108 protein-coding genes, 1 tRNA gene, 2 pseudogenes and 2 riboswitches (1 of these 113 cut by a window edge) are annotated in these 113,851 nt (G+C 69.0%); of the genes and pseudogenes, 43 read left to right on the top strand and 68 right to left on the bottom strand.

What is annotated here, in order from left to right; all coding sequences use genetic code 11:
- The 5 genes from kstR to NX1_RS06885 all read left to right on the top strand — a co-directional run.
- Positions 1 to 334, top strand: the 3' portion of a protein-coding gene (gene kstR, locus NX1_RS06905) for a cholesterol catabolism transcriptional regulator KstR (RefSeq protein WP_067842427.1). It extends 317 nt beyond the left edge of the window; only the last 334 of its 651 coding nucleotides appear in the window; its start codon lies beyond the left edge, outside the window; it ends in the stop codon at positions 332 to 334.
- Between the two features lie 393 nt (positions 335 to 727).
- Complete coding sequence (gene otsB / locus NX1_RS06900) at positions 728 to 3,298, top strand: trehalose-phosphatase (protein WP_068055532.1); 2,571 nt, start codon at positions 728 to 730, stop codon at positions 3,296 to 3,298.
- Between the two features lie 201 nt (positions 3,299 to 3,499).
- Positions 3,500 to 4,381 (top strand): metal ABC transporter solute-binding protein, Zn/Mn family, encoded by an 882-nt coding sequence (locus NX1_RS06895; protein ID WP_169812190.1) that lies wholly within the window; start codon positions 3,500 to 3,502, stop codon positions 4,379 to 4,381.
- Between the two features lie 20 nt (positions 4,382 to 4,401).
- Entirely contained in the window at positions 4,402 to 5,313 is a 912-nt protein-coding gene (locus NX1_RS06890; RefSeq protein ID WP_084501178.1) for a metal ABC transporter ATP-binding protein, read from the top strand.
- A 73-nt stretch (positions 5,314 to 5,386) separates the two neighbouring features.
- Entirely contained in the window at positions 5,387 to 6,256 is an 870-nt protein-coding gene (locus NX1_RS06885; RefSeq protein ID WP_068055526.1) for a metal ABC transporter permease, read from the top strand.
- Between the two features lie 214 nt (positions 6,257 to 6,470).
- On the opposite strand, the gene NX1_RS37310 is transcribed toward NX1_RS06885, so the two are convergent.
- Positions 6,471 to 6,914: a hypothetical protein gene (locus NX1_RS37310; protein WP_068055523.1), complete on the bottom strand. Its 444-nt coding sequence runs from the start codon at positions 6,912 to 6,914 to the stop codon at positions 6,471 to 6,473.
- A gap of 245 nt (positions 6,915 to 7,159) precedes the next feature.
- On the opposite strand from NX1_RS37310, the gene NX1_RS06875 reads away from it, so the two are divergent.
- Together NX1_RS06875 and NX1_RS06870 are read left to right on the top strand one after the other, a co-directional pair.
- Positions 7,160 to 8,329 (top strand): acyl-CoA dehydrogenase family protein, encoded by a 1,170-nt coding sequence (locus tag NX1_RS06875; protein WP_068055519.1) that lies wholly within the window; start codon positions 7,160 to 7,162, stop codon positions 8,327 to 8,329.
- A gap of 82 nt (positions 8,330 to 8,411) precedes the next feature.
- Positions 8,412 to 9,221 (top strand): enoyl-CoA hydratase/isomerase family protein, encoded by an 810-nt coding sequence (locus tag NX1_RS06870; RefSeq protein ID WP_068055516.1) that lies wholly within the window; start codon positions 8,412 to 8,414, stop codon positions 9,219 to 9,221.
- A 326-nt stretch (positions 9,222 to 9,547) separates the two neighbouring features.
- Here the strand turns inward: NX1_RS06870 and NX1_RS06865 are convergent, their stop codons facing one another.
- The 6 genes from NX1_RS06865 to carD form a co-directional block, all read right to left on the bottom strand.
- Positions 9,548 to 9,826, bottom strand: coding sequence for a DUF4190 domain-containing protein (locus NX1_RS06865; protein WP_068055514.1), 279 nt, complete (start codon positions 9,824 to 9,826; stop codon positions 9,548 to 9,550).
- Positions 9,827 to 9,978: 152 nt separating this feature from the next.
- Positions 9,979 to 10,962 carry a 23S rRNA (guanosine(2251)-2'-O)-methyltransferase RlmB gene (rlmB, locus tag NX1_RS06860; protein ID WP_068055955.1) on the bottom strand — a complete coding sequence of 328 codons (984 nt, stop codon included), beginning with the start codon at positions 10,960 to 10,962 and terminating at the stop codon, positions 9,979 to 9,981.
- Positions 10,962 to 12,365 carry a cysteine--tRNA ligase gene (gene cysS, locus NX1_RS06855; RefSeq protein WP_068055511.1) on the bottom strand — a complete coding sequence of 468 codons (1,404 nt, stop codon included), beginning with the start codon at positions 12,363 to 12,365 and terminating at the stop codon, positions 10,962 to 10,964. Before cysS ends, rlmB begins: the two co-directional genes overlap by 1 nt.
- A gap of 67 nt (positions 12,366 to 12,432) precedes the next feature.
- On the bottom strand, positions 12,433 to 12,900 hold the full coding sequence (gene ispF / locus NX1_RS06850) for a 2-C-methyl-D-erythritol 2,4-cyclodiphosphate synthase (protein WP_068055952.1): 468 nt from the start codon (positions 12,898 to 12,900) through the stop codon (positions 12,433 to 12,435).
- 13 nt (positions 12,901 to 12,913) lie between these two features.
- Positions 12,914 to 13,606, bottom strand: coding sequence for a 2-C-methyl-D-erythritol 4-phosphate cytidylyltransferase (ispD, locus tag NX1_RS06845; RefSeq protein WP_084501145.1), 693 nt, complete (start codon positions 13,604 to 13,606; stop codon positions 12,914 to 12,916).
- A gap of 2 nt (positions 13,607 to 13,608) precedes the next feature.
- The gene (gene carD / locus NX1_RS06840) at positions 13,609 to 14,097 is read right to left on the bottom strand and encodes an RNA polymerase-binding transcription factor CarD (RefSeq protein ID WP_011206964.1); all 489 of its coding nucleotides are present in this window, start codon (positions 14,095 to 14,097) and stop codon (positions 13,609 to 13,611) included.
- A gap of 367 nt (positions 14,098 to 14,464) precedes the next feature.
- Here carD and NX1_RS06835 point away from each other — a divergent pair, with 367 nt between their 5' ends.
- From NX1_RS06835 to disA, 3 genes are all read left to right on the top strand, one after another.
- Positions 14,465 to 15,151 carry a copper chaperone PCu(A)C domain-containing protein gene (locus tag NX1_RS06835; protein ID WP_245668365.1) on the top strand — a complete coding sequence of 229 codons (687 nt, stop codon included), beginning with the start codon at positions 14,465 to 14,467 and terminating at the stop codon, positions 15,149 to 15,151.
- A gap of 111 nt (positions 15,152 to 15,262) precedes the next feature.
- Positions 15,263 to 16,663 carry a DNA repair protein RadA gene (gene radA / locus NX1_RS06830; protein ID WP_068055507.1) on the top strand — a complete coding sequence of 467 codons (1,401 nt, stop codon included), beginning with the start codon at positions 15,263 to 15,265 and terminating at the stop codon, positions 16,661 to 16,663.
- A gap of 23 nt (positions 16,664 to 16,686) precedes the next feature.
- The gene (gene disA / locus NX1_RS06825) at positions 16,687 to 17,799 is read left to right on the top strand and encodes a DNA integrity scanning diadenylate cyclase DisA (protein ID WP_068055946.1); all 1,113 of its coding nucleotides are present in this window, start codon (positions 16,687 to 16,689) and stop codon (positions 17,797 to 17,799) included.
- A 6-nt stretch (positions 17,800 to 17,805) separates the two neighbouring features.
- Here the strand turns inward: disA and NX1_RS06820 are convergent, their stop codons facing one another.
- Both NX1_RS06820 and NX1_RS06815 read right to left on the bottom strand, forming a co-directional pair.
- Positions 17,806 to 18,465 (bottom strand): DUF7974 family protein, encoded by a 660-nt coding sequence (locus NX1_RS06820; RefSeq protein WP_068055505.1) that lies wholly within the window; start codon positions 18,463 to 18,465, stop codon positions 17,806 to 17,808.
- Positions 18,466 to 18,588: 123 nt separating this feature from the next.
- The gene (locus NX1_RS06815; RefSeq protein WP_068055943.1) at positions 18,589 to 19,212 is read right to left on the bottom strand and encodes a carbonic anhydrase; all 624 of its coding nucleotides are present in this window, start codon (positions 19,210 to 19,212) and stop codon (positions 18,589 to 18,591) included.
- A 99-nt stretch (positions 19,213 to 19,311) separates the two neighbouring features.
- Between NX1_RS06815 and NX1_RS06810 the strand changes: the two genes are divergently transcribed.
- Entirely contained in the window at positions 19,312 to 20,238 is a 927-nt protein-coding gene (locus NX1_RS06810; protein ID WP_068055502.1) for an HhH-GPD family protein, read from the top strand.
- Between the two features lie 24 nt (positions 20,239 to 20,262).
- On the opposite strand, the gene NX1_RS06805 is transcribed toward NX1_RS06810, so the two are convergent.
- Positions 20,263 to 21,006, bottom strand: coding sequence for an alpha/beta fold hydrolase (locus NX1_RS06805; protein ID WP_068055499.1), 744 nt, complete (start codon positions 21,004 to 21,006; stop codon positions 20,263 to 20,265).
- A gap of 71 nt (positions 21,007 to 21,077) precedes the next feature.
- On the opposite strand from NX1_RS06805, the gene mhuD reads away from it, so the two are divergent.
- The 4 genes from mhuD to NX1_RS06785 all read left to right on the top strand — a co-directional run bounded on the left by mhuD (position 21,078) and on the right by NX1_RS06785 (position 23,222).
- A complete protein-coding gene (gene mhuD / locus NX1_RS06800) occupies positions 21,078 to 21,395 on the top strand; it encodes a mycobilin-forming heme oxygenase MhuD (protein ID WP_068055496.1) in 318 nt (105 codons plus the stop codon).
- Between the two features lie 54 nt (positions 21,396 to 21,449).
- A riboswitch (cobalamin riboswitch) is annotated at positions 21,450 to 21,629 on the top strand.
- A 68-nt stretch (positions 21,630 to 21,697) separates the two neighbouring features.
- Entirely contained in the window at positions 21,698 to 21,892 is a 195-nt protein-coding gene (locus NX1_RS06795; RefSeq protein WP_068055493.1) for a CbtB domain-containing protein, read from the top strand.
- A complete protein-coding gene (locus NX1_RS06790) occupies positions 21,883 to 22,716 on the top strand; it encodes a CbtA family protein (protein ID WP_373864867.1) in 834 nt (277 codons plus the stop codon). Before NX1_RS06795 ends, NX1_RS06790 begins: the two co-directional genes overlap by 10 nt.
- A 35-nt stretch (positions 22,717 to 22,751) precedes the next feature.
- Positions 22,752 to 23,222: a hypothetical protein gene (locus tag NX1_RS06785; RefSeq protein ID WP_157119572.1), complete on the top strand. Its 471-nt coding sequence runs from the start codon at positions 22,752 to 22,754 to the stop codon at positions 23,220 to 23,222.
- A 46-nt stretch (positions 23,223 to 23,268) separates the two neighbouring features.
- On the opposite strand, the gene NX1_RS06780 is transcribed toward NX1_RS06785, so the two are convergent.
- From NX1_RS06780 to NX1_RS06765, 4 genes are all read right to left on the bottom strand, one after another.
- Entirely contained in the window at positions 23,269 to 23,709 is a 441-nt protein-coding gene (locus NX1_RS06780; protein ID WP_068055937.1) for an OsmC family peroxiredoxin, read from the bottom strand.
- Between the two features lie 91 nt (positions 23,710 to 23,800).
- Positions 23,801 to 24,256 (bottom strand): SRPBCC family protein, encoded by a 456-nt coding sequence (locus tag NX1_RS06775; RefSeq protein WP_068055487.1) that lies wholly within the window; start codon positions 24,254 to 24,256, stop codon positions 23,801 to 23,803.
- 60 nt (positions 24,257 to 24,316) lie between these two features.
- Positions 24,317 to 24,637 (bottom strand): DMT family transporter, encoded by a 321-nt coding sequence (locus tag NX1_RS06770; RefSeq protein WP_068055484.1) that lies wholly within the window; start codon positions 24,635 to 24,637, stop codon positions 24,317 to 24,319.
- 1 nt (position 24,638) lies between these two features.
- Entirely contained in the window at positions 24,639 to 25,286 is a 648-nt protein-coding gene (locus tag NX1_RS06765) for an FMN-dependent NADH-azoreductase (protein ID WP_068055481.1), read from the bottom strand.
- Between the two features lie 101 nt (positions 25,287 to 25,387).
- Here NX1_RS06765 and NX1_RS06760 point away from each other — a divergent pair, with 101 nt between their 5' ends.
- Complete coding sequence (locus NX1_RS06760; protein ID WP_068055478.1) at positions 25,388 to 26,008, top strand: TetR/AcrR family transcriptional regulator; 621 nt, start codon at positions 25,388 to 25,390, stop codon at positions 26,006 to 26,008.
- Between the two features lie 89 nt (positions 26,009 to 26,097).
- Here the strand turns inward: NX1_RS06760 and NX1_RS06755 are convergent, their stop codons facing one another.
- Positions 26,098 to 26,946 carry a hypothetical protein gene (locus tag NX1_RS06755; RefSeq protein WP_068055475.1) on the bottom strand — a complete coding sequence of 283 codons (849 nt, stop codon included), beginning with the start codon at positions 26,944 to 26,946 and terminating at the stop codon, positions 26,098 to 26,100.
- Positions 26,943 to 27,923 (bottom strand): ABC transporter ATP-binding protein, encoded by a 981-nt coding sequence (locus NX1_RS06750; protein ID WP_068055472.1) that lies wholly within the window; start codon positions 27,921 to 27,923, stop codon positions 26,943 to 26,945. The genes NX1_RS06755 and NX1_RS06750 overlap by 4 nt, the downstream gene beginning before the upstream one ends.
- A gap of 169 nt (positions 27,924 to 28,092) precedes the next feature.
- Here NX1_RS06750 and NX1_RS35135 point away from each other — a divergent pair, with 169 nt between their 5' ends.
- The 6 genes and pseudogenes from NX1_RS35135 (at position 28,093) to NX1_RS36820 (ending at position 33,073) form a co-directional block, all read left to right on the top strand.
- Complete coding sequence (locus NX1_RS35135) at positions 28,093 to 30,270, top strand: histidine kinase (RefSeq protein WP_245668364.1); 2,178 nt, start codon at positions 28,093 to 28,095, stop codon at positions 30,268 to 30,270.
- 31 nt (positions 30,271 to 30,301) lie between these two features.
- Positions 30,302 to 30,964 carry a response regulator transcription factor gene (locus NX1_RS06735; RefSeq protein ID WP_068055934.1) on the top strand — a complete coding sequence of 221 codons (663 nt, stop codon included), beginning with the start codon at positions 30,302 to 30,304 and terminating at the stop codon, positions 30,962 to 30,964.
- Between the two features lie 343 nt (positions 30,965 to 31,307).
- Positions 31,308 to 31,589: an SHOCT domain-containing protein gene (locus NX1_RS06730; RefSeq protein WP_068055469.1), complete on the top strand. Its 282-nt coding sequence runs from the start codon at positions 31,308 to 31,310 to the stop codon at positions 31,587 to 31,589.
- Positions 31,590 to 31,600: 11 nt separating this feature from the next.
- Positions 31,601 to 31,999, top strand: a pseudogene (locus tag NX1_RS38635) (LLM class flavin-dependent oxidoreductase); the annotation flags it as partial.
- Positions 32,000 to 32,010: 11 nt separating this feature from the next.
- On the top strand, positions 32,011 to 32,403 hold the full coding sequence (locus NX1_RS37780; RefSeq protein ID WP_245668363.1) for a hypothetical protein: 393 nt from the start codon (positions 32,011 to 32,013) through the stop codon (positions 32,401 to 32,403).
- 208 nt (positions 32,404 to 32,611) lie between these two features.
- On the top strand, positions 32,612 to 33,073 hold the full coding sequence (locus NX1_RS36820; RefSeq protein ID WP_068055466.1) for a YfbM family protein: 462 nt from the start codon (positions 32,612 to 32,614) through the stop codon (positions 33,071 to 33,073).
- A 62-nt stretch (positions 33,074 to 33,135) separates the two neighbouring features.
- Here NX1_RS36820 and NX1_RS06715 read toward each other — a convergent pair whose 3' ends face one another.
- From NX1_RS06715 to ftsH, 19 genes are all read right to left on the bottom strand, one after another.
- Positions 33,136 to 35,694: an ATP-dependent Clp protease ATP-binding subunit gene (locus NX1_RS06715; RefSeq protein ID WP_068055463.1), complete on the bottom strand. Its 2,559-nt coding sequence runs from the start codon at positions 35,692 to 35,694 to the stop codon at positions 33,136 to 33,138.
- A 694-nt stretch (positions 35,695 to 36,388) separates the two neighbouring features.
- The gene (locus NX1_RS06710; RefSeq protein WP_068055460.1) at positions 36,389 to 37,333 is read right to left on the bottom strand and encodes an esterase/lipase family protein; all 945 of its coding nucleotides are present in this window, start codon (positions 37,331 to 37,333) and stop codon (positions 36,389 to 36,391) included.
- Positions 37,334 to 37,424: 91 nt separating this feature from the next.
- Entirely contained in the window at positions 37,425 to 38,036 is a 612-nt protein-coding gene (locus NX1_RS06705; RefSeq protein ID WP_068055457.1) for an anthrone oxygenase family protein, read from the bottom strand.
- 135 nt (positions 38,037 to 38,171) lie between these two features.
- The gene (locus NX1_RS06700) at positions 38,172 to 38,795 is read right to left on the bottom strand and encodes an FHA domain-containing protein (RefSeq protein WP_068055453.1); all 624 of its coding nucleotides are present in this window, start codon (positions 38,793 to 38,795) and stop codon (positions 38,172 to 38,174) included.
- Between the two features lie 290 nt (positions 38,796 to 39,085).
- Positions 39,086 to 39,445, bottom strand: a complete 360-nt coding sequence (locus tag NX1_RS06695) for a histone-like nucleoid-structuring protein Lsr2 (RefSeq protein WP_068055450.1) — start codon at positions 39,443 to 39,445, stop codon at positions 39,086 to 39,088.
- Between the two features lie 154 nt (positions 39,446 to 39,599).
- Positions 39,600 to 41,105 carry a lysine--tRNA ligase gene (gene lysS / locus NX1_RS06690; protein ID WP_068055446.1) on the bottom strand — a complete coding sequence of 502 codons (1,506 nt, stop codon included), beginning with the start codon at positions 41,103 to 41,105 and terminating at the stop codon, positions 39,600 to 39,602.
- A 297-nt stretch (positions 41,106 to 41,402) separates the two neighbouring features.
- The gene (locus NX1_RS06685; protein ID WP_068055443.1) at positions 41,403 to 41,825 is read right to left on the bottom strand and encodes a rhodanese-like domain-containing protein; all 423 of its coding nucleotides are present in this window, start codon (positions 41,823 to 41,825) and stop codon (positions 41,403 to 41,405) included.
- Between the two features lie 8 nt (positions 41,826 to 41,833).
- Positions 41,834 to 42,430 carry a cysteine dioxygenase gene (locus NX1_RS06680; protein WP_068055440.1) on the bottom strand — a complete coding sequence of 199 codons (597 nt, stop codon included), beginning with the start codon at positions 42,428 to 42,430 and terminating at the stop codon, positions 41,834 to 41,836.
- 190 nt (positions 42,431 to 42,620) lie between these two features.
- Positions 42,621 to 43,415: a type III pantothenate kinase gene (locus NX1_RS06675; protein WP_068055437.1), complete on the bottom strand. Its 795-nt coding sequence runs from the start codon at positions 43,413 to 43,415 to the stop codon at positions 42,621 to 42,623.
- 29 nt (positions 43,416 to 43,444) lie between these two features.
- Positions 43,445 to 43,864 carry an aspartate 1-decarboxylase gene (gene panD, locus NX1_RS06670; RefSeq protein WP_068055434.1) on the bottom strand — a complete coding sequence of 140 codons (420 nt, stop codon included), beginning with the start codon at positions 43,862 to 43,864 and terminating at the stop codon, positions 43,445 to 43,447.
- Between the two features lie 16 nt (positions 43,865 to 43,880).
- Positions 43,881 to 44,807, bottom strand: coding sequence for a pantoate--beta-alanine ligase (panC, locus tag NX1_RS06665; RefSeq protein WP_068055431.1), 927 nt, complete (start codon positions 44,805 to 44,807; stop codon positions 43,881 to 43,883).
- Complete coding sequence (locus tag NX1_RS06660; protein WP_068055428.1) at positions 44,807 to 45,739, bottom strand: Rossmann-like and DUF2520 domain-containing protein; 933 nt, start codon at positions 45,737 to 45,739, stop codon at positions 44,807 to 44,809. The genes panC and NX1_RS06660 overlap by 1 nt, the downstream gene beginning before the upstream one ends.
- Positions 45,740 to 46,077: 338 nt before the next feature.
- On the bottom strand, positions 46,078 to 47,085 hold the full coding sequence (locus NX1_RS06655; RefSeq protein WP_169812189.1) for a DUF6779 domain-containing protein: 1,008 nt from the start codon (positions 47,083 to 47,085) through the stop codon (positions 46,078 to 46,080).
- Positions 47,086 to 47,263: 178 nt separating this feature from the next.
- Positions 47,264 to 47,740 (bottom strand): DUF3180 domain-containing protein, encoded by a 477-nt coding sequence (locus tag NX1_RS06650; protein WP_068055421.1) that lies wholly within the window; start codon positions 47,738 to 47,740, stop codon positions 47,264 to 47,266.
- Positions 47,737 to 48,285 carry a 2-amino-4-hydroxy-6-hydroxymethyldihydropteridine diphosphokinase gene (gene folK, locus NX1_RS06645; protein WP_068055419.1) on the bottom strand — a complete coding sequence of 183 codons (549 nt, stop codon included), beginning with the start codon at positions 48,283 to 48,285 and terminating at the stop codon, positions 47,737 to 47,739. Before folK ends, NX1_RS06650 begins: the two co-directional genes overlap by 4 nt.
- Positions 48,282 to 48,719: a dihydroneopterin aldolase gene (gene folB / locus NX1_RS06640; RefSeq protein WP_084501130.1), complete on the bottom strand. Its 438-nt coding sequence runs from the start codon at positions 48,717 to 48,719 to the stop codon at positions 48,282 to 48,284. The genes folK and folB overlap by 4 nt, the downstream gene beginning before the upstream one ends.
- On the bottom strand, positions 48,716 to 49,543 hold the full coding sequence (gene folP, locus NX1_RS06635) for a dihydropteroate synthase (RefSeq protein ID WP_068055932.1): 828 nt from the start codon (positions 49,541 to 49,543) through the stop codon (positions 48,716 to 48,718). The genes folB and folP overlap by 4 nt, the downstream gene beginning before the upstream one ends.
- A gap of 62 nt (positions 49,544 to 49,605) precedes the next feature.
- A complete protein-coding gene (gene folE, locus NX1_RS06630) occupies positions 49,606 to 50,238 on the bottom strand; it encodes a GTP cyclohydrolase I FolE (RefSeq protein ID WP_068055926.1) in 633 nt (210 codons plus the stop codon).
- Positions 50,239 to 50,362: 124 nt separating this feature from the next.
- A complete protein-coding gene (gene ftsH, locus NX1_RS06625) occupies positions 50,363 to 52,768 on the bottom strand; it encodes an ATP-dependent zinc metalloprotease FtsH (RefSeq protein ID WP_068055416.1) in 2,406 nt (801 codons plus the stop codon).
- Between the two features lie 682 nt (positions 52,769 to 53,450).
- Between ftsH and NX1_RS06620 the strand changes: the two genes are divergently transcribed.
- Entirely contained in the window at positions 53,451 to 54,407 is a 957-nt protein-coding gene (locus tag NX1_RS06620; RefSeq protein ID WP_068055413.1) for a hypothetical protein, read from the top strand.
- Between the two features lie 4 nt (positions 54,408 to 54,411).
- On the opposite strand, the gene NX1_RS06615 is transcribed toward NX1_RS06620, so the two are convergent.
- A complete protein-coding gene (locus tag NX1_RS06615; protein WP_068055410.1) occupies positions 54,412 to 55,248 on the bottom strand; it encodes a DUF1266 domain-containing protein in 837 nt (278 codons plus the stop codon).
- A 153-nt stretch (positions 55,249 to 55,401) separates the two neighbouring features.
- On the opposite strand from NX1_RS06615, the gene NX1_RS06610 reads away from it, so the two are divergent.
- Positions 55,402 to 55,650: a DUF2277 domain-containing protein gene (locus tag NX1_RS06610; protein ID WP_068055408.1), complete on the top strand. Its 249-nt coding sequence runs from the start codon at positions 55,402 to 55,404 to the stop codon at positions 55,648 to 55,650.
- Here the strand turns inward: NX1_RS06610 and NX1_RS06605 are convergent.
- On the bottom strand, positions 55,647 to 56,960 hold the full coding sequence (locus NX1_RS06605) for a PucR family transcriptional regulator (RefSeq protein ID WP_245668362.1): 1,314 nt from the start codon (positions 56,958 to 56,960) through the stop codon (positions 55,647 to 55,649). The genes NX1_RS06610 and NX1_RS06605 overlap by 4 nt on opposite strands.
- A 130-nt stretch (positions 56,961 to 57,090) precedes the next feature.
- Between NX1_RS06605 and NX1_RS06600 the strand changes: the two genes are divergently transcribed.
- From NX1_RS06600 to NX1_RS06590, 3 genes are all read left to right on the top strand, one after another.
- Complete coding sequence (locus tag NX1_RS06600; protein WP_068055405.1) at positions 57,091 to 58,698, top strand: aldehyde dehydrogenase family protein; 1,608 nt, start codon at positions 57,091 to 57,093, stop codon at positions 58,696 to 58,698.
- Positions 58,695 to 59,528 (top strand): SDR family oxidoreductase, encoded by an 834-nt coding sequence (locus NX1_RS06595; protein ID WP_068055402.1) that lies wholly within the window; start codon positions 58,695 to 58,697, stop codon positions 59,526 to 59,528. The genes NX1_RS06600 and NX1_RS06595 overlap by 4 nt, the downstream gene beginning before the upstream one ends.
- Before the next feature lie 479 nt (positions 59,529 to 60,007).
- Positions 60,008 to 60,898, top strand: a complete 891-nt coding sequence (locus NX1_RS06590; protein WP_068055398.1) for a LysR family transcriptional regulator — start codon at positions 60,008 to 60,010, stop codon at positions 60,896 to 60,898.
- Between the two features lie 17 nt (positions 60,899 to 60,915).
- On the opposite strand, the gene NX1_RS06585 is transcribed toward NX1_RS06590, so the two are convergent.
- On the bottom strand, positions 60,916 to 62,301 hold the full coding sequence (locus tag NX1_RS06585) for an amidase (RefSeq protein ID WP_068055396.1): 1,386 nt from the start codon (positions 62,299 to 62,301) through the stop codon (positions 60,916 to 60,918).
- Between the two features lie 271 nt (positions 62,302 to 62,572).
- Here NX1_RS06585 and NX1_RS06580 point away from each other — a divergent pair, with 271 nt between their 5' ends.
- The 3 genes from NX1_RS06580 to NX1_RS06570 are packed head-to-tail and all read left to right on the top strand — an operon-like array spanning position 62,573 to position 68,137.
- Positions 62,573 to 65,230 (top strand): serine/threonine-protein kinase, encoded by a 2,658-nt coding sequence (locus NX1_RS06580; RefSeq protein WP_084501126.1) that lies wholly within the window; start codon positions 62,573 to 62,575, stop codon positions 65,228 to 65,230.
- Positions 65,227 to 67,410 (top strand): serine/threonine protein kinase, encoded by a 2,184-nt coding sequence (locus NX1_RS06575; protein ID WP_068055394.1) that lies wholly within the window; start codon positions 65,227 to 65,229, stop codon positions 67,408 to 67,410. The genes NX1_RS06580 and NX1_RS06575 overlap by 4 nt, the downstream gene beginning before the upstream one ends.
- 19 nt (positions 67,411 to 67,429) lie before the next feature.
- Positions 67,430 to 68,137 (top strand): cyclase family protein, encoded by a 708-nt coding sequence (locus NX1_RS06570; protein WP_068055391.1) that lies wholly within the window; start codon positions 67,430 to 67,432, stop codon positions 68,135 to 68,137.
- A gap of 20 nt (positions 68,138 to 68,157) precedes the next feature.
- Here NX1_RS06570 and hpt read toward each other — a convergent pair whose 3' ends face one another.
- From hpt to dacB, 4 genes are all read right to left on the bottom strand, one after another.
- Positions 68,158 to 68,715 (bottom strand): hypoxanthine phosphoribosyltransferase, encoded by a 558-nt coding sequence (gene hpt / locus NX1_RS06565; RefSeq protein WP_068055388.1) that lies wholly within the window; start codon positions 68,713 to 68,715, stop codon positions 68,158 to 68,160.
- 58 nt (positions 68,716 to 68,773) lie between these two features.
- A complete protein-coding gene (gene tilS / locus NX1_RS06560) occupies positions 68,774 to 69,874 on the bottom strand; it encodes a tRNA lysidine(34) synthetase TilS (RefSeq protein ID WP_245668361.1) in 1,101 nt (366 codons plus the stop codon).
- A 109-nt stretch (positions 69,875 to 69,983) separates the two neighbouring features.
- The gene (locus tag NX1_RS06555) at positions 69,984 to 71,102 is read right to left on the bottom strand and encodes an Rv3626c family coenzyme F420 biosynthesis-associated protein (RefSeq protein WP_084501176.1); all 1,119 of its coding nucleotides are present in this window, start codon (positions 71,100 to 71,102) and stop codon (positions 69,984 to 69,986) included.
- 13 nt (positions 71,103 to 71,115) lie between these two features.
- Positions 71,116 to 72,513, bottom strand: coding sequence for a D-alanyl-D-alanine carboxypeptidase/D-alanyl-D-alanine endopeptidase (gene dacB / locus NX1_RS06550; RefSeq protein ID WP_245668373.1), 1,398 nt, complete (start codon positions 72,511 to 72,513; stop codon positions 71,116 to 71,118).
- 230 nt (positions 72,514 to 72,743) lie between these two features.
- Between dacB and NX1_RS06545 the strand changes: the two genes are divergently transcribed.
- Entirely contained in the window at positions 72,744 to 73,235 is a 492-nt protein-coding gene (locus tag NX1_RS06545) for an inorganic diphosphatase (RefSeq protein WP_068055385.1), read from the top strand.
- A gap of 153 nt (positions 73,236 to 73,388) precedes the next feature.
- Here NX1_RS06545 and NX1_RS06540 read toward each other — a convergent pair whose 3' ends face one another.
- Entirely contained in the window at positions 73,389 to 73,631 is a 243-nt protein-coding gene (locus NX1_RS06540) for a hypothetical protein (RefSeq protein ID WP_068055383.1), read from the bottom strand.
- A gap of 315 nt (positions 73,632 to 73,946) precedes the next feature.
- Between NX1_RS06540 and NX1_RS06535 the strand changes: the two genes are divergently transcribed.
- A complete protein-coding gene (locus tag NX1_RS06535; protein ID WP_068055380.1) occupies positions 73,947 to 75,116 on the top strand; it encodes a serine hydrolase domain-containing protein in 1,170 nt (389 codons plus the stop codon).
- 68 nt (positions 75,117 to 75,184) lie between these two features.
- Entirely contained in the window at positions 75,185 to 76,690 is a 1,506-nt protein-coding gene (locus NX1_RS06530) for an alpha/beta hydrolase (protein WP_068055911.1), read from the top strand.
- On the opposite strand, the gene NX1_RS06525 is transcribed toward NX1_RS06530, so the two are convergent.
- The 5 genes from NX1_RS06525 to NX1_RS06505 all read right to left on the bottom strand — a co-directional run bounded on the left by NX1_RS06525 (position 76,660) and on the right by NX1_RS06505 (position 81,766).
- Positions 76,660 to 77,319 carry a response regulator gene (locus NX1_RS06525; RefSeq protein WP_068055377.1) on the bottom strand — a complete coding sequence of 220 codons (660 nt, stop codon included), beginning with the start codon at positions 77,317 to 77,319 and terminating at the stop codon, positions 76,660 to 76,662. The genes NX1_RS06530 and NX1_RS06525 overlap by 31 nt on opposite strands.
- A complete protein-coding gene (locus tag NX1_RS06520; RefSeq protein ID WP_068055374.1) occupies positions 77,307 to 78,557 on the bottom strand; it encodes a sensor histidine kinase in 1,251 nt (416 codons plus the stop codon). Before NX1_RS06520 ends, NX1_RS06525 begins: the two co-directional genes overlap by 13 nt.
- Positions 78,554 to 80,329 (bottom strand): MDR family MFS transporter, encoded by a 1,776-nt coding sequence (locus tag NX1_RS06515; RefSeq protein WP_281216022.1) that lies wholly within the window; start codon positions 80,327 to 80,329, stop codon positions 78,554 to 78,556. The genes NX1_RS06520 and NX1_RS06515 overlap by 4 nt, the downstream gene beginning before the upstream one ends.
- 14 nt (positions 80,330 to 80,343) lie before the next feature.
- On the bottom strand, positions 80,344 to 80,847 hold the full coding sequence (locus tag NX1_RS06510; RefSeq protein WP_068055368.1) for a MarR family winged helix-turn-helix transcriptional regulator: 504 nt from the start codon (positions 80,845 to 80,847) through the stop codon (positions 80,344 to 80,346).
- A gap of 97 nt (positions 80,848 to 80,944) precedes the next feature.
- Positions 80,945 to 81,766 carry a crotonase/enoyl-CoA hydratase family protein gene (locus NX1_RS06505; RefSeq protein WP_068055365.1) on the bottom strand — a complete coding sequence of 274 codons (822 nt, stop codon included), beginning with the start codon at positions 81,764 to 81,766 and terminating at the stop codon, positions 80,945 to 80,947.
- 201 nt (positions 81,767 to 81,967) lie between these two features.
- Between NX1_RS06505 and NX1_RS06500 the strand changes: the two genes are divergently transcribed.
- From NX1_RS06500 to NX1_RS06490, 3 genes are all read left to right on the top strand, one after another.
- A complete protein-coding gene (locus tag NX1_RS06500) occupies positions 81,968 to 82,297 on the top strand; it encodes a 2-oxo-4-hydroxy-4-carboxy-5-ureidoimidazoline decarboxylase (RefSeq protein ID WP_068055362.1) in 330 nt (109 codons plus the stop codon).
- 116 nt (positions 82,298 to 82,413) lie between these two features.
- Positions 82,414 to 82,890 carry a YbaK/EbsC family protein gene (locus NX1_RS06495; RefSeq protein WP_068055359.1) on the top strand — a complete coding sequence of 159 codons (477 nt, stop codon included), beginning with the start codon at positions 82,414 to 82,416 and terminating at the stop codon, positions 82,888 to 82,890.
- A gap of 99 nt (positions 82,891 to 82,989) precedes the next feature.
- The gene (locus tag NX1_RS06490; RefSeq protein ID WP_068055355.1) at positions 82,990 to 83,541 is read left to right on the top strand and encodes a flavin reductase family protein; all 552 of its coding nucleotides are present in this window, start codon (positions 82,990 to 82,992) and stop codon (positions 83,539 to 83,541) included.
- 5 nt (positions 83,542 to 83,546) lie between these two features.
- Here NX1_RS06490 and NX1_RS06485 read toward each other — a convergent pair whose 3' ends face one another.
- The 3 genes from NX1_RS06485 to NX1_RS06470 form a co-directional block, all read right to left on the bottom strand.
- Positions 83,547 to 84,146 (bottom strand): Uma2 family endonuclease, encoded by a 600-nt coding sequence (locus NX1_RS06485; protein WP_068055351.1) that lies wholly within the window; start codon positions 84,144 to 84,146, stop codon positions 83,547 to 83,549.
- An 88-nt stretch (positions 84,147 to 84,234) separates the two neighbouring features.
- Entirely contained in the window at positions 84,235 to 84,810 is a 576-nt protein-coding gene (locus NX1_RS38850) for a helix-turn-helix domain-containing protein (RefSeq protein ID WP_507762096.1), read from the bottom strand.
- A gap of 131 nt (positions 84,811 to 84,941) precedes the next feature.
- Positions 84,942 to 86,261 (bottom strand): aminotransferase class V-fold PLP-dependent enzyme, encoded by a 1,320-nt coding sequence (locus tag NX1_RS06470; protein WP_068055345.1) that lies wholly within the window; start codon positions 86,259 to 86,261, stop codon positions 84,942 to 84,944.
- A gap of 46 nt (positions 86,262 to 86,307) precedes the next feature.
- Positions 86,308 to 86,421, bottom strand: a riboswitch (SAM riboswitch).
- Positions 86,422 to 86,521: 100 nt separating this feature from the next.
- Here NX1_RS06470 and NX1_RS06465 point away from each other — a divergent pair.
- The 3 genes from NX1_RS06465 to NX1_RS06455 all read left to right on the top strand — a co-directional run bounded on the left by NX1_RS06465 (position 86,522) and on the right by NX1_RS06455 (position 92,628).
- Positions 86,522 to 87,169 carry a LysE family translocator gene (locus tag NX1_RS06465; RefSeq protein ID WP_068055342.1) on the top strand — a complete coding sequence of 216 codons (648 nt, stop codon included), beginning with the start codon at positions 86,522 to 86,524 and terminating at the stop codon, positions 87,167 to 87,169.
- Positions 87,170 to 87,408: 239 nt separating this feature from the next.
- Positions 87,409 to 91,278, top strand: a complete 3,870-nt coding sequence (locus tag NX1_RS06460; protein WP_068055908.1) for a Pls/PosA family non-ribosomal peptide synthetase — start codon at positions 87,409 to 87,411, stop codon at positions 91,276 to 91,278.
- Entirely contained in the window at positions 91,279 to 92,628 is a 1,350-nt protein-coding gene (locus NX1_RS06455; RefSeq protein WP_068055339.1) for a M1 family metallopeptidase, read from the top strand. It abuts the gene before it with no gap.
- A gap of 19 nt (positions 92,629 to 92,647) precedes the next feature.
- On the opposite strand, the gene NX1_RS06450 is transcribed toward NX1_RS06455, so the two are convergent.
- Both NX1_RS06450 and NX1_RS37770 read right to left on the bottom strand, forming a co-directional pair.
- Positions 92,648 to 92,833: a hypothetical protein gene (locus NX1_RS06450; RefSeq protein WP_068055336.1), complete on the bottom strand. Its 186-nt coding sequence runs from the start codon at positions 92,831 to 92,833 to the stop codon at positions 92,648 to 92,650.
- 102 nt (positions 92,834 to 92,935) lie between these two features.
- Positions 92,936 to 93,397 carry a DUF2752 domain-containing protein gene (locus NX1_RS37770; RefSeq protein WP_245668360.1) on the bottom strand — a complete coding sequence of 154 codons (462 nt, stop codon included), beginning with the start codon at positions 93,395 to 93,397 and terminating at the stop codon, positions 92,936 to 92,938.
- A gap of 544 nt (positions 93,398 to 93,941) precedes the next feature.
- On the opposite strand from NX1_RS37770, the gene NX1_RS06440 reads away from it, so the two are divergent.
- Positions 93,942 to 94,997, top strand: a complete 1,056-nt coding sequence (locus tag NX1_RS06440) for an alpha/beta fold hydrolase (protein ID WP_068055334.1) — start codon at positions 93,942 to 93,944, stop codon at positions 94,995 to 94,997.
- A gap of 56 nt (positions 94,998 to 95,053) precedes the next feature.
- On the opposite strand, the gene NX1_RS06435 is transcribed toward NX1_RS06440, so the two are convergent.
- Complete coding sequence (locus NX1_RS06435; RefSeq protein ID WP_068055331.1) at positions 95,054 to 95,947, bottom strand: LysR family transcriptional regulator; 894 nt, start codon at positions 95,945 to 95,947, stop codon at positions 95,054 to 95,056.
- A 92-nt stretch (positions 95,948 to 96,039) separates the two neighbouring features.
- On the opposite strand from NX1_RS06435, the gene NX1_RS06430 reads away from it, so the two are divergent.
- Positions 96,040 to 96,393 carry a DoxX family protein gene (locus NX1_RS06430; protein WP_068055328.1) on the top strand — a complete coding sequence of 118 codons (354 nt, stop codon included), beginning with the start codon at positions 96,040 to 96,042 and terminating at the stop codon, positions 96,391 to 96,393.
- A gap of 99 nt (positions 96,394 to 96,492) precedes the next feature.
- On the opposite strand, the gene NX1_RS06425 is transcribed toward NX1_RS06430, so the two are convergent.
- The 7 genes from NX1_RS06425 to NX1_RS06395 form a co-directional block, all read right to left on the bottom strand.
- The gene (locus NX1_RS06425; protein WP_068055326.1) at positions 96,493 to 97,257 is read right to left on the bottom strand and encodes a glucose 1-dehydrogenase; all 765 of its coding nucleotides are present in this window, start codon (positions 97,255 to 97,257) and stop codon (positions 96,493 to 96,495) included.
- Positions 97,258 to 97,326: 69 nt separating this feature from the next.
- Positions 97,327 to 98,172, bottom strand: coding sequence for a helix-turn-helix transcriptional regulator (locus NX1_RS06420; protein WP_068055323.1), 846 nt, complete (start codon positions 98,170 to 98,172; stop codon positions 97,327 to 97,329).
- 52 nt (positions 98,173 to 98,224) lie between these two features.
- Positions 98,225 to 99,487, bottom strand: coding sequence for an FAD-dependent oxidoreductase (locus NX1_RS06415; protein ID WP_068055320.1), 1,263 nt, complete (start codon positions 99,485 to 99,487; stop codon positions 98,225 to 98,227).
- An 83-nt stretch (positions 99,488 to 99,570) separates the two neighbouring features.
- A complete protein-coding gene (locus tag NX1_RS06410; RefSeq protein WP_245668359.1) occupies positions 99,571 to 100,551 on the bottom strand; it encodes an alpha/beta fold hydrolase in 981 nt (326 codons plus the stop codon).
- Positions 100,552 to 100,665: 114 nt separating this feature from the next.
- A complete protein-coding gene (locus tag NX1_RS06405; RefSeq protein WP_068055317.1) occupies positions 100,666 to 101,355 on the bottom strand; it encodes an esterase/lipase family protein in 690 nt (229 codons plus the stop codon).
- A gap of 445 nt (positions 101,356 to 101,800) precedes the next feature.
- Positions 101,801 to 101,876 (bottom strand) — tRNA-Thr (locus tag NX1_RS06400).
- Positions 101,877 to 101,948: 72 nt separating this feature from the next.
- Positions 101,949 to 103,154, bottom strand: coding sequence for a DNA polymerase III subunit delta' (locus NX1_RS06395; RefSeq protein ID WP_068055314.1), 1,206 nt, complete (start codon positions 103,152 to 103,154; stop codon positions 101,949 to 101,951).
- A gap of 140 nt (positions 103,155 to 103,294) precedes the next feature.
- Between NX1_RS06395 and NX1_RS06390 the strand changes: the two genes are divergently transcribed.
- Complete coding sequence (locus NX1_RS06390; protein WP_068055899.1) at positions 103,295 to 103,840, top strand: DJ-1/PfpI family protein; 546 nt, start codon at positions 103,295 to 103,297, stop codon at positions 103,838 to 103,840.
- A gap of 21 nt (positions 103,841 to 103,861) precedes the next feature.
- On the opposite strand, the gene NX1_RS06385 is transcribed toward NX1_RS06390, so the two are convergent.
- The 3 genes from NX1_RS06385 to NX1_RS06375 form a co-directional block, all read right to left on the bottom strand.
- A complete protein-coding gene (locus tag NX1_RS06385; RefSeq protein WP_068055312.1) occupies positions 103,862 to 104,365 on the bottom strand; it encodes a mycothiol transferase in 504 nt (167 codons plus the stop codon).
- A gap of 61 nt (positions 104,366 to 104,426) precedes the next feature.
- Positions 104,427 to 107,240 carry a type I DNA topoisomerase gene (topA, locus tag NX1_RS06380; RefSeq protein WP_245668372.1) on the bottom strand — a complete coding sequence of 938 codons (2,814 nt, stop codon included), beginning with the start codon at positions 107,238 to 107,240 and terminating at the stop codon, positions 104,427 to 104,429.
- 863 nt (positions 107,241 to 108,103) lie between these two features.
- Entirely contained in the window at positions 108,104 to 108,310 is a 207-nt protein-coding gene (locus tag NX1_RS06375; RefSeq protein WP_011206895.1) for a cold-shock protein, read from the bottom strand.
- Between the two features lie 397 nt (positions 108,311 to 108,707).
- On the opposite strand from NX1_RS06375, the gene sftH reads away from it, so the two are divergent.
- A complete protein-coding gene (gene sftH, locus NX1_RS06370; RefSeq protein ID WP_084501112.1) occupies positions 108,708 to 111,125 on the top strand; it encodes a DEAD/DEAH box helicase in 2,418 nt (805 codons plus the stop codon).
- A 336-nt stretch (positions 111,126 to 111,461) separates the two neighbouring features.
- On the opposite strand, the gene NX1_RS37765 is transcribed toward sftH, so the two are convergent.
- From NX1_RS37765 to NX1_RS06350, 4 genes and pseudogenes are all read right to left on the bottom strand, one after another.
- Entirely contained in the window at positions 111,462 to 111,884 is a 423-nt protein-coding gene (locus tag NX1_RS37765) for an Rv3654c family TadE-like protein (protein WP_281216030.1), read from the bottom strand.
- A 581-nt stretch (positions 111,885 to 112,465) separates the two neighbouring features.
- Positions 112,466 to 112,837 carry a TadE family type IV pilus minor pilin gene (locus tag NX1_RS06360; protein WP_068055891.1) on the bottom strand — a complete coding sequence of 124 codons (372 nt, stop codon included), beginning with the start codon at positions 112,835 to 112,837 and terminating at the stop codon, positions 112,466 to 112,468.
- 116 nt (positions 112,838 to 112,953) lie between these two features.
- Entirely contained in the window at positions 112,954 to 113,154 is a 201-nt protein-coding gene (locus tag NX1_RS06355) for a DUF4244 domain-containing protein (protein ID WP_068055888.1), read from the bottom strand.
- 447 nt (positions 113,155 to 113,601) lie between these two features.
- Positions 113,602 to 113,851 (bottom strand): annotated as a pseudogene (locus NX1_RS06350) (type II secretion system F family protein); the annotation flags it as partial.

Here is a 113,851-nt window from a genome sequence, read left to right as displayed (position 1 = left end):
GCAGGAGCGCATGCACCTGCTGCTCACCCAGATCACCAGGATGATGCAGCGCGACCCGTTGCTCACCGAGGCCATGACGCGCGCCTTCATGTTCGCCGACGCCTCGGCGGCGGCCGAGGTGGATCGAGTCGGCAAGGTGATGGATCGGGTTTTCGCCCGCGCCATGAACGACGGAGAACCGACCGAACGGCAACTCGCCATTGCGCGCGTCATCAGTGACGTGTGGCTTTCCAATCTGGTGGCGTGGCTCACTCGGCGCGCTTCGGCGACCGATGTCACAGACCGTCTCGAACTGACCGTGGATCTGCTGCTCGGAGATCAAGCGGCGAAATAGCCGGAGGCGATAACCGCGCCAATCGAATCGGATCGGGGTAGCCCGGTCGACGGGCGGACTGCCCGCGACCGGGCTACCGTGGTGTTATGCCGCGCTTGCCTCTGCACGCGGAGCAGACCGCGAACCGTCATGTCCGACAATGCGACTCATATCCGGCCGATCCGCCGGAAGGAAACGGCTCGGCCGTGACGCCCCTCGTGATCGCCGTGCGACCCGACCACGCTCGCGTCCGCGGAAAGTTACTTGCTGGTTACCTGTGCGTTAACTCGGCATATCCCGATAACCGGGTTGCAATCGTGCGCACGCATACCGGCGCACTGTGGTGCGGTGAATTCAACACAGTATTGTTTTGGCCGCCCCTGAAACAACTCCTCCGATCACTAGGTTGGATGCGTGAGCGCACAGGATCTGCCCAAGGAACTTCGACGTGCTTTGTCGACGGTCGCGCGCGAGCCACGGCTCTTGGTCGCGTCGGACTACGACGGGACATTGGCCCCGATCGTGTCCGATCCGACCAAGGCGTATCCGCACCGGGAGTCGGTGAGCGCGCTACGCGCCCTCGCCGGTCTCACCGGAACGACGGCGGCCGTCATCTCCGGCCGTGCACTGCGTGACCTCGCGGCACTCTCTCGGCTTCCGGTCGAGGTGCAACTGATCGGTAGCCATGGGTCGGAGTTCGACGTCGGCTTCGTGCACGCGATCGACAACGACGCCAGACAGCTGCTTCAGGAAGTGCAGAACTCGCTGACGCAGATCGCCGCGAACAATCCTGGCGTCACCGTCGAGATCAAGCCGGCCAGTGTCGCGCTGCACGTGCGCAACGCCAGCCCCGAGATCGGCCGCAGGGCGCTGACCACGGTGCGCCAGGGCCCGGCCTGCTGGGTCGGCGTTCAGGTCACCGAGGGCAAGGCCGTCATCGAGCTGGCCGTCGTGCCGACCGACAAGGGCGCCGCGCTCGACACCATCCGCCACCAGGAGGGCGCGACCGCGGCGGTGTTCTTCGGCGACGACGCCACCGACGAGAAAGCCTTCCGCGTGCTTTCCGGGCCGGATGTCGGCATCAAGGTCGGCGATGGCGAGAGCCTGGCCAAGTACCGGGTGAACAGCACCGAGGCGGTCTCCTGCGCGCTGGCCTTCCTGCTGGAGGAGCGGCGCACCTGGCTGGCCGGAGCGAGTGCGCCGCGCATCGAGCGACTGACCATGCTGGCCAGCCCGCGCTCGGTCGCGCTGCTCACCCCGGACGCCACGGTCACCTGGTTCTGCCACCCGGAGCCGGATTCGGCCGCGGTGTTCGCGCACCTGCTCGGCGGGCCGCAGGCCGGTCACTTCACCGTCGCGCCGGAGCGGCCTGGGCTGCCGCTCTCGCAGCGCTACGTGGACGGCACCATGACCGTCGAAACCCGCTGGGCCAGTTTGCAAGTCGTCGACTATCTGCCGCACGACGTGACGCCGAACCGTACCGACCTGACCCGGGTGATCACCGGTGTGGCCAAGGCGGTCGTCACGTTCGCGCCGCGGCCGGAATTCGGCCAGGTGCCGGTGTCGCTCGAATCCGATCCCGCGGGCCTGCGGGTGCGCGGCACCAACGACCCGATGGTGCTGCGCTCCCCCGGTGTTCGCTGGGAGATCGAGAGCGACGGAACGCACGATGTCGCGCGCGCCGTGGTGGATCCGGCGAACGGCCCGATCGTGCTGGAACTGCGCTGCGGGACACATGATCTCGCGCCCGCGATGACCGGCGAGCCGGAGCGCCGCAGGGAGGCGCAGCGGTACTGGTCGGACTGGTCGAGCTCGCTGGAACTGCCGCCGCTCAAGCCGGACCTGATGAAGCGCTCCGCACTCACCCTGCGCGGGCTGGTGCACGCGCCGTCCGGCTCGATCCTCGCCGCGGCGACCACCTCGCTACCCGAGGACATCGGCGGCATCCGCAACTGGGACTACCGCTACTGCTGGCTGCGCGACGCCGCGCTCACCGCGCAGGCGCTGGTGACGCTCGGCTCGATCACCGAGGCCGAGCAGTTCCTCGGCTGGGTACACCGCGTGCTGGAGACGCTGCCCGGGCCCGAGCGGCTGCACCCGCTGTACACCATCTACGGCGAGACGCTGCCGCCCGAGGCCGTCATCGACCAGCTGCCCGGCTACGCGGGGTCGCGTCCGGTGCGTGTCGGCAACGCGGCGAACATGCAGGTGCAGCTGGACGTCTTCGGTCCGATCGTCGACCTGATCGCGACGCTGGCGCACGCACGCGAGCGCAAGGGCGTCACCGATCCGGCCAAGGCGCTGCCGGACGCCGACTGGGAACTGGTGCACGCCATGGTTTCGGCGGTGCAGCGCCGCTGGACCGAGCCGGACCACGGCATCTGGGAGATCCGCGGCAATCCGCGCCACCACGTGTACTCGAAGGTGATGGGCTGGCTGACGGTCGACCGGGCGCTCACATTGGCGCAGAAGTTCGACCGCCAGGTCGACCCCGAGTGGGTCGAGCTGCGCGACACCATCGCCGAAGAGGTCAAGACCAAGGGCTGGAACGACGAGGTCCAGTCGTTCACCGCGGCCTACGACGGCATCGACCTGGACGCGGCCACCTTGCACATCGGCCTGAGCGGGCTGATCGATCCTTCCGACCCGCGGTTCGCCGCGACGGTGGTGGCGACCGAGGCCGAGCTGCGCAGCGGGTCGACCGTGTACCGCTACCACCACGACGACGGCCTCCCCGGCGGAGAGGGTGGGTTCCACCTCTGCGCGGCCTGGCTGGTCGAGGCGTACCTGCTGATCGGCAAGCGTTCGGACGCCGAGGCGCTGTTCGCCCAGCTGGTCGACGTGGCAGGCCCGACCGGGCTGCTCAGCGAGGAGTACGACCCGGTGGCCGAGCGGTCGCTGGGCAACCACCCGCAGGCCTACAGCCACCTCGGCCTGCTGCGTTGCGCGCAGCTGCTAGCGCAGCCCGTGGAGGTGCTCGTCTAAGCGGTCACCGACCGGCCGTCGAGGCCCGCGAACCACCTGGTTCGCGGGCCTCGACGTTTGCCTGGCGGCTTTCGGCAGCGGTGTGGCGGTGGCCGGGCGGTGGCCGGGTTGCGCGGGGCTGATAAAGTTAAACGGTAACGATTTCCATTATGATCTGGAGCACTCAACCTGCTCTGTTCGTACCGCCAGGAGTGCTTCCGCGTGAGTAGCCGAATTGCCTCGAAGTTCGCCGGCGTCGCCGTGGGGGTGGCGACCGCCATCGCGTTGACCGCCTGCGGCAGCTCCGACGACTCGGGTAAGCCGCAGGTCGTCGCCTCGACCGACGTGTGGGGCGATATCGCCGCCACCGTCGCGGGCCCCGACGCGACCGTGACCTCGATCATCACCGACCCCGCCGCCGACCCGCACTCGCACGAGACCTCGGCCGTCGAATCGGCCAGGATCAGCGACGCCGACCTGGTCGTCTACAACGGCGGCGGCTACGACGAATTCATCGAGAAGGCCATCTCGGGCAAGGGCAAGCGGGCCGTCGACGCCTTCGAATCCCGCGCCGACAAGGGCGAGGAGAACGAGCACGTCTGGTACGACGTGACGACCGTCGGCACGGTCGCGGACCAGATCGCGGGCGCGCTCGGCGAGATCGACTCGGCGCACGCCGCCGACTACACCGCACGGGCCACGGCCTTCAAGTCGCAGCTGGCCGGGATCACCGCGGCCACCGGCGCGCTGGCCGCCCAGCACCCGAAGACGCCGGTGCTGCAAACCGAACCGCTCGCGTACTACCTGCTGCGCGCCGCGGGCGCGGAAGACCGCACCCCGCACGAGTTCCAGGAGGCGATCGAGCAGGAGACCGATCCCGCGCCCGCGGCCGTCGCGGAAACCCGGGATCTGCTCACCGGCAAGCGGGTTCGCGCGCTCGTCTACAACGTACAGACTCAGGACAAGATCACCCGCGACCTGCGCGAGCTGGCCGAGGCCAACGGCGTCGCCGTCATCGAGGTGACCGAAACCCTTCCCGAGGGAATGGATTACATTCAGTGGCAGACCAAGAACACCGAAGCGCTGGCCGAAGCGCTGGGCTGATCGACGAGCAGCTGATCGAGATGTCCACGAGCGAGGGAGCCGCGCTGACCGAACACACGGCACAGGTGCGTCCGCGGCCCGCCGACACCGACGGGACAGCGGCCGTCCGGCTCGATGACGCCCGGCTCTCGTTCGGCGACCGCACGCTCTGGCAGGGCCTCGACCTCGAGGTGGCTCCCGGCGAATTCATCGCCGTGCTCGGGCCCAACGGCTCCGGCAAGACCTCGTTGCTCAAGGTTCTGCTCGGCCAGCTCGCCCTCGGCTCCGGACGGGCGTTCGTCGCAGGATCGCCAGCGCGGGCGGGCAATCCCGATATCGGCTACATACCGCAGCAGAAGACGATCGACGCGGGCGTGCAGCTGCGCGGCGTCGACCTGGTCGGGCTCGGCGTCGACGGGCACCGCTGGGGTCTCGGCCTGCGCGGGCGGGCCGAACGCAGGCGCAAGGTGGACGCCGCCATCGCGGCCGTCGGCGCGGAGAAGTTCGCGAACGCGCCACTGGAGTCCATGTCGGGCGGTGAACAGCAGCGCCTGCGGGTAGCCCAAGCGCTGGTCGGCGACCCGAAGGTGCTGCTCTGCGACGAGCCGCTGCTGAGCCTGGACCTGGCCAACCAGCGGCTGGTCGCCGAGCTCATAGACCGGCGCAGGCGCAGCCACGACACCGCGGTGCTCTTCGTGACCCACGAGATCAATCCGATTCTCCCGCTGGTGGATCGGGTGCTCTACCTGGTGGACGGCAAGTTCCGGATCGGCGCGCCCGACGAGGTGATGACCTCCGAGGTGCTCTCCGAGCTGTACCGGACGGAGGTGGACGTGCTGCGGGTGCGCGGGCGGCTGGTGGTGGTCGGCACCGGCGACACCATGGACGCGCTCGGCGCGGCAGGAGCGCAGCACTGCCACGCCGAACCCGATACGAGAGGGGTCCGGGCATGAGTGAACGGAGTGAGCGAATCATGTGCCAGCGCGCGTCGCGCATGCCGGAGCCGAGCGCCAGCGAGGCGAAGGCATGAGCGGCAAGCTCGCCGATGTCTTGTCGAGGATGTTCGACCTGTCCACCACGGCCGATCTGCTCTCCTACGACTTCGTCCAGCAGGCGGTGCTTGCGGCGGCGCTGCTCGGGCTGCTCGCCGGGGCGATCGGACCGCTGATCATCAGCAGGCAGATGTCGTTCGCGGTGCACGGCACCAGCGAGTTATCGCTCACCGGAGCGGCCGCGGCGCTGCTCGCCGGGATCGGGGTCGGGCTCGGCGCGATCATCGGGTCGGTAGTGGCCGCCGTGCTGTTCGGCGTGCTCGGGACCCGTGCGCGGGAACGTGATTCGGTGATCGCGGTAGTGCTTTCGTTCGGGCTCGGTCTCTCGGTGCTGTTCCTCTGGCTCGGGCCGGAGCGCGCCGGATCCAAGTTCTCGCTGCTGACCGGTCAGGTGGTCAGCGTCGGATACAGCGGTCTCGCGCTGCTCATCACCTGCACGGTGCTGGTGCTCGGCGTGCTCGCGGTGATCTACCGGCCGCTGCTCTTCGCCAGCTCGGATCCGGAAGTGGCGGTGGCGCGCGGTGTTCCGGTGCGCGCCCTCGCGGTGATCTTCGCCGTGCTGCTCGGCATCACCGCGGCCTTCGGCGTCCAGATCGTCGGCGCGCTGCTCGTGCTCGCCCTGCTCATCACCCCCGCCGCGGCCGCCGCCCAGCTCACCGCCAACCCGGCCCGCGCCACGGTGCTCGCGATCGTCTTCGCCGAACTAGCGGCGGTCGGCGGCATCCTGCTCTCCCTGGCGCCCGGCGTTCCGGTGTCGACGTTCGTGACGGCGATTTCGTTCGTGATCTACGTGGTCTGTCGCATCGTCGGCAACCGCCGCAGGCAACTCGCGCGCGTTCGGTGAGTGGGTGCGCGTCGGATCACGCCGCACTGCGGACCCGCTGACCGCCGCGCACCCGGAGTGGCGCCATCGCGGGGGTGCGCGGGCACCGGTGTGGACGGTCGCATCAGGGGCCGCTGTCCGCAACCGGCCGATAAGCGCGCCACGATACGACCGATGCATAGCCCAGCGATTCGGGGTGCGCCGATGACTGGCTACAGATAGCAGCGCGCCCGGATCAGTTATCGGCGAGGCCGACGGCCGTTCGTAGACGCTCGAGGGCTTCGGCAGCCGGGCGGTTTGCCCCGCGGCGGTATGCGGATTGGTAGGTTTCGGCGCCGAGACGATCGGTCAGGGTGGTGACCAGGGCGGTGAGGCGGGGTTCGCCCGCGTCGAAGTCTCCGCGAAGGGACTCGCTGAGGCCGAGGGCTTCCGCGGCATCCTCCGGGGCGTTCTCGAGCGGGTGCAGTTCGTTCGCGATGGACAGCGGCGCCCAGGTCTCGTGGCCGCCGACGTCGAAGCGCATGCCGTGTTCGGCGAGCACGCCGGGCCGGACGCCCTGGCGGTTCAGTTCCGCTTCCGCGGCGGCCTTCGCGGCGGCGCCGTAGCGGTGACGCACCATCGGGATGCTCGAGAAGGCGGCGGCGATCAGCAGTTGGGCGATGGCGGCGACGGTCGACATGGCGGTTCTCCTCATCCGGTTCTTCGGTCGTGCGAGGCGGGGCCGGTGTGGCCCGCGCTCTCGATGAGCCAAAAGATGCGCGGCAGGGCTGAGAGGCCGCCGACATCGCACCGACAACACCTGTCAGTGCAGGTAGAAGCAAGGAAGCGCAGGGGCGAACAATTTTGATGGCAGCCGCCTTCAGTCGATGCGGACGGGTTTCGTATGCTCGGACTCACACGCCGCCGAACGAATGGTGACCACCGATGATCGACTTTTCGATTCCCGCCGAACTCGCCGCCGAACGCGACCGGGTCCGCCAGTTCGTGATCGACAAAATCGTCCCGTTCGAGCGCGATCCGCGCCTGACCGCGCACGGGCCGACCGACGAACTGCGCCAGGAGCTGGTCGAACTCGCTCGCGCGGAGAAGCTGCTCACGGTGCAGGCCCCCGAGGCGCTCGGCGGGCGCGGCCTCAGCCACCTCGAACAGGCCGTCATTTACGAGGCGGCGGGCTGGTCGACTCTCGGCCCGATCGCGATGAACTGCGCGGCGCCCGACGAGGGCAACATGTTCCTGCTGTCCAAGGTCGCGAACCAGGAGCAGGTCGACCGCTACCTGATGCCGGTGATCAACGGACACCAGCGCTCGGTCTTCGCGATGACCGAACCCGAAGGCGCCGGCTCGGACCCGGCGCAGCTGGCCACCGAGGCCGTCTTCGACGGCGAGAACTTCACCGTCAACGGCCGCAAATGGCTGATCACCGGCGCCAACGGAGCCAAGACCTGGATCATCATGGCCCGCCTCGCCGCCAACCCGCACCTGCCAGAGGGGCCGACGCTGTTCCTCACCGACGGCGACCAGCCGGGCATCGTCATCGAGCGCACCATGAACACGATGGACCGCAACTACGTCGCGGGGCACGGCGTCGTGCGGTTCGACAACCTGGTGCTGCCCGAGTCGGCGCTGCTCGGGGAGGCCGGGCAGGCGCTGCGCTACGCCCAGTTGCGGCTGGCTCCCGCCCGGCTCACGCACTGCATGCGCTGGCTCGGCGCGGCCGAGCGGGCGCAGAGCATCGCCATCCAGCACGCCAAGACCCGCACCGCGTTCGGCAAGCCGATCGGCGAGCACGAGGGCGTGTCGTTCATGCTGGCGGACAACGAGATCGCGTTGCACCAGTGCCGCCTGACGATCTGGCACGCCTGTTGGCTGATGGACCAGGGCGAGAAGGCGCGGCACGAGAGCTCGATCGCGAAGTCGTACGTCTCGGAGGAGCTGTTCAAGGTCGCGGACCGCTGCGTGCAGGTGCTCGGCGGGATCGGCATCAGCGACGAGACGGTGGTCGAAATGATCTTCCGCGACATGCGCGCCTTCCGCCTCTACGACGGACCCACCGAAGTCCACAAGTACGCAATCGGCCGCAAGATCCTGCGCTGAGCGGCCGGCCCAGCGAGACATGACCGGCAGTGAATCGGCGCGCATCAGCGCGCCACCAGTACACCCGTTACCATCCTGTGGCATGAGTTCGGAATTGCTCGTCGATGTCTCCGCGGGCATCGCCGTCCTCACGCTCAACCGGCCCGCCCAGCAGAATGCCTTCACTCCGGCGATGGCCGCTGAGCTCGGTGCGGCTCTGCAACGCTGCGACAGCGAGGATGCGATCCGAGCGGTCGTGATCACCGGGACGCCGCCCGCGTTCTGCGCGGGCGCGGATCTGTCCAACCGGGTCGGCGAGGTCAGCGCCACCATCGAGCCCGCGCCGTGGCGGGTGCGCAAGCCGGTGATCGCCGCGGTCAACGGGCACGCGGTCGGCATCGGGCTGGCGCTGGCGCTGCAATGCGATCTGCGGTACATGGCGCGCGACGCGATCTACGGACTCAACCAGGTGCGCCGCGGCGTGCTCGCCGACGGTTACGCGCACTGGACCCTACCCAGGCTCGTCGGCATGGCCAACGCGGCCGACATCATGCTCACGGGCCGCACCTTCGACGGCGAGGAAGCCAAGGCGATGGGCCTTGCCAACGCCTGCCTCGCGGGCAGCGAGGTGCTGCCGACCGCGCTGTCGGTGGCGCACGATCTGGTCAACGGTTCGGCGCCGCTGCCGGTCGCGCTGTCCAAGCGCCTGCTCTGGGAGGGCCTCGGCATGAGCCCCGCCATGGTCGGCCAGCTGGAGTCGGAGCTGAACGCCCACGTCGGCAAGAGCGTCGACGGCGGAGAGGCGATGGCGGCGTTCCGCGACCGCCGACAGCCGAACTGGACCGGAAGCATCAGCTCCGAATGGCCCGCGTGGGACGGCAGCGCCGACACCGAGCGACCCATCCTCGACTGAATCCCGCCGCGCTGGTACATACCACTCCGGCCATGCACGATGTCCGGCAGCGCCGCTTTGCGAGCCCTGCCGTCATGCGCGGACAGACAGCGGACCCAGCGATGCCCGCGGTGGGCACGTCTGCTTCGGCCGCGCTCGGGCCGATAACGAACTGCGCCGCCGAAGGGGTCGTGATACGAACCTCGCCGCCGCGCCGTGCCCGAGGCAGCGCCGGTATCCGAACCTCGCCATCGCTCGGGCCTGGCACGGACCGACAAGAGACTGCGCCAGCCGCGATGGGCTGGCCGCCGAGTGCCTACCGCACACCCAGGCGGCCGACGGACTCGCTAAGCGTTGCCGCCCAGCGTGATCAGCAGGACCGCGGTCGCCATCAGGACCATCAGTACGGTGCCGACGATGCCGAGGATGTAGCCGACCAGAACCTGGGCGCGGCCGCCGATCGCACCGCCGGAGGCCTCGATCTGGTCGAGGGCGCGCTTGCCCAACGCCCACGCCACCGGGCCGAGCGCCCCGCAGCACAGGATGCTTGCCGCGCCGAGAAACAACACGGCCGTGGCATTCGGATGCTCGACCGGCGAACCGATGGGCTGGTTGGGTATCACCACTCGCCGAATTCTACGGGGCTCTTAGGGATCTCCGCGTATTTTGCGGATCGCGCGAGGCACGAAGCGTTTCGCGCCTACCGGGGAACGGCCCGGCAGGCGGTTTCCGCAACCGTCGTCGAATCAGTTGCCGCGTACCGGTTTTCGCGAACGAATCAGGCGCGACGCTGACGGGCGATCTCGGCGAGCACGACGCCCGCCGCCACCGACGCGTTCAGCGACTCGACCGGTCCCGCCATCGGAATGCTCAGGATGCTGTCGCAGTTCTCCCTGACCAGGCGCGAAAGGCCCTTGCCCTCCGAGCCGACCACGATCACCGTCGGCGCGGTGCCGTCGAACTCGTCGAGCGTGGTGTCGCCGCCCATGTCGAGGCCGACGATCTGCATGCCCTGGTTGGCCCAATCCTTCAGTGTGCGAGTCAGATTCGTGGCCCGCGCGACCGGCAGCCTGGCCGCGGCGCCCGCGCTGGTTCGCCACGCGACGGCGGTGACGCTGGCGCTGCGCCGCTGCGGGATGAGCACGCCCTGTCCGCCGAACGCCGCCACGGAGCGGATCACCGCGCCGAGATTGCGCGGGTCGGAGATGTTGTCCAGCGCGACGAGCAACGCGGGCTCGGACGTGCCGCGCACCCGGTCGACCAGGTCGTCCGGGTGGGCGTAGCGGTACGGCGGCACCTGCAGGGCCAGACCCTGGTGCATGCCGTTGCTGCTCATCCGGTCCAGGTCGGTGCGCGGCACCTCGAGGATGGAGATGCCCGCGTTGGCCGCGGTCTGCACGCTCTCGGTGAGCCGCTCGTCGTTCTCGGTGCCGACCGCGACGTACAGCGCCGTCGCGGGGACGCCCGCGCGCAGGCACTCGACCACCGGGTTGCGGCCGAGCACCAACTCGGGACCGTCCTCGGACTTGCGACCCACGGCGCGACCCGCCGCGCCCGCGCGACCGGTCGGGCGTCCCTGAGCCGCCGCCTTGGCTTGGGCCTTGGCGCGTTTGGCCGCGGGATGCTTGGTCCGCATCTCGGCGGGCGGGGTGGCGCCGCGCCCCTCGAGCCCGCGCCTGCGCTTGCCGCCGGAACCGACGACCGCGCCCTTCTTGCTTCCCGATTTGCGCACCGCGCCGCGACGCTGTGAATTCCCTGCCATCAGTTCGCCTTTCCGCGCGCGTTGCCCAGCGACCACTGGGGTCCCTCGGCGGTGTCCGTCACCTCGACGCCCGCCGCGACGAGGCGGTCGCGCACGGCATCGGCGGTGGCCCAGTCCTTGTCGGCGCGGGCCTGCTGGCGGCGGTCGAGCTCGGCGCGAACCAGCACGTCGAGCGCCTCCTGCGCCGCCGAGTTGTCTTCCGGGCTGTACCACTGCGGGTCGTACGGGCACACGCCGAGGATGTTCAGCATGGCGCGGACCTGCCCGGCCAGCTCCCGAGCGGTGTCGACCGCGCCCGCCTCGAGCGCCTTGTTGCCCTCGTGCACCACGTGATGCACCTCGGCCAGCGCGCGCGGCACGGCCAGGTTGTCGTCCATCGCCTCGGCGAACGCGTCGGTCCACTTGCCGACCGGGATCTCGCCGGCCCGCTCGGCGACCCGGTGAATGAAAGCCTCGATGCGCTGGTAGGAGGCCGCGGCGTCGTACAGCGCCTTGTCCGAGTACTCCAGCATCGACCCGTAGTGCGCGCTGCCGAGGTAGAACCGAAGTTCAACGGCGCGAACCTTTTTCAGCACGTTCGGCACGGAGAGCACGTTGCCGAGCGACTTGGACATCTTCTCGCCGCCCATGGTCACCCAGCCGTTGTGCAGCCAGTACCGCGCGAATCCGTCGCCGGCCGCCTTGGACTGGGCGATCTCGTTCTCGTGGTGCGGGAACACCAGATCCATACCGCCGCAATGGATGTCGAATTCCGGGCCGAGGTAGAACTCGGCCATGGCCGAGCACTCCAGGTGCCAGCCGGGACGGCCGGGGCCCCACGGCGACGGCCAGTTCGGCTCGCCGGGCTTGGCCGCCTTCCACAGCGTGAAATCGCGCGGGTCGCGCTTGCCGGCGCCCGCGCTCTCGCCCTGGTGCACATCGTCGAGCTTGTGGCCGGACAGCTTGCCGTAGTCCGGATAGCTCTGCACGTCGAAGTAGACGTTGCCCTCCGAGGCGTAGGCGTGTCCGCGGTCGATGAGCCGCTGCATCAGGTCGACCATCTGCGTGATGTGGCCGGTGGCCCGCGGCTCCGCGGACGGCGCCTGCACGCCGAGCATCTGGTAGGCCCGGTCGAAGGCGCGCTCGTAGGTCGCCGCCCACTCCCACCACGGGCGGCCCGCCTCGGCGGACTTGTTCAGAATCTTGTCGTCGATATCGGTGACGTTGCGGATGAAGTGGACGTCGTAGTCGTGCGCCAGCAGCCAGCGGCGCAACACGTCGAACGCGACGCCGCTGCGCACGTGACCGATATGAGGTTCCCCCTGCACGGTGGCGCCACAGAGGTACACCGAAGCACGGCCGGGAACCAGCGGCGCGAAATCGCGCATGGTTCGGCGTTCGGTGTCAAAAAGGCGCAGTGTCACGGCAGCCGATCTTAGCCGGTCGTAGCAGGGCGTTCGCGCCCCGGCTCGACCAACGGCCGCCGTGATGTTATATGCGGGCCTGTAGCAATGCGGTGGCGATCGAGGCGATACCCTCCCCGCGTCCGGTCAGACCGAGTCCGTCGGTGGTGGTTCCCGACACCGAAACCGGGGCGCCGAGCAGTTCGCCGAGCACCCGCTGCGCCTCGGCGCGACGCGGTCCGATCTTCGGTTTGTTGCCGATGACCTGCACCGCAGCGTTGACGATGTCGAATCCGGCCGCGTCGAGCAGCCTGCGGACCTCGGTCAGCATGGCGGCCCCGGAGACGCCCTCCCACTCTGGCCTGCCGGTGCCGAACACCGCGCCGACATCACCCAGCCCGGCCGCGGAGAGCAATGCGTCACAGAGCGCGTGCGCGGCGACGTCGCCGTCGGAATGGCCCGAGCAGCCGTCGGCGCCGTCGAACAACAGTCCCGCCATCCAGCACGGACGACCGGGTTCGATGGGGTGTACGTCGCTGCCGATACCAACTCGCATGGTCACGACGTTCTCATACGCGGCGGGCCGCGTTGCACACCGTCTCGGCGAGCATGAGGTCCAGCGGGGTGGTGATCTTGAAGGCCATCGGGTCGCCGGGAATCGTGTGCACATTCGCGCCGAGCCGTTCTACGAGTCCGGCGTCGTCGGTGGCGTGCACGTTCGTCTCATAGGCGGCGTGCAGGAGATCGGCGGCGAAGCCTTGCGGTGTCTGGATCGCTCGCAGCGCGGCGCGATCGGGGGTGCCGGTCACCACACCGTCCCGATCGACGGACTTGACGGTGTCGACGACAGGAAGGGCTGGCACCACCGCTCGATGACCCGCCCGCAACTCGGCCGCGACCCGGGCGATCAGCGCGGGCGGGGTGAGCGCGCGGGCGGCGTCGTGCACCAGGAAATAGCCCGCGTCCGGCGCGGCGGCGAGACCCGCGCGCACCGAATCGGTGCGCTCGGCGCCTCCGACGACCACGCGCACCGCGTTCGAGGGCGGCAGCAGGGCGACTGCGCTCTCGACCAGTTCGGCGGGGACCATCACGATGATGCGGTCGACCGCCCCGGAGGCCAGCAGGCCGTCCACGGCAAGTCGGACCATGGGCGTACCGCCGACCGCGACGAACGCCTTGGGCATGTTCTCACCCAAACGAACGCCGCGGCCGGCGGCAGGAACCAAGGCAACGACAGGACTGTCGCTGTCAGAGTTGTTCACGGTCAGGAAGCCGCTGCGAGAACCTCGTCGAGCAGCGTCTCGGCCTTACCGTCATCGGTACCCTCGGCGAGCGCGAGTTCACCGACCAGGATCTGGCGGGCCTTCGCCAGCATGCGCTTCTCACCAGCGGACAGCCCACGATCCTGCTCCCGACGCCACAGGTCGCGGACGACCTCGGCCACCTTGTTCACATCGCCGGAGGCGAGCTTCTCCAGGTTGGCCTTGTAGCGACGGGACCAGTTGGTCGGCTCCTCGGTGTGCGGCGCGCGCAGCACCTGAAAGACCCGGTCGAGACCCTCCTGGCCCACGACGTCGCGCACGCCGACGTATTCGGCGTTTTCCGCGGGTACGCGAACGGTCAGATCGCCTTGGGCGACCTTCAGGACCAGATACTCTTTTTGCTCACCCTTGATGGTGCGAGTCTCGATTGCTTCGATCAGCGCCGCTCCGTGGTGGGGGTAAACGACGGTGTCTCCGACCTTAAAAATCATGTGTCCCGTGCCCCTTTCGATGTTCACAGTTTAACATGCGACTCGGTAACGGCGCGATCAACTGTGCAGGTCAGGGCCACAACGAGCGGACCGAGGGGGTTGACAGAACCCGACCGTTGTGCATTACGTTGTGCCAGAACGAGTTATCCACCGGCGCCACCTCGGCCGTGTCCCGCCAGGCGCCCCCGCACTCGGCCCGCAACCGCACCCACGGGCCACCGAACCGTTATGCAACGGATGCCGACGGTCGGCGGTGTCGCCTTGCCGAGATCCCGGCCCGACCGACAGGTCCCCTGGGTCGACTACTACGCTGCCTAGTTACTACTCTCCGTAGCGGAGTGATCCCGGTCGACATGGAGGACAACCCGTGACTGCCCTGAAAGCTGTGACCGCCTCGTCGGTGGCGCGGAAGCCCCGTCTCATGGTGACTGTTGCCGCACTCGCCGCGGGCGCCGCACTCACCCTTTCCGGCTGCGGCGCGGGCCAGGTGTCCCAGACCGCCAACCAGGCGCCTGCGGTCAACGGCAACCACGCCGAGGTCGAGGAAATCTCGCTGCGCAACGTGCACATCGTGTACCCGTCCGAGGGCTACACCAACGTCAAGGGCGGCAAGGCCCTCGTCGCGCTGTCCATCGTGAACAACAGCGGGACGGTCACCGACGAGCTCACCAGCGTCACCACCGACCTCGGCCAGGTGAAGATCACCCCGCCCGCGGGTCAGTCCTCGGTGAAGCTGGAGCCGCAGCAGACCGTCGTCTCGGCGCCCGCCGAGCACAGCGACAAGAGCGCGGCCGACTCGCACGGCGCCGACAGCCACGGCGCGCAGCCGACCGGACAGAAGACCGCCGATCCCGAGGCCAAGCCCGCCACCATCGAGATCACCGGTCTGACCAAGGACATCACCCCCGGCCTGACCTACACCGTCTCGTTCAACTTCAAGGAGAACGGCACCGTGCAGGTCCAGGTGCCGGTGGACGCGGGCACCGAGGCCGAGCGCCACGAGTCCGACAAGTCGGGCCCGGCCGAAGCGGGCGGCCACGGCGGCGGCCACTGAGCCATCCGTCCATAGCGGACTTCGAAAGGCTGTCGCACACGGTGCGGCAGCCTTTTCCATACCCGCCGCGTCCGGCGCTGTTCTGTCGGGACCGGTACGTAAGGTGCGCCTGTGGCAAAGATTAAGCCGATCTTCCGGTGCTCCGCCTGCTCGCACGAGGTGGCGAAGTGGGTGGGCAAGTGCCCGGACTGCGGCGCGTGGGGCACCGTGGACGAGGTGGCCGTCTCGGCCGCGTCGGCCGCCGCGCCGGGCAGGCGCGCGATGCTGCCGAGCACCGCTGCGGCCCCGATCTCCACGATCGATTCGAAGGTCACCAAGGCCAGGCCGACCGGCGTCGGCGAGCTGGACCGGGTACTCGGCGGCGGCGTTGTCGCGGGTTCGGTGGTGCTGCTCTCCGGCGAGCCCGGCGTCGGCAAGTCGACGCTGTTGCTCGAGGTCGCGCACCGGTGGGCCAAGCAGCGCGACGAGAAGGCGCTGTACGTGACCGCCGAGGAATCCGCGGGGCAGGTGCGGCTGCGCGCCGACCGCACCGGCGCGGTGCACGAGCGGGTGTACCTGGCGGCGGAGTCGGACCTGTCCATCGTGCTCGGGCACGTCGAGCAGGTGCGGCCGACGCTGTTGGTGGTCGACTCGGTGCAGACCATGCTCGCGCCGGACGTCGACGGCGTCATCGGCGGCGTCACCCAGGTGCGCGCGGTGACCGCGGCGCTCACCTCGCTGGCCAAGGCGAGCGGCATCGCCGTGCTGCTGGTGGGTCACGTGACCAAGGACGGCAACGTGGCGGGCCCGCGCACCCTCGAACACCTGGTGGACGTGGTGTTGCAGTTCGAGGGCGACAAGAACTCCACGCTGCGCATGGTGCGCGGCATCAAGAACCGCTTCGGCAGCGCCGACGAGGTCGGCTGTTTCGAGCTGCACGAGGACGGCATCGCCGGCGTCGACGACCCGTCGGGACTGTTCCTGCACCACCGCACCGATTCGGTGCCAGGAACCGCGGTCACCGTCGCGATGGACGGCAAACGGCCGCTGGTCGGCGAGGTGCAGGGCCTGACGGTGAAGACCGAGATTCCCGCGCCGCGCCGCGCGGTCAGCGGACTCGACTACAACCGGGTCGCCATGGTGCTCGCGGTGCTGCAGAGCCGCGGCCGGGTCTTTCTCGGCAAGCACGACGTCTACGCGGCGACCGTCGGCGGAATGCGGCTGGTCGAGCCCGCCGCCGACCTGGCCATCGCGCTGGCCATCGCGAGTGCCGAATCCGACACCGCGCTGCCGCCCGGCTGGGTGATACTCGGCGAGGTCGGCCTCGCGGGCGAGGTACGCAAGGTAACCGGCGTGGCACGTAGGCTGGCCGAGGCTCAGCGTCTCGGGTTCACCACCGCGCTGGTGCCGCCGGGGCTGGAGCGAATGAAGGGCGGGGGCATGAAGATTCACGAGGTGACCGACGTCGGCTCGGCGCTGCGGATCAGCGGCCTGCGTGCGCGGCGGGCGCCACGGGCCGAGGCGGCCGAGTGATTCCGGGGCGGTGGGCGGCGTACCTGCTCGGCAAGCCGGCCGCCGCACCCCGTCCGCCGCTTCAGGCCGCCAGGAACCGGCTCGCCGAGGTCGTCACAAGGATCGCGCCCGGCACGCCGCTGCGCGACGGACTGGAGCGCATCCAGCGCGGCCGCACCGGCGGCCTGATCGTGCTCGGCTACGACGACGACGTCGAGCGCCTCTGCGACGGCGGCTTCCAGCTGGACGTCGAATTCGCGCCGACCCGGTTGCGCGAGCTGTCGAAGATGGACGGCGCCGTCGTGCTCTCCACCGACGGCGCTCGAATCCTGCGCGCCAACGTGCATCTGGTGCCCGATCCGAACCTACCGAGCGCGGAGTCCGGCACCCGGCATCGAGCCGCCGAACGGACCGCCGCCCAGACCGGCTACCCGGTGATCGCGGTGAGCAAGTCGATGCGCACCGTGACGCTGTACGTCGACGACGTCCGCCACCTGGTCGAGCCATCGGCCACCATCCTGGCCAGGGCGAACCAGGCGCTCGGCACGCTGGAGCGCTACAAGACCCGCCTGGATCAGGTGTGCGGACAGCTCTCCGAGAGCGAGATCGAGGACGTCGTGACCCTGCGCGACGCGTTGTCCGCGGCCCAGCGCCTGGAACTGGTGCGCCGCCTCGCCCACGAGATCGAGCAGAGCGTGCTCGAACTCGGGGCCGACGGCCGCCAGCTTGCGCTGCAACTGGAGGACCTGGTCGGTGACAGCGCGTGGCTGCGCGAGCTGCTGATCCGCGACTATCTGGCGTGCGAGCCCGCCGCGCCCGCGGTGGACCACGCGCTGGCGGGCCTCGACCTGCTCACCGACGCCGAACTGCTCGACATCACCAATCTGGCTGCGCCGCTCGGCTATCCGAACACCGTCGAGGCACTCGACCTGCCGATGCGTCCGCGCGGCTACCGGGTGCTCACCCGGATTCCCCGGCTGCGCTTCACCCACATCGAATCGCTGGTCGACTCGTTCGGCTCACTGCAAGGGCTGCTCGTGGCCACCGCGAGCGATCTGCAGTCCGTCGACGGGATCGGAGTGCCGAGGGCGCGGCAGATCCGCGAGGGGCTGACCAGGCTCGCCGAAGCGGGCGTGGAGAATTCGTTCGACCGGTGAACCGGCTCAGGCGATATTGAACGGCTCGGCCGCGCTGCGCACCGAACCCAATTGGGCGACAACCGAATACGCCCCCGGCGGGACCGGAACCCGCTCGCCCGCGCAATTCGGCTGCGAGGTGGAGCCGGACCAGGTGACCTGGAACGCGGCTTGTTCACCGCGATTCATGTTGCGTACGTCGGGCTGTCCGTCCGGGTAGCAATCGGTGCTCGACCACAGCCTGCGGCTGCCGTCGAGGGTGTACACCGAGATCTGCTGCAGCCCGGAGCCGACGTCGCGGGAGCAGGTCACCGAGGAGATGTTGGTGATCACGATGCCGAACACCGGCTGTTCGCCCGCCTTGTAGGTGGGCTGCTCGACGGTCACCTTCACCGCGAGCGATTGATCGGGGCACTGCGCCGCCGCCGCGGGAATCGCGCTGGGGACCGGGCTTCCCGACGACTTCGGCGCGTCCGCGGCCGAGGACTTGGCCGGGTCGCCCGGCTTCTTCACCGACGAGGTCGAACTCGACGCGACGCCGTTGGCGTCACCGGACGAACCGCCACCGCGGACGGCCATCACCACCAGCCAAATCACCAGTGCGAGCGCGACGACCAGGATCCCGATGGCGAAAACGCGACGTCGCCAGTAGATCTCCGGAGGCAGCGGTCCAGTCGGTTCCAGCACGATTCAAACTTACGGGCAGCACCGGGCGCGGTGTCTCAGGACCTCGGCGTGTCGGATGGGACTACGCCATGGTGCCGGGTGTATGACACCCGGCACGCTGGGGAAACTCCGCACGGAACCGGTTCAGACGACCTCGCCGATGTTGCCGACGACACGCTGCAACCGGACCTGGCCTTCGGCCAGTTTGTAAGTGACGCAGGCGATGGCGAGTTCGCCGGTCGCGACCCGCTGCGAGATGATCATCGACCGCTGCATCAGCAGCCTGCTGGTCTCCACGACGTGCCTGGCCTCCATCTCGTCCACGCTGGACAGGCCCTCGCGGCGGCCGATCAGGATGGAGGGCGAAACCTTCTCGACGACGCTGCGGATGAATCCGCCGGGCACTTCGCCGCCGTCGAGCGCGTCGATGGTCGCTTTCACCGCGCCGCAGCTGTCGTGTCCGAGCACCACGATCAGCGGCACGTTCAGCACCTGCACGCCGTATTCGATGGAGCCGAGCACCGAGCTGTCCACCACGTGGCCCGCGGTGCGCACGACGAACATGTCGCCGAGCCCTTGGTCGAAGATCAACTCCGCCGCCACGCGCGAGTCGCCGCAACCGAACACGATGGCGGAAGGATGCTGACCGCCGACGAGTTTCGCCCGGTCGGCGGCCCCCTGACTAGGATGCAAGAGCGTGCCGTTGACGAAACGCTCGTTGCCCTCGCGGAGGGACTTCCAGGCGCTGATCGGGTTTGAATCAGACATACCGACCATTGTGCACAACACATTCGCTACCAGCGAGTCGGTTTCGTTACGGGTCGGCAAATATGGACTGGCCGCCGAGCGGCGGAGACGGTGAGGGCAATGCATAGCGGCACTGGTCGGGCCACCCCGGCCCGGCAACAACTCGGCGATCGTGGCATCGACCCGGACGCGCTGCTGGACTGGTACGCCGAGACCGCTCGCGACCTGCCGTGGCGACGCCCCGGCGTCACCGCGTGGCAGATCCTGATGAGCGAGATCATGCTGCAGCAGACGCCGGTGGTGCGGGTCGAGCCGATCTGGCTGGAGTGGGTGGCGCGGTGGCCCGTGCCATCGGCGATGGCCGCGTCCTCTCAGGCCGAGGTGCTGCGCGCGTGGGGCAAGCTCGGCTACCCGCGGCGCGCGCTGCGGCTGCACGAGTGCTCGCGGGTGCTCGCGGCCGAACACGGCGACGAGGTCCCCGCCGATGTCGACGTGCTGCTCGGGCTGCCCGGCATCGGCGCGTACACCGCGCGGGCGGTCGCCTGCTTCGCCTACGGCCAGCGCGTCCCGGTGGTGGACACCAACGTGCGCCGGGTGGTCGCGCGCGCCGTGCACGGCCGTGCCGAGGCGGGCAATCCCGCCGCGCGCGATCTGGCCGAGACGGAGGCGCTGCTGCCCGCGAAAATCGACCGCGCCGCAAGGTTTTCCGCGGCGCTGATGGAACTCGGCGCGACGGTGTGCACGGCCCGCGCGCCCGACTGCGCGCGATGCCCGCTGCCCGTCTGCGCGTGGGTGACCGCGGGCCGTCCGGTGTCGGAGGTGGTGCGCCGCACCCAGAAGTACGAGGGCACCGACCGCCAGGCGCGCGGCCGCCTGCTCGACGTGCTGCGCGCCGCGAGCGGCCCGGTGGAACGGGTGCGCCTCGATCTGGCCTGGACCCGCGATCCCGGCCAGCGCGACCGGGCGCTCGACTCGCTGCTGATCGACGGGTTGATCGAGCAGACGGCCGACGGACTGTTCGCGCTCGCGGGTGAGGGAGACCGTTAGCAGCGCCACCGGTTGCGGCGCAGCTCAGTCCAGCACCCGGCCGAGGAAGCGCTCCACCTCGGCGCGGTAGCGCTCCGGCTGGTCGTCGTGGACCAGGTGCCCGGCTTCCGGTATCAGCACGTACTCCGCGTTCGGGTTGGTCGCGGCCATCTCCCGCATCTGCCCGGCCGGTGTGATGGTGTGCTCGCCCTCGATGAGCAGCACCGGGACGCGCACCGCGCGCCACTGCTCCCAGAAATGACGGGTGCCCCACTCTTCGGAGATGTCACGAAAAGTGGTGACCGAGCCGTGCAGGCGGTATCCGTCCGGGCCGTGCTCGAAGGAGTTCAGGAAGTAGCGACCGGCGACCGGACCGAAGTACTCCAGCACCGAATCGGCATCCGGAAATGGCTGCGGCCAAGCCTCGATCATGGCGGCCCATTCGGCGGCGGTTCGCCCGGTGAAGTCGGGGGCGATGTCCTCGACCACCAGTGCGCGCACCCGTTCCGGATACTGCGCGGCGAAGACCCAGCCGTGCAGCGCGCCCATCGAATGACCGATGACCACCATCGGCTCGGTGACCCGCTCGGTGGCTTCGGCGAGATCGGCGACGAACGCCTCGGTGGTCAGCTCCGGCGGCGCAGGGCGGCCGTGGCCCGCCGCGTCGAAGGTGTAGACGTGCCCGTGGCGGCGCAGCCAATCGAGCTGGTCGCCCCAGGTGCGTGCGCTGCCCATCAACCCGTGCAGCAGCAGGATCGGCACGCCTGCTCCGCCTTCGTCGTACCACATCGGCTCGATTGTGCCCCCGGGCTGGTCCGGGCGCGCGACCGCCCGCGCGCGGGCGACGTATTGTCGAGGTCATGGCTGTTGTGAAGATCAACGCGATCGAGGTCCCCGAAGGCGCAGGACCCGAACTGGAGAAGCGCTTCGCGCACCGCGCGCACGCGGTGGAGAACTCGCCCGGCTTCCTCGGCTTCCAGCTGCTGCGCCCGGTCGCCGGCGACGACCGCTATTTCGTGGTGACGCAGTGGGATTCCGAGGAATCGTTCGCCGCGTGGCGGGACGGTCCCGCGCGCGCCGCGCACGCGGGCAGCGGCGACAAGAAGCCGGTCGCCACCGGCGCTTCGCTGCTCGAATTCGAGGTCGTTCTCGACGTCGCGGCCAAGCCCGCGTCCTGAACCGAACGGGTAACGACTCGCCCACACCGTGGTCAACAGCTTTCGAGCGTGTTGACGACGGGCGCACGAGGGTGTCACAGTTCGAGGTGACCAAGCGAGGGTGATGCGGTAATTCCGGTGTGATTCCGGAGCGGTCGCGCCACTGTGTTCCATGCATCGAGTCCGTTCCCGCCATGCAGGCCGGGCGGCCGCGGTGCCGGAAAGCCAGACACCGGCACCGTCGCACCACCCCATCTCACGGGACGCGAAAGCGTTTCGCCGGACGCGAAGTCCGGTTGGGACGTATCCCTAGGAGGACTCGAATGGCCATCGCGCATACACCGAGCCGGGCAACCGAATCTCTGGCAACCGTGCTCGTCACGGTAGGTGTCGTTCTTCTCGCACTGCTCACGCTGTACCTGGTCGGCTTCGACCAGGGCGCCATCTCGCGCAGCGGGATGTTCATGCACGAGCTGATGCATGACGGACGGCACTTGCTGGGTGTTCCGTGCCACTGAATCAATCCGCCCCGCCGGCTCCGCCGGCTGCCGTCCCCCTGGGCGGATCACTCAAGACCCTGCTGTTGCGCGGCCTGCTCGCCGGTTTGATCGCCGGCCTGCTGGCCGCCACAGTGGGCTACTTCGTCGGCGAACCCAAGGTCGACGCCGCCATCGCCATCGAAGAGGCGAACGCGGCCACTCAGGAATCGCACCACGGCTCAGCGGAACCCGCCTCGGGCCACTCCCACGGTGACGAGGAGGAGCCGCTGATCAGCCGGTCCGGACAGAAGTTCGGGCAATTCCTCGCACTCGGCCTCAGCGGTCTCGCCTTCGGCGCGATCTTCGCCTCGGTCGCGCATTTCGCGCGGCGTCACACCGACCTGTCCGGTCCGAAACTCGCGATCGGGCTCGGCCTCGCGGGCTGGGCCGCGATCGTCGCGGTGCCGTTCTTCAAATACCCGGCGAACCCGCCCGCGGTCGGCGATCCGGAGACCATCAACGATCGCACCTTGCTGTGGGTGGCCTCGGTGCTGCTCGGCCTTGCGGCCGTCGGCGCCGCGGTGTACGCGCACAAACTGCTGCGCGGGCAGCTGGACACCGTCCGACTGATCGCGGGTGCGGCGGCGTTCGTGCTGATCACCGCGCTGGGCTACGTGCTGCTGCCGGGCATCGACGAGGTGTCCGCCGACTTCCCGCCGAGCCTGCTGTGGCAGTTCCGGATCGCGTCGCTTGCCGTCTCCGCCACGCTGTGGGCGGCGCTCGGTCTCGGCTTCGCCGCGCTCACCGAGTTCGCGCAGCGCACTGGCACCCCGGTACGGGGTGCGGTCGCTACCGCGGGCTGATCCGCATTCAGAAGGTCAGGGGCAGTGTCGGTTTCATGACCGGCACTGCCCTTTTTCGTTCCTCCCGCGCTTCCGACGTACCGCGTTCGGTGACGCTGGCCGCCGCGGGTTTCGTCGTCGCGCTGCTCGCCGGTGTCGGCGAGGCGCTGGTGCGGGCGGCGATGACGCTCGAACGGTCCGACGCCGACGTGTCGAGCCTCGTTCTCGGATCGGCCGTGCGCGGCGCGATCTACCTCATCGTGTTCGCCGTCGTGGTGCGGATGACGCGCGGCGACCGGGCGGCCCGGCTCGTACTCGCGCTCGGCATCGGCATCCTGGGTCTGGCCTCGCTGCTCGTCGAACCGCTGACGACGCTCGCCACCGACGGGCTCGACTTGTCCGTCACCCCGAGCTCGCTCGCGATAGGAACCCTGCGCACGATTCACGTGCTCGCCGCGCTCGTCGCGATTCCGGCCATGTACGTGCCCGGCGCTGAGGAGTATTTCGCCCGTCGCGTGACCGCATGAATCCCCGCACTCCCACTGGAGGTGAAGGGTGCGGAGAATCAAGCGGTCACGCCAGGGCCGCGTCCAGGCTGATGGTGTCGACGCCGGCCAGCGCCTTGGAGACAGGGCAGCCCGCTTTGGCGGCCTCGGCGGCGGCCTGGAAGCCGTCGGCGTCCAGGCCGGAGACCCGGCCGCGGACGGTCAGCTTGATCGCGTTGATGCGGAAGCCGCCCGCCGGGTCGGGCGCGAGGGTGACATCGGCGGTCACGTCGAGGCTCTCCGGTGTGCCGCCCGCGTTGCCGATCTGCGCCGAGAGCGCCATGGCGTAGCAGGAGGAGTGCGCAGCCGCGATCAGTTCCTCGGGGCTGGTGGTGCCATCGGCCGACTCCGCGGTGCGCTTCGGGAACGAGACGTCGTACTTGCCGACGCCCGAACTGGTCAGCTCCACCTGACCGGAGCCGTCCTGCAGGCCACCGGTCCATGCGGTGCGCGCGGTACGTGTTGGCATCATTGTCCTTTCACCAAGTGAGCCGAACTCGTGCAGGCTCGAACCTACCCGCACCCACGGACCGCGGGCACCCGCTTCGCCGGGCGAGCCGTCAGTCGGTCGCGCCCAGTTTCCTGTCGAGCTGCTCGAGCACCTGCGGCCACGCTTCGCGATGCCGGTCCCTGGCCGCCTCGCTGGCAAACCCGGCGTGGCGCAGGCGAAGCCGGATGCCACGCGGCTGTTTGACGAATTGCACGCTCACCACGGTCTCGGCGCCCTCGGTGCCGCCTTCGCCGGTGACCCAGGTCAGCTCGACGAGACGCTGGGGCTCGAGCCGCAGGAAGCGGCCGTAGTGCGGGTTGCGCTTGCCCTCGAATTCGGTCTCGAAGAAGAACGGCTCGCTCACCTCGGGCCTCATCCGCACCGAATCCGGCGCGGCGAACCAGATGTCGAACCCCTGCGTCCACGCGGCGTAGAGCAGGCTGGGCGATGACTTCATCACCCGCTCCACGGTGAGCTCGAGGGGTCGTGTGGACAGATCCGGGGGGCGAACTGACTGGTCGACCATCACCGGACCATACCCGTGCCGTCCGGGCCGCCACAGCATTTACCCTTCCTGACCGGGCGGTCACTCGGGATTGGTCACCCTGGCGAGCACGATGCCGCCGAGGATCAGCGCGAGCGCGAGCACCCGGCCCGCGCTGAGCGGGTCACGGTGCACCACGATGCCGAGGCCGATCGCGCCCACCGCGCCGATGCCGGTGAACACGGCGTAGGCGGTGCCGACGGGCAACGTCTGCATGGACCTGGACAGCAAATACACCGCCAGGCTGCCGAGCGCGAAGCACACCACAGTGGGCAGCGGCCGGGTGAAGTTCTCGGTCGGTTTGATGCTCTGCGACCAGACGATCTCGACCAGACCGGCGAGACCCAATGTCAGCCAGTTCATTTCAGTACATCCCGCCGAGCGATCGCGCGGTTTCCATCGCCTTGTCGTAGGAGTCGTCGTGCTCGGCGCGGCGGTCGGCCAGGGCCGGATCCTGACGTGAGTTGGCCAGTTCGACGTGCACGAAAACGGTGTCGGTCACGGCGAAATGGCCCGCGAAGAAGTCGCGCAGGAAGCGCTCCTGATAATCGAACGCCGCCTTGGGAGCGCCTGGCGTATAGCTGCCGCCGCGCGCGGAGGCGACCACGAAACGACGGTGGCCCAACGACATTCGCGGAAAGGTGAGCTGGTCCAGCCAGGCCTTCAGCGCGGCCGGGATCGAGTAGTTGTACATCGGGGTGCCGATCAGGATCACGTCCGCGGCGAGCACCTCGTCCAAGAGGGGGCGAAGCACTTCGAGCGCTGCGGCCTGCGCCGGAGTCGCCACCAGTGCGTCGAGCTCGGCCGGGTCGAAGCCGCCGCGTGCGAGCACCGCATCGCACAGCTGGGTCCACGCCTCGCCGATGAATGGAACGGGTCGCGCCGCGAGATCCCGGTACCGGTACTCGCCGTCCGGATGCGCGGCGCGCCAAGCCGCGGCGAACTCCGCGCTCAGCTCCCGGCTGATCGAGCGCCGCCGGGCGCTCGCGTCGAGGTGCAACAAGGTGCTCATGCTTCAACCCTTCGATCAAGCGGACACATCGTCCGGTTAGGACGCTAACAATCAACCGGACACATTGTCCACTTATTCCGGTTTCGGCTAGAGTCGCTGCCATGGATGCCCGCTCCGACCTGCTCACCGGCGCCCCGCTCGACCATCCGCCGAGCGAACGCGCGGACGCGGCCCGCAACCGCGCCAAGGTCCTCGCGGCGGCCGCGGAGCTCTTCGCCCAGCGCGATCCCCGCACCGTGACCATGGAAGACATCGCCAAAGCCGCGGGCGTCGGCCGGGGCACGCTGTACCGCCGCTACCCGGACACGAACTCGATCGCCGTCGCCCTCCTGGACGAGCACGAGCGCGCACTCCAAGAGCGCCTGCTGCACGGCGACCCACCGCTCGGGCCCGGCGCACCCTCCGCCGACCGCCTGGCCGCCTTCTACGAGGCGATGGTCGAACTGCTCGACAACCACGCCCACCTGGCCCTCGGTGCGGAAACCGGCGGCGCGCGCTTCACCACCGGCGCGTACGGCTTCTGGTACGCCCACGTCCGCGCGCTGCTGCTGGCGGCGGACATCGAGGAACCGGACGCACTGATCGATCCGCTGCTGGCCCCACTCGCCGCCGAGGTCTACACCGCGCAACGCGAACGGGGGCTCACACCGTCGGCCATTACCCAAGCCCTGGCCCACGTCGCCCACGCACTCCTGGACGAATCCCCACCGGGCTGTCACTAGGAAACAAGCGCGGACCCTCGCACACCTTCTGCACGCTTCGCAGGCCTTAGACCTGCGAAGCGTGTAAAACCTTTGCGACGCTGCAGGAGTCAGGTGAGGTCGCGGCGGTGGATGAGGGTGATGGTCGCGGCGGCGAAGAGCGCCGTGTAGAGGGCCAGCAAGGTCAGGGATTCGGTGCGAGACAAGGTGTCCAGGACGCCGGGGGTGGCTGGTCCGCCGACGGTGCGCATGGCGCCGGCGAGGGAGCCCGCGGCGGTCCCGGGGAGGCGGTCGGTCAGTGCGGCGATCGGGGCGAAGATCGCGGACGTCGCGCGCAGCAGGTTCTCCACGACCAGCACCCAGACCAGGCCGAGACCGACGGCGAGTGCGGGGCCGCGCGCGAGTGCGCCGATCAGGGCGCCCGCGAGGGTCCACATGCCGAGAATGGCTGTGCCGGTGAGGAGTCCGTCGAAGACGTGAGAGGCGCTCGGCAGTGCGAGGGATTGCGATTCGGTGCTCGCGATCAGCGCGGCCACTCCGGTGTCCACCGCGAACGCGACGCACACCAATGCGACGACCACCAGCGCCAAGCCGACCAGCAGTCCACCGACCGCCGCGGACCGCGAGGGCCCCTGGGTGAGCACGGTCTTCCAGGTGCCCCAGCCGTATCCGCTTCCCACGGCCAGCGCACCGAGGATGAGCATGAGCGCACCGCCGAACATCGCCATGCCCTGGGTGAACACCTCGGGCACCGCGGCGGGCAACATCTGTTGCAGCAGCGCTTCTTTCGGCAATCCGTCGGACATCGCGCTCTGCTCGCCCGAGGTGTAGGCCAGATAGTTGAACAGATAGGAGAACGTGAGGTTCAACAGAATCCACGTGCCGAGCACGATCCAGAACGCGGGCCATCCGCGCAACCGCAGCAGTTCCGCGCGGGCGCTCGCCACCAGGTCGTTCATCGCACAACTCCTTCGGTGATCTCGAAGAACACTTCCTCCAGTGACTTTTCGTCGACGTGCAGCTCGAACAGATCGGCTCCGGCATCGACGACAGCGCGAGCGACCACCGGCGCGGCGCTCGCGCCCGCTTCGATGCGGATGGCCGTGCTGCCGCGCAGCACGGCTGCGCCACCGGGAAGCGTCATCTCGCCGCCGAGCACTACCTCGTCATCGCCCAACGCGATCGTGGTACCGCGCAGCACCACCTCCGCAGCGAGCGCGTCGCGCACCGCCGCGATGGCCACCTCCATCGGCTCCGCGCGCAGCAACAGGGAAGCGGCACCGCGCAATTCGGCCACCGTGGATTCCGCGATGAGCTTGCCGCCGGAGATGACGCCGACGCGATCGCAGATTTCCTGTACTTCGCTCAGCAGGTGGCTGGACAGCAGCACGGTGTGGCCATCGGCGGCCAATTCCGTGATCAACTCCCGCATTTCGGCCATGCCGGCCGGATCGAGGCCGTTGGTCGGCTCGTCCAGGATGAGCAAGTCGGGGTGGCCGAGGAGGGCCGCGCCGACGCCAAGGCGTTGCTTCATGCCGAGGGAGTAGGTGCGGAACTTGTCGCCGGCGCGATCGGCGAGGCCGACGCGGTCGAGCGCGTCCGCCACCTCGGCGCGGCCGAGACCGCGATATTTCGCGAGAACCCGCAGGTTGTCGCGGCCGGAGAGGTACGGGTAGAAGCCGGGGCTCTCGATCAGCGCACCGATCCGGCCCAGCACCGAGGGGTCGCCCGGCGCGCCGCCGAGCACGGTCGCGACGCCCGCGCTGGGCCGGATGAGCCCGGCCAGCATGCGCAGCGTCGTGGTCTTGCCCGCGCCGTTCGGGCCGAGGAAGCCATAGATCTCCCCCGCGTCGACCCGCATGCCGACGTCGTCGACGGCAATGTGCTCGCCATAGCGTTTGGTCAGCCCCGAGGTGACCACGATGGAATTCGTCATGCCCCGAGAATCTCGCGCTGAGCTGGGGCGACACATCCGTCGCGCGGCGATGCCCGGCATACGTATCTAGACCTGAACCACCTGCCGCCTACGTCCGCGCCCCGGACGTAGGCGTCGAATACGTGCGGTGACGGACGCCGATCAGCCGTCGGCCGCTTAGGCTGCAAGGGTGAGTGCGCCAGGCATAGCGAATCGTGGCTCGGTCGTATGGGACTGGGGCCTCGCGTTCATCGTCGCCGTAGTCCAGGTGGCCGGGAGTCGCGGCGCCAATATGCACCAGACCGGCACGCAGTCGCTGGATGTGCTCGGCTACCTGCTGCTGCTCGCCGGGCCGGCGGCGCTGCTCTTCCGCCGCAGCCAGCCGCTGCCGGTGCTGGTCGTCACGCTCGCCGCGTGTGGGATCTACCTGGCACTCGGCTACGGATACGGTCCGATCTTCATCTCGCTGGTGATCGCCTTCCTCACCGCGGCGACGATCGGATCCCGTTGGTGGACTTACCCGCTCATGCCGGTCGGCTACGCGGCCTTCGTCTGGCCGCTGCCCGCGCTACTCGGAAAATCGGTGAACGGCTGGCAGATCTTCGGGATCATGGCGTGGCTGATCGTGCTCATCGGCGCGGCCGAGGGATTGCGCCAGCGCAAGATCGCGCTGGAGGCCCGCAGGCAGCGCGTGGAGGCCGCCCGGCGCGACGAGCAGCTGCGCCGCGAACGCCGCGCCACCGAGGAACGGCTGGCCATCGCCAGGGAGCTGCACGACGTACTGGCCCACAGTCTTTCGCTGATCAATGTGCAGTCCTCGGTGGCGCTGGAACTGTTCGACAAGAGGCCGCAGCAGGCACGGACGGCGCTGGCCGCGATCAAGGCGGCGAGCAAGGAATCCCTCGCCGAGGTGCACACGCTGCTGGAGACCATCCGCACCGGCGCGACCGTGGAAGAGCCCGAGCCCGAAGCGAATTCGATCGAGTCGGCCCGTCCGGCGCGCGGCCGTCGCGGTGTCCGGCGCGGCGCATCCGGCGAACGACGGGAATCCGACGCGCCGGAACCAAGCAGGCTGCCGCGCAACGCCGCACCGGTCCGCAAACAGGAGGCGCCGCGCGCACCCGCCCCCAGCATCGACGATCTGGACACGCTGTTGCAGCGAGCTCGCGATGCCGGGCTCACCGTGCAGACTCGCGTGATCGGCGAGCCACAGAAGCTGCCCAGCGTGATCGATGTGGCCGCGGCCAGGATCGTCCAGGAATCCCTGACCAACGTCGTGCGCCACGCGCCGGGCGCGAGCGCCACTGTCACCGTCCGCTACGCCGTCGGTTCGGTGGATCTCACCATCGACAACACCCGCCCCACCGCACCCGCGCTCCGGTCCGGTTCGAGCGGCGGCAACGGCATCATCGGCATGCGCGAGCGAGCTCACGCCCTCGGCGGCGCGCTCACCGCGGGCCCGCGCCCGAGCGGTGGATTCCGCGTCGCGGCCCGGCTGCCGAGCCAGACCGAGCCCGTGCAGCGTCAGGCGCCCCGGCCCGCCGAACCCGCACCCGCGAAGAGCGGTGCCTCGGCGGACCAGCAAGGCCGCAACGCCTCCACCTCGGCGTCCTCGGGTGATTCGGATACCTCGTCCCCCGGCAAGGCGACCGAACCGGCGACGCGAAACGGGACCGCATCCGTCGCAAACCCTGCGGACCAGAACCGCAACGGTTCTGCACACCAGGCCTCCGGCGATGCGGAGGCCGTCGCCGAGTCGCAGTCGCACAACGCCGCAGACGCAGACTCGGACACCGCGATCGACGACCCGAATCTCCGCGACAGCTATGCAAAAGCGCAGAACGGCCCCGCCGCCGCAGATTCGAACCCCTCGACCGGCGACCAGAAACCCCTCTACACCTCCGCACAGCCGTCGCCCGGTGACATGGAGGCCGCCTCAGGCCCGCGAACGAACAACAGCACGACCGCCGGTTCGGACGCCACGATCGCCAGCCGGAAAGCCCGCAACGGGACCGCGGCCCGAGGCTCGGACACCACGATCGGCAACCCGAAAGCGAGCAACGGGGGCGCGGGCGCAGACTCGAACACCCCGATCGACGACCCGAGCGTTCGCAACCACTCCGCGCACCCGGCCCCCGGTGGCCTGGACCTACCAGCCAGGCCGCAATCACAGAGCGCGGCCGCCGCCGGAGGCCCGAACACCACAATCGACGACCCGAACCACAACGAGACCGCGGCGGCAGACTCGGACACCGCGGCCGACGCGGGGAAGGTCCGCAACGGCTCCACGTCGGCGTCCCCCGGCAACGTGAACGGGGCGGAGTCGACTCCGCGCGGTTCGGCGTCTTCCGACAACGCGGAGACATGATGGACGAGCGCGCACCGCGATGGGACACACGATGAGCATTCGGGTGCTCGTCGCCGACGATCAGGCGCTGGTGCGCGGTGGCTTCGTCGCGCTGTTGAACGCGCAAGACGACATCGAGGTGGTCGGCGAGGCCGACAACGGCGAGCAAGCGGTGCGCATGACCCGCGCGCTCCAGCCGGACGTGGTCCTGATGGACATCCGCATGCCCGTGCTCGACGGACTGTGCGCGACCAGGATGATCGCCGAGGATCCCAAACTCGCCGAGGTCCGCGTGGTCGTGCTGACCACCTTCGAGCTCGACGAATACGTCTTCGAGGCAATGCGTTCCGGCGCGACCGGCTTCCTCGTCAAACACACCGAACCCGCCGATCTGCTCCGGGCCGTACGCGTGGTGGCCGCCGGCGATGCCCTGCTCTCCCCCGGCGTCACCCGCCGCCTGATCGCGGAGTTCTCCGCGCACGCCAAACAACCGCCGCCCGCCGCGCTGAACGAACTCACCGACCGCGAGCGCGAGGTGATGGCCCTGGTCGCCGAGGGGCTCACCAACGCCGAAATCGGCGAACGCCTCTTCATGAGCCCCGCCACGGCCCGCACCCACGTCAGCCGCATCCTCACCAAACTGAACGCCCGCGACCGCACCCAACTGGTCGTCTTGGCCTACGAATCCGGCCTCGTCCGCCCGGGCTGGCAATAGCGTCCCCAGCCGCATCCACGGTGGGCGCCATACACACACAGGTAGCGGGCGTCGTATCCGGGCGCGTGGGCTTCTCGTAATCGACCATGGGCGGTCACGTTGCGTGATGCGCTCGAAGTACAGCTGAACCGGCCGAATCGGCCGCGAACGGCCCTTGCCCTCCCGGCCCGATATGCCAGCGGTGCGGCTGGTCGGCCTGCGCGGCGCATACAACGCAGACAGCGAATGCACGGCAATCGCCGAGCGGCGGATTTCGGCAAATTGCCAGTTGTTCGGGGTTGCCGGGACCTGAGCGTACGTCGCCAGGCGTAGGCGGATCGGGGACGCGCGGCCGATGTCTCGGATGGGTTACGGCGCGCACGCTCGCACCATGACTCTTTTCACGCAGTCGGAAGCGCTGACTCTGCTGGCCGACCATTATGACGGCGGCTGGCATCCGTGGCCGTTCTTCTGGATTTTCCCGCTACTGTTTTGGCTGACTTTCCTCGTCTTGGTATTCCTGGCCCGCAATCGCTTCCGCCGCCACACCGGAATCGGCGTACTGCGCGATGCTTTCGCGCGCGGTGAGATCACCGAGGCGCAATATCGGGAGCGGTTGGCCGTGCTGCGCGAAACCGGACGGTGAGGGGCGACGTGATGAAGTTCGGCATGATCGTCACGGCGCGTTCGGGTGCGCAGTGGGTCGACGCGGTGCGGGCGGCCGAAAAACAGGGCTACCGAACGATTCTGCTGCCCGACACGATGTACACACCGTCGCCGCTGCCGATGCTGGCGGCGGCCGCGGCGGTCACCGAAAGCGCGCGACTGCGTCCCAACGTGCTGGCGGCCCCGCTGCGGCACAGCGCCGCACTGGTGCGGGACGTGGCGGCGCTACAACTGCTTTCGAACGGACGCTTCGAACTGGGCATCGGCGTTGGCCGTCCTGATGCCGCTAGCGAGGCCGAACGACTCGGCATGCCTTGGGGTTCCGCACGACAGCGTCGCGAGCAATTGTTCGAGGCGATCGCGGCGGTCCGCGCGGCAGTCGATCCCACCCGGAGATCGTGGTGGCGGCGAGCGGTCCACGCATGCTGGCCGCCGCGGCCGAGATCGCGGACCGTATCCTGCTCGCGACCCAACCCGCCTCCACCGAAACGGAATTGGCGGAAATGGTGCGCATCGTGCGCGAGAACACCGACCGCGACATCCGTTTCACGCACCAACTCGTCGGCATAGGCGACCACCTGCCGTTCTGGCTCGGGAAACAAGGCCTCACCGCCGACGGACTGCGCGACGCGGGCGCGGCAGCACTGCTGCCCGAAGACCCGACAGCGGCCGCCGACCTCCTCGAATATCGAAGGGAGAAGTACGGAATCGATGAACTCGTCGTCCCCGACGAACTCGCCGCGGCCTTCGCGCCGGTGCTGGACCGCTGCACCTCACCGGTCGCGGATCGATGAGCGGCGCTTCGCTACCGACCAGAATCGCCAACCTGATCGGCTCGATCCGAAGCATCGGCGATCCACGCCTCGAGGGACCGCTCAAACCTCCATCCCTCTCCACCGAGACCTGTCGGTCGAGTCGATTACATTCCATCTCGATCACCAAGGAAGACAATCGGATCGGAATTCGGCGACCACGGCGAATTCCGTGGGAGCGGGGGAAGCAATGGGGGTGATCCTGTCGTTCACCAAGGTCACGAGCGAGCGGTTGAACCGACTGCTCGCGGCGAGTCCGCAAGCGCAGGAAGAACTTTGGCAGCTCGAGCGGGCCAAGGGCGACCCCGACGGCTATCTCGACAAGGCATGGGACGGGCTGCGCTACCTGCTGGAAGCGGCCGGAACGGGGGTGAACCTGTGCGATGACGGCCTGCCTTTAGACGAGGAGTACTACGCCTGGCCCGCCGAGCTGGTCGGCAGAACGGCCGAACGGCTGCGAGCGACGCCGTTCGCCGCGCTCGCCGCGCACTACGATCCCGCCGCCATGGACGAGGCGAACATCTACCCGCGCATCTGGGTCAGAGACGGCGACGCGGGACTCGGCTATCTGCGGTTCCACTACGCGACTCTCGCCGCCTTCTTCGCCGACGCGGCCAAGTCCGGCGCCGCGGCGGTCATGCACTTCGGCTGAGGCGGGACACGACAAAGGCCCGCCCCCAACGAATCCGTTGGGGGCGGGCCTTTCGTAGTTACTTACTCGCCGGAGGCGGCCTCCGTGGCGGTGCCCTCGCCCGCGCCGGTCAGCACGACCTCGGGCTTCTCCTCGACGGCCGTCTTGGTCAGCTTCGCCTTACCGGTGAAGGTGAACTTGGCGTCCTCGCCGGAGCCTTCGCCGTCCCAGCCTTCCACATCCACAGAGATCGTTTGGCCTGGACCGATCTCGCCGAAGAGGATCTTCTCCGACAGCTGGTCCTCGATCTCGCGCTGGATGGTGCGGCGCAGCGGCCGGGCACCGAGCACGGGGTCGAAGCCACGCTTGGCGAGCAGGTTCTTGGCGTTCTCGGTCAGCTCGATCGCCATGTCCTTGTTCTTCAGCTGCGTGGCGACGCGGCCGATCATCAGGTCCACCATCTCGACGATCTGCTGGTTGGTGAGCTGGTGGAAGACGATCACGTCGTCGATGCGGTTGAGGAACTCGGGGCGGAAGTGCTTCTTGAGCTCGTCGTTGACCTTGAGCTTCATCCGCTCGTAGTTCGAACCCTCGTTGTTGGACTGCGAGAAGCCCAGGCCGACGGCCTTCGAGATGTCCGAGGTTCCGAGGTTCGAGGTGAAGATCAGCACCGTGTTCTTGAAGTCCACGGTCCGGCCCTGGCCGTCGGTGAGGCGGCCGTCCTCCAAAACCTGCAACAGGGTGTTGTAGATCTCCTGGTGGGCCTTCTCGATCTCGTCGAACAGCACGACCGAGAACGGCTTGCGGCGCACCTTCTCGGTGAGCTGGCCGCCCTCCTCGTAGCCGACGTAGCCCGGAGGGGCACCGAAGAGCCGCGAGGCGGTGAAGCGGTCGTGGAACTCGCCCATGTCGATCTGGATGAGCGCGTCGTCGTCGCCGAACAGGAAGTTCGCCAGCGCCTTGGACAGCTCGGTCTTACCGACACCGGACGGACCGGCGAAGATGAACGAGCCGGACGGACGCTTCGGATCCTTCAGGCCGGCGCGAGTACGGCGGATCGCCTTGGAGACGGCCTTGACCGCGTCCTCCTGGCCGATGATCCGCTTGTGCAGCTCGTCCTCCATGCGGAGCAGACGGGTGGTCTCCTCCTCGGTGAGCTTGAACACCGGGATACCGGTCCAGTTGGCGAGGACCTCCGCGATCTGCTCGTCGTCGACCTCGGCCACGACGTCCAAATCACCGGAACGCCACTGCTTCTCACGCTCGGCGCGCTTGGCGACGAGCTGCTTCTCCTTGTCACGCAGCCGCGCGGCCTTCTCGAAGTCCTGCGCGTCGATCGCGGATTCCTTCTCCCGGCGCGCGTCGGCGATCTTGTCGTCGAACTCGCGCAGGTCCGGCGGAGCCGTCATCCGGCGGATGCGCATCCGCGCGCCCGCCTCGTCGATCAGGTCGATCGCCTTGTCCGGCAGGAACCGGTCGTTGATGTAGCGGTCGGCCAGCGTCGCGGCCGCGACCAGCGCGCCGTCGGTGATGGACACCCGGTGGTGCGCCTCGTAGCGGTCGCGCAGACCCTTGAGGATGTTGATGGTGTGCTCGACGGTCGGCTCGCCCACCTGGACCGGCTGGAACCGGCGCTCGAGGGCGGCGTCCTTCTCGATGTACTTGCGGTACTCGTCGAGCGTGGTGGCGCCGATGGTCTGCAGCTCGCCGCGGGCCAGCTTGGGCTTGAGGATCGAGGCCGCGTCGATGGCGCCCTCGGCAGCGCCCGCACCGACCAGCGTGTGCAGCTCGTCGATGAACAGGATGATGTCGCCGCGGGTGTTGATCTCCTTGAGCACCTTCTTCAGGCGCTCTTCGAAGTCACCGCGGTAGCGGCTGCCCGCCACCAGCGAACCCAGGTCGAGGGTGTAGAGCTGCTTGTCCTTGAGCGTCTCGGGCACCTCGCCGTTGACGATGGCCTGCGCGAGGCCCTCGACGACGGCGGTCTTGCCGACGCCGGGCTCGCCGATCAGCACCGGGTTGTTCTTGGTGCGGCGGCTCAGCACCTGCATGACGCGCTCGATCTCCTTCGAGCGGCCGATGACCGGGTCGAGCTTGCCTTCCAGCGCGGCTTGGGTCAGGTTGCGGCCGAACTGGTCGAGCACCAGCGAGGTGGACGGTGTCCCAGCCTCGCCGCGGGCGCCGGACTCCACCGGCTCCTTGCCCTGGTACCCGGACAGCAGCTGGATGACCTGCTGGCGGACGCGGTTGAGGTCGGCGCCGAGCTTGACCAGCACCTGCGCCGCAACGCCCTCGCCCTCGCGGATGAGGCCGAGCAGGATGTGCTCGGTGCCGATGTAGTTGTGGCCGAGCTGCAGCGCCTCGCGCAGGCTCAGCTCGAGCACCTTCTTGGCGCGCGGGGTGAACGGGATGTGACCGGACGGGGCCTGCTGACCCTGGCCGATGATCTCCTCCACCTGGCTGCGCACACCCTCCAGCGAAATGCCAAGGGACTCCAGCGACTTCGCCGCTACACCCTCACCCTCGTGGATGAGGCCAAGCAGGATGTGCTCGGTGCCGATGTAGTTGTGGTTGAGCATCCGGGCCTCTTCTTGGGCCAGGACAACGACACGCCTCGCGCGGTCGGTGAACCTCTCGAACATCGCTCCCTCACTCTCCTGCTCAGACCTTCAGTGGCGTCCGACGCTTCAGTGCTGTGCGCAACCTGTGGTCGTCAGCCTGCCATGAAGCCCGGGGCTTGCGGCCCCCGCCTCCACTCTAGTTGGCGGGGGTTCGCACCGCCTCCAGTCCACCCTATTGGGAACCAGCGACAGCACGGTCATTCACTCATAACGTGAGCGTTGCGGGTTTCGTTTCCGATCCGGTTTTGCCAACAGCGAACAGTCGCCGACCCCGAACGCGGCACCCCGATCCGGGGCCGCCGCCGCCTTGCGAACGCCCGTCCCACTGAAAACGACCGGACATCGGCCGGTGTTCCCGCGAAGTACGATCCGCGCCTAAATGGAAGCTGCGCAGGCCCGAGCCTGCCGGATCCGCCCCCAACCCACCACCACCCGCCGCCACAGCTCAGGTGGCCTGCCCAGCGCTGATGAACGAAGTCCGCCCCGGCAACCGCGGCGGAGACACCGCGCCGCCCCGGTCAGCCTCCGCGTCGACAGGAAATCCGGGCGTCATCGCCCTCGAACCGCGAGCGAGGGCGGAGGCACGGCGACAAGCCGGACGACCTCCGCCCTCACACCACACACAGCCGCGTCGAACACACAGACACTCGGCTGACGCCGCCAGACGAACTCCGCCGTCGATCTTCCGGGCACGGACAAGACGGCGCGGGTACGCCTAGCCCCTGTGCGGTGCGACGAACTCGCACGGCACCTGCTGGGGGTGGGATGGGTCGAGTGCGTTCAGGACGAAACCCGCCGCGCGCGCGCTGCCCGCGATACCGGTGTGCTCGGAGTAGTCCTGGGCGCATCCGTCCTGGACCACGACGTTGGTGACGTTGGGTCCCGGCACCAGACCGGCCGTGTACGGGACGACGGACTGGTCGAGCCGGGTCGCGATATTCGTGTAGTCGACATCGGGGTGATAGACGCCGTCGGCGTTGAGCAATTTCAGGAAGGGTGAACCCGCGATGACCTGGGCGCAGGCCTGGCACCACCAGGCGCCGACCGCGAGGTCGAACGCCGGGGTCACGCCGAGCGAGGCGGCATAGGCGCCCGCGTCGCCCAGACCCGCCGCGTTGCTGCCGAGCCACGGTGGCGCGAGACCGATCAGCTTGTCCACCTTGCGCGCGCCGCCGAGCCGCTTGACGTAGTAGTTGCCGATGAAATTGCCCTGCGAGTGGCCGATGATGTCCACCTTCGCCGCGCCGGTCGCGGCCAGCACGCGGTCGATGAAGGCGGCGAGCTCGGGCCCGCTCTGCTCCATCGGCCGCAAGCCGCCGACCGCGGACATCGGCCACGGCAGTGGGTGGGCACCGTAGGTCAGCGCGAATACGCAATAGCCCTCGTTGGCGAGCAAGGGTACGTAAACGCCCCAATTCGTTTGCGCTCCACCGCCGGTGCCGTGCACCAGGACCACCGGACGAGGGTGCTGGGCGGTCGGTCGGCAGGACCAGTTGTTCGAGCCGGGCAGCGAGCCGCCCGGCCGGGCCAGCTCGGCCGGTACGCCGGAGAAGAAGTCGTAGACGACCGGATATCGCTCGGCGTTAGCCGAAGCGGCCGCGCTGATCCACAGCGCGGCCAACAGGGAGAGAACAACGAACGGAACTGGAACACGTCGCATTGAGCCTCCAATTCTGGAAGTTGCTCAGAAGAAGCTACCGAGGACGTGTCCCGGCTAGTGTCGATACCGACGGGTAACTTACGGAACCGTTCTATTCCGCGAATCGACCGAGCCGGTGCGCCGCCGCATGCGGGGCGCCGAATCCGGCCGATGCGGTGAAAGCGGCCACGCCCTGAGTGGCACTCGATCCCGCCGCTTGGCTCTTGCCCTGCTGAACGCCCGCCGCGAACATCGCGCCGCACAGCACCAGGAAGGCCATGGTGTGCACGACCGCGCGAATCACGTTGTAGCGCACCCAGGCGGACTCGTAGTCCGCGCGGACCGCCGCCATATCGGCGATCTGCGCCGGGTCGCCCGCCGCGGCCAGCTGGTCGTTGAGCGGGACGTTGCAGCCAGCGGTCACCGCGAACGCGATCACGTTGAGCGCCAAGGCGATCCCGATCCAGACCAGGGTCGCCCTGTGCTCCTTGCCCAGGTGCAGCACCGCGGCGAGGATGGCGAACCCGACGGCGCCGAGGAAGGCGATCATGAACCAGGGATTGATGATGACCACGTTGATCTTCTGCATCACGTCGACGATGGTCCGGTCGTCGGAGCGGTTCAGCGCGGGCATCACCGAAATGGCGTAGGCGTAGAAGACGCCTGCCGTCAGACCCGTTGCCAGCACGGCCGCCACCAGCGCGGCGATCCTCAGCGCGAACATTCGATTTCTCCTGCCTCACAGTCCGGTCCGAATCCTTCGGTCCGGCGACGAGGTCAAGTCAATCCCGAACGGTCCGGCTGCTCCATGGTCCAGACGCTCGGCTGTTTAAGCGTGCGTCCAGGGGCGCGATGCGGGTCAGAGATCCCGGTCCGAGATGATGCCGCTCTGCATGGCCAGCGCCGCCAGCCGCACCCGCTTCTGGTTCTGCGGCAGGCTCTCCACGCCGAACTTGGCGAACAGCGCGCGCAGGTGGGTCTTGATGGCGTCCACGCTGAGGAACAGTTCCTCGGCGATCTGCTGATTGGAGGCAGGGGTCGCGAAGCCGGTGCCGTTCTTGTACGGACGGCACAGCGCCACGAGCACCGAGCGCTGGGTCTCGGTGAGCGAACGCAGTGTGGGAACCGAGCCGAGGGAGGTGCGGGTGGCGTCGTCGGCGACCGAGCCGAAATCATGAAAGGAGACCAGCGAGGTGCCGACCCGGATCTTGTCGCCCGCCATCAGGCGGCGCCTGCCGACCAGCCGCTCCCCGTTGACGAAGGTGCCGTTGCGGGAAAGACCGTCGTCGACGATCGTCCAATGCGCGCCGAGGTATTCGACCGCCGCGTGCAGCCGGGACACCTCGGCGTCCCAGCGCAACGCGAGGTCGGCCTGCGGTGAGCGGCCGATGGTGACGCGCTGCTGATCCGGGCTCAACAACAGCTCTTGCTGGCGGCCCGAATCATCGGTGAATCGCAACAATGATCCGATGAATCCAGTCACTGCGCCGATACCTCATCTCTCCATACCGCCAGTGACGACCTTCGCACGTTTCCATGGTGCCGCGTCGGGGTACCACGAGCAAGATCGCGCCGACGCCGTCGACATCCTCGTCTCGGGCGGCCTTGGCGAAGCCGAAGGTATGCCTGACCGGCGGCGCCTGCCGAGTGTGCCCGCAGCCGCACGCTCGACCGATACGAATGCGAAGGTGCGCCCATATCGAAGAACTATCACAAATGCTGCTGCCGCCCAGGCGTCGCACGATTCGCCCAGGCGGCAGCGGGTTGAAAAAACTAGCCCTTCGCGGCCTTGTTGTACGCGTCGGTGATGTCGGCGGAGATACGGCCGCGGGCGGAGACCTTGTGGCCATTCCGGCGCGCCCACTCGCGAATTGCCGCGCTTTGTTCCCGGTCGATGGAGACCCGGCTCTTCGGGGTGGCGGCTGCGCCTGCGGCGGCCTTCACACGACGACGGCCGCTCACCCGGCGCGCGCTGGAAACCCACTGCTCCAGCCCGTCGCGCAGCTTGGCGGCATTTGCCGCGGACAGGTCGATCTCGTACGACACACCGTCGATCGCAAACTCGATGGTCTCGTCCGCGATGGACTCACCGTCGACATCGTCGATCAGGCTAACGGTGACCTTCTTTGCCATGAGATGAACGTCCTCTCGAAATCGTGCGACCCGCATACTAGGCCGATTACCCGAGGCAAGAATACCTCGAATTCGGAAAATTCCAAGACGAGACTTCGGCTATCGAAACGAACCCGACTCTGTTTGATTTGCGTGTTCGGCCGCCGCTGCCTGCTTACCCTTCGGTACCGCCTCCGTGCCGGTCGCTCACACCTCGCTGAGTGACCGGACGCACAATTGGGAACAGTATCGTTTCGCGGATTCCCAATCCCGTCAGTGCCATCAACAACCGATCGATTCCCATACCGGTTCCCGTTGTCGGAGGCATACCGTGCTCCATCGCGGCGAGGAAGTCCTCGTCCAGCGCCATTGCCTCGTCGTCGCCCTGCGCGGCGAGCCGCGCCTGATCCACGAACCGCTCGCGCTGGATCACCGGATCCACCAACTCCGAATAGCCGGTGGCCAACTCGAAGCCGCGGACATACAGATCCCACTTCTCGGTAACTCCGGGATTGCTGCGGTGCTGCCGAGTCAGCGGTGAGGTCTCGACCGGGAAGTCACGCACGAATGTCGGCGCATAGAGCTTGTCGCCGTACTCGTGCTCCCACAGTTCTTCGACCAGTTTGCCGTGACCGTAGCCCTTGCCCTCCGGAATTTCCAGTCCGACCCGATCGGCGAGTGCCAGCAATTCCTCGACCGAAGTTTCCGGGGTGACTCGGACACCGAGTGCATCGGACAGCGAAGGATACATCTCGACGGTTGCCCACTCGCCCCGGAGATCGTATTCCGTACCATCCGCGAGGGTTACCACCTGTGTGCCGAAAGCCTCCTGAGCGACTTCCTGCACCAATTCCCGGATCATCTTCGCGGAGTCGTCGTAGGTGCCATAGGCCTCATACGTTTCCAACATTGCGAACTCCGGCGAATGCGTGGAGTCGGCGCCTTCGTTGCGGAAGTTCCGGTTGATCTCGAAGACCTTCTCCAAGCCGCCGACCACACAGCGCTTCAGGAACAGTTCCGGCGCAATGCGCAGGTAGAGGTCCATATCGAGGGCATTGGAATGGGTGACGAACGGCCGGGCCGCAGCGCCGCCGTGCAGCGTTTGCAGCATCGGCGTCTCGACCTCGAGGAACCCGCGCCGTTCCAGCGCGGCGCGCAGCGCACGCACAACGGCGACCCTGGTGCGAGCCATTTCCCTGGCCTCTGGACGCACGATCAGGTCGACATAGCGCTGCCGGACCCTCGACTCCTCGTTCATCTCCTTGTGCGCCACCGGCAGCGGCCGCAGCGCCTTCGCGGACATGGACCAGGAATCGGCCATGACGCTCAATTCGCCCGTGCGGGAGGCGATGACCTCACCGTGCACGAAAACGAAGTCACCGAGGTCGACATCGGCCTTCCAGGCCGCGAGCGCGTCGGCCCCGACGCCGTTGAGGCTGATCATGGCTTGCAGCTTGGTGCCGTCGCCCTCTTGCAGCGTGGCGAAACACAGCTTGCCGGTATTGCGGAGAAAAATGACGCGGCCGACGATGCCGGCCTGCTGACCGGTCTGGGTGTCGGCGGGCAGATCGGGAAAGGCGGCCCGAATTTCGGACAGCGTATGCGTCCGCGGGACGACCACGGGATACGCCTCGGCGCCGCCGGCGAGCAGCCGCTCACGCTTCTCCCGGCGAATCCGCATCTGCTCCGGGACGTCGTCTGCTTCCGGGGCGGGTCGGCTGGATTGCGCCGCAGGAACCGAACCCGCGGAGCGACCGGACGAGGGCGTGTTCGGGGTGCTCACATCCGACAACCCTAGCGTGCACCGGAAATCGTTTTGCGGGCCGCCCGGGCTCCGCCCGATAGTAACGAATCGGCATCGGTTTCCGGCGCGCACCCCGGACGCGTTTCAACGAGCCGCTTTCCGAAGGAAAGCAGCCGGAAAACCGAATCCGATTGCGCTGCCTTCTATTTCGAGACGGAAGGAGCGCGCGCCGAATTACAGCGAGGCGAGCGAGGTGACCTCGCGGGCGAAGTGCGGCGCCCGGCTGGCGATGGTGAGCAGGCCCGCCGCCTTGAGCGCCTGGTAACCGCCGATCAGATCGGTCGCCCTGTGTAGCCCGAGTTGTTTCAGCGCGGCGGCGGCCAGGCTGGAGGTGTAGCCCTCGGAGCAGACGACGATCCATTCCACATCATGATCCGCGGCCAGCGCCAAACGCGCCGAACTGGTCGGATCGAGCCGCCATTCCAGCACATTCCGTTCGATCACCAAGGCGCCCGGCAGCGTTCCCTCGCGCTCGCGCTGCGCCTGCGGACGGATGTCGACCAGAATTGCGCCCCTGGCGATCGCCGCGGGCAATTCGAACGCGTAGATCCTGTCGAGTTGAGCGCGGGCGTTGTCGAGCATCTGATCGATGGTCATGGCACTCATCAGATATCACCTTCGGGCTGGTCGGTGAGAACGGTTCGGGTGCGCCGCAGGGTGCCGTGGCCGGTCACCTCGTAGTAAGACATGGCGGTCAGCGGCGGGGAATACGCGTGCACGCTCAGCGTCGGATCGAGCGGGCCCGCGGATTCGGCGGCGGCCGGTGCGCGCATCACGTCGTGCACCCAGCCGATGGGGAAAGAAGCCTGATCGCCCGCGGTCAGTGTGCGGCTACGCAATTCCGTTCCATTCCAACGGAATTCCGAGAGAGCGCCGCTGAGCACGGTGAGCGCGCCCAACGATCCGGCGTGATCGTGCAATTCGGTGGACTTGTCCGGCGTCCAGCTGATCAGCCAGACGTCGACCTCGTCATCGGCGAGCAGCCGGGTGGCCCAGCGCTCGTCGTCGGGCCAGATGCCGGCTGCGGGCAGCAGGTGATCGTAGCGGCCCGCGAGCACGTCCTCGGCGCCCTCGTCGGTCAGCCGGAGCAGATCGGCGGGGCGAAGCCGGGTCGGGAGTGCGGGCGCGATGGCGCGATCCACCGGCGGCCGGGCCGACAGGCTGTCACGTGCGGACGTAAGGGAAAGAACAGAGGAACGCATGAGCGCATCTCCAGGAGGTGGGGATCGGTCGAGGGACTCGCGGTCGGCCTCGATCGGTCGAGGCCGGAATCAGCCTCGACAACACTCCTGGGTGCTCACGCGGGAATACACGTCGGCGAGTCTAGCAGCGGTGTTCGCGGGAGCAACAGTCCCTCCGAGGGTGATCCACGCCCCACCCCGGTTTCGGTGATCAGGACCTGCGGCGCTGCTGGTTGCGTTCGTAGACCAGGCGAAGGCCGGTCAGGGTCAGATGCGGCTCGTGGTGTTCGATCGTCTCCGATTCCGGCACGATCAGCGGCGCGCTGATGCCGGTGGCGACCACGGCCACGTCGTCGCCCGCGAAGGCGTCGAATTCGTCCCGAATCCGGTCGATGAGACCGTCCACCAGGCCCGCGAATCCGAACACCGCACCGGATTGGATCGCCTCAACGGTGTTCTTGCCGACCACCGAACGCGGACGCGCCAGCTCGACGCGGCGCAGCGCGGCCCGCTCGATGAGCGCTTCACTGGAGATGGCGACGCCAGGCGCGATGACGCCGCCGAGGAACTCGCCCTTCGACGAGACCAGGTCCACCGTGGTGGCGGTGCCGAAATCGACGACGACCGCGGCCGAGCCGAAGCGCTGCTGGGCGGCGAGCGCGTTCACGATCCGGTCGGCGCCGATCTCCTTGGGATTGTCGACAAGCAGCGGAATGCCCGTCCGCACACCGGGTTCCACCACCACGTTGGGCACGTGCGACCAGTACCGCTCCAGCATGGCACGCAGTTCGTGCAGCACCGGCGGCACCGTCGACAGCGCCGCGACGCCTATCACCTCGTCCAGCTGGGCGCCGACGAGTCCGCGCACTTGCATGGCGAACTCGTCCGCGGTCAACAACGGATTGGTGTGCATCCGCCAGTGCCGCGCCAGCTTGGCGTGCGAGCCGCTGCCGGAGAACAGGCCGAGCTCGATGCTGGTGTTGCGGACGTCGATGGCCAGCAGCATTGCTCACCCGACTTTCGATGAGGCGCCCGTCAGGCGAAAGTGAGCGAACGCGGGGAGGTGAGGCCGGAGCCTTCGGGGGCGTGCGCCGGATCGGAGCCGAGCTCGATCGGGCGGTTGCGCTCGTCGACGAAGACCACCTTGGGGTCGTATTCGGCGATCTCCTGCTCGTCCATCATCCCGTAGGCGATCAGGATGACCAGGTCGCCGGGATGGACCAGGTGCGCGGCGGCCCCGTTGATGCCGATGACGCCGGAACCGCGCTCACCCGCGATCACGTAGGTCTCCAGGCGAGCGCCGTTGTCGATGTCGACGATGCAGACCTGCTCGCCCTCGAGCAGATCGGCGGCGTCCAGCAGATCCTGGTCCACCGTCACCGAGCCGACGTAGTGCAGGTCGGCGTGGGTCACGGTGGCCCGGTGGATCTTGGACTTCATCATGGTGCGCAACATCTTCGTCGTCGCCTTTCTAGAAAGCTGCCGGTTCCGGCTTGGATGCGAGATTTGGGTGCCCGTCGATCGGGGCGCCGAGGGTGACGGCGACGTTGTCGATCAGCCGGGTGGCGCCGACCTTGGCGGCGACGAGCAGCCGGGCGTTGCCGGAGACGGGTGCCGGGCCGAGGGTCGAGGAACGCACTTCGAGATAGTCGACGTCGACGCCCGGCGCGGCCTCGAGCACGGCGCGGGCGGCGGCGAGCACGCCATCGGCGCCGAGACCGCCCGCGTGCCTGCCCGCCGACAGCGCGGCGGAGAGCGCCAGCGCGGCCTCGCGCTGCGCGGGATCGAGGTAGCGGTTGCGCGAGGAGAGCGCGAGACCGTCCTGCTCGCGCACGGTCGGGATCGCGACGATCTTCACGTCGAAGTTCAAGTCGCGCACCATCTGCCGGATCAGCGTGAGTTGCTGGTAATCCTTCTCGCCGAAGAACGCCTCGCTCGGCCGCGCGATCTGCAGCAGCTTGGCCACCACGGTGAGCATGCCCGCGAAATGCGTCGGGCGGCTCGCGCCTTCCAGTTCAGCGCCGACCGGACCCGGCTGCACCGTGGTGCGCGGACCGTCGGGGTACATGTCGGACGCGCTCGGGGCGAACACCAGGTCGACGCCCTCGGCGCGCAGCAACTCCACGTCGGCGTCGAGGGTGCGCGGGTACTTGTCCAGATCCTCGTTCGCGGCGAACTGCAGCGGGTTGACGAAGATCGAGACGATCACCACCTGATTGGTCCGCTTGGCGCGGCGCACGATCTCCAGGTGACCCTCGTGCAGCGCGCCCATGGTCGGCACGAGGCCGACGGTGCGGCCGACGCCGCGCAGCGCCTTCGCGACCGAGGCGAGCACGCCGGGGTCGTGGTGCACGGTCAGTTCGCCGGGCCGGTAGGCGCCGCGCAATTTCGGATCCATCAACGGCGTCCTTCCAGAAGCTCGATCAGGTCGGGATTGGTCTTGGCTCGTTCCGCGGTGCGCAGCGACATGGCGCGATACCCGGCGGCGAGCCGGTCGTCCACGGCGGCCATCGCGTCGAGGTGGGCCGCGACGGCCTCGGCGTCACCGCGCGCCACCGGTCCGGTCAGCGCGGCCTGCCCGCGGCGCAGCGCGTTGTCCAGGGCCGCCGAAGCGAGCGGGGCGAGCAGGCGCTCGGCCAGACCGTTCGGCTGGTCGTCCACGATCTGCTGACCGAGCAGGCCGGGACCGGACAGCGCCTCGCGCAACGCGTCCACCGCGTCGAGCACGACCGTCACCAGATGGTTGCTGCCGTGCGCGAGCGCCGCGTGATACAGCGCCCGGTTCTCCTCGGACACGCGCACCGGCTCACCGCCCATCTCGATCACCAGTGACTGCGCGATCGCGTAACCGATGTCGTCGGCCGCGGTGATGCCGAAGCAGGCGTTGCCCAACCTGCTGATGTCCTCGTCGTGGCCGGTGAAGGTCATCGCGGGGTGGATCGCCAGCGGCAGCGCGCCGATCTCGGCCAAGGGCGCGAGCACGCCGACACCGTTCGCGCCCGACGTGTGCGCCACGATGGTGCCGCGCCGGACCGCGCCCGCGGACGCCAGACCGCGCGTTAGGCCGGCCAGTTCGGCATCGGGCACCGCGAGCAGCAACAGCTCGCTGCGTGCGGCGACCTCCTCGACCGGCAAGATCTCCGAATCGGGCAGCCGAAGCCGGGCGCGATGCTTGGAAGCATCGGAAATGGCCGAGACGCCGAACACCACGTGCCCGGCTCGCTCGAGCGCGGCGCCGAGCGCGGAACCCACGCGTCCCGCCGAGACGATTCCCACCGTCAGGCGTGCGGGCGCAGGGTCGTAGCCCGAAGTCGCATTGTCAGAAGTCACACTTCTCGAGGTCAACACTGTCCTCTCGATGTCGTTCCAGTCCCGCGCCGCGGGTACCAGACGTTACGACCCGAGGATATCGGCCCGAAGTTTGCCGATGCCATGCCCCCCGAGCGTGATTTGAAGAACAGTGTTCTTGGCGCGCTGGCGCGCGCGGGTTCGCGGCCCCCTTATGTCTCGTTTCCGAGCGGTCGAGACTCGCGCCTGCGGCGCATGCGCTTCGACCGCTCGGAAACGAGACGGCCGCGAACGGGCTCGTAAGACTCGCCCTGTTGGTGGTCCAGTGGTGCGTGGAGCGTGAGGTTGGGTCCGGGGTTCGCCGTGTTCGTGTCCCGGGGTTAGCCGCGGCCGTTCTGTTCCGACTGGAGGTTGGCCATGATTTCGGCGACGGATAGTCGGCGGGAGGAGTTGCCCGAGTCGGTGTCGGTGTCGTCGCGGCGGCGACGGCGGGAGCCCGCGGTGCCGACGGTGGGGCCTGGCTGGGGGGTTGGCAGCGGGCCGATGGTCGGGCGCGGGGCGGGGTCGCCGTCCATCGGGGGAAGGCGCGGGGGGACGGATGGTTCGGCGGGTGCTTCTTCGCGCTCGGCCGGGTCGGTGAAGGCGTCGGACCAGCCGCCGGGGGCGTGCGCCGGTTCTGGTGCGTCGGTGCGGTCGCCGGTTGTGTCGTGCCGGTACCCGTTCTGGGGCCGGCCAGTCGGGTACGGGGTGGTCGCGTACTGGCCGTTCGAGTATTCGGCGTCCGCGTAGTCGTCGTACTCGTCGTCGTAATCGTCGCCGGGATAGTCGTCTTCGGGGTAGTCATCGGCCGAGACGATGGCGGTCTCGGCGGTGACCGGATCGTCGAACGGGCTGGCGAAGGCGGGCGGTTCCGGGTGGCCGGATTCGAAGATCGGGGTGACCGCGCTGCGCGATTGCTGCTGCTGCGGACCGGCCCATCCGTTGGCATTCGCGGAGCTACCGTTCGCCGGAGCGCCGTAACCGCTCGGCAGTTCCTGGATCCGGGTGGCGTCGGCGCGCAGTGCGGGGCGATCCGTCGGCAGATCGCCGTCGAAGAGGCGTTGCAGACTCTGTCGCAGCACCGTCAGCTCGGCCCGCAGCGCGGCCAGCTCCGCGGCGTCGGCGCCCACTTCCTCGCGCACCCTTGCCTCGACCCCGAGCTCGTATTCGCGGCGCGCCGTGATCTCGCGCTCGAGCTGGAGTTCGTACACCGTCTGCAGGTCACGCACCTTCGCCTTGTCCACATCGGCGTCTTTGCGGTACTTGGTGGCGGCGAGCGCGCCGATCGCGGCCGCCCACAGAGCGGCGATCAGACCGATCCTGATGAACTGCAGGCTGTTGCTGAACACCAGGAAAACACTGGCAATCAGACCGAGCAGAATCACAGCGCCGACGAACAGTTTTCCCGCTTGATCCCGCGATTGACGGGAAGTGCTGCTACGGGAGGGTGAAACCATGCACGCCAGGGTAGCGGGGTTGGCGGGCCTCGCCCAGAAACTGGTCGGTCACTTCCATCCGGAATAATTGCTAAGTAGTTGCCGGTTCGTCCGGCGGCTCGTCGGGCGCCCGGCAGCAATACTCGAGCCACAGCGCGGCGGCGACCAGCGCGATGCCCGCCAGCATGCCGACGATCGCGCCCGGCGAATCCGCCGCGGCCGCGCGCAACGTGCCGCGCTGCGGGAAGACCCAGCACAGGAACCCGAGCCAGACGCCTGCCGCGATCGAACCTACCTGCAGCGACGCCTTCGCCAACGCCACGGCGCGCGCGGCGGTGATCGGATGCAACTGATGCCTGCCGTCCCCGATCTCCTGGTCGTTGACCCTGGCGCGGATGACGAAGCCGAGCACCACCTCGATGGCGGCCACCGGATACAGCGAGGCGCCCGCGAAGACGGAGATCGGCGGGAAGTTCGCGTAGGCGACCCTGGTGGCGATCCACGCGACGACGGCGGCGATCAGCACGTTGGCCAGCAGGTCGAGCGCGCGGGTCGGCTTGAGCTTCACGACGCGGCTCCCCCTGCGGTTCGGTGCAGCGACAACTCGGTCCGGTGCACTCCCGCCCGCTCGTCGGCGTCGAGCGCCGCGAGCCATTCCCGGATCGGCCGGTCGACGTCATCGACGCTCAGCCGCGCCTCGGGTTCCACGTCCAGCCACGGGATCAGCACGAAGGCCCGGTTGTGCGCCTGCGGATGCGGCAGCGTCAGCTCCGGATCAGCGCTGACGCACGGCACCGGCCCGGCAGGACCCGGTTCGGCGCACCACACCACGTCCACGTCGAGAGTGCGTGCGCCCCAACGCACTTCGCGTACCCGGTGCGCGGCCCGCTCGAAGGCCTGCCCGCTGCGCAGCCAGCCGAGACAGTCCAGCTCCGGATCGTCCACCAACACAATCGCATTGAGGAAATCGTCCTGATCGACGCCGCCCCACGGCGCGGTCGAGTAGACCGGCGACACCGCGACGACGCGGTCCGCGAGCCCGTCGACGACGCTGCGCAGCTGCGCGAGACGGTCCCCCATGTTCGAGCCGATCGACAGGACGGCGCGGCTCATTCGGCGCCCTCGCGGACGCGTGCGGTCACCACGCGCACATCGACGAAGGTGTGCGGGATCGGAGCGGACGGCTTGTGCACCACCGCCTCCACCGCGCGGATGCGCGGATCGGTCATCACGTCGTCGGCGATCTCGGCGACCACCGTCTCGATCAGATTGCGCGGCGGGCCCTGCACGATCCGCACCGCGCGCTCGGCCAGCGCACCGTAATCCACTGTGGCGGCCAGGTCGTCCGAGGCGGCGGCCGTCGTGAAATCCACCCACACGGTGAGATCCACGACGAACTCCTGCCCGTCGCGTCGCTCGTGCTCGAAGACCCCGTGGTGCCCGAAAGCACGTAGTCCACGTAGTTCGATCCGGTCGGGCCCCGAGGGCAGCGCGCCTTGCTCCCCCGGTCGGCCCTCACGGGTCACCGGTGCGGTGGGCGGATTCATCCGATGGCTCCTCGCGAGATCGGCCGGGCGGCACGCTGCCAGGCGTCGGTGACGGCGATCGCGTCCAGGGAGGCGCGCACGTCGTGCACGCGAACTCCCCAGGCGCCGTGCAGAGCGGCCAGGGCCGAGACCGTGGCGGTGGCGACCTCCCTACCGTCCGGCGGCCGCGGGCCGTCGGCGTCGGCGAGCAGGGCGCCGAGGAAACGTTTGCGTGAGGCGCCGATGAGTATCGGCAGGCCGTCGGCGACGAATTCGGGCAACGCGCCGAGCAGGGCCCAGTTGTGGTCGGCGTTCTTGGCGAAACCCAGACCGGGATCGAGAATCAGTCGCGATCGGTCGACGCCCGCGGCGACGGCCAGCTCGACCTGGGCGGCAAGCTCGGCGCGCACCTCCGCCACGACGTCGTCGTAGTGATCCGCCGGACCGGTGTGCCGGTAGTCCGCGCCCGCCCGCCAGTGCATGAGGATCCACGGAACATCAGCGGCCGCAACGACTTTCACCATGTCGGGATCGGCGCGACCACCGGAGACGTCGTTGACCACCGAGACACCGGCGTTCAGCGCCGCCTCGGCCACGCTCGCGCGCATGGTGTCGACGCTGGTCGGCACGCCCGCCGCCACCAGACCGCGGATGACCGGCGCGACCCTGGCCGCCTCGGTCTCCGGGTCGACGCGGTCGGCGCCCGGCCTGGTCGACTCGCCGCCGACGTCGATGATGTCGGCGCCTGCCCGGTAGAGCTCGATGCCGTGCTCGATGGCCAGCCCGCGATCGAGATAGCGGCCGCCGTCGGAGAACGAATCGCTGGTGACGTTCACGACGCCCATCACCACGCAGCGGCGGCCGCCGCGCGCTATGAGGTTCGTGCGACCGGACACCGCGTCCTCCCTCACCGGCGCAGGATCAGTTCGAGTGCCTCGGCGCGCGAGGCGGCGCTGGTTTGCAGCAGGCCGCGCACGGCCGAGGTGGTGGTGCTCGCACCCGGCTTGCGGATGCCGCGCATGGCCATGCACAGGTGCTCGGCCTCGACCACGACGATCGCGCCGCGCGGTTCCAGCTTGCGCATGACGGCGTCGGCGATCTGGCTGGTCAGCCGCTCCTGCACCTGCGGGCGCTTGGCGTAGAGGTCGACCAGCCTGGCCAGCTTGGACAGTCCGGTGACCCGGCCGTGCTCGCCGGGGATGTACCCGACATGGGCGACGCCGTGGAACGACACCAGGTGATGTTCGCAGGTGGAGTACATCGGAATGTCGCGTACCAGCACGAGCTCCTGATGCCCCTCGTCGAACGTGGTGTTCAGCACCGCGTCCGGCTCCTGGTAGAGCCCGGCGAAGGTCTCCCGGTAGGCCCGGGCGACTCGCCCGGGCGTCTCGATCAGACCGGGGCGGTCCGGGTCCTCACCGATCGCGATCAGCAATTCCCGGACAGCGGCTTCGGCGCGCTGCTGGTCGAACGGCCGCCCGGTCTCCAGTGCGACCAGCTCGGGCTCGGTCGGCGCAGGCACAGATCCGTAGCGCTCGATCTCGTCGCGACCGTTGAGCGCCGAGTCGACGGCTTGATAGTTGGCCGACAACGAGGACACCTCCAAAATCTCAGGCACCGGCAATCTCTCGGCACCCCGATGGTCGAGCGTAATCGGCGCTCGCTCAGCGCCGTCCGTTCGGTCCATCCCACTCGTGGTTCTCGCCCTCACCGCGCTGGCTGGGACGACCCGGCTCCTCGTAGCCGTCGTGGCCGTAGCCGCCGTGCTCCTGGCCGGAAGAGCCCTGCTGCGGATTGCTCCACGGCTGGTAACCGTGCCGGGACTCGCCCGGACCGCCCCAACCGCCGTAACCCGGCTGCCCGGCGGGCTCCTGCGGTTCCTCCCGCGGCGGCCAGCCAGGCGCCGACCAACCGGCCGGAGCGCCGTAGTCCGGACGCGAGCCGTGCGTGCCGCCCTGGCGCGGGTACGCCTGGGTCGGCGCGTGCGGCGCGGCGTAGCCGCCCGCCGCGGGCTGGCCCGGATAGCCGTACTGCGGCTCGGGCTGGCGGCCCTCCTGCGGATAACCGTTGGCAGGCACGGGCTCCCGCTGCGTGGCGGCGGCCAGCGACGGCTGCACCGGCTCCGGCGGCCAGGACTCGCCGCGTTCGGCGGCCAGCTCGCCCGGCGTCTTCACCGGCGGCTTGTCCGACGGGACGCGCTCGCCGAAATCGTTGAACGCGGTGATCCTCGGGCGCTTCTCCACCGCGGCGAGGAGCTCCTCGAGATCCTTGCGGTGCAGGGTCTCGCGCTCCAGCAGCGCGGTGGCCAGCTCGTCGAGCACGTCGCGGTACTCGTTCAGAATCGCCCACGCCTCGGTGTGCGCGGCCTCGATGAGGTTGCGCACCTCCTCGTCGATCTCGCGGGCGACCTCGTGCGAGTAGTCCGAGCCCATACCCATGGACCGGCCGAGGAACGGGTCGCCCTGCTCCTGGCCGTAGCGGACCGCGCCGAGGCGCGCGCTCATGCCGTACTCGGTGACCATCGCGCGAGCGATCTTGGTGGCCTGGTCGATGTCGGAGGACGCGCCGGTGGTCGGCTCGTGGAACACCAGTTCCTCGGCCGCGCGGCCGCCCATCGCCATGACCAGGCGGGCGATCATCTCCGAGCGGGTCATCAGGCCCTTGTCGTCCTCGGGCACCGTCATGGCGTGGCCGCCGGTGCGGCCGCGGGCCAGGATGGTGACCTTGTAGACCGGCTCGATGTCGGGCATCGCCCAGGCGGCCAGTGTGTGGCCGCCCTCGTGGTAGGCGGTGATCTTCTTCTCGTGCTCGCTGATGATGCGGCTCTTGCGACGCGGGCCGCCGATCACGCGGTCGACGGATTCCTCCAGCGCCTCACCGGTGATGACCGCGCCGTTCTCACGCGCGGTGAGCAACGCGGCCTCGTTGATGACGTTCGCCAGGTCGGCGCCGGACATGCCGACGGTCCGCTTGGCCAGGCCGTCCAGGTCGGCCTCGGTGGAGATCGGCTTGCCCTGCGAGTGCACCCGCAGGATCGCGCGGCGGCCGGCCAGGTCGGGGTTGCCCACCGGGATCTGCCGGTCGAAGCGGCCGGGGCGCAGCAGCGCGGGGTCGAGGATGTCGGGGCGGTTGGTCGCGGCGATCAGGATGATGCCGGTGCGGTCGCCGAAGCCGTCCATCTCGACGAGCAGCTGGTTCAGCGTCTGCTCGCGCTCGTCGTGACCGCCGCCGAGGCCCGCGCCGCGCTGGCGGCCGACCGCGTCGATCTCGTCGACGAAGATGATGCACGGGCTGTTCTGCTTGGCCTGCTCGAACAGGTCGCGCACGCGGGAGGCGCCGACACCGACGAACATCTCGACGAAGTCCGAGCCGGAGATGGTGAAGAACGGCACACCCGCCTCGCCCGCGACGGCGCGCGCCAGCAGGGTCTTACCGGTGCCCGGCGGGCCGTAGAGCAGCACACCCTTGGGGATCTTCGCGCCGAGCGCCTGGTAGCGCACCGGGTTCTGCAGGAAGTCCTTGATCTCGTAGAGCTCTTCGACGGCCTCGTCCGCGCCGGCCACGTCGGCGAACGTGGTCTTCGGCATGTCCTTGGACAGCTGCTTGGCCTTGGATTTGCCGAAGCCCATCATGCCGCCGCGGCCGCCGCCCTGCATGCGGGCCATCACGAAGATGAACAGGCCGAGCAGGATCACCATCGGCAGCACGAACAGCAGGATCTGGGTGAACCAGCTCTCCTGCTTCACCACGGTGTTGTAGGGCGCGCCCGACTTCTGCACGGCGGAGAAGATCTGCGCCGAGGTCTCGCTGCCGCCCGGGTACTTCGCGATGATCTTGTTCTGGCCATCGGTCGCGTCGTTGCCGTTGTTCAGCTCGATGCGCAGCTGCTGTTCGCGGTCGTCGATTTGGACGTTCTTGACGTTGCCCTTGTCGTCCAGCTGGCTCAACGCTACGGACGTATCGACGCTCTTCCAGCCGCGCGTGTCATTGCCGAAGTAGCTGAACGCATAGATCACGAGCAGGATGCCCGAGACTATGGCCAGGGTGCGGAACACTGTCTTGCGGTTCATAGAGCGTAGGCCGGGCGGCCAGTCCTTTCCGGTGTCTCCGGGTTCTGCCTAGCGAAACGTCGGGCGCGTCGTGTTGCATTCCGCCCGGTCCTACCCGATTCCGGGAGGGTTCGGATGCGGACAAGCCACGTTACCGCGTACGGTCTACTCGATACATCGCGCAGTTCGGCAGTTGGTGCAGTTCGACAGGTAAACGGTCGGAGGACGACGGTGGTTCCCGAGTTTCCGCTCCGGTTTACGTCGAGTGGTCACAATCATGGCATGTTCGGCCTATCGTGAGCGACGACACAACATCGCGGCGCTAGCGACGGGCACGGAGGCGGACCCCTCGAATGCCCTCGGAAGCGCCGCATACACAACCGCACCACGAAGCAACACTGCGGCGTGAGCCGCACTGAACGGCGGCGTCAGCCGCACCGAAGAACGCAGCGGCGTCAGCCGCACGAAACAGCACAGCGGCGTGAACGACGGGCACGGAGGCGGCAGCTTGTGTAATCCCGAAGGGCAACGGGAAGGCCGCGCGATACAACCGCACGCACAACCACACAGCGGCGTGAACGACGAGCACGCGGCACCGCGGGACAGCGACGAAAGCGGCGCGCGAGCGACATATGGGCCAGGCGGCTGGCCCCAGCACGAAGAGCCGCGGGAACGCCGCACCTCGAACCAGAGCGCAGGGGGTATGGACATAGTCGAGCTACGGACACCCACAGCGATAGTGCGCCATGGCCGCGGACGGCTGATCGTTCTGCGACCTGGCAGCGAGGGCGAGTGCGTCTTGGACGTGCCGGTCACCGACCTGCTCAAAGTACGGCTCAGCCGGCGCGCGGACGACGCCGTCGTCATCGAGATCTATCTCCGCTATCCCACGCCGGTGCTCACCGGAGTGCCCGCCGACCGCACGCCGCTTCCGGTACTGGTCGCCGAGCACGACGTGCCGGCGGCGGCCGAGATCGTGGAGCGGATCAACGACCAGATCATGGCCGCGCAGCGAATCGACGTGGCCGCGCCCGATCTGAGCCCGCCCGCGCCGACCTGGTCGAAGACCGGCCCGACCCGCGCGGACGTGGATCGCGCGGTGCGCAGGATGGCGCCGCGCCGGGAGGCCAAGCCGGCGATCGCGGCGCTGCATCGCTACGTCACGGCCGACGAGTACGTCCTGGAGACCGCGGTCACCACGGCGCACCCGCCCGCGGGCGCCGGTCTCGGCCTGCTCGTCGTGACCACCGGACGGCTGCTGTTCATCTCGATCGGCCCCGGCGAACGCTACGCGCACGAGCTGCCCATCCCGGCGGTGTTGTGGGCCAGGTCCACCGAGGGCGCGCCCGCCACTCCCGGCGAGATCGGCGCGGTACGCGGCGAGACGGGCGTCGACGTGCACGACGGCAACATCACCCTGCACTTTACCGGCACCGATCGCGCCGACACCGAACGGGTGGCGTGCGCGGTGAACTTCGCGGTGCGCCGCGACTCCGCGGACGGAGCCGCGGGACCGGCGGATCCCGGTGTGGCACAGCTGTATTCGGAATGGGAACTGCTCGTCGAGCGGCACTCGCTCGGCATGGTCGACGACGGGCAGTTCCAGCGCTACGGCCGGGGAATCCTGCGTTCCCTGCCGGATTCCGTAGCGACTCCCTGATCGTTCAGGACTGGTCCGGCCCCTTGTCGTTCAGCGCGATGCGACGCCAGGGGCTGGTCGGCCTGGTCCACAGGCGGAGCAGTTCCATGCGCCGGTCGACGCCGCCGTTCTTGAGTTCGGCGAGGTCTTCGCAGGCCTGCCAGTAGGTCCAGCCGGTGAGGTACGCGTCGCCGAACTGCCGCCAGTTGCGGTACTTGCGCTGGGCGAGCGGCAGCGCGCGCATGAGGTATCCCCATGCCACGTCGGCTTCCAGATAGCCCGCAGTGAACGCCATGCGCGCGACCGCGACGACACGAGCTAGATCCCAGGCGTGGATGTCGCTGGGTAGCGGGCGGGCCAGGTGGTCGGTGAAGCCGATCTTGATGGCCTGGGACCAGATGTCGTAGTCCCGGACCAGCGCCTCCGGGTTGTCCATGCCGCGGAACGAGCCGACCTGGCGCAGGAACGCGCGATGCCGGTCGGCGCGCTCACCGAACCGGTCGCGTTCGCTGGCGTTGATCGAGGCCATGACGAGCGGGTGCACCATCGCGTAAAGGGGAGCGTGCATCCCGTCGAGCAACTGCTCCATCGAGGCCTGCGCCTCGGTGCCGTCGGTGATGCCCCACGCGCCGGTGAGGGTGTCGATGGCCAGTTCCTTGCGATCGCCGAGCGGATGCTCCCGTTCGGGGCCGAGCAGCAGCGCGTCGTGGAAGGCGTCCCAGCGGGCGGAGTAGAAACCGCCGAGCGAGAGCGCGCGCAGCTCGTCGTCGGATATCGCGGCGCCGGACCAGTGGTCCTCTTCCCGCTTGTCGAGCTCTTCGTACGGGAAGGTCGTCAACGTTGGTATACCGCGGGAAGGCATGCCACCGATTGTTCCCCATGGATCCGCTCTCGACCCTGCTTATCGAAGACGCGTCCGCATCTTTGCAAATGATGGCGGCATCTTCGCGAGGGATTTTCGACGAGCCTGTTTCTTGCCCTGACGCGGCGGCGGGCGGAGGGCTAATGTGCACGCATGTGTAAGAGCATCACCGTCCTGCGTGGCCTGGAACCTGCCGCTACCGAGCAGGAAATCTATGCTGCCGCACTGCAGTACGTGCGCAAGGTCGGTGGGGTTTCCGGCCTCAGCAGCACCACCAAAGCGGCCGTGGACAAAGCGGTGGCGACGATCGCGGCGGCGACGACGACGCTGCTGGAGGAGCTACCGGACACCACGATCGCGCCGTCCACCGAACCGCCGGTCCGGCGCGCCGAGCTGGACTAGACCCCGTAGGCCGCCGCGCAGGCGAGCGCGACCTCCAGCGGCAGGCCGCGCTGCTCGATCGGATGGCCGAGCAGTTCCTCGATCCGCTGGATTCGGTAGCGGACGGTGTTCTTGTGCACCCCCAGCAGTTTCGCCGTGGCCTCCGGGCTGCGGTGACTGACGAGGTAGGCGTGCAGCGTCCGGCGCAGACGGACCGCATTGGCGTCGGAGCCGGCGAGCTCGCGCAGCTCTCGATGGATCAGGCCGCGCATGGCGGCCTCGTCCGCACCGGCGAGATAGGCGATCTCCACATCGCGGTAGGCGGTGACGCGCGGTCCGTCACCGGGAGCCAGCTCCGCGACATGCCGCGCGGCGACCGCTTCCCGGTGGCTGGAGCGAAAACCCTCGGCCCGGGCGGCGGGCACCCCGAAAGCGATCCGGACCGGAGCGGACACGTGGGCGGCGAGCAGTTTGTCGAGCCTGCCGGGAGCTGCGAGGCCGGCAGCGTGCGCCGCGTCGTCGAGACCGGCCCACGCCCACATCCCGCTGGCACCGGAGGGCACCGTGAGCAGCAGCGCGCTGCCGAGTTCGGCGGCCACCCGCGCGGCGGCCCGATCGAGCAGCCCCGTCGACTCGCCGTCGCCGCCGGGTTCGGAGTCGTCGGTCCACAGCACGAAGGCGAGATGCTGCCTGCCGAGCCGGTAGCCGAGCCGGATCGAGGCCTGGTCGGCGTCCATGTCCTCGCCGGACAGCAGCGCGTGGACGGTCTCGGTGCGCCGGTTCAGCGCCGCGCGCAGCACCCGCTCGCGCTCTTCCATATAGGTGTCGGTGAGCAGTTCCACCGACATGCTGACCCATTTGGTCGACCGCTCGAACAGCCGCAGCATGACGGCGCGCTCGATCTCCTGCGGCACGTCGCGCTGCTCGACCGCCTCGGTCATGTAGTCGAGCACCGCCTCCATGCCAGCGTGGTAGGTGCGCAGCAGCAGTCGCAGGTCGAAGCCGCGGCGGGCGATGGTGCGGGCGAAGGCGTGCGCCTCCTCCGGTAGCGCGAATTCGAAGGTGTCGCTTGTCAATCCGCTCAGCATGGTCCTGGCGTGCGCGCGAGTGCTCGCCGCGAGGTCGCGGCTCATGTCCCGGTCGGCCAGTTCCGGCACGCGCGCGACGATCACGCCGTCGAGCCGGTCGACGATCTGCTCGAGAGTGTCGGTCCGCATCGTCTCGTAGACGTAGTCGGCCATCCAGTCGCGCACCACCGCGCTGTTCGGCCCGACGCGGACGCCCGGTCCCGCACTGCCGGACACACCCTCGGCGTTTTGTACTTTCGACACAATTCGACCCGTTCCGGTTGACAAGATGGGCCAAGAAACTCGCCCGCCATTGTGTCACGATCATAGTTCAGTGAGCTGATTCACAGCGCCGGACGACCGCGGCGCACACAACGTCAGTGGGAGAACAGCAGTGACCAATACCGAGTCCGCGCCGAGCACGGCGAAGAAGACGTCCGCGCGCAAACCCGCCGCCGGGAAGCAAGCACCGACCGTCATCGAGGTGCGCAATCCCGGCACCGGCCAGATCGTCGGCACGGTGCCGGCGCAGAGCGCCGACGAGGTCGCGGCGAAGGTCCGCGAACTGCGGCTCTACCAGCCGGAGTGGGAGGCCATCGGCGCCGAGGGCCGCAAGGAATGGCTGCTGAAACTCCAGGACTGGCTGATCGACAACACCGAGCACCTCGCCGACGTGCTCCAGTCGGAGACCTCCAAGCCGCGCGCCGACGCACTCATCGATCCGTCCTTCGGCGCCGACCTCATCGGCTACTACGCGCGCCGCGCGAGCAAGTTCCTCGCCGACGACCACCCGTCGCCGCACAGCCCGCTGGCCCGGGTCAAGAAGCTCACCACCGTCTACCGGCCGTACCCGGTGGTCGGCGTGATCACTCCGTGGAACTTCCCGCTGGCCATGCCGGTGATGGATGTGATCCCCGCGCTCGCCGCGGGCGCGGCGGTGATCCTCAAGCCGTCCGAGGTCACCCCGCTGTCCGCGCTCGAATTGGCAAGGGGCTGGGCGGAAATCGGCGCGCCGCCGGTGTTCGCCGTGGTCACCGGCGCGGGCGAGACCGGAGCCGCGGTGGTCGGCAACGCCGATTACCTCCAGTTCACCGGCTCCACCGCCACCGGCCGCAAGATCGCGGCGGCGTGCGTGGAGCGGATGATCCCATACAGCCTCGAGCTCGGCGGCAAGGATCCGGCCATCGTGCTCGCCGACGCCGACCTCGATCGCGCCGCGCACGGCATCGCCTTCGGCGGCATGTTCAACGCGGGCCAGGTGTGCATCTCGGTCGAGCGCGTGTACGTCGAGGCGCCCGTCTACGACGAGTTCGTCGCCAAGCTCACCGCCAATGTGCAGGCGCTGCGCCAAGGCCTCGACGGTCGCGAGCTGAAGCACGACGTGGGCGCACTGGCCAACGAGAACCAGGTGAACATCGTGCAGCGCCACGTCGATGAGGCGGTCGCGGCGGGCGCGAAGGTACTCACCGGCGGCAAACGCACCGGCCAGGGCACCTTCTTCGAGCCGACGGTGCTCGTCGACGTGGATCACAGCATGTCGTGCGTGGCCGAGGAGACCTTCGGCCCGACGCTGCCGGTGATGAAGGTCGCCGACGAGGCGGAGGCGATCCGGCTGGCCAACGATTCCGTCTACGGCCTGTCGGCCTCGGTGTGGACCGGCGACAAGGAGCGCGGCGAGCGCATCGCGCGGCAGCTGAACGCGGGCGCGGTGAACATCAACGACGTCTTCGCCAACCTGTTCAGCTACGCGCTGCCGATGGGCGGCTGGGGCCTTTCCGGCGTCGGCGCGCGCTGGGGCGGCGCGAACGGCGTGCGCAAGTACTGCCGTCAGCAGGCGATCACCAAGCCGATGCTGCCGACCCAGCAGAAGGAACTGTTCTGGTACCCGTACCAGAACATCAAGCTGCTCACCGCGCTCGGCGCCATGCGCGCCGCAGGAGCACGCGGCCTGCGCCGCATCGACATCCCCGCACTGCTGAAGCTCAAGGGAGACAACAAGTGACCGACCCGGCGAAGATCCGAGGCAAAGTCGTCGTCATCACCGGCGGCGCCCGCGGCATCGGCCTGGCGACCGCCACCGCGTTGCAGGCGCTCGGCGCCAAGATCGCGATCGGCGACGTCGACGAGACCACCGTCAAGGAATCCGGCGTCGCGCGCGGCTTCGAGCTGTACGGCAAGCTCGACGTCACCGACCCGAACTCGTTCGAGTCCTTCCTGGACGAGGTCGAGCGCACCCTCGGCCCGATCGACGTGCTGATCAACAACGCGGGCATCATGCCGACCGGCAAGCTGGTCGACGAGCCGGACCGGATCACCCGCCGCATCCTCGACATCAACGTCTACGGCGTGATCCTCGGCTCCAAGCTGGCGCTGGCCAGGATGCTGCCGCGCCGCAGCGGGCACATCGTCAACATCGCCTCGCTCGCGGGCGAGACGCACATCCCCGGTTTGGCCACCTACAACGCCAGCAAGCACGCGGTACTCGGCTTCACCGACACCCTCCGCGAGGAGTACCGCGACACGGGCGTGCGCTTCTCCTCGGTGCTGCCGACGCTGACCAACACCGAACTCGGCTCCGGTGTCTCCGGGCCGAAACTGCTGCGGTCCGCCGAGCCGGAGGAGATCGCCGACGCGATCGTCGGGCTGATCGAGTCGCCGCGGTCCAAGGTCAGGGTCACCGCGGTGGCCGGGATCATCTCGCAGGTCGTCGGGCTGCTGCCGGAGGCCGTCGGCGACCGCATCGGGCGGGCGCTCGGCTCGAGTCACGCGTTCCTGGACGACGTGGACGCCGAGAAGCGCAAGGCCTACGAGGAGCGCGCCAGGGGCGCGTAGCGACCCCGGGGGTCGGATCGGGACGTCAGAAGGCGCTGTGATCGCGGTTTGCCGCCGATCACAGCGTCTTCGTCGTGTGTGCCGAATGTCGCACCACGTGCGGGGCTGGTGGCAGCCGCCGTCACTCGTTCTATGCAAGGATCCGGTCAAATTGTGACCAATATCACTATTTCCGGGCGTAACAAGATCCACCCGGTCAGCGAAGGGTTTCTGTTCGATGACTGGATTGCCGGAGTACGGCCGGCAACCCAGGGCGCAGATCACGGATCTGTAACATAAACGCTGGTCAAGCGACCAATGAACGCGGGCGGCGACAACGCCGAGGCGGGTGCCGGAAATTCGCCGAGCCGATGGTGCAGATGACCACGTCAGGCAATATGCTGTCCCTAACAAACCTGCCGACTGTTTCGGTGCCGTTATCCAAACTTTCCGGCCTGATAACGCTGGAAATTGAGGACTGATTCTGATAGCAAGGGGCTATGGACCCGCACTTGCGCGACCTGCGGTATTTCGTCGCCGTCGCTGAGGAACTGCATTTCACCAACGCCGCTCAGCGGCTGCATATCGCACAACCCACCCTGTCGCGTCAGATCCGTCAGCTGGAACGCCAGCTCGACGTGGTCCTGTTCGACCGCAACCAGCGCAGCGTCGCGCTGACCGTCGCCGGCAAGGAACTGCTCGAAGGCGCCCGCAAGATCCTGGAGCTCTGGGAGGTCACCAACGTCTCGCTGCAAGAGGCGGGCGAGGTGCTGCGCGTCGGTATCCAGTCCGCGCTCGGCCGCGGGCTCCTCAACGACCTGGAGAGCGCCAGCGGCCACCGGCTGGCACTGCACGCCGCCTCCTGGACCGACCCGTCCAGCGGTCTGGCCGGTCGCCAGGCCGACCTGGCCCTGGTCTGGCTGCCGTTGCCCGACCCGAACCGGTACCGCTGGGAAGTCCTGCGCACCGAGCCGCGCTGGGTGCTGCTACCGGAGAACCACCCGCTGGCCGACCAGGACGCCATCGACTTCGCCGACCTGCTCGACGAGCCGTTCATCGCGCTGCCCTCCGAGGCGGGCGCGGTGCGCGACTTCTGGCTCGGCAACGACGCGCGCAACGGCCGCCAGCCCAAGATCGGCGCCGAGGCGGCGACGCCGGAGGACAAGCTCGAGGCCGTGAGCCTCGGTCTCGGCGTCTGCCTGCTCGCCGAGAACAACGTGCCGATGTACCGCTGGCCCGGCCTCACCGCGCGTCCGCTGACCGGGCTGGCCCCGTGCGAGCTCGCGGTCGCGTGGCGGGCCGACGACACCCGTCCGACCATCCTGGAGTTCGCCACGCGCGCCGTCGAAGGCGGCTTCTCCACCCAGCAGCAGCAGCCGCTGGCAAGCTGACGTTCGCGGGCGCACCGTCAGCGCACGGTGCGCCGCCATGGGTGCAGTTGTTCGAGTTGCGCGGAGAGGCGCAGCACGGTGGCTTCGCTGCCGGGCGGACCGGCCAGCTGCGCGGCGACCGGCGTACCCGAGTCGGGGTGCGTGCCCATCGGCACGGAGGCGGCGGGCCAGCCGACCAGATTCCAGATCGGCGTGAACGGGGAGAAGCGGAAGCCGCTGAGCACGTTGGCGAGCCAGCCTCTGCGGTGCCAGGCGCGCGCTCGCGGGGGCGCGGCGGCCAGCGTGGGAGTGATCACCACGTCGTAGTCTTCGAAGAAGTCGAGCAGCCTGGCTTCGATGCGGTCGACCTGGGCCGCGCGGACCAGCCCGAGCCGCTGGACGAAGCGGCCGATGGCCAGATGACGGCGAGTACGCGGTTGCAAGCGTTCTGGATGGGCGAGGGTGGCGGCCTCCGGCAGCGCCACCGTCAGCCAGCGGAGCAGCAGTGCGAGCACGGCGTCGCCGTAGGGCAGCGCGGTCGTCTCCACCCGGTGTCCCGCGGCCGCTGCGACGGCCGCGGCTTTGCGCGCGGCGGCGGCCCAGTGCGGGTCGACGCGGGCCAGCCGGGATGGTGGTGTGACGGCCAGCGCGATGCGTAGTCGTCCAGGCGGTTCCAAGTCGGCTAGGTCCGGACGCGCGGCCATGACCGAGAGCGCGAGCGCGGCGTCGCCGACGGTCGTCGCGAGCACGCCGTTCTCCACCATGCCGCCCCACGAGTCGACCCCGACGTCGGCGGGCACGGTGTGCCTGCCCGGCTTGATTCCGTAGACGCCGCAGCAGGCCGCGGGGATGCGTACGGAGCCGAGACCGTCGTTGCCGTGCGCCACCGGAACGAATCCGGCCGCGACCGCCGCGGCCGCGCCGCCGGAGGATCCGCCGGGGCTGCGCTTGATGTCCCACGGATTCCTGGTGATCCGGCGCTCGTCGTCGGTGGTCGCCCAGAGCCCGAGCTCCGGCATGGTGGTCAGTCCGACGACCACCGCGCCCGCGTCGCGCAGCCTGCGCACCACCGGGTGGTCGGCCGTCGCCTGCCCGGTGTCGGTCGCGGCCGAACCGGACAGCACCGTTTCGCCCGTCACCGGGACGTTGTGCTTGATCGCGACCGGCACGCCCGCCAGCGGCAGCACGTCCAGATCCGAGCGCTGCTCCAGCGCGATGGCCTCGGCGACGGCGCGCTCGGCCCGGACCACGCTGAACGCGCCGGTCGTCGCGTCCTCGGTGGCGATGAGTTCGATGGCCGCGTCGACGACCTCGGTCGGTGTCAGCGAACCATCGCGCACGCCTGCGGCGATGACCGCCGCGGGACCCCGCGGCGTCTCCGCTTCGGGGCCCGCATGCGGCCCCCCTCGCTCGCTCTCGCCCATGGGTACCTCCTGGGCGGACGGTTTTTTCGTACTAGCGGTTCCAGTGATTGCAGCCAAGCCATCCGCTACCGCCGTAGCCTTGTTGTGCATGTGCTGATTCGCCCCCGTCGCATCGTTGTCGAAATCGGGTGATCCGCTGTTGAGGCGCAAGTTATCATTCCCGATACCGCTCGAGGGACGATGACGTCGGGTGTGGCGGATTTTATCCGGTACAACCACCGATCGACAGTGCGGATTTCCCGATCATCCGCCCCAGCTAGTAGGTCCGAGAATGAGTGCCGACTCCGATAGAAATTTCCGCCCGGACACGGCTTCCGACACCGAGGCCGGCGGCCAGTTGCTCCGATCGGAGCTCGTCGCGGTGGAGGCATTCGCCGCGGCGTGGGCCGCCGTGCTCGTCATCGCCCCAGATGAGGGGCCCGGACCACTCCCCGAGATCAGCGCGTTCCTCCCCGACGCACGCACCCTGCGCCGCCAGGCGCTGATCGAACTGATCCGGGTGGATATGCGGTATCGGTGGCTGCGCAAGGCCGCGGCCGGACCGCCTCGGCCGGAAACACCGCCACCCACCCCGGGGCGCAAACGATTGGCCGAATACTGCACCGAATTCCCAGAGCTCGAACCCCAGAACATACCGGCCAGTTTGGTGTACGAGGAATTCGTCGTCCGCCGTCAGAGCGGTGAGCGCGTCGACCCGCGGGAATGCCTGCGCGAATATCCGTCCCAAGCGGCCGAGTTACGGGATCTGCTGAATGCCGACGACGTCGAGCAGAGCACCCGCCGAGCCCCGATGGGTGACTCCGAAACGGTGCGGGCCGAGGAGTCGGGCGGCACCGACGGCGACGCCACTCGCGCCGCACTCGACGACATCACCCGCACCGCGCTCGCGGCGACCGCACTGAACCAAACGACCACATCCGCACGTGGTAGTGGGGTGAACCCCACGGCGGAAGCGACAAGTACCGCCGATCTGACCGGAACCGCAACCGCGATCGGCACCACGATGGGTACCGGGCCGGGTCGTCTCGACCCCCTGGACCGCATCGAGGTCGGCCAGCGCGTCGACGACTTCGACCTGCTCACCGGTCTCGGCAGCGGCGCGTTCGCCCGCGTGTTCCTGGCCAGACAGCGCTCCATGCAGCGGCTCGTCGCGGTGAAGATCTCCGCCGACCGCGGCACCGAGCCGCAGACTCTGGCCCAGCTCGACCACGACTACATCGTGCGGGTCTTCGACCAGCGGCTGCTCGACGCGGGCGAAACGAGCGGAGCCGCGCGGCGGTTGCGCCTGCTCTACATGCAGTTCCTGCCCGGCGGCACGCTGCTCGGCGTGTTGCGCTGGGTGCGCGCCACACCGCCGGAGGAACGCAGCGGCCAGCTGCTGCTCGACGCGGTGGACGCGGCGATGGAGGAGAAAGGCGAGATCCGCCCGACCGATTCCAGCGTGCGCGCCGAGATCGCCGCACTGAGCTGGCCGGAGACCGTCGCCTGGCTGGGTCGCAGGCTGGCCGAGGCGCTGCACTACGCCTCCGCGCACGGCGTGTTGCACCGCGACGTGAAGCCTGCCAACGTGCTGCTCACCGCCGAGGCCGTGCCGAAGCTCGCCGACTTCAACATCAGCTTCAGCCGCAATGTGGAGGGCACGAGCCCGGTCGCCTACTTCGGCGGCTCGCTGGCCTACATGTCGCCCGAACAGCTGGAGGCGTGTCATCCCGGTCGCGACCGTTCCGCCGCCGATCTCGACACCCGATCGGACATCTTCTCGCTCGGCGTGGTGCTGTGGGAACTGCTCACCGGCGGCAAGCCTTTCGACGACACCACCGCCGGCGCGAGCGACCGCGGCGACGACACCACGCTGGAGGCCATGCTGGAGCGGCGCAGCGTCGGTGTCGACGCCGCGGCACTGGCGCGGGTACCGAAGAACTGCCCCGCCGCGCTGTGCCGTGTGCTGCTGACCTGCCTGCGACCCGAGCGCAGCGAACGCTGGTCCGATGGCGCGACGCTGGCCAAACAGTTCGACCTGTGCCTGGACGAACGCGCGCGCGATCTGGTCGACCCGAAACCGGGCAGCTGGCGGCAGCGGTTACAGCCCTACATCATCCCGGTGCTGATCGTGGCGATCGCCTTGCCGAACATGCTGGCCTCGCTCTACAACATCCAGCACAACCAGAACCTCATCGTGGATCGAATGACCGAGGAAGCTCAGCGCACCTTCCTGGTCATCACCGGTGTGGTGAACGCGGTGTTCTTCCCGATCGGGTTCTTCACGATCATCTACTCCGCGCGCTACGTGCTCTCCGTGACGAAGGGACTACGCAAAGGCAAACGCTACGACCCGGACACCTTGCGGCGCGCCAGAACCGACACGCTGCGGCTCGGCGAAATCGCCGTGTTCATCCCGTTCCTGCTGTGGCTGCTGGCCGCGTTCACCTTCCCGGTCGCGATGCAGCTGTCCACCGGCGGGATTCCCGCCAGCGCCGTGGTGCACTTCATGGCCTCGCTGGTGGTCTGCGGCGCGATCGCGGCGTCGTATCCGTTCTTCCTCGCGACCTTCTACCTGATCCGCAGCATCTATCCGATCTTCCTACGCCACGGTGACATCAGTGCCGAGGACGCGGGCCGGCTGCGCAGACTCGATCGCCGGGCCAACGGCTACCTGGCGATCGCCGCCTCGGTGCCGCTGCTCGCGGTGGCCGGGGTGACCTTCCTGCCGCCCGGCGACATCCCCATGGTGATCTTCGCGGTGCGCGTGCTGTGCGCGGGCGCCATCATCGCCTTCGTCGGGTCGTATCTGCTGTTCCGCGCCCTCGAGGCGGACCTGCGCGCGCTGGAGCGGGTGGTCGCCGGCGGCGAGACCAGCCCGCACCAAGACGCCGAACACCGCGCGCGCCGGTTCGACAATCGGCCGCGCGCCGCCGCGGAGCGGCCGTGACCATCGCCCACATCGACCCGGTGGCCCGCTTCACGGCCGATTGGCAGCATTGCCTGCGCGGTGCGGGCGCGAAGCCGCCACGCCTGGCCGACTACGTGCCCGACGGCACCGAGGTGCGGGTCGCGGTGCTCGCCGACCTGGTCCGCATCGACCTGCGGCAGCGCTGGAGCGGCCGCGGACCCGCGAAGCGCATCGCGGAGTACCAGCGGGAATTTCCCGAGGTCGACCAGAGCCCGGAGCTGGTCGACCTGGTGTGCGAGGAGTTCATCGCCCGGCGCGGCCGAGGCCCGCTTCCGCTGGAGGACTTCCTCGCCGAGTACCCCGAACTGGCCGACGCCGTCCGCGAGCGGCTCACCGGCGACCACGGTCACCCGGCGGTGGTGCGCGTCGATCACGATCCCGCCGCACTCGCGCCGGGGCAGCGGGTCGACGACTTCGATCTGCGGACCGAACTCGGCCGCGGCCGGGGCGGACGGGTGTTCCTGGCCAGGCAGCTGTCCATGCAGCGGGTGGTCGCGGTGCGGGTGGCCACGGCGGGCGGCTTGGACCCGCAACCGATGGTCCAGCTCGATCATCCCCATATCGTGCGGGTTTTCGATGAGCGGGTGCTCACCTCCGGCGGCGAGATCAGCACCCTCGTCTACATGCAGTACCTGCCCGGCGGCACCGCGGCGGAGCTGCTGCTGCGGCGCCGCGCGGCAGGCTCGGAGACAGGCGGCGCGCTGCTGCTCGGCGCGCTGGACGCCGCGATCGAGGCGAAGGGCGAGATCCGTCCCGCCGACTCCCTGGTGCGTGCCGAGCTGGCCACGCTCAGCTGGCCGGAAACGGTGGCCTGGATCGGCCGTCGCCTCGCCGACGCACTTGGCTACGCCGATCGGCACGGTATCGCCCACCACGCCATCGACCCGGCCAACGTGCTGTTCACCAGCGAGGGCATCCCCAAGCTCGCCGACTTCGCGCCCGGCGACGGCGCCGCACCACCGCCCGATTCCCCTGCGGCGCTGGGTGATTCCGCTGCGCTGCGCGATTGGCTGGCCTACCGCTCCCCCGAACAACTCGCCGCCGCGCTGGATCCGGACGCTCCCGCTCCCGACACCCGCAGCGACCTGTACGCGCTCGGCGTCCTGCTGTGGGAATTGCTCACCGGCACAAGGCCTTTCGCCGACGAACCGGCCACCGTCGAGGCCGCACTCCTGGCACGACGAGCGGGGGTGCCCGCGGCGGCGCTGGCGCAGCTGCCCGCCGACTGCCCGCCCGCGCTGCGCCGCGTCCTGCTGACCTGCCTGGAACCCGATCCGCAGCGGCGCTGGCGGAACGGCATGGTGCTGGCCGAGCAGCTCGATCTGTGCCTGGACCCGCGGGCTCGCGACCTGGTCGACCCGCCCGAGCGGAGCTGGCGAGTCCGGTTGCGGGCCTGGCGGGTGGTGGTGGTCGGCTTGGCCATCGCGGTGCCCAACCTGCTGGCCTCGGCCTACAACATCGACCACAACAACATGCTGATGCACAGCAGGCAGTCCGCGCAGACGCAGCGTCAGTTCGAGATCTACTCGGTGATCACCAACGGCCTCGGCTTCGCCATCGGCACCGTGCTGCTGGTCTACTGGGCCAGGTACCTGATCACGGTGCCACACGGGCTGCGCAGGGGCGTCCGCTACGACCAGGACGTGCTGCGCAAGGCGCGCGCCTCGGCCGTGCGGCTCGGCGATCGGGCCGCGCTGATCATCTTCACGCTGTGGCTGCTCTCCGGCCTCGTCTATCCACTCGCTCTGCGCGGCACCACCGACCAGGTATCGGCCAGTGACTACACGCATTTCATGATCCTGCACACGGTCTCGGGCGTCATCGCGATGACGTATCCGTTCCTGCTGACGAACTTCTACATCGTCCGGTGCATTTACCCGATGTTCCTGGGGCAGGGCGGAATCGAACCGGCCGAGGCCGAGGATCTCCGCGCGCTGCGCCGCCGCAGCGGCTTGTATCTGCTGCTCGCCGCGTCGATTCCGCTCATCGCGGTCGCGGGATCAACCCTGTTGAGCACAGCCGACCTGGCCAAGATCATCGTCTCGCTGCGGATAATGTCCATCGCGAGCATCGTCACCTTCGTCGTGGTCTACCTGCTGTTCCGCGCCATGGAGCGGGATCTGGACGCGCTGCGGCGGGTGACGGCGCCGGGTCTGTAGCCACTCACCCAGGAGCGCGATGAAGCCACCGTTCGGCAGGCTGGTCAGCCTGTCGCATGTGCACGATCCGGCGACGACGCCGATCTTTCCCGGCGATCCGGAATTCCGCGCCGAGGTCGTCGCCACCGTGGCCGACGACGGCTACTACCTGCGATACATCCAGCAGGGCGAGCACACCGGGACACACTGGGGCGCGCCGATCCATTTCCATGCCGACGGACTGGCCGCCGACGAACTGGAACCGGACGACCTGCTGCTGCCCGCCGTGCGAATCGACGTGCGCGAGCAGTGCGCGACGAATCGCGACTACGCGGTCACGGTGGACGATCTGCGGCGATGGGAGGCGCGGCACGGCCGCATCCCGGACGGCGCGGCCGTGATCGCGTGGACCGGATGGGACGCCAAATGGGGCGGGCCCGAGTTCGTCGGAGCCGGTGAATCAGCCGGTCGGCAGCCGGGTTTCGCGGTGGAGACGGTGGAATGGCTGCTGAACACCGGACGGCTCGGCAGGCGCGGCGCACTCGGCATCGACACCTTCGGTCCCGATCTGGGCTCCGACGACTCCTACGCCGTCTCCAAGCTGCTCTATCGCGAGCGCCGGATCAGCCTGGAGTGCCTGGCGAATCTCGCGGAACTGCCCGCGACAGGCGTGTGGATCCTGGTCGGCGGCCCGCTCTACCGTGGCGGATCGGGCTCGCCCGCAACCATTTTCGCGCTGCTGCCCTGACTCACTGGGAAACCGTCGCCTCAGGAACCGCCGTACACCTTCGGGTCCAAGGTGCCGATGTAGGGCAGGTCGCGGTAGCGCTCTGCGTAGTCGAGGCCGTAGCCGACGACGAACTCGTTCGGGATGTCGAAGCCGACGTGGGCGACCTCGACGGGGGTGCGCAGCGCGTCGGGCTTGCGCAGCAGGGTCACCACCTCGAGCGAAGCCGGGTTGCGAGTCGACAGGTTGCGCTTGAGCCAGGACAGGGTCAGGCCGGAGTCGATGATGTCCTCGACGATCAGCACGTTGCGGCCCGCGATGTCCTTGTCCAGGTCCTTCATGATCCGCACCACGCCCGAGGAGGAGGTGGAAGAGCCATAGGAGGAGACGGCCATGAATTCCATCTGGGTCGGGATGGGTAGTGCCTTGGCCAGATCGGTCATGAAGAAGATCGCGCCCTTGAGCACGCCAACCAGCAGCAAATCGCCTTCGGGTGCGTCGGCCGGATAGCGCTTGGCGATCAGCTCCGCCAGTTCCTGCGTCTTGGCGGCGATCTGTTCCTCGGTGATCAGCACCGACGCGATGTCGTCCCCGTACACGTCAGTTGATTTCCCTTCCTGTGCGCCGCTGGTTTCGATCGATCCCGCTCGGCATCAGTCACTCGCGCGGGCATCGGTCGTGTCCGCGCAATGTCAGCCTGCCATGTTCGCGCGCGGCAACCAACCTCGTGTCCGGTGACCCACCGCCGACGGCGACGCCGCCCTGCCCGCGCCACGCCGTCACCAGGGCGTCCACCGCCCGTAAATGCCTGTCTGTCAGGGCTTTCGCACCGCTGTCCAGGAGCCAGGACCGGATCGCCCTGCGCCGCAGCGCCGCGGGTGCAGTGGCGAGCGTCTCGATGGACAGCGCCACCTCATCACCGGCGGTCCCGGGCACCCTGGCAGCCTCCAGCAACTCATCGGCAAGCACGTCGAGCAGCGCGCCGTCCTCGCGCAACTGTTCGGCGGTGCGGGCGAGCGCGGGCGCGACGCCGCCGCCGAGCACGTCCTCGAGCAGGGGCAACGCCTCCGTACGCAGGCGAACCCTGGTGAATTCGGGTGACAGGTTGTGCGGGTCCTCGTGCGGTGTGCGACCGAGGTCGGCGCACATCTGCCTGGTCGTGGCCCGCCGGACGCCGAGCAGCGGCCTGCCCCACGGTTCCGCGTAGGCCGCCATGCCCTGGATCGAGCGCCCACCGGAACCGCGGGCGAGTCCGAGCAGCACGGTCTCGGCCTGGTCGTCGAGGGTGTGGCCGAGCAGGACGGGCGCGCCGGCGCGCGCGGCATCCAACGCCAGGTACCTGGCCGTGCGAGCCGCCGCTTCCAGACCGCCCTCGGTGCCGACGTCCACCGCCAGCACCCGGGCCGACCGGCAGCCGAGCGCGAGCGCCGCCGCCGCCGCGTCGGCCGCCACCTGAGCCGAGCCGTCTTGCAGGCGATGGTCGACGATCAGCGCGTCGACATCCCCGAACTCGACGACCGCCGCGGCCGTCAACGCGAGCGAGTCGGCGCCGCCGGACAGGCCGACCGCGACCGCTGCGTTCGCGGGCAGATACTCCCCCGCCCAGGCCCGTACCGCGTGCCTGACCTCCAGCACCGCCGCGGTTTCCGGCAGCCTGCGCGGCCCGGCCGAGTCAGCGCTGCCCCGGGTCGACCCGGTCGCCTCGCGCGGCCCGGGCGTCGCTCGTACGGCACGGCCCATGCCGAGGACATTACCCATGCTCTGTTCGATACGATGCCGGGACCGAAGCGCGAATCCGGCCGTTCACCCGCGATCGGCAAGCAACACCGAAGTTCCCGTTCGCCCCGGCCGGACCCGGCGAACCCGCTCAGCCGAGTACCCGCGCGATCCAGCGGTCGGGGTTGTCGATCTCGTCCGGCAGCGGCAAGGTATCGGGGTCCGTCCACACGACGTTGAACCGTTCCATGCCGACGCGGTCGACGACGTGGTCGACGAAGGCCTTGCCGCGGACGTACTGGGCGACCTTGGCGTCCACGCCGAGCAGGGCGCGCAGCAGGCGTTGCAGCGGATTGGTCGGCCGCTTGCGGCGCTTGTCGAAGGCGGCGCGGATCTGTTCGACCGACGGAATGACGCTCGGTCCGACGGCATCCATCACGTGGTCGGCGTGGCCCTCGAGCAGGGTGCCGAGCATGAGCAGCCGGTCGAGCGCCTCGCGCTGCGGCGGCGCCTGGGTGGCGCGCAGCAGGCCGACGATGCCGCGGGTGGCCGGATCGTCGGGCGCGGTGCCGCGGCGGCGGTCGCGCAGTTCGTCGACCAGGCGGGTCAGCATGTCGGCGAGCGGTTCGTCGCCCACCTGGGAGAGGACGTCGACATTGCTGCGCATGTAACCGGCCAGCCAAGGGGCGGAGGAGAACTGCACCCGGTGGGTCACCTCGTGCAGGCACACCCAGAAACGGAAGTCGCTCGTCGGGACGCTCAGCGCGCGCTCGACGGCCATGATGTTCGGCGCGACGAGCAGCAGCGTGCCGTCCGGTCCGGTGAACGGGTCGTACTGCCCGAGGATCGCGGTGGAGAGGAAAGCCAGCATGGCGCCCGCTTGCAGGCCCGCGGGCTTGCCTGCGAGCAGGCCGCGGCCATGCGGATCGCCGCCGGTGCCGGTGAGCTGGGCCATGGAGTCGGCGGCCGCGCCGATCCAGCCGGGCCGATCGACGATGCGCGCCGCAGGGACGGGCTGGTCGTCGAGCAGTCGGCTCACCTCGCGGACCGGGACCTCGGCTCGCACGGACGCCTCGGCCAATTCGGCGACGACCTGTTCGGCCGAGTACCGCGAGGTGCGCGGCCCCGGCGGAACGAGGGCCGACCCGGTGCGGGCGGCCAGCCGCCAGTCGACGGCGCCGGACAACCCGGAGCGATGCCGCAGCGCCTTGCCGTCCGGTACCGGATCGGCAGGAGCGGATTCGCGAGTATCGTCAGCGCCTTCGAACATGGTCAACCACCCGTCACGAGCATCCACAGTTGCGCAGCGTGCCTGCGATGGCGTCCAACGCGGGCCTGCTCACCTCCGGCGGCCGATCGTTCGACATCAACGCGAAGGCCAGCACCCGGCCATCCCGGTCGAGCACATACCCGACCAACGTGCTGGCCACCGAGAGAGTTCCGGTCTTGGCGCGCACCCAACCCGCGCCGCCCCGGTTCTGGGTGACGTAGCGGCTGGCCAGCGAGCCTGTCGCACCCGCGACCGGCAGATCGTCGAGCATCGGCGCAAGCGTGGCGGAAAGCTTCTCGCCCGCGGGCCGCGCGTTGGTGCCAGACGGCGTGTCGTCGGCCGACTGGGCCGCGGTGGCGACGATCTTGCCGAGCAGACGCGCGGGAATGCGGTCCTCCGTCGAGAGCCCGCTGGTGTCGTGCATCACCACGCCGTTCGTGTCGAAGCCCGCCTTCACCAGCGTGGCGGCCACGGCGGCGACCGCGCCGTCGAACGACGGTTCGTACCCGGTCGCCAGGGCGATTTCCCGGCCGATGGTCTCGGCGAGCACGTTGTCGGAGTGGACCATCATGTCGCGTAACCGGTCGCGCAGCGGCGCGGACTGCACGCTCGCCACCTCGGCGGCGTCCGGCGCGGCCTTGCCCGCGCGCACCCGTTCGGGGTCGAGCCCGAGTTCGGCGGCCAGCCTGCGTCCGGCGTCCAGCGCGGGGGTCGCGGTGCGCGGTGAGTACTCGACGAGCGGGTCGAGGCGGCCTCCGTCGATCATCACCGAGTCGATCGGCGCGATGGAGCCGCCGGGGATGTCGGCGTTCTCCCAGCCCTTCGCCATGGTCGCCCCGGCGAAGGCGGTGGTGTCGACGACGATGGTGTCCACCGCGCGCCCGGAGAGGCGGATCTGCGCGACGAGGTCCGCCAGGCGCGGCCCATTGGGGTAGTAGCCCTTGCCGTCGGCCTGCGCGGTGAGAGTCGGGTCCCCGCCGCCGACGAGGACGAGTTCGCCGGGCGCGGCGCCGTCGACCACCTTGGTGGCGACCCGCTGATCCGGGGGCAGCGCGAGCAGTGCGGCCGCGGTGGTGAGGATCTTGGCGGTGGACGACGGGATCATCGGCGTGCCGGGGTCCTGGCTCCACAGCGTGGTCCCGCTGTCGGCGTCGGTGACGATGCCGGCGAACGCGCCGAGATCAGGATTGACCAGCGCGGGCCCGAGCGCGGCGACGACACCGGCCGGACTCGGCGCGGGCGCGTCGGACGGGGCGGCGGCCACCTGCGGGAACGGCTTGACCGGAGCGGGCGGCGCGGCGACGGTCAGCCCGCCGTGCCGGAATTCCGGGGTCCACGGCTCGAGGACGACCAGCGCGCCCGCGGCGGCGATCAGCAGCACCGCGAGGGTGGCCCCGAATCCGATCCACATCCTGCGGCGGCGCCGCGCAGCCAAGTCACCGATATTCCTCTTGTTCCCACCAAACACGTGCCCGTCGTCTCCCTGACTCGGCTGCCGCGCACCACCCGGCGCACCCATGCCCTATAACCTCGGCCCCACCGATCACACTATCCTCGTTTCGCTACCGTTCCCCCGAACAACCTGGCGAGTCGGCGGTCGTGCCCGCTCTAGCCACCGGATGCAGCACAGAAGGAGATGGCGTGGAGTTCGACGTCACTATCGAGATCCCCAAGGGTTCCCGCAACAAGTACGAGGTCGATCACGAGACCGGCCGGGTCCGCCTCGACCGCTTCCTCTACACCTCCATGGCCTACCCGGCCGACTACGGCTTCATCGAGAACTCGCTCGGCGAGGACGGCGACCCGCTCGACGCGCTGGTCCTGTTGCCCGACGCGGTGTTCCCGGGCGTGATCGTCGAGGCGCGTCCGGTCGCGATGTACAAGATGGAAGACGAGGCGGGCGGCGACGCCAAGGTGCTGTGCGTGCCCGCGGGCGACCCGCGCTGGGACCACATCCAGGACCTGGCCGACGTGCCCGAGTTCGAGCTCTCCGCGATCAAGCACTTCTTCGAGCGCTACAAGGATCTGGAGCCGGGCAAGTTCGTGAAGGGTTCGGAGTGGGTCGGCCGGGCCGAGGCCGAGGCGGAGGTGGAGGCCTCTCTGAAGCGCCTGCAGGAGCAGGGCGGCCACTGAGCCACACGACGAAGGCGGGAGGTCCGTACGGACCTCCCGCCTTTTTCTATGTCCCACCCCCGAACGCGAAGGGGGACGCCCGGCCGATGCCGAACGTCCCCGGGAATCCGATCACGGTGCGGCAGCGCCGTTTACGGGTGGTTTCGCGGACCGTCAGTAGTAGATGTAGAGGTCCCAGCCGTCCCAGGCCTCGACGCACTCCCAGTAGTAGCCGCCGGTGCTGGGCGAGGTGCCGTCGGCACGGCAGGCTTCGAAAGTGGCGTAGGTGCCGATGTAGGTGGCGCCGTAGCCGGTGGCCTGGTAGGTCGGCGCGGCGTTGGCCGTGGCAGCCGTCGACACCCCGGCGACGGCTGCGGTGGCAAGAAGGCCAGCGGCGAGGAAGGACTTGATTCGCATTTCTGCTCCTGGAAAGCGAGGTTTGAAGTTGACTCTTCAAAAGGTAGGGGTGAAAACGACCGGGAACAGCCACCCCTAGGGTTCGATCACCCCAGCCCTCGGGCGATTCCACCTTCTCCACCCTTTTCCCGCTTCGCCGGAGACGCACGCGTCCGGAAGCCGCGAGGTAGTGCTGGCACTACCTCGAGTATCCGGTACGCACCACCGCGAATACGGGTGCGCGCGTCATGGGCGCGGCGAACTCGCGTTCATAGGCTCGAAAAGGCAAGGCGCACAACCGTCGCGCCGCGCCCGTGAGAGAGGAACGCACAGCACATGACCGTTTTTCGACGCGACGGCCTGCGCGCGGCCGCGGCCGGGATCTGTCTCGTCGCGCTGTTCGGCGCCGTCGGGTGCGGCGCCGACACCGCGCCCGCCGACCGCAGTGGTGCGATCCAGCGGGCGCTGGACGATGCGGTGCGCGGCGGATTTCCCGGCGCGCAGGCGGTGCTCACCACCGACGCGGGCGACCGTACGGTTAACGCGGGCGTCGGCGACATCGCTACGGGCGCGCCGTTTCCCGTCGACGCTCGCGTGCGAATCGGCAGCAACACGAAGACATTCGTCGCGACGGTAGTGCTGCAACTGGTCGCCGAGGGCAAGATCGAGCTCGACGCTCCCATCGAGCGCTACTTGCCAGGGGTGGTGCACGGCAACGGCAACGACGGAAATCGGATCACGGTGCGCCATCTGCTTCAGCACACAAGTGGCCTGCCCGAGTACCTCGCGGGAGGCGATCCCGAGCTGCGGGCCGAGCGCGGCACTGCGCAGTTGGAGGTGAATACCGAAGCGGTGCGCTGGCGCCGATACGATCCGGCCGAACTGGTGCGCCTGGCGATGACCATGCCTCCGCAGTTCGAGCCCGGCGCTCGCTCGCTGTACACCAATACCAACTACGTCCTGCTCGGCATGCTGATCCAGCAAACGACCGGACGCACCGCGTCCGCCGAGATCACCGCGCGCATCATCGAACCGCTCGGCCTGCGCGACACCGGGTTGCCCTTGGCCGGCGAGACCGGCATCAGCGGACCGCATCCCGTCGGCTACCAGGAAATCGACGGCGTCCGCGTCGATTTCACCGACCTCGACCCCTCGTGGGCCGACACCGCGGGCGCGATGATCGCCACCGGCCGCGATCTGAACCGCTTCTTCCGCGCGCTGCTGGACGGTAGGTTGCTGCCCGCCGCGCAACTAAACGAGATGCGGCGCACCGTGCCCTTCGACCGGATGCCGGACGCGGGCTACGGATTGGGACTCATCCACCTGCCGACCTCCTGTGGAAAAGAGGTGTGGGGACACGGCGGCAGCATCCCGGGATTCGAGACCCGCAACGGCGTCACCGCCGACGGACTCGCGGTGACCATCACCGTGAATCAGCTGCCGACCAGCGAGGAGAGCGCCGAGTTGGTGCAGCGGGCGTTCGACGCCGCCGTGTGCTCGGTGTGATCCGCGCCCGACGCCTTGTCCACACCGCGCCGTTGACGGCGCGGTCGAACGAAACCGGAGATCTCACAGTGCATCCCACGAAGGCGATCACGGCCGCTGTGGCCGTCCTCGCCGGATTCCTCGTCGCCGCACCGGCATCGGCCGACGCGGGACTCGACCGCTTCTACGACCAGCGATTGTCCTGGACGTCCTGCGATCACCCGCGCTTGGACCCGCTGGGCGCCGAATGCGCCGACGTCACCGTCCCATTGGATTACGCCGCGCCCCAAGGGAAAACCCTCACCGTTGTCATCTCGCGCATACCCGCCTCCGACCCGGCGCAACGGCGCGGAGTCATGCTGTCGAACCCTGGCGGTCCCGGCGGCGCAGGCCTCGACGCCATGGTCGACGTCCGCGAGGCGATGACCGAGGACGTGCGCGCCCGCTATGACCTCATCGGCATGGATCCGCGCGGCGTCGGCCGCTCCTCCCCCGTGAATTGCGGCTGGCCGCGCGGGTTCGGTCTGCAATCGGCGGGCGTCGACGCCGCGAGCTACGCGGAATCCGTCGCGCAGCAAGCCGAACTCGCGGCGCGGTGCGTGGCGACCGAGAGCGAGCGGCTGCGCCACATCACCACCCGCAACACCGCACGGGACATGGAGGTCGTCCGCGCCGCCCTCGGCGAGGACCGGATCAGCTACTTCGGCACCTCTTACGGAACCTATCTCGGCGCGGTCTACACCCAGCTGTTCCCCGAACGCGCCGACCGCATCGTGCTGGACAGCACGGTGGACCCGGAGCGCTACGGCCCGGTCGGGATGGTCCAGGACATGGGCCCGGCCAACGAGGCGGCCTTCCATCTGTGGGCCGACTGGGCCGCGGGCCACGACGGCGAATTCCGCTTCGGCGCCGACCGCGCCGCCGTCCGCGCCACCGTGCTCGACCTGGTCCACCGCGCGAGCGAGCGGCCCGTCCGGCTCGGCGAGTTCGAGCTGGACGATCACATCGTTCCGATGGTGCTGTTCATCGGCCTGGACGATCCGCGCCAGTACCAGCAGTTGGCGAACCAGGTGCGCCTCCTGCTCGATGCGGCCGAGGGGGCGCCAGTGCAGCCGACTCCCGAACTCGCCGCCGTGCTCGACTTCATGCTCGCCGCGCGGCCGAGCGACAACTCGGCGCAGATGGCGATCATGTGCGGTGACGTGGACGCCCCGCGCGACCCGAGCTGGTATTGGCGCAATATCGAGGCGAGCAGGGCGAATCAGCCGCTGTTCGGCGCGTTCGCCGGCAACATCACGCCATGCGCGTTCTGGCCGTCGCCGATCGAAAGTGCCACCGTCATCGGCAATTCCGTGCCGAGCCTGATCGTGCAGTCCACCGGCGACACCCGCACCACCTACGGCGGGGCGCTCGCCATGCACCGCGCGCTCACCGGCTCCCGCATGGTCACCCTGCGGGACGTACCGATCCACTCGATCTACGGGCGGTATCCGAACGACTGCGCCTACGCCGCGGTCAACGCCTACTTCCGCGACGGCACGCTGCCCGCGAGCGATCTCACCTGTCAGGACGATCCGGGGCGGGCGTCGAGGTAGGCGAGCACGGCGAGCACCCTGCGGTGCCCGGCCTCGTCGGCGGACAGTCCGAGCTTGGCGAAGATGTTCCTGATGTGTTTGTGCACAGCGCCTTCGGTGACGACGAGCCGTTCGGCGATGGCCGGGTTGGCGTGGCCCTCGGCCATCAGCGCGAGCACCTCCCGCTCCCGCGCGGTGAGCGCGGAGAGCGGGTCGTCGGCCCGGCGCCGCACCAGCAGCTGCGAGATCACCTCGGGATCCATCGCGGTGCCGCCCTCGGCGACCCGGCGCAGCGATTCCAGGAAACGGTCCACCTTGCCGACCCGCTCCTTGAGCAGATATCCGATGCCGCCAGCGCCGTCGCCGAGCAGTTCGGAGGCGTAGCTGTCCTCCACGTAGGCCGAGAGCACCAGTACCGGCAGCCCTGGATGGATCGCACGGGCGCGCACCGCGGCGCGCAAACCATCGTCGGTGAAGGTGGGCGGGAGCCGGACGTCGACCACCACCGCGTCGGGCCGGTCGGCGGCGACGGCGGCAAGGAAGTCGTCGGCGTTGTCGACAGCCGCGGCCACCTCGATGCCCGCGGTCTTCAGCAGCAGCGACAAGCCCTCGCGAAGGAGGGCGTCGTCCTCGGCGATCACGACCCGCACGGCAACTCCACGCGCACCACAGTAGGCCCACCGGACGGACTGTCCAGCGTCATCGTGCCGTCGAGCGCCTCGGTCCTGCGCCGGATGCCGGCGAGTCCGCCGCCCTCGACGGGTTCGGCTCCGCCGATCCCGTCGTCGCGGATCTCGACCACCAGCAGCGCGGCCGTGCCGCCCATGGTGACCGAAAGATGTTCGGCCCTGGAGTGTTTGGTGGCGTTGGTGATGGCCTCGGCGATCACGAAGTAGGCCGCCGCCTCCACCGCCATCGGGCGGCGGCCGCTGGGTTCCACCTCGACGACGCACGGGATCGGGCTGCGCGCGGCCAGCGCCGAGACCGCGCTGGCCAGGCCGCGGTCGGAGAGCACCGGCGGGTAGACGCTGCGCACCACGTCGCGCAGTTCGGCCAGCGCCGCCGCGGCGGTGTCCTGCGCGGTGCGCACCATGCCCGCGGCGGCCTCGGGGTCTCGTTCGCGCAGCTGCTCGGCGAGACCGAGCTGCATGATGACCGCCGCGATCCTGGCCTGCGCGCCGTCGTGCAGGTCCCGTTCGATGCGGCGCAGCTCGGCCCCGTGCGCGTCCAGCGCGGCGGCCCTCGTCGCGGTCAGCTCGGCGACCCGATGGGCGAGCAACGCGCCCTCGTCGGGCGCGAGCAAAGCCCTGGCCGCACGCGCTTGCGCCTCGGCGACCACCGGAATACGCAGTGCCAAGGCGCCGACTGGAATCGCGATCAGCAGGCTCAGCACCGCCTTCGGCCACGAATCGACCGTAAGGCCGTAATTGGTGATCTCACCTTCGGGAAGCAGCCGCCAATACGCCGGGATCAGCGCCTGATTCACCACGCTGAGCGGCAGCGCGACCGCCACTGCGGCCAGCGGGAATCCGGTCAGCGCGTGCAGCGCCAGCCAGCCGAGGTCGCGCCGGTTGGCCGGATCGGCGACGAGCGTGGCGAGCCGTTCCCTCAGGTCACCGGTGATCGGGCGGTAGACCTGCTCGATCGGCGTACCGAGCCGGGCCGCCGCCCTTCGCCTTTCGAAAGCCGCCAGCGGCCGCAGCACCCGCGCCGCCTCGGGCAGCGCGGGTATCCCCACTCCGATCAGGCTCAGCACCGCCACGACGAACAGCCCGGCCGCTCCGAACAGCGCGAACAGGCCGGTGACGCCGCCGACCACCAGGTAGCCGACGGCCGCGGGCAGTCGCCGCAGCCGTTCCTGGAACCGGCGCCACCAGCCGTCGTTCACGAATCGGGACCGTCGACGCCGCGCCGCGCGCCCTCGGGCCGCGCGCTCTGATCGAGCGGCGGCTCCACGACCGCGCCGCCCGGCAGCGGCAGTCCGGTCTGCTCCACCACACGCGCCTCGACCTCGACCGCCGATTCGGCCTTGGCGTTCGCCGCCTGGATGCCGCCGACCGAGCGCAGCGGCACCTCCTTCCAGAACAGCACAAGCACCAGCGCGACCAGCGCGAGGCCGGTGACCGCTAGGAACACCGCCGACATGGAGTCGGCGAAGCCCACCTGGAAGGGCCTGGCCAACTCCGGGCTCAGCTGCTGGACGATCGAGCTGTCCCGCAGCACCTCGCCTGCCGCCGAAGTGTCCTGGGCGAGCAGGCCTTTCGCCAGCGCCGCGTCGGCCGGGTTGGTGCTCTGCGCACCGGCGAGCACCGCCTGCCCGAACTTCGGGTCGCTAGCCGCGGTGTGCAGTTCGTCGCTGATATTCGGCGTCAGCTGCGCGAACAGGATGGAGAGGAACACCGCGACGCCCAGCGTGCCGCCGATCTGCCGGAAGAAGGTGGCCGACGCCGTCGAGACGCCCATGTCCTTGGGCGGCAGCGCGTTCTGCAATGCCAGGGTGAGCGGCTGCATGAGGTTGCCGAGGCCGAAGCCGGCGCAGGCCATGAAGAGCATGGCCAGCACCAGCGGGGTGTCCGCGTCGAGGAAGTGCAGCAGGAACAGGCCCAGGGTGAGGGTGCTCGCCCCGATGATCGGGAAGATCCGGTAGCGCCCGGTCCGCGAGATCAACTGACCCGAGACGATCGACCCGGTCATCATTCCCAGCACCATCGGCAGCATCTGAAGACCGGCCAGCGTCGGGCTCGCCCCGCGCACCACCTGGAGGTACTGCGGCAAGAGCGAGATACCGCCGAACATGGCCGCGCCGACCACGAACGAGATGACGACCCCGAGCGCGAAGGTCCGGTTGGCGAAGATGCGCAGCGGAATCAGCGCCGCGTCCTTCAGTCCCTTCTCGACCACGACGAACCCGGCGATGCCGAGCGCCCCGATCACGTAGCAGGCGAGCGAACGACCGCTGCCCCAACCCCATTCGCGCCCCTGTTCAGCGACGATGAGCAGCGGCACCAGGCCGACGGCCAGGACGAGCACACCCAGCCAGTCGACCCGGTCGGTCGAGTGCGGCCGCTTCGGCAGACGCAGCACCCGCGACACCACCGCCAGCGCGAAGACGCCCAACGGCACGTTGACCAGGAACACCCAGCGCCAGCCGCTGATGCCGAGGATCGTGTCCTCGCCCGCGAGTACACCGCCGAGCACCGGGCCGATCACGCTGGAGGTGCCGAACACCGCGAGGAAGTAGCCCTGGTAGCGAGCGCGCTCGCGCGGGCTGACGATATCGCCGAGGATGGCCAAGGCCAGCGACATCAGTCCGCCCGCGCCGGCGCCCTGCACGGCGCGGAACGCGGCCAGCTGGTACATCGACTGCGCGAGCGTGCACAGCAGCGAGCCGACCACGAAGATGCTGATGGCCGCCATGAAGAAGGGCTTGCGGCCGAACATGTCGGACAACTTGCCGTACAGCGGCGTGGCGAGGGTGGCGGTGATCAGGTAGGCGGTGGTGGCCCACGCCTGAAGCGCATAGCCGTCGAGGTCGTCGGCGATGGTGCGGATCGCCGTCGAGACGATGGTCTGGTCGAGCGAGGCGAGCAGCATGCCGAGCATGAGCCCGCTCAGAATGGTGAGGATCTGCCGATGGCTGAAACCAACTGGTGAAGCCACGGCGGCCGGCGCACTCACGAATCGTTCTCCGTTCCACTGGCCTTCACACCCGCGTGCGGGAGGCTCGCGACCATCGCGGGCCTGGCGCGTTCGAAATCGTCGACGAACTGGCACAGCAGGTTCGCGAACAGCGTCCGGTTCTCCGGCGTCCATTCGGCCATCACGCGGGTGAGGTTGTCGTGGCGGCGCCTGCGGATCTGCTCGGCGACCTCGCGGCCGCGCTCGGTCACCTCGAGCACCGTGGCGCGTCCGTCGGCCGGGTCGGCCGTCCTGCGGACCAGCTCCCGCTCGACCAGCTGGGCGACCTGACGACTGACCGTCGACGCGTCCGAGTACACCGCCTCGGCCAGCGCGCCCGAGCGCATCGGGCCGTCGCAGAGCAGCCGGAACAGCACCGCGAAGACGGCCGGGTCCACGCCGTCCTTGGTATGGATCTGCAGGGCGGTCCGATCCCGGATGCGTTGCAGCCGGGTGAGTTGCACCGCGATGGTGTCGATCGACAGGTCGTCCGCGTCCACGCACCGCCACCTTTACTTGCGTCAATCAATTAGTTGTTCATCGCAAGTATGTCGGTGCGTGGACGGCCGGGGCAAACGAAATTCTCTGCCGAACCGCTCAGCGACCCTTGAACTGCGGAGCGCGCTTCTCGAAGACGGCCTGAATGGCCTCGGTCAGGTCCTCCGAAGGCAGGAAGGCCGCGTTCCACGCCGACACGTAGCGCAGACCCTCGGCCACCTCTGTGGCGCGCTTCTGATCCAGCACGTCCTTCACGCCCTGCACCACCAGCGGCGGGTTGGCGGCGATCTCGCGCGCCATGGCGTGCGCCGCGTCCAGCACCGCGTCCTGGTCCGGGAACACGTCGTTGATCAGGCCGATCTTCTCGGCGCGCGCGGCGTCGATGTCCTTGCCGGTGTAGGCAAGCTCACGCAGGTGCCCCTCGCCGATGATGCCGGGCAGCCGGTGCAGCGAACCGATGTCGGCGACGATCGCGACCTTGGCCTCGCGCAGGCTGAACTTGGCGTCCGCGCTGGCCAGGCGGATGTCGACGGCCGCGACCAGGTCGAGGCCGCCGCCGATGCACCAGCCGGAGATCGCCGCGATGACCGGCTTGGTGCACTCGGCCACCGCGGTGACCGAAGCCTGCATCCGCCGGATCTCCTTGAGGAAGTCGGTGCGCGGGGCGGCCAGCGCCTTGTCGGCGAGCAGCGGACCGAAGGTGCCCGCCATGGCGGGGAGGTCGAGCCCGTAGGAGAAGTGCTCGCCCGAGCCGGTGAGCACGATGGCGCGCACCTCCGGGTCCGCGTCGAGCCCGCGGAAGATCTCGGGAAGTTCGCGCCAGAAGTCAGGGCCCATCGCATTGCCCTTGCCGGGACCGGTCAGCGTCACCTGCGCGACGTGGTCCTTGGTCTCGACGGTGAAAGCCTGCCAATCAGTCATTTGTACAGCGTATACGCTTCCTGTCCGGCCGGCCCGGCGGATCCAAGGCGGCAGCGGAACGGGGCCGGCGGGCGGTCCGTCGGCGGCTCGGCGTGGTCTGTTAATCCTGTGCAAAACATCTGCATCGCAGTGGTTCCCACCTCCGCGTGAGGCGGATCATTGTCCCGTCAGCAAACCAACGCACCGGGCTGGGAGGCAATCATGCTGATGCATCACGGAATCGGCCTCGACCGCTTCAACACCCTGCCGCACGGTCGCGCCGTACACGCCATGTTCGAATGCTGCGGCAACGTCACCTGGGCGGTCACGCTCGCGGACGCGCGGCCCTATCCCGACCGCGACGCGCTGCTGGCCAAGGCCGACGCCGAGCTGCTCGCGCTCTCCCCCGACGATCTGGATCGCGCGCTGGAATGCGTTGTCCACGAAACAATTTCGTGCCGTGATCCGCAGTGCGCCGCTGAGCTGTCGCGGATAACGAAGGAGCGGATCAGCACGATGCTCGGACCGGCCGAGGGCTATCCGGAGTACTGAGCGACGCACCCGTCCCGCGTACCGCCCGCAATCGTTCGCCGGGCGGAACCCGACGAAGTCCGCCGAGAAATCGCGCATGGCCCGAACGGACGCGCCGGGCCGCTTACTCTGGTTTCATGAGCAGGGCCCAGCTACCTCCGGTCGCCTGCCGAGTCGCGGACACACTGATCGCGCGCGGCCATCACGGCGTCATCCTCAATCAGCCGACACCCACCCGCACCGCCGCCGACGCGGCGCGCGCCCTCGGCGTCGAGGTGGGCGCGATCATCAAATCGCTGGTGTTCCTGCTCGACGACGACCCGGTGCTGCTGCTGGTCTCCGGCGCGCACCAGGTGGATCTGAAGCAGACCGGCGCGCGCCTGGAAGGCACGCTCACCCGCGCGCCCGCCGAGCTGGTGCGCCAGGTGACCGGTCAGCCGCTCGGCGGTGTCGCGCCGGTCGGACATCCCACCAACCTGCCGACCTGGGTCGACAACGCGCTGGCCAGGCACCCGGAGGTGTGGGCGGCGGGCGGGCATCCGAACACGCTGTTCCGCACGTCGTTCCGCGAGTTGGTGCGGATCACCGCCGGGCTGCCCATCGATGTGGACTGAGTCTCACACCCGTTCGCGACCTGCGGGCTTCCCGGGCGAACGGCAATCGAACATCAAATGGCCGGTCCGGCGAAGGGGAATCGGGCGTAGCTTCGTCATGTGACCGAAGCACCGCACCCGCGCACCGGCGTCCGGATTCCCGACGATCTGAGCGGAATCACCGCCGAGCAGTACCGCGCGTCCATGCGCCACTATCCGGCGGGTGTCACCGTGGTCACGCTCTCCTGCCCGAAGGGGCCGGTCGGCTTCACCGCCACCTCGTTCGCCTCGCTCTCGCTGGAACCGCCGTTGGTGTCGTTCAACATCGCGCACACCTCGTCCAGCATGGCCGCGATGCTCGACGCCGACTCCGTGGTCATCCACTTCCTCGGCGAACATCAGCAGCACATCGCCAAGCGCTTCGCGCGTACGGCCGAGGAACGCTTCACCGACCGCTCCCTGTGGACCACTCTGGACACCGGCGAACCCGTCCTGCACGGCACCCCGATCTGGATCCGCGCCGTCGTCCAGCAACTCATTCCCATCGGCGACCACACCTTCGTCGTCGGCCTGGCCACCCGTGTCCACGACAGCACAGACGAAAAGCCCGCCGCCGCACCCCTGCTCTACTACAACGGCCGCTACCACCGCCCGTCCTCCCTGGAGGACTGAGCGACTCAGGCGCCGTCCAGCTCCTTGAACGCGACCTCCACCGGGAACGGGCCGGTCAGTCGCAAGGCGTCCTGGTGCGTTTCAGCCAGCCGATAGGAGCGACTGGCCCAATCCAGCCGGTACTCCTGAACGATCTTCACCCGGCGCTCGGCATCGAGGTGCACCACCAGATAGAGCGGAATCCCCTCGTGCGCGTACTCGGCCCGCTTGTCGACGGTGTCGGTGTACTCCGAGCCCGGTGACACGACCTCGACGACCAGCAGCGCGTCGGCGGTGGTGAGCTTGCGATCCTCCTCGACGCACCGGTGCAACACCACATCAGGCCTGCGGAAGGAGAACCCGGGACTACCCGGCCTGCCGTTGACGTAGTGCATCTCGAAGTCGATGACCACACCGGTGCACGGTTCGGCCGGACGCGCCTGCTCTAGAGCATTGGCCAGCCGCCGGGCCACATTGTTGTGCTGAAAACTGCCACTGCGGCAGAAGATGACGTGACCATCGATGACTTCGATCTGCCGCTGCACATCCTCCGGCAGCGCGTCGTAGCCCGCCTCCGTGATGAGCAACGCACCCGGATCGGTCGCCCACGCAGGCAGAATGCTCATCGGTCCACCTCAGGTCGGGAAACGGTCTCGCCGATAGTATCCCGCCGAGACCACGCCGAACCGGCCGTGAAGCGGTAACCCCGGCGGCCTACGCGACCCGGGGTTTCACCTCGACGACGAGGTCCGCGTCCAGAGCGCCTGCCAGCCGCTCGAGCACGGGCAGGCTCGGAATGGTCCCGCCCGCTTCGAACCGCGCTACGGCCGACTGAGTCATGCCCGCGGCCTGAGCGAGCGTCGTCTGACTCCATCCGCGGTCCTCACGCATCTGGCGGATGGCGCGACCGAGCTGATAGGCCAATCGCGCGGCGGCATAAGCCTCTTCCGCACCGGGCTCTTGCATCCTCCGGTCCCGGATCTCCGACCAGTCCGATCGCTCACCCATGGTTACCAACCTCCTCGGCCGTATGCCGCTCGGCGACACAGCGCTCCATAGCGCGCCGCGCTCGCTCGATCTCAGCCCGCTCCCGCATCCGCGTCTTGGCGAACACAGTAAGCAACACGATCCGGCACCCGAGGCTATCCAGTAGGTCACCCGGAAAGCGTTGCTATCGAGGTAGAACCGCAGCTCCCGCAGCTTTCCGTCCAGCTGGCGAGTGTGCGGTTCGCCGAGCAGTGATCCCACGTCGGCCAATAGGTCGATATGGAACGCCGCCCTGGCGAACATCGTGGACGGAAGAGCTTCCAGCCACGCGCGTACCTCCGGCTCCAACTCGACTGTACCCCATCCCATAGCGCAGATGCTATATAGCATCTGCGCTATTTTCGGGGTTTCGGCGGATCCTGTCGCCCGGCGCGCTAGGCGATGAGGCAGGGGGCGGCGCCGGTGGCGGGGTCGGCGGTGAAGGGGCGGGTTTCGGGGGTGGGGTTCCAGAGGCCGTCGGTCTGGGCGTAGTTCCAGGAGGGGCCGTGCTCGACGAGGGTGGCGACGGCGGCGACGAGGCGGTCGATGTCGGCGGCGGTGGTGCCGAGGCCGATGCTGGCACGCAGTGCGCCGTCGAGGCCCAGGCGGGCGAGCAGCGGGTGCGCGCAGAAGCGGCCGTCGCGGACGCCGATGGCGTGTTCGGCCGAGAGGTAGGCGGCGACATGACCGGGGGCGAAGCCGGCGACGGTGAAGGCCACGATGCCGACCGTGTCGGGGCTGTCGCAGAAGATGCGCAGCGTCTCGACGCCGGGGATGGCACACAGTCCGTCGCGCAGGCGCTCGGCGAGCAGGCGCTCGTGGGCGATCAACCCATCGGGATCGATCGCGGCGAGCGCGTCGCATGCGGCGGCGAGCGCGGCAACGCCGAGCACGTTCGGCGATCCGGCCTCGTGGCGTTGCGGAGCGGGCGCCCATTCGGTGCGCTCGGCGCTCACCGAGCGGACCGCGCCGCCGCCCGCGAGATAGGGCTCGGCTTGGTCGAGCCAGTCGCGGCGGCCGACGAGCACACCGGCGCCGAAGGGTGCGTACAGCTTGTGACCGGAAAAGGCGAGGTAGTCGATCCCCTTCTCGCGCAGGCTGATTCGACGATGCGGCGCGAGCTGTGCCGCGTCGACCAGAATGCGCGCGCCGCACTGGTGCGCGATTTCGGCGAGCCGCTCCAGCGGCAGCACCTCGCCGGTGACGTTCGAAGCCCCGGTGACCGCGAGCAGCGCGGCGGGCTTGCTGCACAGCTCGGCCACCAGCAAGCGGACGGTCTCGGCGATGGTGTCGGCGGCGCGCACCACGCGACGGCCGTTGCGCGTCCAGGGCAGGAAATTGGCGTGATGCTCGATGTCGAGCACTACCGTCTCGCCGGGGACGCACGCGGCGAGCAGGTTCAGCGAGTCGGTGGTGTTGCGGGTGAACACCACCACCTGATCGTCGGCGGCGTCGAGAAAACGGGCGACCGAACCGCGCGCGGCCTCGTAGCACTCGGTGGAGATGCGCGAGGCGTAGCCCGCACCGCGGTGCACGCTGGCGTAGTACGGCAGCAGGCGCTGAATCCGGTCGGTGACCTGGGCCAGCGCGGGCGCGCTCGCGGCGTGGTCGAAGTTGGCGTAGGTGCTGGTTCCGCCCTGGACGAGCGGCACAGGCAGGTCGTCACCCGATACCCGGGCGAGGGCGGCACAGCTCTGGTCCACAACAGCAGTCATCACGTAATCCCGTCGGCTCAGGGACCCGCAATCGGGAGATTCGTCGAGTCCGCGCTTGCCGCGTCCGGATGGACGGCGGCCAGGTCGTCACCCGGAGCACCCCACCGCGGAGGAGGGTTGCCGACCAGCTAGCCGGGGCTCGATGCTGGCACTCATGACCTGTCCCGAGACTGACAGACCGCCCGCCGCTCTGTCAACCGCCGGATTCCGCGGCCCGAAAGTCGGTTGCGCCACGGGGTGAACTGCGTTGCACTCGACGGGTGACGCCATCCCTGCTGCTCGGCTTCGTCGGCCTGTGCGTCCTGCTTTCGCTCACGCCGGGGCCGGATTCATTTCTGGTGCTGCGCTTTTCGATCGTCGACGCGCGCCCTGGCATCGCCGCGGCGGTGGGTTCGGCGCTGGGCGGCCTGGTGTGGGCGGTGCTGGTGGCCGCGGGTGTCGCCGCGCTGTTGGAGCAGTCGGCGACGGCGTATCGCGCGCTGAAGGTCGTCGGCGGAATCTATCTGGTTTACCTGGGAATTCGCTCGCTGGTGGAGTTGCGCAAGCGACGGTCGCGGGCAGATGCCGAGCTCGATCCCGGTGTGCAGGAAGGCGACGCGAAAGCCGGTGCGCCCGCGGTTCGCTCGGCGTTCACGGCCGGGGTCGTCTCGTGTCTGTTCAATCCCAAGGTCGGCCTGTTCTACCTGGCCGTGCTGCCCCAGTTCATGACCGAAGTCACGTTCCTGAACACCCTCGCGCTCGGCGCGGTCGAATGCACCGTCGCCGCCGTCGAAATGATCCTGCTCGCCCTGCTCGCCTCCCGTGCGGTGGCGTTCTTGCGCAGCCCGAAGGTCCGCGATCGGCTCGAGCAGGCCAGCGCCGGGATCCTCACCGCGCTCGGTCTCGGAACCGCGGCGTCGGCCGCCTAGCGACACGCCGATCGAAGTCACACCGCACGCCGCTGCCGCGCCCGGCGATTCACCGATACCGCGGGTACCGTGGTCAGTTGGTCACCGTGGCGTTTGCCAATCGGTAACCCTTCTGTGAAACAACGGTCGGGGAAACGCAAGGCAGGTCTATGAGAGGTGGGCCGGACGTGATGCTCCAGCCGCAGGTAGAAACCGCGGTGGGCGAGAGCCCGACGACCGGGCAGGCGCTGTCCGACCCCATGCTGCGCGGCACGGCCGCACCCCCGCCGCGGACTCTCGTAGACATCCTGACGGCCACCGCGCGGGCCCATCCCGACGCGCACGCCCTCGACGACGGCGAGATCCTCATCACGTATCGGGAACTGCTCGCCGCGATCGAGACCCGCGCCGCCGAGCTGGCCGCGGCGGGCGTACGCGCGGGCGACCGGGTCGGCGTCCGAATGCCCTCGGGCAGTAGCGATCTGTACATCACGATCCTGGCCGTGCTGTGGGCGGGCGCGGCGTACGTCCCCGTCGACGCCGACGATCCCGACGAGCGGGCCCGGCTCGTCTTCGGCGAGGCGAAAGTCAGCGCCGTCGCCAGCGCGGACGGAATTCGACCCGGCACCGAAAAAGCCGACACCGCAACGCGAATCGCGCCGCCGAGCCCCGAAGACGACGCCTGGATCATCTTCACCTCCGGCTCGACCGGCACACCGAAGGGCGTCGCGATCACCCACCGCAGCGCCGCCGCCTTCGTCGACGCCGAAGCGCGACTCTTCCTGCGAGACGCGCCGATCGGGCCCGGCGACCGGGTGCTCGCCGGTCTCTCGGTCGCGTTCGACGCCTCCTGCGAGGAGATGTGGCTGGCCTGGCGGCACGGCGCCTGCCTGGTGCCCGCGCCGCGCGCGCTGGTGCGCACCGGCGCCGATCTCGGACCCTGGCTGGTCCGCCGCGAGATCAGCATCGTCTCGACGGTGCCGACGCTGGCCGCCACCTGGCCCGCCGAGGCGCTGGAACCGGTCCGGCTGCTGATCTTCGGGGGCGAGGCGGTGCCGCCGGAACTCGCCGAACGCCTTGCCGGCAGCGAGGATTCGACGCGCGAGGTGTGGAACACCTACGGCCCCACCGAGGCGACCGTCGTGGCGTGTGCGGCACTGCTCACCGGCGAGCCGCCGATTCGCATCGGCCTGCCACTGGACGGCTGGGATCTGGCCGTGGTCGACGCCGACGGCAATCCCGTCGGCGAGGGCCGATCCGGCGAACTCGTCATCGGCGGCGTCGGTCTCGGCCGCTATCTCGATCCGGCCAAGGACGCCGAGAAATACGCTCCGCTCGCCACGCTCGGCTGGGAACGCGCCTATCGCAGCGGCGATCTGGTCCGCAACGAGCGCGCGGGACTCGTCTTCCTCGGCCGCGCCGACGACCAGATCAAACTCGGCGGCCGCCGCATCGAACTCGGCGAGATCGACAACGCGCTCCAGCACCTTCCCGGCGTCACCGGCGCGGCCGCCGCGATCCGAACCACCAAGGCGGGCAACAAGATCCTGGTCGGCTATCTCACCGGGCCGGACGGCGATTTCGACGTGCACGCCGCCCGCGAGCTGCTCGCCGACCGGCTGCCCGCGCCACTGGTGCCACGCCTCGCGGTGGTCGGCGAACTGCCGACCCGAACGTCGGGCAAGGTCGATCGCGACGCGCTGCCGTGGCCGCTGCCCAAAGCCGAGGCCGCCGACTCCGACGGCGACGGCCTCTCCCCCACCGCGCGCTGGGTCGCCGGGCTGTGGGACGCCATCCTCGGCGCCGAGGCGACCGGCCCCGACACCGATTTCTTCGACCTGGGCGGCGGCTCCCTCGCCGCCGCCCAGTTGGTCACCGCGCTGCGCGAGCGGTATCCGCGCATCGCCGTCGCCGATCTCTACGATCACCCGCGCCTCGGCGCGCTCGCCGATCTGCTCGACGCCAGCGCCCCCGCCGCCGCGGTCGAGGAACGCACGGTGCGTCCGACCCCGCGCACCGCGCAGTGGGTGCAGGTGCTCGCCACGGTGCCGCTGACCACCCTGACCGGATTGCAGTGGCTGACCTGGCTGGCGATCGTCGGCAATATCGCCGCATGGTCGGGATCGCTGCCCTGGCTGCCCCGGCTGTCCTGGTGGTGGGCGCTGATCGCGTTCCTGCTGTTCATCACACCGCCCGGCCGGATGGCGCTGTGCGTGGCGGGATCGCGCGCCCTACTGCGCGGCATCACGCCCGGCAGCTATCCGCGCGGCGGCTCGGTGCACCTGCGGCTGTGGGCGGCGGTGCGGCTGTCCGAGGCCAGCGGCGCCGAGAACCTCTCCGGCGCACCCTGGATGGTGCCCTTCGCGCGGGCGCTCGGCGCGCGCATCGGCAAGGGCGTCGACCTGCACACGCTGCCGCCGGCGACCGGGATGCTCGAACTGGGCGACGGATGCAGCGTGGAACCGGAGGTCGACCTCTCCGGCTACTGGATCGACGGCGATCTCGTGCACATCGGTCCGATCGTCATCGGGCCCGGCGCGGTGATCGGCGCGCGCTCGATCCTCTTGCCCGGCACGAAGATCGGCAAGAACGCCGAGGTCGCCCCTGGCTCCGCGGTATCGGGCAAGGTCAAGGCCGAACAGGAATGGGCGGGCTCCCCCGCGGTGAAGGTCGGCCGCGCGCGGCATCGCTGGCCCGCGCACACGCCGCCGCGCGCACCGCACTGGGTCGTCGTCTTCGGCATCACCTCGATGGCGCTCGCATCTCTCCCGATCCTTGGAATCGGCGCGGGCGGCGCGTTCTTGGCCTGGTGGGTGCGGGACACCACCACGCTCACCGACGGTTTGGTCCGCGCATTCCCGATGCTGCCGGTGGCCACGCTGGTCACGCTCGGCGTGTACGCCGCGGCGACCATCGTCCTGGTTCGCCTGTTCTCCATCGGGTTGACCGAGGGCTACCACCCGGTGCGCAGCCGCGTCGGCTGGCAGGCGTGGGCCACCGAACGGCTGCTCGATTCGGCACGCGACTTCCTGTTCCCGCTCTACGCCAGCCTGCTGACGCCGCTGTGGCTGCGCCTGCTCGGCGCGAAGGTCGGCAAGCACGTCGAGGCGTCGACCGTGCTGCTGCTGCCGAAGTTCACCACGGTGGCCGACGGCGCCTTCCTCGCCGACGACACCATGATCGCGAGCTACGAACTCGGCGGCGGCTGGCTGCGCATCGGCGAGGCCAAAGTCGGCAAGCGCGCCTTCCTCGGCAACTCGGGCATGACCGCGCCGGGCCGAAGGGTGCCGAAGAACGGACTGGTCGCCGTGCTCTCGGCCGCGCCGTCCAAGGCCAAGGCAGGCTCCTCGTGGCTCGGCAGTCCGCCGGTGCGGCTGCGCCGCGCCTCCGAATCCGCCGATACCCGCCGGACCTTCGATCCGTCGCCGCGGCTGCGCGTGGCGCGGGCCGTCGTGGAGACATGCAGGCTGATCCCGGTGCTGGTCACCTTCGCCATCGGCCTCGGCGTGCTCTTCACGCTGGCCTGGCTGGCGCAGCGGATCGGACATCTGCCCACCGCGCTGCTCAGCGGCGTCGTCTTGCTGGGCGCGGGCGCGATGGCGTGCGGTAGCGCGGTGGCCGCCAAGTGGTTGCTGGTCGGGCGGATTCGGGCCGAGGAGCATCCGCTGTGGAGCTCGTTCGTGTGGCGCAACGAGGTGTCGGACACGTTCGTGGAGACCGTCGCCGCGCCCTGGTTCGCCCGCGCCGCGACCGGGACGCCCGTGCTCAATCTGTGGCTTCGCGCGCTCGGCGCGCGCATCGGCCGCGGGGTATGGTGCGAGTCCTACTGGCTACCGGAGGCGGACCTGGTGACACTCGGCGACGGCGCGACGGTGGAGCGAGGCTGCGTGGTGCAGACCCATCTGTTCCACGACCGGATCATGGCCATGGACACCGTCACCCTCGGGCCAGGAGCCACCCTCGGCCCGCACTGCGTCGCCCTGCCCGCCGCCGGTCTCGGCGCGGGCGCGACCGTCGGCCCCGCCTCGCTCGTCATGCGCGGCGACACGGTGCCGCCGTCGACCAGGTGGTGGGGCAACCCGATCGCGCCGTGGACCCAGCGCACCGACGACCCCGGCGAGGAGGGCTGAATGGGGGACAAGTTCTACACGGACCCCATCGACGATTACCTGCCGCAGAACGGGAACCGGGGCTATCGCGTCTCGCGGTACGAGCTGGACCTCGCCTACAAAGTGGCCAGCAACCGGCTGACCGGGCGCGCGGAGATCACCGCGGTCACCACCGCCGTGCAGCCACGCTTCGGTCTCGATCTCTCGCAGGCGCTGACAGTCTCGAAGGTGTTCGTGAACGGCGCCAAGGCCGCGAAATACACCCACCAGCACGGCAAGCTCGTGGTCACGCCGCAGCAGCGGATTCCGGCGGGCGGGGTGCTCTCGGTGGTCGTCCAATACGCGGGCGTACCGAAGCCGGTGCGCGGGCCGTGGGGCGAGGTCGGCTGGGAAGAACTGTCCGAGGGAGCGCTCGTGGCCAGCCAGCCCAACGGCGCCGCGTCCTGGTTTCCCTGCGACGACCACCCGAGTTCCAAAGCCAGCTACCGCATTTCGCTCACCACCGACAGCCCGTACTACGCGCTCGCCAACGGCACCCTGGTGCGCAGGCAGACCAAGGCCAGCCAGACCACCTGGGTGTACGAACAGCCGGAGCCGATGTCGAGCTACCTGGCCACCATCCAGATCGGGCCGTACCGCAAGCACCGCGTCGGCGGGGCGCAGGGATCGGTGCCGATGCACGCGCTGGTGCCGCCCCGGCTGCGCGCCGAGTTCGACCACGACTTCGCGCGGCAAGCGCGGATGATGGAAGTCTTCACCGAACGGTTCGGCCCCTACCCGTTCGGCGAGTACACGGTGGTGATCACCGACGACGACCTGGAGATCCCGATCGAAGCCCAGGGCATCTCGGTGTTCGGCGCCAACCACTGCGACGGCCGTCGCGGCTCCGAACGGCTGGTCGCGCACGAACTGGCGCACCAATGGTTCGGCAACAGCCTGACGTTGCGGAAATGGCGCGACATCTGGCTGCACGAAGGCTTCGCCTGTTACGCGGAATGGATCTGGTCGGAGGCCTCTGGCGGGCCGAGCGCCGATCAACTAGCCCGCGCCGCCCGGCACAACCTGGCCAGGCAGCCGCAGGACATCGTCATCGGAGACCCCGGTCCCAAGCGCATGTTCGACGACCGGGTGTACAAGCGCGGCGCGCTCACCCTGCACGCGCTGCGCCTCGAACTCGGCGAGGCGGGCTTCGCCGACCTGCTGCACGAATGGGTGCGGCGCTACCGGCATTCCTCGGTCACCACCGAGGAGTTCACCGATCTGGCCGGGCACTACAGCCTGGTGCCGCTGCGCCCGCTGTGGGACAACTGGCTGCGCGAGGAACCGCTACCCCAGTTACCGCCCATCGGCGGGCAGGCGGGCGCGCGCTGAGTTCGAAAACAGCAGCAGCTCAGAACACGAGGTAGCGGGCGGCGAGCTCCTCGACGAGCGGGTCGTCCTCGGCCACGCTGTCCAGGGCGTCCAGATCGCCCGCAACCGAGATCTGCCTCGGGTCGTCGTGTTCGTCGTCGGGAGCGTCCTCGGCCAGCTGGCGCAGCAGCTTCTCACGCACCCGCGTCTTGAGTGAATCGGTCATATCGAGAGCTTGCCCGCTCAGCGGCGAGAGAATCGTGCGCGCTCGGACAGGGGCGGCCAGCGTCGGTCCGTCGTCACGCCACGGCCATAGCGACGGCTCCGCTCAGACCGGAGCCAGCCAGCTGCCCCACGGCGTGTTGCGCAGCACCGAGTAGACGAGGAACAGCGCCAGCACCGTCCACATGAGCGGGCGCGGCAGGTCGGGGACGCGCGGACCTTCGCCGCGCCACGCGCGCACCGCCCAGTCCCCGACGAACACCGCGAAGGCGATCAGCAGCGGAATGGCGAGCAGATTGCTGTGCAGCGAGTCCATGATCCGGCCGTCGGTGAGGTTGTGCACGGCGCGCATGCCGCCGCACCCCGGGCAGTACAACCCGGTCAGGCCGTAGACCGGGCAGATGCCGTACGAACCCTCGACGTGCGGGTCGCGGAAGTGCAGCAGGACCACCGCACCGATACCCGCTCCCGCGGCGAGCGCGGGGAGGCCGAGCGCCCGCCACCCCGTGCGCCGCACCCGCTGCTGCGGCGGGAACGGTGGCTGGGCGGCGAGGTGCGTGGTCTCCACGAGAAACCACGGTAGCCGGGGTGCGCGGCTTCCCGCTACCGCATCGAATTCGGCTATCGCCGCGCGGTTTCCATCGGCGCTTCCCGGGTCGACGAGGACGGGCCGCGCGGCGCGGCTGTGCGGTAAAGCCGATTTCGCACACCCATTCGGAGTCGGCTTGGCGGCCGTCCCAGAACCACCCGTCGAACATCGCTTCCGGATTGGCGATGGCGTCTCGCCCCGGTGCCGGGGCGGTGGCCAACTGCTCCTCGAGCCCTTGCGCGCCAGCGAGATCCGGGCGGCCGGCAGAAAGCGATTCATAACAATCGGATACCTCCGATAGCAGCGCGCGTCCGGGCGGCGATGTAACGGATGTGACCGTTCGGGCCGTATGCACTCAGAAGAGACTTCGCTCGCGCGCGATGTTTCTCCTCTCGAGCAGAGTTCAACGGACCGAATATTGGGTATCCACCGATATGCGCCAGGATTTCCGTCACGGAGCGCTTGCACTTGCAAGCACCTTTGCTTGCGCCGTAATGTGGCGGATGACACAAAGGAGTGCACAATGCTGGTGACGTCGATGAAGACACTGGCGGGGATACGCGGCGCCGAACCGCTCACCGCGGCCTACCGAGCCGGACTTCGATCCCGGAAGTTCGCGACCGCTTCGCTGAACAAGCCGACCGTGCCCTCCGAAACGATACCGGTCACCACAGTCGACGGCGCCAAGCTTCGCGTGCACGCGTACGGGCCCGCCGACGGCGATGTCATCGTGCTCATCCATGGGTGGAGCTGCTGCATCGAGTACTGGAACCCGCAGATCAACGCGCTTGCCGAGCGCTATCGCGTGATCGCCTACGATCAGCGCGGCCACGGCGAGAGCACGCTCGGACGGATCGCGCCGAGCGGCGAAACCCTCGCCGACGACCTGGCCGCCGTCCTCGACGTCACCTTGCCCCGCGGCAAGCGCGCCACCCTCGTCGGCCACAGCATGGGCGGCATCACCTTGCAGGCTTGGGCGGCCCGCTACCCGGAGCAGGTACCCGCGCGCGCCAATGCCGTGGTGCTGGCGAACACCGCCGCCCGCGAGATTCGGCACGAGACCGATCTCCTCCCGCTGTTGAACAAGCCGCTGATGATGGCCCGCCGTCCGGTCACGGTGTTCGGCGCGGACGTGCGCGTGCCGCCGATGTTCGCGGAGACCCTGCTGAGCGCGCCGGTGCCGCTGCCGGGCGGCCCGCTGGTGACCTCCGTCATCAAAGCCAGGTTGATGACGAAGAACGCGACCGCCGACGAGGTCGCCTTCTCGCTCGGCATCGTCCGCTCCTGCCGACCGCTGACCCGCGGCCTGCACGCCGCCGCCCTCGCCGCCCTGGACTTGGGCGACTCGGCGAAGCACCTGACGGTCCCCACCACTGTCATCGCGGGCAAGCACGATCGTCTGCTGCCCGCCCGCATGAACGGACCCATCGTCGACGCGCTCACGGCGGCGGGCTCGCTGGCCGATTACCAGATCTGGCCCACCGGTCACCTGGGCAACGTCGAGGCCGCCGACCGATTCAACGCCGAAATCGACAGAATCGCTCAGGGCGCGGGCAACCACCGCGCCACGGCGGTCTGACCCGAAGGGTTCTCCCGGGCCGGTCCAACGGCGCCCAGCCCGGGAGCAACACTCGATCAGGCCTGCTTGTAGCGCAGGCAACTTCGGACGAAGTCCTGGACGGGCGCGTTGTCGTCGTCGTTCGGACTCCACGCGACACCGACCTGGCTGTCGGCGATGCCGACCACCGGCCGGTAGACCACGCCGGGCCGCTGGTAGAAGCGGGCGGTGGAAGCCGGAGCCAGTGCCACGCCGTATCCGTTCGCGATCGCCTCGAGCCAGTCGTCCGGATGCTGGGTGACCGCACCGATGCGCGGCGGAACGCCATCCCGCTCGTCGACGGCCAGCCAGTAGTCGCGCCACCGGCCGGTCGCCTGCGGTGCGGCGACGAAGGGCTCGTCGAGCAGCTCGCGGAAGGGGATCTCGTCCCGATCGGAGAGCCGGTGCGTAGTCGGCAGCACGACGCAGCGAGGCTCGGTGAGCAGCACCTCGACCCGCCACGATTCCTGACCGGGAATCGGCAGCCGCAGCAGTGCCACGTTCACGCCGCCCTCGGCCAATCCCGCGGTGGGGTCGGACCATGGGCTCTGGCGCATGTCGACCCGCCAGCCCGGCCTGCGTTCACCGAACGCGGCGATGATCTTCCGAGTCGCCTCGTTGGCCGCGCTGGCGAGGAAGCCGACACGCAGGACGCGGGTCTCCAGCGCGGCCGCGGCATTGGTCTCCGCCAGCGCGCGATTCCAGTCGCCGAGCAAGCCGGGCACCCGCAGCGCCAGGGCGCGCCCGGCCTCGGTCAGCGCCATCCCCGCGCGCGAACGAGTGAAAAGACTTGCACCCAATAGGGTTTCGAGCTGCTTGATCTGCTTCGTGAGCGCCGGTTGGGACACGTACAGCCGTTCGGCCGCGCGGGTGAGGTTTCCCTCCTCGGCGACGGCGGCGAAGTAGCGCAGCAGCCGAGTATCGACATCCATGCCGCCAGGTTATGGATACAGGTATTGGTGCGACAACGGCCGTCGATTCGAGACTGGGTGAACAAGGTCGTCTCCGCCAGGAAGGTCCCGCCGTGTTCGCCGTCTATGTCACCCTGACCTGTCTCACCGCCTTCGCCGCGGCGACCGCGGCTTGGATGGATTTCGTGCGCCACCCCATTCCGGTCGCGGCGTCGAAACAGGTGCAGGCGCCCGAGTCGTGGATGCTACCGCTGGGCATATTGCTCGGCGCGGGAGCGCTCGGACTGGTCGGCGGATTCGTCGTTCCGCCGGTCGGCATCGCTGCGGCGACGGGTCTGGTCCTCTACTTCGTCGGCGCGATCATCGCGCACCTGCGGGTCCGCGACTACCAGCTCGGCATGGCCGCGACCGCTTTCGCGCTGACCGCGGCCACGCTCACCGCTACCCTGGCGTACCGCTTCGGATGACCAACGGCCTAGTTCGACCTCGACCCGCCGGACGGGCTGCCCACGCGCCAACGCCCGGCGTTGGCCCTCAGTCGCCGAGCGGGCAAGACCGCGCCGTCGCTACAGCATCGCCGCCGGGACGGCCGCGGTGAGCCCACCGTCGACCACCAGGTCCTGCCCGTTGATGTAGGACGCCTCACCGGAGGCGAGGAACGCCACCGCGGCCGCCACCTCCGCGGCGGTACCGATGCGGCCCGCGGCGACGTTGGTGACGATGGCGCGCTGCGCGGCATCGGTCGTCTCGGCGCGGAAGGCGGGGGTGTCGGTGTAGCCGGGGCTCACCGAATTGACCCGGATGCGCCGGGGCGCCAGTTCGGCGGCGAGGGTGCGGGTCAGGTTGTGCACGGCGGCCTTGGTGGCCGAGTAGAGTGCGGCCGCCGGGACGCCGCGGTGGAGGGCGAACGAAGCGTTGATGACAATCGACGCGCCCTCGGGCAGCAGCGGGAGCGTCTTCTGGACGGCGAAGAACGCCGCCTTGAAATTGCCGCCGACCACGCGATCGAATTCGGCCTCGGTGACGGCATCGATAGTCTGGAAGGCGCCGATGCCCGCGTTGGCGAACACCACGTCGAGGCGGCCGTACCGGTCGCGGATGGCGGTAGTCAGCGCATCGATATCGGCGAGATCCGCTGCGTCGCCGGGCATTCCGAACGCGCGGTCGCCGAGTTCGGCGACGGCGGCGTCGAGCCTGACCTTGTCGCGCCCGGTGACGACGACCCGGGCGCCCTCCGCGATCAAGCGGTGTGCGGTGGCCAGCCCCATACCGCTGGAACCACCGGTGATGAGCGCGATCTTGCCGTCGAATCGGGGGTTTTCGTATGTCATGCGTTCAGCGTGCCGACCGGCGCGCGGGACGAACAGAGCGCGTTTATGGTGGGTGTGGCACCACCACCTTCAGGCGGAGTCGGCCAGGCGCAGGCGGGACAGCCGATCGAGGCGGGTCGCGGTATCGGTAGCGGGTTGCGGGTTGTAGAGAACCAGCGACCAGTCCGGATGATCGGCGACAGTCAGTGTCGTCGCGTCGAAGAACAGGTCACCGGCCTCCGGATGCCGCAGCGCGTTCACCGCCTGGACGGGAACGCCCACCTCGTGCCGCTCCCACAGCTCGGCGAACTCGGCGCTCGCCGACGCGAGATCGGCCACGACCCTGCGAAATTCGGGATCGCCGGGAAACAGCGCGGCATCGGCACGGTAGGCGGCGACCACCGCAGGAGCCGCCGCCGCCCACCGCTCGTCCATCGCGAGATAGCGCGGACTGGTGAAGTAGGTGATCAGGCAGTTGTGCCCGGTTCCGTCATAGCCGAACACCGCGCGCGCCACGTCGTTGTACGCCAGCACGTTCCAGTACCTGTCCCGCACCACCGCGGGCCGCCGACCCCACGCGTCGAGCAACTGCCGCACCTCGGGCGTCACCTCGACCCCCGAAAGATCAAGGGCGGGAGGAGGATTGATACCAGCCAGCAGATACAGGTGCGCCCGTTCCGGTCTGCTCAACCGCAGCACGTCGGCGATCGAGTCGAGCACTTCTGTCGACACAGTGATGTCACGCCCCTGCTCGAGCCACGTGTACCACGACACCCCCACCCCGGCCAGCACCGCGACCTCCTCGCGCCGCAACCCTGGCGTCCGCCGTCGTCCCGTCACCGGCATGCCGACGTCCGCGGGCCCGAGGCGCGCGCGTCGCGTGCGCAGGAAGTGACGGAGTTCCTCACGGGGATGCTGCGCGGATTCATTGGCCACGAATCACGGTAGCAACGTCGCGCACCCGATTTCGTCGCATCGGCCGACCTCCTTACTCCACCCCGAAACCGCTTCCATGGTCGCCCGCGGGGCCGACCCGGTCTCTCGGAGCGGGTGACGACGAGTAGTCGTCGACCGTCATGGCGTCGAAGAGGCGGGCACCCTTGGTGGTGAGACGGACGAAGGCCCGGCTGGGGCCCGCGGGCAGGGCGGAGATCAGGCGGGCGCCATGGACCAGTCCCGACACGCCGAGGCGGGACGTCGGGATCAGAGTCTTCGCCGCACTCAGCGCGAAAGCGTGGCTGCCGCGCACGTGCGCCGCCATCGCTCGCTCGTAGGCGGGGAAGGCGCGCTCGTGGTCACCACCGGCCCGCGCCAGCTCCCCGGCGAGCACGTACGCGCCGACGACGGCGAGGGTGGTGCTGCCGCCGACAGCCGGGCCGGGGCAGTAGCCTGCATCGCCGACGAGTGTGACCCTCCCCCGCGACCAGGTGTCCATGCGGAGCTGAGTGATCGAGTCGAAGTAGAACGCCGGGGTGCGGTCGAGTTCGTCCAGCCAGCGGTCCACGTCGGCGTGCAGGCCGCCGAACGCACCGCGCAGCAGCTGCTTCTGCCGGGCCACGTCGCGGTGGGCGTAGTCGAGCTCGTGCTCGCTGCGGAACAAGAACAACGCCCGAGCGTCGCCGAGGTGCCGCGCGCCGTACATTCCGGCAGTGCGGCCGACGCCGACGTGGATGTGGAGTTCGCCGTCGAGGCCGGAATAGTTGGGCAGGGTTATCACCCCGAGATAGGCCCCGATGAAGGCGCTGAAACGGGACTCGTCGCCGAAGACGAGGCGACGCACGGTGGAGTGCAGCCCGTCCGCGCCGACGACGAGGTCGAATCGGCGCGGCGCGGACTTCTCGAACCGCACCTCGCCATCGGGCGAAATCGCGGTGATCGAGTCGCCGAAGACATATTCGACGTCGTCGCGCGCGGCGTCGTAGTAGATCTCGCCCAGGTCGTCGCGCATGATCTCGACGTGCCGGTCGGAGGCGGCGCCGAAGACCTTGGACAGGTCCACCCGGACCGGTCGCCCTGACCCCTCCTGGTAGAGGCTCATCCGTTTCGTGCCGACCGCGCGCTCCTCGACGCGCGCGAGCACACCCATCTTCTCCGAGATGTTCATCGCGGGCCGGAACAGGTCGACCGCGTGACCGCCGGCCTTGCGCAGTGCGGGCGCGCGCTCGACGACGGTGACGGAGAATCCGTGCCTGGTCAGCCAGTACGCCAGCACCGGACCGGCGACACCGGCGCCGGAGATGAGAATCCGCATGGGCAGTTTCCTTACTCGACGAGAAATCTTGACGGCGAGCGCCGCGGCATGGACTCGAGTCCGGCCATGGCGCTCGGTCCGGCTCAGGAGATGTGGATGCCCGTGAAGGACAACAGGATTTCGGCAGTTCGGGCGGGATCCTCGACCAGGGGCGAGTGACCCACGTCCGGCATGGTCACCACCGTCGCGCCGGGAACCGTGCGGTATGCGGCGGTGGAGGTGGAGTAGCGCCACCGGCGGTCTTGCTCACCGAAGATCACCAGCAAGGGTTTGGCGAGGGCGGTCAGCCGGTCCGGAAGGGTCCGCTGGTTCAGATAGTCGATGGCGGCCGCCATGGTCGCTGTGATGGAGTGGTACGTCATACCGCGCAGGTCATCGACGAACTGTTGCGGGATCGGGAAGTCGTCGGTGGCGAAGGCGCTGCTCGAGGACTGACGGAGGAGTCCGTCGGTGCGTAACTGCCACAACGCTTCCCCGACGACCGGAGTCGTGAGCAGCCGGGTGACGGGACTGTCGGAAGTGTCGTCGGCGAGGCTGGGTCCGGTGCCGATGAACGCGAGCGCGGTCACCAGGTCGGGGCGTTGTTCGGCGAGGGAGGTGGCGACCGAGCCTCCGGTGGAGTGGCCGATCACGATGGCGTGCCGGATACCGAGCTGTTCCAGAACCGCGGCGACCCGGTTGCCCTGCTGCGGGATCGAGTAGCCGTCGCCGTCGGGTTTGGCCGAACTGCCGTGCCCGAGCAGGTCGATGCGGATGACGTGGTAGGAGTCGGTCAGTAGCGGTACCAGCTGGTCCCACCAGCGGGTGGACGCGGCGAATCCGTGGATCAGCACCAGCGCGGGGTGACCTGCGAGACCGTCCTGGCTGATATGGATGTCCCGACCGTCGACGGTCAGTGTCGATTCGCCCATGGCCGCGGCGCTCTGGTGGGCGGTCAGCACCGAGTTCCCGAGCAACAGCACGACCATCGCGCCGACTATGGCCGCAGCGACGAAACGGCGCCTGCGGCGCTTTCCCGCGGGTGATGTTCCGTGCGAATGGTTGTCGAGTACGGGCGAAGTCACCCTCTGACTGTCGCCGCTGGCCGAGGCCGGTGGCTTGAACAAATGTTCCCGGACCGTAGAAGATTCGGCCCCGCCTCGCGGATGCGAGACGGGGCCGGGCTGAGGTTCGGCCGACTACTTCACGAAGTCGCGCACGCCGTCGAACACCGGCGACGACGACAGCAGCCCGACATGGCTGAGGCACAGCGTCTGGGTATTAGTGGCACCGCTGAGAATGGTGCTCTGATCGGGGTTGATGATCTCGTCGCACGGTGACCACCAGGTGCCGTAGTTCACCTTGCCGGGGGTTTCGTCGCCGTTGTTGAGTTCGGCCAGGAAGGCCGAGCCGGGGCGCATCTCCTCGCAGGAGGCGTCGAGGCATCCGTTGGCGACGTCGGTGCCGTGATTGGGGCCGCCGATGGAGACCCAGTCGTCGACGAAATTCAGGCCGTCGAGATTCTTCAGGTACCAGCGACTGTTGAGACCGCCCATGGAGTGGGTGATGATGTCGACCTTGGCGGCACCGGTTTTCGCGCGTAGCGCATCGACCTGCGCTTTCACCTCGAGCGCGATGTCCTCGTTCGACTGTGAGCTGTCGTAGCTGAATCGTGCCATCTCCCCCGCCGAGTACCCCGCACCCAGGAACCGGCTCCACATGTAATCCCAGTTCGACGCCGATCCCTGCCATCCGTGGACGAAAAGGATAGGATCCCGTGCCGGCGCCGCAGCAGCCTGTGGCGTGGCGATACCGAGTGCAGCGGTGGCCGTCGCGACCAGGGTGATTGCGGCCATTCCGAGGCGGCGGATGGTCGATGCGATGTGCATATGTGTTGACTCCGATCTGCTCGCCGCATTGCGAGCAGACAGAAAACTAGCGCCGCAAGGTTAATTTCGCACACTGTGAAACTGGGCTAGTTCAACTTGCCGCCGGATCCCGGGGATCTCGCGGCATTCCGTGCGGAGATCGCGGGAGAAGCTGCGCAACTCCGACGAGCTGACCGCGCGGGACGAGTCGCGGGAGTCATACGGGCGTCGAGTCCAGCGCTTGGCTGCGACGCGGCGGCCGTGCTCCTCGCTGTTGGCCTGTCCGGGGGGGGGGGATGCAGTCCAGCACCGCGTAGAGCACCGCCCGCCCGGAGGTCGGAACATCGCGCACGCGTTGAAATGCGGGCTGAGCAGCAGACGTGCGAGCCACGCTGTTGTGACTTGATCGGGGTTCGGCCGGTCGGACGGGTGTCCCGGTTCCAAAACCGGCCTCCACCAGAGAATATGGAGCCGCCTGGGGGAATCGAACCCCCGACCTTTTCATTACGAGTGAAGCGCTCTACCGACTGAGCTAAGGCGGCGTGCCTTTCGGCGACGCGAGTCTATCGTCTCCGCGCCCGGATCGCGAAAACGGGTGGTCGTGCGGGGTGCGGTCAGGCGGATTGAGCGGCCATGATGGCCGCGACCATGGCCGCGAGGGCGAAACGAGGCTTGACGTTGAGGTCGAGGGCTTCGCGGCAGGCGAGCACGGCCTCGATGGAGCGCAGCAGGCCTTCGGGGCGGACGCGATCGGCGAGGTCGTGGATCTGGTCGGACAGGTCCGGATGCGTGAGGGTGACGCCAGAGCCCGCGCGGGCGGCGCCGAAGCGGACGGCGAGCGCGTCGCGGTACACCCCCGCCACGTCGATCAGGGCGCGATCGAGAGCGTCGCGACCGGTGCGGGTCGCGCGGGACTTCTGCCGACGCTCCAGATCCTTCAGCACGCCCGCGGACCCGCGGGTCGCGCTCGCCGCTCCCTTGCCGGTCCCGCCCGCGCCGAGCGCGGTGGCCAGCTCCTCGCGTTCGCGTTCGTCGCGGGCCGCGCTCATCTGCTTGGCCTCGTCGTCGGCGGCCTTCACCAGTTCGTCGGCGGCGGCGTAGGCCGCGCCCGGTCGCGCGACGGCTGCGACCAAGGCCAGCGCGCGCTGCCTGCGCGCCCTCGCCTCTTCGTCGGTGGCCAGCCGCCTCGCCCGGCCGACGTGGCCGCCGCTGACCGCGGCCGCCCAGTTCGCGGTCTTCTCGTCGAGCTTGTCGCGCTCCTTCAACACCTGGGCGATGGCCGGGACCGAAGGCGTCACCAAGTGCACGTGCCTACAGCGCGAGCGCAGCGTGACCGAGATGTCCTCCGGGTCCACCGAAGGCGCGCAGAGCAGGAACACCGTGCGATCCGGCGGCTCCTCGACAACCTTGAGCAGCACGTTTCCCGCCGCTTCCGTCAAACGGTCCGCGTCCTCGATGACCACCACCTGCCAGCGCCCGGTACTCGGGCGACGCGAGGCGACCTGCACGATATCGCGCATCTCCTTGGTGCTGATGCTCAGCCCTTCCGGCACCACGCGCCGCACGTCGCCGTGCGTGCCCGCCATGGTCGTGGTGCAGGCGTGGCACTTTCCGCAGCCGGGCGTGCCCGCATCCGTGCACTGCAAGGCCGCGGCGAAGCACAGTGCCGCGATGGATCGGCCGGAGCCGGGTGGTCCGGTGAACAGCCAGGAGTGCGTCATCGCGCCCTCGACCACGCCCGCGCGGGCCGCGATCGCGGCAGCCGTCAGCTCGGACTCGACCGCATCCTGGCCGACCAACCGATCGAAGACTCCCGCCACGGCATACACCCTAGCCGTCCGATCCGACACGTTCCCCCGGCCGGTCACGGCCCGTCGCCGCGCGACACGCGGCATCGATCGCGAAGTCGTTGACCGAGCTCACCGCACTGGCGGATCCTCGTTGCGGAGGTGGAATCATCGTGAGAATCCTGTTGATCGCCGGGGACGCCGCCGAAGACCTCGAGGTCTTCTACCCCTACCAGCGCCTGCTCGAAGAGGGACACGAGGTGGACATCGCGGCGCCGACCGTGAAGAAGCTCCAATTCGTCGTCCACGACTTCGCGGACGGTTTCGACACCTACACCGAGAAGCTCGGCCACAGCTGGCCCGCCGACCTCGCGCTCGCCGACGTCACGCCGGAGAACTACAGCGCGCTCGTGGTGCCCGGCGGCCGAGCGCCCGAATACCTGCGCAACAACCCGGACTGTAAACGCGTCGTCCAGCATTTCGCCGAGGAACGCAAGCCGATCGCCGCCCTCTGCCACGGCCCGCTGATTCTCGCCGCGGCGGGCATCCTCACCGGCCGCTCGTGCAGCGCCTACCCCGCCCTCGCCCCCGACATCGAGGCCGCGGGCGGCAAGTTCGTCGACAGCGAGGCGCACGTTGAGGACAACATCGTCACCGGACGAGCCTGGCCGGACCATCCCGCGTGGATGCGTGAATTCCTCCGGCTACTGAGCGAATAGGCGCACCTCCGCCTTCGGCGCTCAAAAGGCCCTGGAGTAGGTGCTGTTCTGCCCGTCCAGTTCTTCGCGGATGATGTCGGCGTGCCCGGAGTGGTGCGCGATCTCGCGCAGGATGTGCAGGATCGTGAAACGTACTGTCTGCCAAATTCTTTCGGGCGTCCACGGGGCGGTCGGGGTGGGGATGGAGGTGTCGAGGCTGTCCACGGTCCTGATCAGTTCGGCCGTGGCGGCCGCCACCTCGTCCCAAGTTTCGAGCAGACCCTGCACCGTCTCGTCCGGCGCCATGACGTACTCGCCGTCGAACTGCGAGACGTCCAGTTCGGCGTGCTCGTCGCGCGTCACGATCACCGAGGTCCAGTGCCGCTCGCAGTTGATCAGGTGGTGCAGCAGCCCGCCGAGGGTCAGCTCGCTGACCGTGGTGCGCTTGCGCGCCTGCTCGTCGTCGATGCCGCGGACGGTGATACGGAACAGCTCGCGCTGATCCGCCAGCATCGCGATCAGATCCTCGCGCTCCCGATCGGCCATGGTCGGTCCTTTCCCGGATATGGGCCGTACCGACCGAGGCTAACCCACCGGGAGGCCGCGCTCAGGACTTCTCGGCGGCCGTCTTCTTGGCCGTGGTCTTCTTCGCTGTGGTCGTCTTCTTGGCCGCGGCTTTCTTGGCGGTCGCCTTCTTCGCCGGTGTCTTCTTGGCCGCGGTCTTCTTCGCCGCCTTCTTCACCGGGCCGCGGGCGCGCCGGTCGGCCAGCAGCTCCGAGGCGCGCTCGTCGGTGATGGACTCGACCTCGTCGCCCTTGCGCAGGCTGGCGTTGGTCTCACCGTCGGTGACATACGGACCGAACCGGCCGTCCTTGATCACCATCGGCTTGCCGGTGGCCGCGTCGTTGCCGAGTTCGCGCAGCGGCGCCGCGCTCGCGGCCTGCCTGCCGCGGCGCTTCGGCTCGGCGTAGATCTTCAGCGCCTCGTCCAGCGTGACGGTGAAGATCTGGTCCTCCGACGCCAGCGACCGCGAATCGGTGCCCTTCTTCAGGTACGGGCCGTACCGGCCGTTCTGCGCCGTGATCTCTTCGCCGGATGCCGGATCTGAGCCGACCACCCGCGGCAGCGACAGCAGCTTCAGCGCGTCGTCGAGGGTGATGCCGGCCAGGTCCATGGACTTGAACAGCGAACCGGTGCGCGGCTTGGGCGCGGCCGCTTTCTTCGCTGTCTTCTTGGCCGGCGTCTCTTCCGCGGCGGGCTCGGGCAGGATCTCGGTGACGTACGGGCCGAAACGTCCTTCCTTGGCGACGATTTCGTTCCCGGTCTCGGGATCGACGCCCAGCCTGCGCCCTTCCTGCGGCGTCGAGAACAGCTTCTCCGCGGCTTCGGGGTTCAGTTCGTCGGGCGGTAGATCGTCGGGCAGATTCGCCCGCTGGGAAACCAAATCCCCTTCGGGATCATCGGGATTGACGACCATCCGCTCCAGGTACGGCCCGAAACGGCCGACCCGGACCACGACGTCGCGGCCCTCGGCGTCGGTGAAGAGCTTGATCGAATTGACCTCGCGGGCGTCGATGTCGTCGAGCTGCTCGCCGACCATCTTCTTCAACCCGCCGGAGCGCGCGACCGAACCCTCGACGCCGTGATCCCCGCCGAAGTAGAAGCTGGACAACCAGTTCCCGCGCTGCTCACGGCCGCCCGCGATGGCGTCGAGATCGTCTTCCATGGCGGCGGTGAAGTCGAAGTCGACCAACCTGCCGAAGTAGGCCTCCAGCAGCCCGACCACCGCGAACGCCACCCACGACGGCACCAGCGCGCTGCCGCGTTTGTACACGTATCCGCGGTCCAGGATCGTCTTGATGATCGAGGAGTACGTCGAAGGGCGGCCGATGCCGAGCTCTTCGAGCGTCTTGATCAGCGAGGCCTCGGTGTAGCGCGCGGGCGGATTCGTCGTGTGCCCATCGGGATTCAGCTCGACCGCCGTGACGCCCTGGCCCTCTTCCAGTGCGGGAAGCCGGGATTCGGCGTCGTCGGACTGGCCGCCCGCCTCCTCGTCCACGCTCTCCACGTACGCCTTGAGGAAGCCGGGGAAGGTGATCGTGCGACCCGACGCGGAGAACACGCACTCCTCGCCGGTGCCCGCGACGCCGGTGATGCGCAGCGTCAGCGTGGTGCCGCGCGCGTCGGCCATCTGCGAGGCGACGGTGCGCTGCCAGATCAGCTCGTACAGCCGGAACTCGTCGTTGTCGAGGCGCGCGTGCAGCTGTCCCGGCGTGGCGAAGGTGTCGCCCGCGGGGCGGATCGCCTCGTGCGCCTCCTGCGCGTTCTTCACCTTGCGGTTGTACTGGCGCGGCGTGGGATGCACGTACTCCGCGCCGTAGAGCTGGGTCGCCTGGGCGCGGGCCGCGGCGATCGCCGACTCCGAGAGGGTGGTCGAGTCGGTACGCATGTAGGTGATGTAGCCGTTTTCGTACAGCCGCTGGGCCACCCGCATGGTCCGCTCGGAGGTGAAGCGCAGCTTGCGGCCCGCCTCCTGCTGCAACGTCGAGGTCATGAAGGGCGGATACGGCTTGCGGGTGTACGGCTTGGCCTCGGCCGACGAGACCACCAGGTCCGCGCCGTCGAGCGCCTCCGCCAGCCGCCGCGCGTAGCCCTCGTCCAGGACGACGACGCCATTGCTGGCCTTGAGCTGCCCGTCGGGTCCGAAATCCCGGCCGGTCGCGACCCGCGCTCCGTCGACGTTCACCAGGCGCGCGCCGAAGGTCCGCGGATTCGTCGCTTCGGCCGCCTCGCCCGTACCCGCGTCCAGCTTGGCCGCGATGTCCCAGTACTCCGCGGAACGGAACGCCATCCGTTCCCGCTCGCGCTGCACGATCACGCGGGTCGCGACGGACTGCACGCGGCCCGCCGACAAACGCGGCATGACCTTCTTCCACAGCACCGGGCTGACCTCGTAGCCGTACAGCCGGTCCAGGATGCGCCTGGTCTCCTGCGCGTCGACCAGGTCCGGGTCGAGCTCACGGGTGTCGGCGGCCGCGGCCTGGATGGCGGGTTCGGTGATCTCGTGGAACACCATCCTGCGCACCGGCACCTTCGGCTTCAGCGTCTCCAGCAGATGCCAGGCGATCGCCTCGCCCTCGCGGTCGGGGTCGGTGGCCAGATACAGCTCGTCGGCGTCCTTCAACAGGCTCTTGAGCTCGGTGACCTTGGCCTTCTTGTCCGGGCTCACCACGTAGATGGGCTCGAAATCGTTGTCGACGTCCACGCCGAGGCGCGCCCACGGCTGCCCCTTGTACTTGGCAGGCACGTCCGCCGCACCGCGCGGCAGGTCCCTGATGTGGCCGACGGAGGCTTCCACCGTGTAGTTGCGACCCAGGTAGGGCGCGATCTTGCGGGCCTTGGTCGGGGACTCGACGATCACGAGACGACGCAGGGGACGGCCCTGGTCGGCTGCACCGCGGTCTCGTGTTGCCACCGGCGAAAACACCTTTCCTTCTCGACCCGCGCGGCGCGCTGGCGCGCGTTTGTGCACGGTTTGGGGCAAGCGGCGGCGACGCTGACATCGCTACCAGTCACGTTTATACCTTGACGCTGGTTGTGGTCGAGGCTTGCGACCCGAACCACTGAGCGTACGTGATCACTGCCGATCAGTATGCCCTGTTGTTTGCCGCGCTGGTGCGCGCGCGTTCGGCTGGCGCCGCTCGTCCCCAAGCCAAGGGACGCCCGGCTGTCGGATGGTTTCTCCGATGTATACGGAGTGAGGGAGCGGCCGGATGTGTGGCTGTTCGCCAATCCCTATGGACGTCAAGGGGCTTCGGCGCGGATCGGGCCGACCGGATGGTTCGGCCGATCCGCGCGGTTCTGTTTGCGGCCGGTCTACCGGTGGCTCGGGCCGGGGCGAAGGTCTGGACCGAAGCCGATTATCTCGGCTGCGGCGAACATGCGGCACCGCGCAACGCCGCACACTGGCCGAGCCGGGCGCCGGATCGGCTCGATTGCTCGGTGAACGGCGACGAGCTGGTTGCCGATAGCTCCCGGAGCTGCGGTTTTGCGTTCGCAGACCGGCTCGACTCAGGTGATGGACACTTCCCCCGGAGCGGCGCGACGGCTCACCAACCAGCCCTTTCGAGTGTCAGCGGCCATTGGGAGTCACACCGATTGGTACAGCAGGGCATTTTGTTCATATTTTTCACGAACAGAATGCCCTTTTCGGCTGCCCCGGATATAGCTCGTCCCCCACCTCCGGCGACCGGTGGTGGGGGACGAGCTGTAGATGAGCGCCGCTCAGCTGAGCGCGCGAACTCCGGTGGCCTGAGGGCCCTTGGTGCCCTGGCCAACCTCGAACTCGACCTTCTGGTTCTCCTCGAGGGTGCGGAAACCCGACCCCTGGATCTCGGAGTAGTGGACGAAGACGTCAGCGGAGCCGTCCTCGGGCGCGATGAAGCCGAACCCCTTCTCCGCGTTGAACCACTTCACAGTTCCCTGTGCCATTCTGTTCCTTCTCTTTTCTTACCGGAACGGCGGACAACTGGGTTCGTCCACCGGGTCCGTTCCGACCGCTGTACTCTTGGTTCCCCCTGCAGGAAAGCACCAAGCACACCGTTCGCAACATCGATCCTGCTGACGGTTTGGACTTTGGATCCGTCCCTCGAACACAGAAGCTTGCGACCAGGAACCAGTGAACCATGTCTTCGAGCAATTCAACAGTCGAGTTACCGACAATTTGCAAAAAAGTTGATCTTGCGAATGCGCAGGTGAGGGACACAATGCTCGAATCCGTACTTCAGGTTCGTTTGCCCTTGGATAACCGGTACAGCATCTGGCAAACGGACTGTGACCCAGATCGCTATTTGGTATCGAAATGGCTGGTGAGCCTTCCCAACCACGCATGTTTCACACTTTCCTCGCGTGTCGGGATCGCCACGCCGTGAATCCAACGGACCAGGTGGCGCGAACCGGGCGCGATAGCGGCCCCGGATACGGGCGATCGTTGCTGAACCGTGTCCAAACCGGAGGCCTGGACGGCGATCCTCGCCTCACTCACGTCGTAGAGCTGCCCGCGCGGGCCGCCGGCGTCACCGCGTGGCCGGATTGGGCGGCCCCTGACGTCGTCGAGGCCCTGCGCAATACCGGGATTTCGGCGCCGTGGACGCACCAGACCGAGACAGCCGACCTGGCGGCAGCCGGGCGGCACGTCGTGGTGAGCACGGGAACCGCGTCCGGTAAATCCCTCGGGTACCAATTGCCGGTGCTCACCGCGCTCCTCGAAGACCCGAAGGCGACCGCCCTATATATCTCTCCCACCAAGGCCCTGGGCGCCGATCAACTGCGCGCGATCGGCGAGCTCACGCACGAAGGCCCGCTGCGGGATGTGCACCCGGCGACCTACGACGGCGACACCCCCGCCGAGATCCGCCAATGGGTACGGGCGAACGCGCGGTGGATCTTCACCAACCCAGACATGCTGCACGTCGGCATGCTGCGCTCCCACCAGCGCTGGGCCAGAGTCTTCCGCAGGCTGCGCTATGTGGTCGTCGACGAATGCCACGCCTACCGGGGCGTCTTCGGCTCGCACGTCGCCCTGGTACTGCGCAGGCTGCGCCGGATCGCGGCTCGCTACGGCGCCGACCCGGTCTTCGTGTTGTGCTCGGCGACCACCGCCGAACCCGCGGCAGCGGCGTCCCGGCTGATCGGCGCGCCCTGCGTCGCGGTGACCGATGACGGATCGCCGCAGGGGCCGCGCACCGTCGCGCTGTGGGAGCCGCCTTTGCTCACCACCTTGACCGGCGAGAACGGCGCACCCGTACGCCGCTCGGCGACCTCCGAGGCGGCACGAATCATGGCCGACCTGGTGGTCGAGGGCGCGCGAACGCTCACCTTCGTCCGGTCAAGACGCGCCGCCGAACTCACCGCGATGGAAGCGCGCAGGCTGCTCACCGAGGTGGATCCTGCCCTCGCCGAGCGGATCGCCGCCTACCGCGCGGGCTACCTGGCGGAGGACCGGCGCGAACTGGAGACCGCCCTCTCCGACGGTTCGCTGCTCGGTGCGGCCAGCACCAATGCGCTGGAGCTCGGTGTGGACATCGCGGGCTTGGACGCGGTGGTGATCTCCGGTTTCCCAGGCACGGTCGCCTCCTTCTGGCAGCAGGCGGGCCGGGCTGGCAGGCGCACCCAAGGCTCGCTCGTCGTGCTCGTGGCCAGGGACGATCCGCTCGACACCTTCCTCGTGCACCATCCGGAAGCGCTGCTGGACAAGCCGGTCGAGGCCACCATCACCGACCCGCGCAATCCCTATGTATTGGGACCGCAGCTGTTGTGCGCGGCGCTCGAGTTGCCGCTCACCGAAGCCGAAGTGGACGAACTCGGCGCGCGTGAGGTCCTCGCCGACCTCGCGGCCGATGGCCTCATACGGCGTCGCGTCGCAGGTCGGGACGGCGCCGCGCGCTGGTATGTGACCGCGGACGCTCAACCGCATGACAACGTCGACGTCCGCGGCGGTATCGGTGCGCCGGTTGCCATCGTCGACGGCGAGACAGGCAGGCTGCTCGGCACCGCCGACGCCGGGCGCGCCCCCGCCACCTTGCACCAGGGCGCGGTCCACCTGCACCAAGGCGAGACCTATGTGGTCGACGAGCTCGACCTGGACGGCGGCGTCGCGTTCGTGCACGCCGCCGAACCCGGCTGGAGCACCAGCGCGCGGCAGGTCACCGACATCGCCGTGGACACCCTCGCCGGACAGCACCGCCACGGGCGCGTGACCAGCGCGTTGGCGCAGGTCACCGTGACCAGCCAGGTGATCGGCTATCTGCGCACCCTGCCTACCGGCGAGGTGCTCGACCTGGTCGAGCTGGATCTTCCGCCGCAGACCCTGCCCACCCGCGCGGTCTTCTACACCGTCACCCCCGAACTCCTCGCCGCCGCGGGCATCGACCCGCGGCATGCGCCGGGCGCACTGCACGCCGCCGAGCATGCCGCTATCGGCCTGCTGCCCCTGGTCGCCACCTGCGATCGCTGGGATATCGGCGGCGTGTCGACCGCCGAGCATCCGGACACCGGCCTGCCCACCGTCTTCGTCTACGACGGCCAGCCCGGGGGCGCCGGCTTCGCCGAGCGCGGCTTCGCCCAGCTGCGTCGCTGGCTCTCGGCGACCCTGTCGGCCATCGAGTCCTGCGCGTGCGCGACGGGCTGCCCGTCGTGTGTGCAGTCGCCCAAGTGCGGGAACGGCAACCACCCACTCGACAAAGGGGCCGCGGCACGGCTGCTGGCCGCCGTCTTGGCCGAGCTGAACGGCCCCGCCCGGGGCTGACAAATCCGCAGGTGACGGCGCGGATTTCGGTTCGTGACGGCAGTGTCCTCCGTCCGTGACCGGGGCGCCGTCTACGGACCGGTCACCGGCCGTCGGCTGCCCCTGTCGACTCCAGCTGTCCCGTCGCACAGGGGCACCGGGTGCGCCCGAATAAAGAGGATTAGATTCATGTTAACTAGGGTATTGCCATGGCTCGTAGCACGCGACGTGCGGATTCACCGCCAAGGAATTTCCGTACCCGCCGGTAAAATAGATATCGCATCGTAATTATTCGATTATTCCTATGGTTCAATTCGTGGTGCGTAACTAACACCGGCGAGTGCGCATACTCATCGGTCACTGTTCCTCCGCGACCGGTCCCGCCCGAGCAACCGCATGAACCGTAAGCACTCCGAACAGACCCATTGGTATATTCCGCGCCACCGCCACCGTCGCGTGCCATCCATCGATCCGGCACTCCTTAATCCGCGATCCCATCCGCCGCGCCACCTCCTCCCCTGCCTTACATCCCGCCTCGGCCCCGCCCTCCAATGCCCCGGCCGCCGCCAATGCCGCCAGGTCCGCTTCCGCCTGCGCCCGATGCCGCGCTACCACGACCATCCCCACCTGCCCGATCATCAGCGCAGCCGCGATCAACCCGATCAACGCCACACACGCGAACACCGTCGCCCCACCCCGCTCCCCTCTCTCCTTACGCGATCGATCGCTCCCTTTACTTCTGTGCCACGCTCCCCACGCTGACTGCGTCGATGGGCACAGCGACACCGCGTCGGATCGACGCACACCGACCACAGACCGCCAGTACAACGCCGCGTCGGGCCGCCACACACTGGCAAGACGGCCGCAGCGCAACGCTGCGTCGAGCCGCCACACACCGACCAAAGACCGGAAGCGCAACGCCACGTCGGGCCGCAGTCGACGGTCACGAACCGGTGACCGCCAACGCAACGCCGTCTCGCACCACGACCAAAGATCCCCAGCCATCAGCGCAACGGGTCGCCGTCGACGCGCTCCCACCGGTGACCGCCAGCGCAACACCGCGTCGAATTGATACACGCCCACCGGGGACGGCCAGCGCAACACCGCTCTGGATCGCGGTCGACACGCACGGACCGATGACCCGGAGTCCAACACCGCGTCAGATCGACGCACGACGATCAGGGACCGCCAGCGCAACAGCGAGCCAACTCGTGATCCACGGACGCCGACCGGTGACGGACGACGTGCATAGGCAGGCCACGGTGCTTTCATCCGGCTCGCCGATGCTCGTCGCGTTCGGCGAAGCAGTAACGGCGATGTTGACCTGATCCCGGCGCTGCGGGTGCAGTCGACCCTCCCGTTCACCGCGCTACCTCCGGCTCCAGGGCCGCGACCGCTTCGGCGCGCAGCTCGATGGGCAAAAGCGGTGTCCGCGCCGATACCACCGCCACCACGTGCTCGTGCTCCCTGCGAAGCGAGACGGCGGCGTTCGGCGGGGCGACACGACGGGCCGCCGCGGCGGCGTTGGCTTCGTCGCCGCGGGCCGCAAGTCGTGCTGCCTCGCGGGCGGCGTCGACGCAGCGGACCTGCGTCGACGCCGCGAGCAGTGCTCCGAGACAAACCATCACCGCGACGAGGAGGGACCCGAGCGCGATCGCCGCCTCCACCGTGACGGCCCCGTGATCGTCCGCGAGCCGACGAGAACCGCCACATCCTTCGGTGCACGCCGCGATAGGGCGGCCACCCTCCGTAATCCGACCATCGCCGATACGCCGGCTGGCCTGCACCGACATGGCGCTGCGATCACCGTGGATCCGACCAGCACCGACAGGTTGTTCGGTCGCCGCGACTACACCGTGGTGTTCAGGGCGCGATCGATGATCTTCGTCAGCGCGTCCACGATCGAATCCCCGGTCACCACTCCGTACAGCACCGCGCCGAATGCTGCCGCGGCGATCGTTCCGATGGCATATTCCGCTGTACTCATGCCGTCGTCGGCGACGGCTGCCCGCGCCGTGCGAAGGTGGAGCTGCGCAATGGCCGCCCGGATCCGGCCGCCGAGAGCGCGGGATCGGAACCACGAATCCGCCTCGCCCGCTGTGGTTCTCGACGCCACGGCCCGGCTGAGTTCCTGGCCTCTCGCGGTTCTCGGCATAGCCATACCGCACCGCGCTGCTTTCCTGCGCGACCTCACACGGATCCGGGCTACCCGGATGCCGACGATCCGGGCGACTCGCAAGATCGAAGACCTTCGTGGGCCCGCCGCCCCCTCCCTCGGACCGCGCAGCGCATGGACTACTTCGGCCGTCGAATCCCCTGCGGCCACTAGAGCGCGAGCCAACCGCTTGGTGAGCGCCCGGCCGACGACTCGTCGCCGCGCGCGATCCGTCGGTTTGTCGATTCGCACCGGCTTCCCCTTTCTCTCGAGCCCGCGCGGCCGATCCGCACGAGCAAGCCTGTTGCCGTCGAGCGCGACTCATGACGAGGAGGTCCCCGTTCATAGAAGACCTCCTTCGAGGACGCGGCCCGCCAGACCGATCACCACGGGCACGATGCCCAAGCACAGGAACGCGGGCAGGAAGCACAAACCCAGTGGCCCGCCGACCAACACACCCGCGCGTTCCGCGCGGGCCGCTGCCGCATCCTCGACCGCGCGTCGGTGCTGGTCGGCGAGTTCTCCGACGGCGACCGCCAGCGAGGCGCCGGACCGCGCCGAACGTCGCGCCATCCGCGCCAGCGAGTCGATC

It is taken from the genome of Nocardia xishanensis NBRC 101358, assembly GCF_001613365.1.
Lineage (GTDB): Bacteria > Actinomycetota > Actinomycetes > Mycobacteriales > Mycobacteriaceae > Nocardia > Nocardia xishanensis.
This window is presented reverse-complemented; position numbering and strand designations above follow the sequence as displayed.

Excerpts from the sequence above, each read along its gene's own strand:
- NX1_RS06890 (WP_084501178.1), top strand. The coding sequence starts at position 4,402 with ATGTCCACGAGCGAGGGAGCCGCGCTGACCGAACACACGGCACAGGTG.
- NX1_RS06885 (WP_068055526.1), top strand. The coding sequence starts at position 5,387 with ATGAGCGGCAAGCTCGCCGATGTCTTGTCGAGGATGTTCGACCTGTCC.
- NX1_RS37310 (WP_068055523.1), bottom strand. The coding sequence starts at position 6,914 with ATGTCGACCGTCGCCGCCATCGCCCAACTGCTGATCGCCGCCGCCTTC.
- NX1_RS06875 (WP_068055519.1), top strand. The coding sequence starts at position 7,160 with ATGATCGACTTTTCGATTCCCGCCGAACTCGCCGCCGAACGCGACCGG.
- NX1_RS06870 (WP_068055516.1), top strand. The coding sequence starts at position 8,412 with ATGAGTTCGGAATTGCTCGTCGATGTCTCCGCGGGCATCGCCGTCCTC.
- rlmB (WP_068055955.1), bottom strand. The coding sequence starts at position 10,962 with ATGGCAGGGAATTCACAGCGTCGCGGCGCGGTGCGCAAATCGGGAAGC.
- ispF (WP_068055952.1), bottom strand. The coding sequence starts at position 12,900 with ATGCGAGTTGGTATCGGCAGCGACGTACACCCCATCGAACCCGGTCGT.
- carD (WP_011206964.1), bottom strand. The coding sequence starts at position 14,097 with ATGATTTTTAAGGTCGGAGACACCGTCGTTTACCCCCACCACGGAGCG.
- NX1_RS06815 (WP_068055943.1), bottom strand. The coding sequence starts at position 19,212 with ATGTCTGATTCAAACCCGATCAGCGCCTGGAAGTCCCTCCGCGAGGGC.
- NX1_RS06810 (WP_068055502.1), top strand. The coding sequence starts at position 19,312 with ATGCATAGCGGCACTGGTCGGGCCACCCCGGCCCGGCAACAACTCGGC.
- NX1_RS06805 (WP_068055499.1), bottom strand. The coding sequence starts at position 21,006 with ATGTGGTACGACGAAGGCGGAGCAGGCGTGCCGATCCTGCTGCTGCAC.
- mhuD (WP_068055496.1), top strand. The coding sequence starts at position 21,078 with ATGGCTGTTGTGAAGATCAACGCGATCGAGGTCCCCGAAGGCGCAGGA.
- NX1_RS06795 (WP_068055493.1), top strand. The coding sequence starts at position 21,698 with ATGGCCATCGCGCATACACCGAGCCGGGCAACCGAATCTCTGGCAACC.
- NX1_RS06785 (WP_157119572.1), top strand. The coding sequence starts at position 22,752 with ATGACCGGCACTGCCCTTTTTCGTTCCTCCCGCGCTTCCGACGTACCG.
- NX1_RS06780 (WP_068055937.1), bottom strand. The coding sequence starts at position 23,709 with ATGCCAACACGTACCGCGCGCACCGCATGGACCGGTGGCCTGCAGGAC.
- NX1_RS06775 (WP_068055487.1), bottom strand. The coding sequence starts at position 24,256 with ATGGTCGACCAGTCAGTTCGCCCCCCGGATCTGTCCACACGACCCCTC.
- NX1_RS06770 (WP_068055484.1), bottom strand. The coding sequence starts at position 24,637 with ATGAACTGGCTGACATTGGGTCTCGCCGGTCTGGTCGAGATCGTCTGG.
- NX1_RS06765 (WP_068055481.1), bottom strand. The coding sequence starts at position 25,286 with ATGAGCACCTTGTTGCACCTCGACGCGAGCGCCCGGCGGCGCTCGATC.
- NX1_RS06760 (WP_068055478.1), top strand. The coding sequence starts at position 25,388 with ATGGATGCCCGCTCCGACCTGCTCACCGGCGCCCCGCTCGACCATCCG.
- NX1_RS06755 (WP_068055475.1), bottom strand. The coding sequence starts at position 26,946 with ATGAACGACCTGGTGGCGAGCGCCCGCGCGGAACTGCTGCGGTTGCGC.
- NX1_RS06750 (WP_068055472.1), bottom strand. The coding sequence starts at position 27,923 with ATGACGAATTCCATCGTGGTCACCTCGGGGCTGACCAAACGCTATGGC.
- NX1_RS06735 (WP_068055934.1), top strand. The coding sequence starts at position 30,302 with ATGAGCATTCGGGTGCTCGTCGCCGACGATCAGGCGCTGGTGCGCGGT.
- NX1_RS06730 (WP_068055469.1), top strand. The coding sequence starts at position 31,308 with ATGGGTTACGGCGCGCACGCTCGCACCATGACTCTTTTCACGCAGTCG.
- NX1_RS36820 (WP_068055466.1), top strand. The coding sequence starts at position 32,612 with ATGGGGGTGATCCTGTCGTTCACCAAGGTCACGAGCGAGCGGTTGAAC.
- NX1_RS06715 (WP_068055463.1), bottom strand. The coding sequence starts at position 35,694 with ATGTTCGAGAGGTTCACCGACCGCGCGAGGCGTGTCGTTGTCCTGGCC.
- NX1_RS06710 (WP_068055460.1), bottom strand. The coding sequence starts at position 37,333 with ATGCGACGTGTTCCAGTTCCGTTCGTTGTTCTCTCCCTGTTGGCCGCG.
- NX1_RS06705 (WP_068055457.1), bottom strand. The coding sequence starts at position 38,036 with ATGTTCGCGCTGAGGATCGCCGCGCTGGTGGCGGCCGTGCTGGCAACG.
- NX1_RS06695 (WP_068055450.1), bottom strand. The coding sequence starts at position 39,445 with ATGGCAAAGAAGGTCACCGTTAGCCTGATCGACGATGTCGACGGTGAG.
- lysS (WP_068055446.1), bottom strand. The coding sequence starts at position 41,105 with ATGCGGATTCGCCGGGAGAAGCGTGAGCGGCTGCTCGCCGGCGGCGCC.
- NX1_RS06685 (WP_068055443.1), bottom strand. The coding sequence starts at position 41,825 with ATGACCATCGATCAGATGCTCGACAACGCCCGCGCTCAACTCGACAGG.
- NX1_RS06680 (WP_068055440.1), bottom strand. The coding sequence starts at position 42,430 with ATGCGTTCCTCTGTTCTTTCCCTTACGTCCGCACGTGACAGCCTGTCG.
- NX1_RS06675 (WP_068055437.1), bottom strand. The coding sequence starts at position 43,415 with ATGCTGCTGGCCATCGACGTCCGCAACACCAGCATCGAGCTCGGCCTG.
- panD (WP_068055434.1), bottom strand. The coding sequence starts at position 43,864 with ATGTTGCGCACCATGATGAAGTCCAAGATCCACCGGGCCACCGTGACC.
- panC (WP_068055431.1), bottom strand. The coding sequence starts at position 44,807 with ATGGATCCGAAATTGCGCGGCGCCTACCGGCCCGGCGAACTGACCGTG.
- folK (WP_068055419.1), bottom strand. The coding sequence starts at position 48,285 with ATGAGCCGCGCCGTCCTGTCGATCGGCTCGAACATGGGGGACCGTCTC.
- folB (WP_084501130.1), bottom strand. The coding sequence starts at position 48,719 with ATGAATCCGCCCACCGCACCGGTGACCCGTGAGGGCCGACCGGGGGAG.
- folP (WP_068055932.1), bottom strand. The coding sequence starts at position 49,543 with ATGGGCGTCGTGAACGTCACCAGCGATTCGTTCTCCGACGGCGGCCGC.
- ftsH (WP_068055416.1), bottom strand. The coding sequence starts at position 52,768 with ATGAACCGCAAGACAGTGTTCCGCACCCTGGCCATAGTCTCGGGCATC.
- NX1_RS06620 (WP_068055413.1), top strand. The coding sequence starts at position 53,451 with ATGGACATAGTCGAGCTACGGACACCCACAGCGATAGTGCGCCATGGC.
- NX1_RS06615 (WP_068055410.1), bottom strand. The coding sequence starts at position 55,248 with ATGCCTTCCCGCGGTATACCAACGTTGACGACCTTCCCGTACGAAGAG.
- NX1_RS06610 (WP_068055408.1), top strand. The coding sequence starts at position 55,402 with ATGTGTAAGAGCATCACCGTCCTGCGTGGCCTGGAACCTGCCGCTACC.
- NX1_RS06590 (WP_068055398.1), top strand. The coding sequence starts at position 60,008 with ATGGACCCGCACTTGCGCGACCTGCGGTATTTCGTCGCCGTCGCTGAG.
- NX1_RS06585 (WP_068055396.1), bottom strand. The coding sequence starts at position 62,301 with ATGGGCGAGAGCGAGCGAGGGGGGCCGCATGCGGGCCCCGAAGCGGAG.
- NX1_RS06580 (WP_084501126.1), top strand. The coding sequence starts at position 62,573 with ATGAGTGCCGACTCCGATAGAAATTTCCGCCCGGACACGGCTTCCGAC.
- NX1_RS06570 (WP_068055391.1), top strand. The coding sequence starts at position 67,430 with ATGAAGCCACCGTTCGGCAGGCTGGTCAGCCTGTCGCATGTGCACGAT.
- tilS (WP_245668361.1), bottom strand. The coding sequence starts at position 69,874 with ATGGGTAATGTCCTCGGCATGGGCCGTGCCGTACGAGCGACGCCCGGG.
- NX1_RS06555 (WP_084501176.1), bottom strand. The coding sequence starts at position 71,102 with ATGTTCGAAGGCGCTGACGATACTCGCGAATCCGCTCCTGCCGATCCG.
- dacB (WP_245668373.1), bottom strand. The coding sequence starts at position 72,513 with ATGTGGATCGGATTCGGGGCCACCCTCGCGGTGCTGCTGATCGCCGCC.
- NX1_RS06540 (WP_068055383.1), bottom strand. The coding sequence starts at position 73,631 with ATGCGAATCAAGTCCTTCCTCGCCGCTGGCCTTCTTGCCACCGCAGCC.
- NX1_RS06535 (WP_068055380.1), top strand. The coding sequence starts at position 73,947 with ATGACCGTTTTTCGACGCGACGGCCTGCGCGCGGCCGCGGCCGGGATC.
- NX1_RS06505 (WP_068055365.1), bottom strand. The coding sequence starts at position 81,766 with ATGACTGATTGGCAGGCTTTCACCGTCGAGACCAAGGACCACGTCGCG.
- NX1_RS06500 (WP_068055362.1), top strand. The coding sequence starts at position 81,968 with ATGCTGATGCATCACGGAATCGGCCTCGACCGCTTCAACACCCTGCCG.
- NX1_RS06495 (WP_068055359.1), top strand. The coding sequence starts at position 82,414 with ATGAGCAGGGCCCAGCTACCTCCGGTCGCCTGCCGAGTCGCGGACACA.
- NX1_RS06485 (WP_068055351.1), bottom strand. The coding sequence starts at position 84,146 with ATGAGCATTCTGCCTGCGTGGGCGACCGATCCGGGTGCGTTGCTCATC.
- NX1_RS38850 (WP_507762096.1), bottom strand. The coding sequence starts at position 84,810 with ATGTTCGCCAGGGCGGCGTTCCATATCGACCTATTGGCCGACGTGGGA.
- NX1_RS06470 (WP_068055345.1), bottom strand. The coding sequence starts at position 86,261 with ATGACTGCTGTTGTGGACCAGAGCTGTGCCGCCCTCGCCCGGGTATCG.
- NX1_RS06460 (WP_068055908.1), top strand. The coding sequence starts at position 87,409 with ATGCTGCGCGGCACGGCCGCACCCCCGCCGCGGACTCTCGTAGACATC.
- NX1_RS06455 (WP_068055339.1), top strand. The coding sequence starts at position 91,279 with ATGGGGGACAAGTTCTACACGGACCCCATCGACGATTACCTGCCGCAG.
- NX1_RS06450 (WP_068055336.1), bottom strand. The coding sequence starts at position 92,833 with ATGACCGATTCACTCAAGACGCGGGTGCGTGAGAAGCTGCTGCGCCAG.
- NX1_RS06440 (WP_068055334.1), top strand. The coding sequence starts at position 93,942 with ATGCTGGTGACGTCGATGAAGACACTGGCGGGGATACGCGGCGCCGAA.
- NX1_RS06435 (WP_068055331.1), bottom strand. The coding sequence starts at position 95,947 with ATGGATGTCGATACTCGGCTGCTGCGCTACTTCGCCGCCGTCGCCGAG.
- NX1_RS06425 (WP_068055326.1), bottom strand. The coding sequence starts at position 97,257 with ATGACATACGAAAACCCCCGATTCGACGGCAAGATCGCGCTCATCACC.
- NX1_RS06415 (WP_068055320.1), bottom strand. The coding sequence starts at position 99,487 with ATGCGGATTCTCATCTCCGGCGCCGGTGTCGCCGGTCCGGTGCTGGCG.
- NX1_RS06405 (WP_068055317.1), bottom strand. The coding sequence starts at position 101,355 with ATGCACATCGCATCGACCATCCGCCGCCTCGGAATGGCCGCAATCACC.
- NX1_RS06385 (WP_068055312.1), bottom strand. The coding sequence starts at position 104,365 with ATGGCCGATCGGGAGCGCGAGGATCTGATCGCGATGCTGGCGGATCAG.
- NX1_RS06375 (WP_011206895.1), bottom strand. The coding sequence starts at position 108,310 with ATGGCACAGGGAACTGTGAAGTGGTTCAACGCGGAGAAGGGGTTCGGC.
- sftH (WP_084501112.1), top strand. The coding sequence starts at position 108,708 with ATGTTTCACACTTTCCTCGCGTGTCGGGATCGCCACGCCGTGAATCCA.